This is a genomic window from Limnohabitans sp. 2KL-3, from assembly GCF_001269405.1.
Taxonomy (GTDB): domain Bacteria; phylum Pseudomonadota; class Gammaproteobacteria; order Burkholderiales; family Burkholderiaceae_C; genus Limnohabitans_A.
In genome coordinates this window covers 57,672-163,657 of record NZ_CXON01000008.1, presented here as the reverse complement: position 1 = coordinate 163,657, position 105,986 = coordinate 57,672, and the positions used below count along the sequence as shown (strand labels likewise).

92 protein-coding genes and 8 tRNA genes (1 of these 100 only partly in view) are annotated in these 105,986 nt (G+C 58.6%); 61 read left to right on the top strand and 39 right to left on the bottom strand.

What is annotated here, in order from left to right; translation table 11 throughout:
* The coding region (locus AMM41_RS12395) for a helix-turn-helix domain-containing protein (RefSeq protein ID WP_194944769.1) at positions 1-193 on the bottom strand (193 nt) is incomplete at its 3' end.
* Positions 194-361: 168 nt separating this feature from the next.
* Between AMM41_RS12395 and AMM41_RS12390 the strand changes: the two genes are divergently transcribed.
* The 6 genes from AMM41_RS12390 (at position 362) to AMM41_RS12360 (ending at position 7,404) form a co-directional block, all read left to right on the top strand.
* Positions 362-991: an outer membrane beta-barrel protein gene (locus AMM41_RS12390; RefSeq protein ID WP_089958568.1), complete on the top strand. Its 630-nt coding sequence runs from the start codon at positions 362-364 to the stop codon at positions 989-991.
* Positions 992-1,442: 451 nt separating this feature from the next.
* Positions 1,443-2,402, top strand: a complete 960-nt coding sequence (locus AMM41_RS12380) for an OmpA family protein (protein ID WP_089958559.1) — start codon at positions 1,443-1,445, stop codon at positions 2,400-2,402.
* A gap of 46 nt (positions 2,403-2,448) precedes the next feature.
* Positions 2,449-5,841 (top strand): Ig-like domain-containing protein, encoded by a 3,393-nt coding sequence (locus tag AMM41_RS12375; protein ID WP_089958556.1) that lies wholly within the window; start codon positions 2,449-2,451, stop codon positions 5,839-5,841.
* A gap of 39 nt (positions 5,842-5,880) precedes the next feature.
* Positions 5,881-6,207 carry a hypothetical protein gene (locus tag AMM41_RS12370; RefSeq protein ID WP_194944767.1) on the top strand — a complete coding sequence of 109 codons (327 nt, stop codon included), beginning with the start codon at positions 5,881-5,883 and terminating at the stop codon, positions 6,205-6,207.
* A 104-nt stretch (positions 6,208-6,311) separates the two neighbouring features.
* Positions 6,312-6,590: a hypothetical protein gene (locus AMM41_RS12365; RefSeq protein WP_228769253.1), complete on the top strand. Its 279-nt coding sequence runs from the start codon at positions 6,312-6,314 to the stop codon at positions 6,588-6,590.
* Entirely contained in the window at positions 6,583-7,404 is an 822-nt protein-coding gene (locus AMM41_RS12360) for a substrate-binding periplasmic protein (protein WP_194944766.1), read from the top strand. The genes AMM41_RS12365 and AMM41_RS12360 overlap by 8 nt, the downstream gene beginning before the upstream one ends.
* On the opposite strand, the gene AMM41_RS12355 is transcribed toward AMM41_RS12360, so the two are convergent.
* Positions 7,386-8,069 carry a response regulator transcription factor gene (locus tag AMM41_RS12355; RefSeq protein WP_089958543.1) on the bottom strand — a complete coding sequence of 228 codons (684 nt, stop codon included), beginning with the start codon at positions 8,067-8,069 and terminating at the stop codon, positions 7,386-7,388. The genes AMM41_RS12360 and AMM41_RS12355 overlap by 19 nt on opposite strands.
* Positions 8,070-8,199: 130 nt before the next feature.
* Here AMM41_RS12355 and AMM41_RS12350 point away from each other — a divergent pair, with 130 nt between their 5' ends.
* The 11 genes from AMM41_RS12350 (at position 8,200) to AMM41_RS12300 (ending at position 20,975) form a co-directional block, all read left to right on the top strand.
* On the top strand, positions 8,200-9,726 hold the full coding sequence (locus AMM41_RS12350; RefSeq protein WP_228769252.1) for a sigma-54 interaction domain-containing protein: 1,527 nt from the start codon (positions 8,200-8,202) through the stop codon (positions 9,724-9,726).
* Positions 9,727-9,923: 197 nt separating this feature from the next.
* Entirely contained in the window at positions 9,924-11,111 is a 1,188-nt protein-coding gene (locus AMM41_RS12345) for a substrate-binding domain-containing protein (RefSeq protein WP_089958539.1), read from the top strand.
* A 219-nt stretch (positions 11,112-11,330) separates the two neighbouring features.
* A complete protein-coding gene (locus AMM41_RS12340; protein ID WP_089958536.1) occupies positions 11,331-12,095 on the top strand; it encodes an ABC transporter ATP-binding protein in 765 nt (254 codons plus the stop codon).
* The gene (locus tag AMM41_RS12335; RefSeq protein WP_089958531.1) at positions 12,092-12,817 is read left to right on the top strand and encodes an ABC transporter ATP-binding protein; all 726 of its coding nucleotides are present in this window, start codon (positions 12,092-12,094) and stop codon (positions 12,815-12,817) included. Before AMM41_RS12340 ends, AMM41_RS12335 begins: the two co-directional genes overlap by 4 nt.
* Positions 12,814-13,812, top strand: coding sequence for a branched-chain amino acid ABC transporter permease (locus AMM41_RS12330; RefSeq protein WP_089958527.1), 999 nt, complete (start codon positions 12,814-12,816; stop codon positions 13,810-13,812). Before AMM41_RS12335 ends, AMM41_RS12330 begins: the two co-directional genes overlap by 4 nt.
* Positions 13,813-13,822: 10 nt before the next feature.
* The gene (locus tag AMM41_RS12325; protein ID WP_089958522.1) at positions 13,823-14,914 is read left to right on the top strand and encodes a branched-chain amino acid ABC transporter permease; all 1,092 of its coding nucleotides are present in this window, start codon (positions 13,823-13,825) and stop codon (positions 14,912-14,914) included.
* 7 nt (positions 14,915-14,921) lie between these two features.
* Entirely contained in the window at positions 14,922-15,788 is an 867-nt protein-coding gene (locus AMM41_RS12320) for an alpha/beta fold hydrolase (RefSeq protein ID WP_089958518.1), read from the top strand.
* 92 nt (positions 15,789-15,880) lie between these two features.
* On the top strand, positions 15,881-16,897 hold the full coding sequence (locus tag AMM41_RS12315) for an ABC transporter substrate-binding protein (protein ID WP_089958506.1): 1,017 nt from the start codon (positions 15,881-15,883) through the stop codon (positions 16,895-16,897).
* Between the two features lie 13 nt (positions 16,898-16,910).
* Complete coding sequence (locus AMM41_RS12310; protein ID WP_089958502.1) at positions 16,911-19,112, top strand: ABC transporter permease; 2,202 nt, start codon at positions 16,911-16,913, stop codon at positions 19,110-19,112.
* Positions 19,113-19,129: 17 nt separating this feature from the next.
* Positions 19,130-20,185, top strand: a complete 1,056-nt coding sequence (locus AMM41_RS12305) for an ABC transporter ATP-binding protein (protein ID WP_089958498.1) — start codon at positions 19,130-19,132, stop codon at positions 20,183-20,185.
* A 160-nt stretch (positions 20,186-20,345) separates the two neighbouring features.
* Positions 20,346-20,975, top strand: coding sequence for an HAD family hydrolase (locus tag AMM41_RS12300; RefSeq protein ID WP_089958493.1), 630 nt, complete (start codon positions 20,346-20,348; stop codon positions 20,973-20,975).
* Positions 20,976-21,581: 606 nt separating this feature from the next.
* Here AMM41_RS12300 and hemH read toward each other — a convergent pair.
* Positions 21,582-22,670: a ferrochelatase gene (gene hemH, locus AMM41_RS12295; protein ID WP_089958489.1), complete on the bottom strand. Its 1,089-nt coding sequence runs from the start codon at positions 22,668-22,670 to the stop codon at positions 21,582-21,584.
* A 20-nt stretch (positions 22,671-22,690) separates the two neighbouring features.
* Between hemH and AMM41_RS12290 the strand changes: the two genes are divergently transcribed.
* Positions 22,691-23,398, top strand: a complete 708-nt coding sequence (locus tag AMM41_RS12290) for an HAD family hydrolase (RefSeq protein ID WP_089958484.1) — start codon at positions 22,691-22,693, stop codon at positions 23,396-23,398.
* A gap of 380 nt (positions 23,399-23,778) precedes the next feature.
* Positions 23,779-24,429 (top strand): glutathione S-transferase family protein, encoded by a 651-nt coding sequence (locus tag AMM41_RS12280; RefSeq protein WP_089958475.1) that lies wholly within the window; start codon positions 23,779-23,781, stop codon positions 24,427-24,429.
* Positions 24,430-24,670: 241 nt separating this feature from the next.
* Here the strand turns inward: AMM41_RS12280 and AMM41_RS12275 are convergent, their stop codons facing one another.
* The 3 genes from AMM41_RS12275 to AMM41_RS12265 form a co-directional block, all read right to left on the bottom strand.
* On the bottom strand, positions 24,671-26,677 hold the full coding sequence (locus AMM41_RS12275; RefSeq protein WP_089958472.1) for an alpha/beta hydrolase family protein: 2,007 nt from the start codon (positions 26,675-26,677) through the stop codon (positions 24,671-24,673).
* A gap of 140 nt (positions 26,678-26,817) precedes the next feature.
* The gene (locus AMM41_RS12270) at positions 26,818-27,039 is read right to left on the bottom strand and encodes a helix-turn-helix domain-containing protein (RefSeq protein WP_089958469.1); all 222 of its coding nucleotides are present in this window, start codon (positions 27,037-27,039) and stop codon (positions 26,818-26,820) included.
* Complete coding sequence (locus AMM41_RS12265) at positions 27,039-27,605, bottom strand: hypothetical protein (RefSeq protein ID WP_089958465.1); 567 nt, start codon at positions 27,603-27,605, stop codon at positions 27,039-27,041. Before AMM41_RS12265 ends, AMM41_RS12270 begins: the two co-directional genes overlap by 1 nt.
* Positions 27,606-27,935: 330 nt before the next feature.
* On the opposite strand from AMM41_RS12265, the gene AMM41_RS12260 reads away from it, so the two are divergent.
* Complete coding sequence (locus AMM41_RS12260; RefSeq protein WP_089958645.1) at positions 27,936-28,163, top strand: helix-turn-helix transcriptional regulator; 228 nt, start codon at positions 27,936-27,938, stop codon at positions 28,161-28,163.
* 48 nt (positions 28,164-28,211) lie between these two features.
* On the opposite strand, the gene hpnD is transcribed toward AMM41_RS12260, so the two are convergent.
* Both hpnD and AMM41_RS12250 read right to left on the bottom strand, forming a co-directional pair.
* On the bottom strand, positions 28,212-29,051 hold the full coding sequence (gene hpnD, locus AMM41_RS12255) for a presqualene diphosphate synthase HpnD (RefSeq protein WP_089958461.1): 840 nt from the start codon (positions 29,049-29,051) through the stop codon (positions 28,212-28,214).
* Positions 29,052-29,108: 57 nt separating this feature from the next.
* A complete protein-coding gene (locus tag AMM41_RS12250; protein WP_089958457.1) occupies positions 29,109-30,191 on the bottom strand; it encodes a phytoene/squalene synthase family protein in 1,083 nt (360 codons plus the stop codon).
* Positions 30,192-30,278: 87 nt separating this feature from the next.
* On the opposite strand from AMM41_RS12250, the gene AMM41_RS12245 reads away from it, so the two are divergent.
* The 10 genes from AMM41_RS12245 (at position 30,279) to AMM41_RS12200 (ending at position 41,362) form a co-directional block, all read left to right on the top strand.
* Positions 30,279-31,439, top strand: a complete 1,161-nt coding sequence (locus AMM41_RS12245) for an efflux RND transporter periplasmic adaptor subunit (protein WP_089958453.1) — start codon at positions 30,279-30,281, stop codon at positions 31,437-31,439.
* Positions 31,440-31,443: 4 nt separating this feature from the next.
* Positions 31,444-34,599 carry an efflux RND transporter permease subunit gene (locus tag AMM41_RS12240; protein WP_089958449.1) on the top strand — a complete coding sequence of 1,052 codons (3,156 nt, stop codon included), beginning with the start codon at positions 31,444-31,446 and terminating at the stop codon, positions 34,597-34,599.
* A 116-nt stretch (positions 34,600-34,715) separates the two neighbouring features.
* A tRNA-Leu gene (locus AMM41_RS12235) sits at positions 34,716-34,802 on the top strand.
* A 64-nt stretch (positions 34,803-34,866) separates the two neighbouring features.
* On the top strand, positions 34,867-36,180 hold the full coding sequence (gene tig, locus AMM41_RS12230) for a trigger factor (RefSeq protein WP_089958446.1): 1,314 nt from the start codon (positions 34,867-34,869) through the stop codon (positions 36,178-36,180).
* Between the two features lie 122 nt (positions 36,181-36,302).
* A complete protein-coding gene (gene clpP / locus AMM41_RS12225; protein ID WP_089958641.1) occupies positions 36,303-36,911 on the top strand; it encodes an ATP-dependent Clp endopeptidase proteolytic subunit ClpP in 609 nt (202 codons plus the stop codon).
* Between the two features lie 109 nt (positions 36,912-37,020).
* Positions 37,021-38,286, top strand: coding sequence for an ATP-dependent Clp protease ATP-binding subunit ClpX (gene clpX / locus AMM41_RS12220; RefSeq protein WP_089958441.1), 1,266 nt, complete (start codon positions 37,021-37,023; stop codon positions 38,284-38,286).
* 99 nt (positions 38,287-38,385) lie between these two features.
* On the top strand, positions 38,386-40,809 hold the full coding sequence (lon, locus tag AMM41_RS12215) for an endopeptidase La (RefSeq protein ID WP_089958436.1): 2,424 nt from the start codon (positions 38,386-38,388) through the stop codon (positions 40,807-40,809).
* A gap of 99 nt (positions 40,810-40,908) precedes the next feature.
* Positions 40,909-40,984: transfer RNA gene (locus AMM41_RS12210), tRNA-Gly, on the top strand.
* A 162-nt stretch (positions 40,985-41,146) separates the two neighbouring features.
* Positions 41,147-41,222, top strand: a tRNA-Gly gene (locus AMM41_RS12205).
* Between the two features lie 66 nt (positions 41,223-41,288).
* Positions 41,289-41,362 (top strand) — tRNA-Cys (locus tag AMM41_RS12200).
* Between the two features lie 77 nt (positions 41,363-41,439).
* Here the strand turns inward: AMM41_RS12200 and AMM41_RS12195 are convergent.
* From AMM41_RS12195 to AMM41_RS12180, 4 genes are all read right to left on the bottom strand, one after another.
* Positions 41,440-41,718 (bottom strand): cupin domain-containing protein, encoded by a 279-nt coding sequence (locus AMM41_RS12195; protein ID WP_089958432.1) that lies wholly within the window; start codon positions 41,716-41,718, stop codon positions 41,440-41,442.
* Between the two features lie 58 nt (positions 41,719-41,776).
* Positions 41,777-42,955 (bottom strand): pyridoxal phosphate-dependent aminotransferase, encoded by a 1,179-nt coding sequence (locus tag AMM41_RS12190; protein ID WP_089958427.1) that lies wholly within the window; start codon positions 42,953-42,955, stop codon positions 41,777-41,779.
* Positions 42,956-42,990: 35 nt separating this feature from the next.
* Entirely contained in the window at positions 42,991-43,443 is a 453-nt protein-coding gene (locus AMM41_RS12185; protein ID WP_089958637.1) for an FKBP-type peptidyl-prolyl cis-trans isomerase, read from the bottom strand.
* A gap of 102 nt (positions 43,444-43,545) precedes the next feature.
* Entirely contained in the window at positions 43,546-44,481 is a 936-nt protein-coding gene (locus tag AMM41_RS12180; protein ID WP_089958422.1) for an NAD(P)H-dependent flavin oxidoreductase, read from the bottom strand.
* Between the two features lie 121 nt (positions 44,482-44,602).
* Between AMM41_RS12180 and AMM41_RS12175 the strand changes: the two genes are divergently transcribed.
* From AMM41_RS12175 to AMM41_RS12155, 6 genes are all read left to right on the top strand, one after another.
* Positions 44,603-45,238 carry a glutathione S-transferase family protein gene (locus AMM41_RS12175; protein ID WP_089958417.1) on the top strand — a complete coding sequence of 212 codons (636 nt, stop codon included), beginning with the start codon at positions 44,603-44,605 and terminating at the stop codon, positions 45,236-45,238.
* A 170-nt stretch (positions 45,239-45,408) separates the two neighbouring features.
* Positions 45,409-45,579, top strand: a complete 171-nt coding sequence (locus tag AMM41_RS21925) for a hypothetical protein (RefSeq protein WP_194944765.1) — start codon at positions 45,409-45,411, stop codon at positions 45,577-45,579.
* 121 nt (positions 45,580-45,700) lie between these two features.
* Positions 45,701-46,093: an MAPEG family protein gene (locus AMM41_RS12170; protein ID WP_089958411.1), complete on the top strand. Its 393-nt coding sequence runs from the start codon at positions 45,701-45,703 to the stop codon at positions 46,091-46,093.
* A gap of 39 nt (positions 46,094-46,132) precedes the next feature.
* A tRNA-Leu gene (locus AMM41_RS12165) sits at positions 46,133-46,225 on the top strand.
* A 20-nt stretch (positions 46,226-46,245) separates the two neighbouring features.
* Complete coding sequence (locus AMM41_RS12160) at positions 46,246-46,878, top strand: DUF6806 family protein (protein ID WP_089958406.1); 633 nt, start codon at positions 46,246-46,248, stop codon at positions 46,876-46,878.
* A 5-nt stretch (positions 46,879-46,883) separates the two neighbouring features.
* On the top strand, positions 46,884-48,191 hold the full coding sequence (locus tag AMM41_RS12155; protein WP_089958402.1) for an MFS transporter: 1,308 nt from the start codon (positions 46,884-46,886) through the stop codon (positions 48,189-48,191).
* A gap of 29 nt (positions 48,192-48,220) precedes the next feature.
* On the opposite strand, the gene murI is transcribed toward AMM41_RS12155, so the two are convergent.
* From murI to AMM41_RS12140, 3 genes are all read right to left on the bottom strand, one after another.
* Entirely contained in the window at positions 48,221-49,078 is an 858-nt protein-coding gene (gene murI / locus AMM41_RS12150; protein ID WP_089958633.1) for a glutamate racemase, read from the bottom strand.
* An 85-nt stretch (positions 49,079-49,163) separates the two neighbouring features.
* On the bottom strand, positions 49,164-50,717 hold the full coding sequence (locus tag AMM41_RS12145; RefSeq protein ID WP_089958395.1) for a fumarate hydratase: 1,554 nt from the start codon (positions 50,715-50,717) through the stop codon (positions 49,164-49,166).
* Between the two features lie 34 nt (positions 50,718-50,751).
* Positions 50,752-51,354, bottom strand: a complete 603-nt coding sequence (locus AMM41_RS12140) for a TIGR00645 family protein (RefSeq protein WP_089958390.1) — start codon at positions 51,352-51,354, stop codon at positions 50,752-50,754.
* Between the two features lie 179 nt (positions 51,355-51,533).
* Here AMM41_RS12140 and acs point away from each other — a divergent pair, with 179 nt between their 5' ends.
* Positions 51,534-53,495: an acetate--CoA ligase gene (acs, locus tag AMM41_RS12135; RefSeq protein ID WP_089958386.1), complete on the top strand. Its 1,962-nt coding sequence runs from the start codon at positions 51,534-51,536 to the stop codon at positions 53,493-53,495.
* Between the two features lie 121 nt (positions 53,496-53,616).
* On the opposite strand, the gene AMM41_RS12130 is transcribed toward acs, so the two are convergent.
* Positions 53,617-54,600: a Bug family tripartite tricarboxylate transporter substrate binding protein gene (locus AMM41_RS12130; protein ID WP_368664972.1), complete on the bottom strand. Its 984-nt coding sequence runs from the start codon at positions 54,598-54,600 to the stop codon at positions 53,617-53,619.
* A 170-nt stretch (positions 54,601-54,770) separates the two neighbouring features.
* Positions 54,771-55,367 (bottom strand): peroxidase-related enzyme, encoded by a 597-nt coding sequence (locus AMM41_RS12125; RefSeq protein WP_089958382.1) that lies wholly within the window; start codon positions 55,365-55,367, stop codon positions 54,771-54,773.
* 67 nt (positions 55,368-55,434) lie between these two features.
* On the opposite strand from AMM41_RS12125, the gene AMM41_RS12120 reads away from it, so the two are divergent.
* The 3 genes from AMM41_RS12120 to AMM41_RS12110 all read left to right on the top strand — a co-directional run bounded on the left by AMM41_RS12120 (position 55,435) and on the right by AMM41_RS12110 (position 58,995).
* Positions 55,435-55,857: a carboxymuconolactone decarboxylase family protein gene (locus tag AMM41_RS12120; RefSeq protein ID WP_089958625.1), complete on the top strand. Its 423-nt coding sequence runs from the start codon at positions 55,435-55,437 to the stop codon at positions 55,855-55,857.
* Between the two features lie 78 nt (positions 55,858-55,935).
* Positions 55,936-56,607 carry a nitroreductase gene (locus tag AMM41_RS12115; protein ID WP_089958377.1) on the top strand — a complete coding sequence of 224 codons (672 nt, stop codon included), beginning with the start codon at positions 55,936-55,938 and terminating at the stop codon, positions 56,605-56,607.
* A 60-nt stretch (positions 56,608-56,667) separates the two neighbouring features.
* On the top strand, positions 56,668-58,995 hold the full coding sequence (locus tag AMM41_RS12110) for an acyl-CoA dehydrogenase family protein (RefSeq protein ID WP_089958369.1): 2,328 nt from the start codon (positions 56,668-56,670) through the stop codon (positions 58,993-58,995).
* Between the two features lie 211 nt (positions 58,996-59,206).
* Here AMM41_RS12110 and AMM41_RS12105 read toward each other — a convergent pair whose 3' ends face one another.
* Positions 59,207-59,767 (bottom strand): PAS and helix-turn-helix domain-containing protein, encoded by a 561-nt coding sequence (locus AMM41_RS12105; RefSeq protein WP_089958364.1) that lies wholly within the window; start codon positions 59,765-59,767, stop codon positions 59,207-59,209.
* 94 nt (positions 59,768-59,861) lie between these two features.
* Here AMM41_RS12105 and AMM41_RS12100 point away from each other — a divergent pair, with 94 nt between their 5' ends.
* The gene (locus tag AMM41_RS12100) at positions 59,862-60,569 is read left to right on the top strand and encodes a CoA transferase subunit A (protein WP_089958622.1); all 708 of its coding nucleotides are present in this window, start codon (positions 59,862-59,864) and stop codon (positions 60,567-60,569) included.
* A gap of 1 nt (position 60,570) precedes the next feature.
* The gene (locus AMM41_RS12095; protein WP_089958359.1) at positions 60,571-61,212 is read left to right on the top strand and encodes a 3-oxoacid CoA-transferase subunit B; all 642 of its coding nucleotides are present in this window, start codon (positions 60,571-60,573) and stop codon (positions 61,210-61,212) included.
* A 153-nt stretch (positions 61,213-61,365) separates the two neighbouring features.
* On the opposite strand, the gene AMM41_RS12090 is transcribed toward AMM41_RS12095, so the two are convergent.
* From AMM41_RS12090 to AMM41_RS12060, 7 genes are all read right to left on the bottom strand, one after another.
* Positions 61,366-62,187, bottom strand: coding sequence for a plasmid replication/partition related protein (locus AMM41_RS12090; RefSeq protein ID WP_089958355.1), 822 nt, complete (start codon positions 62,185-62,187; stop codon positions 61,366-61,368).
* 102 nt (positions 62,188-62,289) lie between these two features.
* Positions 62,290-62,363, bottom strand: a tRNA-Gly gene (locus AMM41_RS12085).
* A gap of 13 nt (positions 62,364-62,376) precedes the next feature.
* Positions 62,377-63,849, bottom strand: coding sequence for an NAD-dependent succinate-semialdehyde dehydrogenase (locus AMM41_RS12080; RefSeq protein WP_089958616.1), 1,473 nt, complete (start codon positions 63,847-63,849; stop codon positions 62,377-62,379).
* A gap of 397 nt (positions 63,850-64,246) precedes the next feature.
* Positions 64,247-68,506: an O-linked N-acetylglucosamine transferase, SPINDLY family protein gene (locus tag AMM41_RS12075; protein WP_194944764.1), complete on the bottom strand. Its 4,260-nt coding sequence runs from the start codon at positions 68,504-68,506 to the stop codon at positions 64,247-64,249.
* Between the two features lie 20 nt (positions 68,507-68,526).
* On the bottom strand, positions 68,527-69,750 hold the full coding sequence (locus AMM41_RS12070) for a glycosyltransferase family 4 protein (protein ID WP_089958347.1): 1,224 nt from the start codon (positions 69,748-69,750) through the stop codon (positions 68,527-68,529).
* On the bottom strand, positions 69,747-70,535 hold the full coding sequence (locus AMM41_RS12065) for a glycosyltransferase (RefSeq protein ID WP_158273223.1): 789 nt from the start codon (positions 70,533-70,535) through the stop codon (positions 69,747-69,749). The genes AMM41_RS12070 and AMM41_RS12065 overlap by 4 nt, the downstream gene beginning before the upstream one ends.
* Positions 70,532-72,715 carry a glycosyltransferase family 4 protein gene (locus AMM41_RS12060; protein WP_089958337.1) on the bottom strand — a complete coding sequence of 728 codons (2,184 nt, stop codon included), beginning with the start codon at positions 72,713-72,715 and terminating at the stop codon, positions 70,532-70,534. Before AMM41_RS12060 ends, AMM41_RS12065 begins: the two co-directional genes overlap by 4 nt.
* 276 nt (positions 72,716-72,991) lie before the next feature.
* On the opposite strand from AMM41_RS12060, the gene AMM41_RS12055 reads away from it, so the two are divergent.
* Entirely contained in the window at positions 72,992-73,687 is a 696-nt protein-coding gene (locus AMM41_RS12055; RefSeq protein WP_089958333.1) for a DUF599 domain-containing protein, read from the top strand.
* A gap of 66 nt (positions 73,688-73,753) precedes the next feature.
* A complete protein-coding gene (dnaE, locus tag AMM41_RS12050) occupies positions 73,754-77,281 on the top strand; it encodes a DNA polymerase III subunit alpha (RefSeq protein WP_089958329.1) in 3,528 nt (1,175 codons plus the stop codon).
* A 90-nt stretch (positions 77,282-77,371) separates the two neighbouring features.
* Here the strand turns inward: dnaE and AMM41_RS12045 are convergent, their stop codons facing one another.
* The 10 genes from AMM41_RS12045 to AMM41_RS12000 form a co-directional block, all read right to left on the bottom strand.
* Complete coding sequence (locus AMM41_RS12045) at positions 77,372-77,992, bottom strand: hypothetical protein (RefSeq protein WP_089958324.1); 621 nt, start codon at positions 77,990-77,992, stop codon at positions 77,372-77,374.
* Positions 77,993-78,179: 187 nt separating this feature from the next.
* Positions 78,180-79,130, bottom strand: coding sequence for a cell envelope integrity protein TolA (gene tolA / locus AMM41_RS12040; protein WP_228769251.1), 951 nt, complete (start codon positions 79,128-79,130; stop codon positions 78,180-78,182).
* A gap of 11 nt (positions 79,131-79,141) precedes the next feature.
* On the bottom strand, positions 79,142-79,561 hold the full coding sequence (gene tolR, locus AMM41_RS12035) for a protein TolR (protein WP_089958316.1): 420 nt from the start codon (positions 79,559-79,561) through the stop codon (positions 79,142-79,144).
* Between the two features lie 12 nt (positions 79,562-79,573).
* Entirely contained in the window at positions 79,574-80,278 is a 705-nt protein-coding gene (tolQ, locus tag AMM41_RS12030; RefSeq protein WP_089958311.1) for a protein TolQ, read from the bottom strand.
* Positions 80,275-80,715, bottom strand: a complete 441-nt coding sequence (locus tag AMM41_RS12025; RefSeq protein WP_089958307.1) for a YbgC/FadM family acyl-CoA thioesterase — start codon at positions 80,713-80,715, stop codon at positions 80,275-80,277. The genes tolQ and AMM41_RS12025 overlap by 4 nt, the downstream gene beginning before the upstream one ends.
* On the bottom strand, positions 80,712-81,899 hold the full coding sequence (locus AMM41_RS12020; RefSeq protein WP_089958304.1) for a pyridoxal phosphate-dependent aminotransferase: 1,188 nt from the start codon (positions 81,897-81,899) through the stop codon (positions 80,712-80,714). Before AMM41_RS12020 ends, AMM41_RS12025 begins: the two co-directional genes overlap by 4 nt.
* Positions 81,900-81,923: 24 nt before the next feature.
* Positions 81,924-82,451 (bottom strand): transcription antitermination factor NusB, encoded by a 528-nt coding sequence (gene nusB, locus AMM41_RS12015; RefSeq protein WP_089958299.1) that lies wholly within the window; start codon positions 82,449-82,451, stop codon positions 81,924-81,926.
* On the bottom strand, positions 82,451-82,957 hold the full coding sequence (ribH, locus tag AMM41_RS12010; protein ID WP_089958294.1) for a 6,7-dimethyl-8-ribityllumazine synthase: 507 nt from the start codon (positions 82,955-82,957) through the stop codon (positions 82,451-82,453). The genes nusB and ribH overlap by 1 nt, the downstream gene beginning before the upstream one ends.
* 2 nt (positions 82,958-82,959) lie before the next feature.
* A complete protein-coding gene (ribBA, locus tag AMM41_RS12005; protein WP_089958290.1) occupies positions 82,960-84,087 on the bottom strand; it encodes a bifunctional 3,4-dihydroxy-2-butanone-4-phosphate synthase/GTP cyclohydrolase II in 1,128 nt (375 codons plus the stop codon).
* Entirely contained in the window at positions 84,084-84,722 is a 639-nt protein-coding gene (locus tag AMM41_RS12000; RefSeq protein WP_089958285.1) for a riboflavin synthase, read from the bottom strand. Before AMM41_RS12000 ends, ribBA begins: the two co-directional genes overlap by 4 nt.
* A 279-nt stretch (positions 84,723-85,001) precedes the next feature.
* Here AMM41_RS12000 and phaR point away from each other — a divergent pair, with 279 nt between their 5' ends.
* Both phaR and rimO read left to right on the top strand, forming a co-directional pair.
* Positions 85,002-85,526, top strand: a complete 525-nt coding sequence (gene phaR, locus AMM41_RS11995) for a polyhydroxyalkanoate synthesis repressor PhaR (protein WP_089958612.1) — start codon at positions 85,002-85,004, stop codon at positions 85,524-85,526.
* 57 nt (positions 85,527-85,583) lie between these two features.
* Positions 85,584-86,993, top strand: a complete 1,410-nt coding sequence (gene rimO / locus AMM41_RS11990; protein WP_089958281.1) for a 30S ribosomal protein S12 methylthiotransferase RimO — start codon at positions 85,584-85,586, stop codon at positions 86,991-86,993.
* Between the two features lie 246 nt (positions 86,994-87,239).
* Here rimO and AMM41_RS11985 read toward each other — a convergent pair.
* Positions 87,240-87,324, bottom strand: a tRNA-Leu gene (locus tag AMM41_RS11985).
* A gap of 166 nt (positions 87,325-87,490) precedes the next feature.
* Positions 87,491-87,575 (bottom strand) — tRNA-Leu (locus AMM41_RS11980).
* 50 nt (positions 87,576-87,625) lie between these two features.
* On the opposite strand from AMM41_RS11980, the gene rnr reads away from it, so the two are divergent.
* Complete coding sequence (gene rnr / locus AMM41_RS11975) at positions 87,626-89,869, top strand: ribonuclease R (protein ID WP_089958277.1); 2,244 nt, start codon at positions 87,626-87,628, stop codon at positions 89,867-89,869.
* Between the two features lie 6 nt (positions 89,870-89,875).
* On the opposite strand, the gene AMM41_RS11970 is transcribed toward rnr, so the two are convergent.
* Together AMM41_RS11970 and AMM41_RS11965 are read right to left on the bottom strand one after the other, a co-directional pair.
* On the bottom strand, positions 89,876-91,363 hold the full coding sequence (locus AMM41_RS11970) for an NAD(P)H-hydrate dehydratase (RefSeq protein WP_089958272.1): 1,488 nt from the start codon (positions 91,361-91,363) through the stop codon (positions 89,876-89,878).
* Positions 91,351-92,733 (bottom strand): amidase, encoded by a 1,383-nt coding sequence (locus tag AMM41_RS11965; protein WP_089958267.1) that lies wholly within the window; start codon positions 92,731-92,733, stop codon positions 91,351-91,353. The genes AMM41_RS11970 and AMM41_RS11965 overlap by 13 nt, the downstream gene beginning before the upstream one ends.
* A 220-nt stretch (positions 92,734-92,953) precedes the next feature.
* On the opposite strand from AMM41_RS11965, the gene rpsB reads away from it, so the two are divergent.
* The 14 genes from rpsB to AMM41_RS11895 form a co-directional block, all read left to right on the top strand.
* On the top strand, positions 92,954-93,703 hold the full coding sequence (rpsB, locus tag AMM41_RS11960) for a 30S ribosomal protein S2 (RefSeq protein ID WP_089958263.1): 750 nt from the start codon (positions 92,954-92,956) through the stop codon (positions 93,701-93,703).
* Positions 93,704-93,781: 78 nt separating this feature from the next.
* Positions 93,782-94,678, top strand: coding sequence for a translation elongation factor Ts (gene tsf, locus AMM41_RS11955; protein WP_089958260.1), 897 nt, complete (start codon positions 93,782-93,784; stop codon positions 94,676-94,678).
* A gap of 60 nt (positions 94,679-94,738) precedes the next feature.
* Entirely contained in the window at positions 94,739-95,461 is a 723-nt protein-coding gene (pyrH, locus tag AMM41_RS11950; protein WP_089958609.1) for a UMP kinase, read from the top strand.
* A 24-nt stretch (positions 95,462-95,485) separates the two neighbouring features.
* Positions 95,486-96,046: a ribosome recycling factor gene (gene frr, locus AMM41_RS11945; protein ID WP_089958255.1), complete on the top strand. Its 561-nt coding sequence runs from the start codon at positions 95,486-95,488 to the stop codon at positions 96,044-96,046.
* A gap of 75 nt (positions 96,047-96,121) precedes the next feature.
* A complete protein-coding gene (locus tag AMM41_RS11940; protein WP_089958605.1) occupies positions 96,122-96,970 on the top strand; it encodes a phosphatidate cytidylyltransferase in 849 nt (282 codons plus the stop codon).
* Positions 96,971-96,986: 16 nt separating this feature from the next.
* Entirely contained in the window at positions 96,987-98,180 is a 1,194-nt protein-coding gene (locus AMM41_RS11935) for a 1-deoxy-D-xylulose-5-phosphate reductoisomerase (protein ID WP_089958251.1), read from the top strand.
* A 211-nt stretch (positions 98,181-98,391) separates the two neighbouring features.
* Complete coding sequence (gene bamA / locus AMM41_RS11930; protein ID WP_089958600.1) at positions 98,392-100,695, top strand: outer membrane protein assembly factor BamA; 2,304 nt, start codon at positions 98,392-98,394, stop codon at positions 100,693-100,695.
* The gene (locus AMM41_RS11925; RefSeq protein WP_089958246.1) at positions 100,695-101,213 is read left to right on the top strand and encodes an OmpH/Skp family outer membrane protein; all 519 of its coding nucleotides are present in this window, start codon (positions 100,695-100,697) and stop codon (positions 101,211-101,213) included. The genes bamA and AMM41_RS11925 overlap by 1 nt, the downstream gene beginning before the upstream one ends.
* Before the next feature lie 24 nt (positions 101,214-101,237).
* Positions 101,238-102,227 carry a UDP-3-O-(3-hydroxymyristoyl)glucosamine N-acyltransferase gene (gene lpxD, locus AMM41_RS11920; protein ID WP_089958596.1) on the top strand — a complete coding sequence of 330 codons (990 nt, stop codon included), beginning with the start codon at positions 101,238-101,240 and terminating at the stop codon, positions 102,225-102,227.
* A gap of 2 nt (positions 102,228-102,229) precedes the next feature.
* Positions 102,230-102,676, top strand: a complete 447-nt coding sequence (fabZ, locus tag AMM41_RS11915) for a 3-hydroxyacyl-ACP dehydratase FabZ (protein WP_089958243.1) — start codon at positions 102,230-102,232, stop codon at positions 102,674-102,676.
* Between the two features lie 5 nt (positions 102,677-102,681).
* Complete coding sequence (lpxA, locus tag AMM41_RS11910) at positions 102,682-103,476, top strand: acyl-ACP--UDP-N-acetylglucosamine O-acyltransferase (protein WP_089958237.1); 795 nt, start codon at positions 102,682-102,684, stop codon at positions 103,474-103,476.
* A 56-nt stretch (positions 103,477-103,532) separates the two neighbouring features.
* Positions 103,533-104,651: a lipid-A-disaccharide synthase gene (gene lpxB / locus AMM41_RS11905; RefSeq protein WP_089958591.1), complete on the top strand. Its 1,119-nt coding sequence runs from the start codon at positions 103,533-103,535 to the stop codon at positions 104,649-104,651.
* Positions 104,623-105,246 (top strand): ribonuclease HII, encoded by a 624-nt coding sequence (rnhB, locus tag AMM41_RS11900; protein ID WP_089958232.1) that lies wholly within the window; start codon positions 104,623-104,625, stop codon positions 105,244-105,246. Before lpxB ends, rnhB begins: the two co-directional genes overlap by 29 nt.
* Positions 105,237-105,986: the 5' portion of a TrmH family RNA methyltransferase gene (locus tag AMM41_RS11895; RefSeq protein WP_089958227.1), read on the top strand. Its footprint extends 24 nt past the window's final position; the window shows 750 of its 774 coding nt (coding positions 1-750); it begins with the start codon at positions 105,237-105,239; its stop codon lies off the right edge, out of view. The genes rnhB and AMM41_RS11895 overlap by 10 nt, the downstream gene beginning before the upstream one ends.

Genomic DNA, 105,986 nt, shown 5'->3' with positions numbered 1-105,986 from the left:
AGGCCTGGGCGCTCTTGCTGGCATAGTGGCCGCCGATGCTGTTGCGGTCCAGCTCCCGCGTGATGGTGCTGGGCGAACGCCCAAGGGTACGAGCAATCTCTCGAACGGTGAACTTCTGGAAATGGAGACTGGCCAGGGTCACACGCTCTTCGGGTTGGATCTGTTTGTAGTGCTTGAGTGGAGTGATTTGCATCTGCGGACCTTACAGGGTTGGCAGGTGTTGCACTTCGCTTTTGAATCCGCCATGATTTAAATCAATATTGATTTGAATATTATATATTTGTTAAGCTTTATTATTGTGAATAAAATTCATAAATTAACCCATGTTAAAATAAATTCCCATTTATTTAAAAGCCACAAAATGAAATTCAAAAATATTAATTCAATGTTGTTTCTTGTCGCCGCTCTGACCGCAGGCCATGCTGCGGCCCAAAGCACCCATTTCTCGGGTTGGTCCGCTGCCCTTGGTGGCTCGGTGGTCGACGGCAATTTGAAAATCAATGAACTGAACCAAGGCCAGGCAGGCAATCTGGGTCGGACAAAAATTGTTGCCACTTTTGATGTCGGCTACAGCCTGCCACTCAACGATCAATGGGCGCTGGGCATGGGAGCGACCTACGACCTCAGCGAATCCAGAATTCTTGATGTGGTGTTGCTCAACGGCAAGGTGAAAAATCACAGCTCTTTGTACCTGCAGCCTACACTTTTGCTGACGCCGAACACCGCAGCTTTTGCCAAAGTGGGTTACCACTCAGCCGTTCTTGTGGGTGAAGGGGGTTTGTTCTCTCAGAACGGTGGTTTCAGTGAATCTATCCACGGCACTGGTTTGGGCTTGGGTCTCAAGTCTTACATCAACAATGATGTTTTTGTTCAATTTGAAGTGCTGTCAACCAAATTCAAATCAAAAGCGGTGTCATTGGGGGATGCTTTGACGCCCGCCAAAGCCAGCATGACGTCAATGAATGTGTCCCTCGGTTACCAATTCAATTGAATATTTTCAATGATCCATCAAGGTTGAATTTGAAACATCAAATATGAATTTGCTGCAGTAAATTTTTGATTTTTTTAATCTTGACAGAGCCATCTGATGCCCAAGCGTCAGATGGCTTTTTTATTGTGGTGCCGAGTCTCTTGGAAATAGACGTGATTGCAATAAAAAAGGCATATCCACTGATTTTTTATATTTTGATAATTTATGGGGGGTTGCAATCTTCAAGCCAACAAGGCATGGCCGTGGTTTGACCTATCCATGGCGTGATGCCATCGATATGATCAAAGGTTGCACATATTTACATACTTAATATTGTTAAAACTGATTATTGGAGTACGCTTTTTAGCGCGTTTACAACGAGGCATCCTCACGCATCATTGTGTCATCGGGTGACAGATGAATTAGTCACTCTAAGTTTCTGAATTGACACAAGTTTTTTGAGGTGACCCTTATGAAAATTTTTTCTAAACCGTTGAATCAGTGGTTGATTGGCTTGTCCGTGGCGGCTTTGTCACCGTTGGCCTTGGCCCAATCGGGGGCCACCCGGGTGGTCATCGACTCATTTGGCGAGCCCTACGCCACGGCGCCTTTGGCCCCGGTCAACCAAACCCGTGTTTTGGTTTACCGTAACTTGCAAGGGGTATCTCAACAACCGGTGAACATTTACCTCAATGGCCAGTACCACGCGTCTTTGCTGCGCGGTGGCTACACCGAGTTTTGTGCAGAACCGGGCAACGTCAGCATCAAAGCCGCGCTGGATGATGCATCCCGCCTGCATTTGAGCAAACAAGACGGTGGACAGCGCCTGAACATGCAAGTCGGGCAGACCTTGTTCCTGAAGGTCGACGAGGCCGGACAGCCCGGTATTGCCGTGCTCAGCATGCCGGCATCGCAAGCCAATGCCGAGATGTCCAACACGCGGCGACAAATCCACACGATTTCCCGCGCCAAGGCCGCGCTCACCTGTGGCGAACCGGGCAAGGCCGCAGTGGCTCCGCCTCCTCCACCCCCCCCACGTCCACCGGCACCACGCGAATACGCGCTTGAAACCGATGCCCTGTTCGAGTTTGGCAAGGCCGAGTTGCGTGCCTCTGGCTTCAATGCCATTGAGGCCTTGGTGCAGCGCCTCAATCAAGACTATTCCTCGGTCGATCGCATCCGTGTGGTGGGTTACACCGATGCCATTGGCTCGGTTCAGATCAACAAAAAATTGTCACAGCAACGCGCCGATGTGGTCGCTCGACAAATTTCTGCCCGCAACGTCAAGCCGACCCGAGGCATCGAAGCCGAAGGTCGAGGCTCCATCGAATTGAGCAAAACGGGTTGCAGAAACGAGCCCACACCTGAAAACAAAATTTGCCACGCACCCAACAGACGCGTTGTGGTGGTCATCACTGGCGCACGCCGATAAGTTCCACCGGCCCCATTCATTAACCTTATTTTGACTGTCACACATCATGAGCAAAACATACAAAATCAAAGTGAACCAAGGCCAAGGCGAGGCCAAGTTTGTTGACATTCCCACCACAGGGGACGGCAAAACCCCCATGGTGGTCAAGGCGGTGCCTGGGGGCAAATACCAGCTCTTGGATGCGACCACGGGTTATGGCCCTGAAAACATCCGCGCCAGCCGTTCAGGCAAAGATTTGCGCGTTTTCTTTGAAGGGCGCAGTGCGGCCGATTTGGTCGTTGAAGACTATTACGAAGTGGCCCCAGAGGGTTTCAATGGTCTGATTGGCGAGGCCGAAACGGGCCGTTTTTACGAATACATCCCCGAAACCGCTGTGGGCAACACGGCGGTGCCTTTGTTGGCCGACGGTTCCAATCAGGTGGGCATGGCCTTGGGCGGTGCAGAAATCAATGCATCGGGTGCAGCGGTGGGTGTTTTGGCCGCTGCTGCGTTCAACCCCTGGTTGCTGGCCCCCTTGGGCTTGCTGGGTGCCGCAGCGGGCGGCGGTGGTGGAAGTAGCAGCACCGCCGTGGCCGCCACGCCCAAAGTCACTTCGGCCAAATTGATGCCTGAAGACGATACCGGCCCCAAAGACGGTATCACGACCGACAGAACGCCGCGCATCACCGGTGAAGCCACGCCCGACTCAGACGTCTCTGTTGTGCTCAATGGCAAAACATACACCGGCAAGGCTTCTTCAACCGGTGTGTTTGTGATCCAGGTTCCGGATGCCGACGCCTTGGTGGACGGCAGCTACACCCCTGTGGTGACCAGCACCTTGGCCGGTGTCAAGTCGCCAGATTTTGCGGGTACCCCCTTCAAAGTTGACAACGGCAACGGCACCGACAAAACCAACGCCGGCCTGGTTCTGAACATCGTCTCCATCACCGAAGACACAGGTCTGAGTCCCTCAGACTTCCACACCGCCGACAACACCTTGATCTTCAAAGGCGATCTGGACAAGTTCACCGCCAACGGCGACCACGTCAAACTGTCCCTCAAAAACGACAAGGGCGCTGAGATTGACATGGTCTACGTCAAGCCCGTCCAAACAGCCGGTGTCTGGTCTTGGTCATGGGACCGAACCAAAGCCGAATTGCCCGACGGCAAATACACGCTCGATGCCAGCATCGTCAACGGTGCCGGTGCCTTGATCACTGACGGCTCTGCCAAGCCCACCAACATCGACAGCCAGTTGATCTACGTCGACCAGAACCCGCAGCAACCAGCGGTGACCTCGGCCAGCCTGATGGCCGAAGATGACACGGGCCCCAAAGACAACGTCACCACCGACAAAACCCCCCGAATTTCGGGCAAAGCTTCAGGCAACGCCGATGTGGCGGTGCTCGTGAACGGCAAAACCTACACCGGCAAAGCCTCTCCCACTGGTGAGTTTGTGATCCAGATCCCGGACGCCGACGCTTTGCCTGACGGGGCTTACACCCCAGAGGTGACTGCCACCATCAATGGCCTGAAATCGCCTGTGTTCAAGGGCACCGAATTCAAGGTCGACAACGCTCCGACCGACAAATCCCCCAATGCCGGGGTCAAGCTCGACATCACAGCCATCACCGAAGACACGGGTCAAAATACGACCGACTTTTACACCAAAGACAACCAGCTCATTTTCAAGGGCACGCTGAGCAAGTACACCGAAAACGGTGATCAGGTCAAACTGTCTTTGCTCGACGCCAAAAAGGTCGAGATGGAAATGGTTTACGTCAAACCCGTGAAAAACGAAGCAGGTGAGTGGACGTGGTCTTGGGATCGCAGCAAGTCTGCGGCCATGGCCGATGGTCAATACACGCTCAACGCATCCTTGGTCAATGGCGCAGGCACCCCCGTCAAGGACAACGCCACGGTGCCCTCGACGGTGGATGCACAAGATGTCTTCATTGACACCGACAAAAACAACAACCACGCGCCTGACAAAGCGGTCGACCCCAACAGCGGCTTCAAGGTCGACATCTTGTCTGCGACCCAGGACACGGGGTACAGCAACAAGGACTTCATTACCAAAGACCGCACGCTCAAGTTTGCGGGCAGCATCACCGATTTCAACGACAACGGTGCTTTTGTCGAAGTGGTCCTCAAAGACGCCACGGGCAAAGTGATGGCCTCAGATTACGTCAAACCGGTCAAAACCGCAGGTGTTTGGGGTTGGACGTGGGACAAACAAACCGATTTGAGTTTGGTTGATGGCACGTACGACTTGCAGGCCTCTTTGGTGGACAAAGCCGGCAATGCGATTCACACCGACGTGCAGGTCTTGGTGATCGACAACAGCACCACCGACAACGGAGGCAAAACCGATCCCAACGCCAACCTGAAAATGTTGCCCGTCACCTTCGAGGACGACACCGGCATCAACACCACCGATTACCTCACCAACGACCAGCTTCTGACCTTCCGTGGTGGTTTTGACAAGGATTTTGTCGAAAACGGTGATCGGGTTTTGGTGCAGGTGTTTGGGGTGGATGGGAAGGTGGTGTCGCAGGAATATGTGACTCCAAATGGAAAGACTTGGGAATTTGAGAATTTTGCGAAGTTGCCGGTAGATGAGGTGACCGGACAAGCCACATACACAGTGAAATCGGTTTTGGTCGATGCAGCTGGAAATACGCTTCAAGCGACAGATCAGTCTTTTGTGATTGATAAGTTTGCATCTGTTGTGTGGCCCAAAATCACTGACGGTACTACTCGTGTCGTTTTCAAATCTATTGATTTTTCTTCCGAAGAACGTGGGCACTACACATACACAACCGGTTCTGGTGATTTAACTAAAGAATTTAAAGGAGGTTTGTTTGAGCTTCCAGAATTGGAGACAAAAATATTCCAAATTGGGCAGTTCAAGCTTGAATTTAAAGACTGGGCTGGTAACGTCCGCACCATCTCAAACGAAAAGTCTATTTGGGATTTCAGTTCAGCCAAGATGGCGATCAGCACAACAACAACGACTCTGCCAGAGCCCGGTTTCAGTGGCAATCAGGTCGTTGAGTCGGTCGGCAAAGTGGTTTTAACAGCAACCGACCCGAAAGAATTTGACATGGCTTCCTTGTACGATGGCATTCCGGCCTTGGGTGATCTGGCTGCAGTCAACCATGTGGACATCACCAAGGGCAACCATGTGTTGAAGCTGACCATGGGCGATGTGCTCGATCTGGGGGTGAAAAATAGCTTCAGTACTGCCACGCCGCACAAGGGTCATCTCCAAATGCGTATTGACGGGGATGCTGCAGATACCGTTAATTTGGATGATTTGGTCGGCACTACAGATTTTGATTGGACTAAAAACAATTCAGCTGTCACACTGGGTGACAAGGACTATGCGGCCTACACCAACGATGCGTTGGGTCTGAGCCTGTTTGTGCAAACCGGCATCACCCTCAACCTGATTTGAGTGTGGCTGGGTCAACTGATTTTTGGATGAAGTGATTTTGTGACTGCGATCGATAAACTGAAATGCATGGTGGTGGTGGCCCTCTGGGCTGGCACTGCCACGGCCGATCCTTTGATGGATTTCAGCATGTTCAATCCACCGGAGGTCAGTCAGCGAAAAATTGCCGAGCCCATGGTCAGTTGGCTCATCCGATCCTCCCCTGAGGCGGTGTGCACGCAGGCCCAGCCCAAAGATGGCTTGGCCAGAAGGCCCGAAGGTTGTGTCTACTGGCACCTGGCCAGCGCCCGTTGCACCATTGTGACCACCACGCACACCAGCCATTCACAGTTGGGTCACTTGTTTTTGCACTGCCTTCAGGGGCGCTGATGAGCGGGTCACAGTTCAATTTCCGGGCTGTGTGGGATCGACGTTGGCTTGGTGTGCTGTGGGCCTTGTTGCTGGTTGTCTTGTCCGGCTGCGAGACCACGACCATGAGACCCCCTCAGGTGGACACGGTTCGTTTTACCCCCATGGCCCCAGAAAAGCGGGTGCTGGCAGAACCCAAAGTCAAGTTTTTGGTGCGCACCGACGGCTTTGAATATTGCGCCCGCATCACCGGAATTCCGATCACCCCCACATCTCGGCCCATGGCTTGTGCTTTTTGGAATGTTCGCCGCAAAGAGTGCACCATCGTCACCCCCATCACCACCGGCTACAACTACCTGGGCCATGAGCTGCGGCATTGTTTTGAGGGGGCCTTTCATGACTGATCGGTCATTGTGCGGCGCAGGCTTGAAATTGAACCGGCATGATTTTTTGCGCTGGGCGCTGGCATCGCTCGGCACGGCTTGGGTATCCGCTGCCCAGGCTCAAAACCCCGGTGATGGGGTGCTTCGGGTGGGGGTGTTGGCCCATTACAAGCCCTTCAGTTTCACCGAGGGGTCTTTGCAGGGTTTTGATGTGGATGTGATGAAGCGCTTGGCGGCCATCATGAAGCTGCAACTTCAAATTCACCCCGATGGCATGGCCAATTTGCAAAAAAAATTACAGGCCGATGAAATTTCCGTGATTGGCAATCAACTCCTGCCCACGCCAGAAAATCGCCGTTTGTTTGACTTTGCCAAGCCTTATGCCGCCAACCAGTTGGTGTGTATTCAGCACGAAGATGACAATCGGGATTTTTTGAGCCTGGACGATTTGGTGGGCAAAAAACTGGGGGTCTTGGCCAGCACCGGCGTTGAAGAGCAGGCCAAGGGGGCTTTGGGTAAAAGTGTCTTGCCATTTCCTGTGATCGATCAGGCCTTGAAACAACTGGCCGAAAAAAAGCTCGATGCCGTGCTTGAAGAAAGTCTGATTGCCGATTACTACATCGAACGTGATGGCTTGCCCATCAAGATCACGGCACCCTTTGCACCCCCCATGGCCTCGGGTCTGGCGGTGCGCAAGGGCAACAAAGACATGGCCGCACGCATGACGGCGGCCATTCAAACCATGTTGTCAGATGGTTCGTTCAAGGACATTTCAAACCGCTGGTTTGGCTACGATGTGAGCCGCCCCAACGTCAGTCATTCCAAGCCGCGTTGAGGCTCCAAGGTCGGTGCGGGCTCGGATTCGGTGAAGATGTCGATGATTTTGCGTTCTGCATCCAAGGCCAATGCCATCAATTCAGGCAGTGATGCACAGCCCATTTTTTCAAGGACACGGCTGCGGTGGAGCTTGACAGTGGCTGGAGCCGACCCGTTCATGTTGGCAATTTCCTTGTTGCCGTAGCCCTTGACCATCCAACGGCAGACTTCGCGCTCTTTGTCGGTCAAGCGCATGAAGCGATCGCGCACGTTCAAGGTGAGGATTTTTTGATTTTGCTGGTGTTTGTCTTTTTGCAGGGCCAAGTCGATGGCCTCCAGCAGGGGTTCAAGGCCAAAAGGCTTGATCAAAAAATCGACCGCGCCTTTTTTCATGGCTTCGATGATTTCGGTGGGCTGGCTCTCGCCCGAGATGAAAATGATGGGGGTTTTTCTGCCCCTGGCAATCATCTCGTTTTGCAAGGAGAGTCCGTTCATGCCGGGCATGCGGATGTCCAGCAAAATGACGGCCGGCGTGATGGGCAAAGCGTCCCGCAAAAAAGCCGTTGGGCTGTCAAAGGTTTGGATGGAGTAACGCACCGAGCTGAGGCTGTAAGCCAAGCTTCTGCGGATGGATGGATCGTCATCAATCAGGTAAATATGGCCTTTGAAATCGTCAAAATTCATGGATTGCCTGAGGATGATTTCTTTTTCGAGACTGCCGACTCTGTTTGCTTTACTAAATTTTATCTGGACTTGCCAATATTTCTGATGAATACATACTCAAAAAGTACTGTTTATTTTGAGGGGCCTGACCATGGTGGACTCTGACGTGACTTCGCACATGGACCCTTTGGGCTTGACGGCGGCTTTGCCTACCGACGCCCAGAGCATTTTGGGCCTGGCTGCCCGTTCTTTGTTTGATGTTTTTGCCAATGCCAGCGAAGGCATGTTGTTGGTGGACCGCTCGGGCCGTGTGGTTTGGATCAATGACCACTACCGTCGGTACTTGCCCGCCTTGGGTTTTGAACGGGAGGCTGATTTTGTGGGCAAACCGGTGGTCGAGGTGGTGCAAAACACCTTGATGAACCAGGTGATGGAGACGGGCAAACCCATTTTGATAGACCTGTTGAGCAACCGGGCCGGCACTTTTTTGGTCAGCCGTTTTCCTTTGCGTGACGAAGCCGGCGTGGTCATTGGCGCATTGGGGGTGGTCTTGTTTGATCAACCTGAAACCAATTTGCAGCCCTTGATGGCCAAGTTTGCCTTGATGCAACGTGAATTGGACGAAGCCCGCACCGCCTTGGCCGCACAGCGCAAGGTGGGGGGTGGGTTGCGTCAAGCGCGGCACAGTTTTGCCAGTTTCATTGGTTCCAGTGCGGTGGTGGCCGATTTGAAGCGCCAGGCTCGGCGTGCAGCGCAGTCGAGCAGTCCCGTTTTGTTGTTGGGCGAAACCGGTACCGGCAAAGAGTTGTTGGCCCATGCCATTCATGCCAGTTCGCCGCGTGCCCGGGGGCCTTTGGTCAGCGTGAACATTGCCGCCGTACCCGAAACCTTGCTCGAGGCTGAATTTTTTGGGGTCGCGCCCGGGGCCTACACCGGTGCTGACAAAAAAGGGCGTGAGGGCAAATTCAAGTTGGCCGATGGCGGCACATTGTTTCTGGATGAGATTGGTGACATGCCCTTGGGGCTGCAAGCCAAGTTGTTGCGGGCTTTGCAAGAAAGCGAAATCGAGCCCTTGGGCTCCAACCGTCTGGTGCCTTTTGATGCTCGGATCATCGCCGCCACGTCTCGCGATCTGGTGAAGTTGGTGCGCGAAGGTTTGTTTCGCGAGGATTTGTATTACCGCCTCAATGTGTTGCCGCTCCGCGTGCCCGCCTTGCGAGACCGGGCAGCCGATATTCCGGCATTGGTGGAGTTTTTGTCAGAAGACCTGGCCTTGCGCAGTGCCTTGCCGCAGCCAGAATTTCAAGCACAGGCGCTGGCCTTGTTGTCGGCCCAGCATTGGCGTGGCAATGTGCGCGAGCTGCGCAATGTGATTGAGCAACTTTTGCTGCGCTGTGAGGCGGGCATAGTCGATGCGCAGGCGGTGGGGGCTGTGCTGCTCGAATCTGGGCTGAGTCACATTGCGCCGGCTCCTTTGGCCGGCCAAGTGCCCGAAGCCCACGGTGTCCCCCAAGACCCCAAGCAAGCCCCTGCGCCTTTGGGCGACCTTGTTCGTGCGCTGGAGTTGGATGCCGTGCAGCATGCTTTGGCGTTCAGCCAGGGCAACAAACAAGCAGCGGCCAAATTGCTCGGTATTTCCCGCGCCAAACTTTACCAATGCTTGCCCAAGGTGTCTTAAATTCATGCATATGTATTTTTTTAATGCACATGAAATGTATTTATTTCAGACACATTGTGCTTGGTCTTTCAGCGTCATTTAAAAAGTGTTGATCTGACAAGGGTTTACGTGACGCGTTTGCGGCAACCGAGTTGGCACGGCTTGTGCACAATGACTGGGCACCGCACCTCAGCGGACCATTCCCACAGGAGACCCTCATGTTCCGTAGACACCTTGTTTCTTTGGCCGCGTTGGCCGTTTCAAGTGCTTTGATCCCAGCCGCCATGGCCCAGGGCAAAGACATCAAGATCGCCCACATCTACAGCAAGACCGGTCCCTTGGAGGCCTATGGCAAGCAGACCCAAACCGGTTTGATGATGGGCCTGAGTTATGCCACCGGCGGCACCATGGAAGTGGGCGGCCGCAAGATTGTGGTGATCGAAAAGGACGACCAAGGCAAGCCTGACCTGGGCAAGAACCTGCTGGCCGCCGCTTATGGCGACGACAAAGTGGACCTGGCTGTGGGCCCGACCGCCTCGCCCGTGGCCTTGGCCATGCTGCCCGTGGCCGAAGAGTACAAAAAGATTTTGCTGGTCGAGCCGGCTGTGGCCGACTCCATCACCGGTGACAAGTGGAACAAATACATCTTCCGCACCGGCCGCAACAGCAGCCAGGACGCGATTGCCAACGCCGTGGCGGTGGACAAGGACGGTGTGAGCGTGGTCACCATGGCGCAAGACTCGGCTTTTGGCCGTGACGGCGTCAAGGCCTTCAAGGAAGCGCTGAAAAAATCCAAGCTGGTGCACGAAGAGTACCTGCCGCCCGCCACCACCGACTTCACCGCCGGTGCCCAGCGCATGATCGACAAGCTCAAGGGCCAGCCCGGTCGCAAGATCATCTTCATCATTTGGGCCGGTGGCAACCCCTTCAAGATCGCCGACATGGACTTGAAGCGCTACGGCATCGAGATCGCCACGGGCGGCAACATCCTGCCCGCCATGGTGGCTTACAAGCAGTTCCCCGGCATGGAAGGCGCGGCTTACTATTACTTCGGCATGCCCAAGAACCCGGTGAACGACGCGATGGTGGCCTCGCACTACCAGCAGTTCAAGTCGCCACCCGACTTCTTCACCGCTGGTGGCTTCTCGTCGGCCATGGCTTTGGTGACGGCGCTCAAAAAGACCAACGGCGACACCAACACCAACAAGCTCATCAGCACCATGGAAGGTATGAGCTTTGACACGCCCAAAGGCAAGATGACTTTCCGCAAGGAAGACCACCAGGCCATGCAAAGCATGTACCACTTCAAGATCAAGATCGACCCGGCATTCGCTTGGGGCGTGCCCGAGCTGATCCGCGAGATCAAGCCTGAAGAAATGAACGTGCCGATTCGCAACAAACGTTGATGGTCTCAATGTAGGTCGGTGGCTTTAGCCCCGACGTGCAGGTTGAGCAAAGGTCTGTGTCGGAGCTGAAGCTCCGACCTACGGGGGAAATCTGTAGGTCGGTGGCTTCAGCCCCGACATTTTGGGTCAGCGCAGGCCTGTGTCGGAGCTGAAGCTCCGACCTACAAAAAATCACGTTCTTTTGCATTGACGGGTTCGCCCATTTTTTGAACTGATCTCATGCTTGAAACCCAAAACCTGACCGTGCGGTTTGGCGGTCATGTGGCGGTCAATGCGGTCTCTTGCCGCTTTGAACCCGGCACGCTCACGGCCATCGTCGGCCCCAACGGGGCGGGCAAAACGACGTACTTCAACCTGATCTCGGGGCAGTTGCCTGCGACCGATGGCAAGGTGCACCTGAACGGGCGTGAGTTGACGGGTTTGCCCGCATCTGCACGCACCCGCGCAGGCTTGGGCCGGGCGTTTCAGTTGACCAATTTGTTCCCCAATTTGTCGGTGCTGGAAAACGTGCGCCTGGCTGTGCAGGCCACCAAAGAGGGCGCACACCGCCGGGGCCTGAACCTGTGGAGCATCTGGAGCGACCACGCGGCTTTGACGAACCGCGCGTTGGAGATTTTGCAATCCGTGTCAATGACTGCACAGCAAGAAGCCCCTGTGGCCAGCTTGCCGCATGGCGACCAGCGCAAGCTCGAAGTGGCGCTCTTGATGGCGCTGGAGCCTTCGGTCTACATGTTTGACGAGCCCACCGCAGGCATGAGCCACGACGAAGCGCCAGTGATCCTGGATTTGATCCGGCAGCTCAAAAAAGACAAGACCAAAACCATCTTGCTGGTCGAGCACAAGATGGACGTGGTGCGCGAGTTGGCCGACCGCATCATCGTGCTGCACAACGGCCAGCTGGTGGCCGATGGCGAGCCGAACGAGGTGATCGCTTCGCCCATCGTGCAAGAGGCTTATTTGGGCAAAGCCAGGGAGGCAGCATGAGCACCAACCTGTTGACCCTCGAAGGCGTGCACACACACATCGGGGCGTACCACATCCTGCACGGGGTGGATTTGGCGGTGCCGCGTGGCGAGCTGACCATGCTGCTGGGCCGCAACGGCGCGGGCAAAACCACCACGCTGCGAACCATCATGGGCCTGTGGCAAGCGTCACAAGGGCGCATCACCTTTGGCGGCGAAGACATCACGCAACTCAACACGCCCGCCATTGCCCAAAAGAACATCGCTTATGTGCCGGAAAACATGGGCATCTTCTCGGATCTGACGGTGAAAGAAAACATGCTGCTGGCCGCCCGCAGCGCCCAAAACGCGGCGCAGATGGACGAAGCGCGGCTGCAGTGGATTTTCAAACTCTTCCCCGCAGTGGAGAAGTTCTGGAACCACCCGGCAGGCAAATTGTCTGGCGGGCAAAAGCAGATGCTGGCCGTGTCGCGGGCGATTGTGGAGCCGCGTGATCTGCTGATCATCGACGAGCCCAGCAAGGGTCTGGCCCCGGCCATCATCCAGAACATGATCGAGGCGTTTCAGCAGCTCAAACAGAGCGGCGTGACGATTTTGCTGGTCGAGCAAAACATCCACTTCGCCCAGCAGTTGGGCGACACCGTGGCCGTGATGGACAACGGCCGTGTGGTGCACGCGGGCCGCATGCAGGCGCTGGCCGATGACACGGCTTTGCAGCAATCCTTGTTGGGACTGGCTTTATGAGCACCATGAACAAACTCTTCGGCGATCTTGATGTGCGCCCCTTGCTGATGGTGCCCGTGCTGGCGCTGTTGGCATTTCCCTTGATCGGCTCGGGCTCGACCTGGCTCACGCTCACCGTGGCGGGCTTGGCCATGGGCATGATCATCTTCATCATGGCTTCGGGCCTGACGTTGGTGTTTGGCCTGATGGACGTGCTGAATTTCGGTCATGGCCTGTTCATCGCACTGGGCGCTTTTGTGGCCACCAGCGTGCTGGGGGCCATGGGGGACTGGACCGGCTCGGGCGAATGGTGGCGCAACATGGTGGCGGTGTTGCCCGCCATGTTGATTGCGATGGCCGTGGCCGCCGCTGTGGGCTTAGCCTTTGAGCGCTTCATCGTGCGGCCTGTGTATGGCCAGCACCTCAAGCAAATCCTCATCACCATGGGCGGCATGATCATTGGCGAGGAACTCATCAAGGTCATCTGGGGTCCGCTGCAGATTGCCTTGCCCTTGCCCGAAGCCATGCGCGGCTCGGTGCTCTGGGGCGATGCGGCCATCGAGAAATACCGCTTGTTGGCGGTGGCTGTGGGCCTGGCCGTGTTTGCCTTGCAAATGTGGGTGCTGGGCCGCACCAAGATCGGCCTGCTCATTCGCGCGGGCGTGCAAGACCGCGAGATGGTCGAGTCGCTGGGCTACCGCATCCGCCGCCTGTTTGTGGGCGTGTTTGTGGTGGGCAGCGCATTGGCCGGACTGGGTGGTGTCATGTGGGGCCTGTACCAGCAAAACGTGGTGCCGCAGATGGGGGCGCAGGTCAACGTGTTGATCTTCATCGTCATCATCATCGGCGGGCTGGGCTCCACGGGTGGCGCTTTGATCGGGGCATTGCTGGTGGGCTTGATGGCGAACTACACCGGCTTTTTGGCGCCCAAGTTGGCGCTGTTTTCCAACATCGCCCTGATGGCGGGTGTGTTGTTGTGGCGTCCGCAGGGTGTCTACCCTGTGGCCAACCGTTGAAAGTCCGCACATGCTCAACCGATTGATTTCCAACGACCACCCGCGCAGCCGCCTGCTGGCCGTCTTGCTGGTCCTCACCTTGCTGGGGCTGGCTTTTGCACCGTTTTTGTTCCCGGGCGTCAAGGCCTTGTCGGTCGCGGCCAAGGTGCTGATTTTTGTGGTGCTGGTGGCAGGCTTTGACCTGCTCTTGGGCTACACCGGCATCGTCAGCTTTGCGCACACCATGTTCTTTGGCATCGGCGCTTATGGCATCGCCATCTCGTCCAACACTTGGGGGCCGACCTGGGGCGCGATCGGGCTGGGTTTTGCGCTGTCGCTGGCACTCACGCTGGTGCTGTCGCTGGCGATTGGCTTGTTTTCGCTCCGGGTGCGGGCGATCTTTTTTGCCATGATCACACTGGCCGTGGCGGCCGCTTTCCAGACGCTGGCCTCGCAGTTGTCGGATTTCACCGGGGGCGAAGACGGCCTGAGTTTCAAGCTGCCCGAGCTGCTGCTGCCCAGCACCGAGTTCAGCGAAGAGCCGTTCCTCGGCGTCTCGCTGGATGGCCGCCTGCTTTGCTACTACCTGCTGTTTGTGTTGGCCGTGGGCATGCTCTTGTCGCTCCTGCGCATCGTTAATTCGCCGTTCGGCCGCGTGCTGCAGGCCATTCGCGAAAACGAGTTCCGTGCCGAAGCCATTGGTTACCGCGTGGTGGTTTACCGCACGCTGTCGAGTGTGCTGTCTGCGCTTTACGCCTGTGTGGCCGGTGCCATGTTGGCGCTTTGGCTGCGTTACAACGGGCCAGACACCTCGTTGAGTTTTGAAATCATGATGGACGTGCTCTTGATCGTGGTGATTGGCGGCATGGGCACCATCTATGGCGCGGCCATCGGCTCGGTGCTGTTCTTGCTCGCGCAAAGCTATTTGCAGGATTTGCTGCGATTGGCCAGCGAGGCGACTGCTGCCGTGCCTTTGCTGTCGGCCTTGCTCTCACCCGACCGCTGGCTGCTTTGGCTGGGCCTGCTGTTTGTGCTGTCGGTGTATTACTTCCCGACTGGGGTGGTGGGGCGTTTGCGCACCCGGGCCGCGCTGCGGGCATTGGCTTCCTCGAAACAGGCTTGAGGCTGATATGGCTTTCACATCCCACTACATCCGCTGCGCCGGTCTGGAAATCCATTACACCGACTGGGGCAAGGCCGAACAAGGCACCGTGATCGCCTGGCACGGCCTGGCCCGCACCGGGCGCGACATGGACGAGCTGGCCGCGCATCTGAGCGCTCGGGGCTGGCGCGTGATTTGCCCGGACACGGTGGGCCGAGGTTTGTCGCAGTGGAGCGCTGACCCGGAAAACGAATACTGCCTGGCCTTTTACGCCCGCATCGCCCGCGAGCTCATGGACGGCCTGCAGCTGCGTGCCGTGCACTGGGTGGGCACTTCCATGGGCGGTGCGATCGGCACCCTGTGCGCGGCGGGACTGGTCGAGCCCAGCTTGAAGCACCGCATCCTGAGCCTCACGCTCAACGACAACGCGCCTGAGCTGGCGCAAACGGCCATCGACCGCATCAAGGCCTATGCGGGCACGCCCCCGGCTTTTGCCACGGTGACCGAACTCGAAGCATTTTTACGCCAGGTCTACAAGCCCTATGGGTGGCTCAGCGACGCCCAATGGCGACGCCTGGCCGAAACGTCCACCCGCCGATTGCCCGATGGGCGCGTCACGCCGCACTACGACCCGGCGATGGTGGCGCAGTTCACCGCGCACCCCCATGACTACCTGATTTGGGACCACTACGATGCCCTGAAACTGCCCGTGCTCTTGTTGCGCGGGGTGGAGTCGGATTTGGTGCTGCCCACAACGGTGGCCGAAATGCGCCGCCGGGGTCCGGGCGCACGCGGTTTGCTCAAACACATCGAGGTGCCCGGCTGCGGTCATGCCCCGGCGCTGAATGTGCTGCAGCAACTCGAATGGGTGACCGAGTTCATCGAAGCCGTGTGAGTGGGACAAGTCATCTGCATGGGTGTTTTCACTCTGGTGGGCGGAGTTGAAGTGGACGCACAATAGCCCCTTCAATTTTTGGAGTTTTTTTCATGAAGTCCTACAAGCTGTTGCCCTTGCTGGCCCTGTTGGCGGCGAGCGCTCAAGCCCAAAACCGCGAGGTCAACATCATTTGTTCGGCCCAAGCCGCTTGGTGCAGCATGATTGCGGTCACTTTTGAAAAGAGCCAGGGCATCAAGGTCAACATGACGGCCAAGGGCTCGGGCGAAGCGATTGCCCAGCTGGCTGCAGAAAAAGCCAACCCCAAGACCGACATCTGGTTTGGCGGCACGGGCGACCCACACCTGCAAGCGGCTGAACAAAACCTGAGCCTCGAATACAAATCGCCCACCTTGCCCAAGCTGCACGATTGGGCGCAGAAGCAAGCGGCGCAGGCTGGCTACAAAACTGTCGGCATTTATTCCGGCCCCTTGGGCTTTGGCTACAACACCGAGCTGCTGGCCAAGAAAAAACTGCCCGTGCCCAAGACCTGGGGCGACCTGCTCAAGCCCGAATACAAAGGCGAAATCCAGTCGGCCAACCCGGCGTCCAGCGGCACGGCTTACACCATGATCGCCACCTTGGTGCAGCTCATGGGCGAAGACAAAGCCTTTGAGTACCTCAAGGGTTTGCACAAGAACATCGGCACCTACACCCGCTCGGGCACTGGCCCCATCAAGGCGGTGGCGCGGGGCGAAACGGCCGTGTCCATCAGCTTTGTGCACGACGGCCCCGGTGAAAAAGCCCAAGGTTTCCCGATTGAAACCATCACCCCGGCAGACGGCACGGGGGCCGAAATTGGCTCCATGTCCATCGTGCGCGGCAGCCGCAACTTGGAGGCCGCCAAGAAGTTTTACGAATGGGCGCTGACCCCTGCCGCCCAAGAGCTGGCTGCGGCCACCTTGCAGTTCCAGCTGCCTTCGCACAAAGAGGCCAAAGTGGACCCGCGCGTGCCGGACTTCCGCAAGATCAAGATGATCAACTACGACTACGCCAAATACGGCCAAACCGCTGAGCGCCGCCGCCTGATCCAGCGCTGGGAAAAAGAAGTCAATTCGCTGCCGCGCTGAGTGAAAGTCTGAGATGAATCCAGCGTTGCGTTTGCAGCGCGCATTGCAAGGGTGGGTCCTTTTGGGCTTGCTCAGCTTTGCGCTGCTGCCTTGGTATTTTTTGCAGCAAATGTCCTTGGTGCAGGCCTTGCCCGGCGTGTGGGCCGGGGCCGAAACCGCCAGTGGCTGGGCACAGGCCTTGCAACACGGGCGGCCTTGGTTGTGGTCGGCTGCGCTGGGTTTGGGCGGCTGCGCCTTGGCGGTCATGCGGCCTTGGCCTGCCCGCCAGCAAGGCGCCCTGTTGTTGCTGGGCAGCTTGACGGGCTTGCTGGGCGTGCTGGGCAGTGGTTTTGCCATTGGGGCCACGGGCTGGGCTTTTGCATCGCTGGAATCGGCGTGGGGCGCTTTGCCGGTTGGCCAGTACGGCATGGGCTGGGGCGCTGCGCTGGTCTTGCTCAGTCTGTTGGTGCTTTTGGGTGCTGCGCTGGCGCGTTTGGGCGGTTTCAGGGGTGATGTGTTTGTGGCCGCAGCGGTGGTCGGCTGCACGGCGCTGCTGGCGCTGTTCGTGGTCTACCCGGTGCTGCGCTCTTTGGTGGCCGCTTGGGTGGACGATGCGGGCGCTTATGCCTGGGGGCACCTGCTGGACCGCGTGGCCACCGAACGCGTTTGGGGTCTGGGCTGCATGCAGGGCGAGGGGCGCTGTGGCGTCGCTTGGAACACTTTGTGGCTGGCCTTCATCACCGCCACCGGCACCACCGTCATGGGCACTTTGCTGGCCCTGTGGGCTGAACGAGGCGGCACGCGCTTGTCCAAACCGCTCAATATTTTGGCCATGCTGCCCATCATCACGCCGCCCTTTGTGGTGGGACTGGGCTTGATTCTGTTGTTTGGCCGTGCGGGCCTGTTCAACCAAGGCTTGGAGTGGGCCTTCGGCATCGAGCCCGGGCGCTGGTTTTACGGCGTGTTTGGCATCTGGCTGGCGCAGATGTTCGCCTTCACGCCCATTGCCTTCATGATCATGCGCGGCGTGGTGCAGGGCGTGAGCCCCAGCATGGAAGAGGCTGCACAAACCCTGCGGGCCAGCCGCATGCAAACCTTCTGGACGGTGACGTTGCCCCTGCTCAAGCCGGGGCTGGCCAACGCCTTTCTGGTGGGTTTCATCGAGAGCATGGCTGACTTTGGCAACCCCATCATTCTGGGTGGGCAGTACGCGGTGCTGTCCACCGAAATCTTTTTTGCCATCGTGGGCGCGGCACTGGACCCGGGCATGGCCGCAGCTTTGGCGCTGGTGCTCACGGCCTTTGCGCTGGCGGTGTTTTTGGTGCAGCGCCGGGTGCTCTCGGGCAGCAGTTTCACCACCGTCTCGGGCAAGGGCGATGCGGGCGTGGCCATGGCTTTGCCGCCTGCGGTGCTGCGTGTGTGCCGCAGCGTGGCAGGACCGTGGCTCTTGTTCACCGTGGTGGTGTACCTGTTTGCGTTTGCGGGCGGCTTTGTGCAGACCTGGGGGCGTGACTTCAGCTTCACGCTGGCGCATTTCAAAACTGCGTTCGATGTGCAGCAGGGCGAGTTTGGCTGGGTGTTTGCGGGCACGGCCTGGAAGTCGCTCTTCACCACGCTCAGCCTGTCGGCCATGGCCGCGCCCATTTGCGCGGGCGTGGGCTTGCTGATCGCCTGGTTGCTGGCCCGCACCGAGTTCCGGGGCAAGGCGGCGTTCGAATTTTCTGCACTGCTGACCTTCGCCATTCCGGGCACTGTGCTGGGCGTGAGCTACATCCTGGCCTTCAATGTGCCGCCTGTAGAGCTGACCGGCACCGGGCTGGTCATCGTGTTGTGTTTTGTGTTCCGCAATTTGCCGGTGGGCGTGCGGGCGGGCACGGCGGCCTTCAAGCAGCTGGACCGGTCGCTGGACGAAGCCTCGCAAATGCTGCGGGCCAGCACGCTGACCACACTGCGCCGGGTGGTGTTGCCGCTGCTCAAACCCGCGCTGGTGGCGGCGCTGGTTTACAGCTTTGTGCGCTCGATGACGACGGTGTCGGCGGTGATCTTTTTGGTCACGGCGCAATACGAGCTGGCCACGACCTACATCATTGGCCGCGTGGGCAATGGCGACTATGGCGTGGCGCTGGCTTACTGCACGGTGCTCATGGTGCTCATGTCGGTCATCACCTGGGGCATACAAAAGCTGGTGGGCCAGCGGCAGCTGGGGCGGCGGGCCACTGTGGTCACATCGGCTTGAGACAAGGATTCAACAGCATGGGCATTCAATTCAAACAAGTCACCAAACGCTATGGCGGGGCCAACTCGCCACTGGTGGTGCAGGGCATCGACTTTTTGGTGCCCAAGGGCAACTTGACCACCATCTTGGGGCCATCAGGCTGCGGCAAAACCACCACCTTGCGCATGATCGCGGGGCTGGAAGCGCCCTCGGGCGGGCAGATTTTGATCGACGGTGTGGACGTGACACATCTGGGCCCGTCCGAGCGCAATGTGAGCATGGTGTTCCAAAGCTACGCGCTGTTCCCGCACATGAACGTGATCGGCAACGTGCGCTACGGCTTGGACGTGAGCGGTGTGCACAAAGCCGAAGCTTTGGAGCGTGCCCAAAAAAGCCTGGCTCTGGTGGGGCTGGCGGGTTACGAAGAGCGCCTGCCCAGTGAACTGTCGGGTGGTCAGCAGCAACGCGTGGCCCTGGCCCGCGCCCTGGTGCTGGAGCCTTCGGTGTTGCTCTTTGATGAGCCACTGTCCAACTTGGACGCCCGGCTGCGCCGGTCCATGCGCGACGAGATTCGCCATCTGCAGCAGCGCTTGGGCCTGACGGTGGCCTATGTGACGCACGACCAAAGCGAAGCCCTGGCCGTGAGCGACCAGATCATCGTCATGGAGGCAGGGCGCATTGCGCAGGCGGGCACGCCGCAAGACCTGTATGAACGCCCGACCTCGGCCTTTGTGGCCGGCTTCATGGGCGAGGCGGTGCTGTTTGATGGACAGTCGCTCAGCGACGGCATGGTGCAGCTGGGCCCGCTGCGGCTGGTGCCGCGCCACCTGGTCGCCCCCGGTGCGGTGCGTGCAGCGGTGCGCCCCGAGGCTTGGTTGGTGGGGCGTGAGCTGGCGGGAGGCGAACAGCCCCAGCAGGTTTTGCGCGGTTTGCTCAAACAGTGTGCCTATTTGGGCAGCTTCATGGAGCTGACATTTGAGACCGAGTTGGGTCCGGTGTTTGTGGTGTCCCCCGAGGTGGGCCGCGACTGGCGCATCGGCCAAGTGCTGGCCCTGAGCCTGCCCGGCCGCAGCATTGCTGCGGTTGCGGTGTGAGTTTGTGTCAAGGTGCCCCATGGGGGTGCATGCTGAAACAGAGTCCGGTGTCTTTTGGAGGTCGGTGGCTTTATCCCCGACACAGTGCACCGCTGACATTTGTCGGAGCTAAAGCTCCGACCTACGGCCCCTTGAATGGGCCAACAAAGAAAGACATGCAATGAGCCAAGACGTGGTGTTTGATTTGGGCGGTGTGGTGTTTCGCTGGCAGCCGCTGATGCTGCTGCAAGAGCTGTTCCCAGCGCAAGTGCGCAGCGAGGCCGAGGCCCGCCAATGGGCCAGCCAGATTTTTGAAACCTTTCACCCCGAGGCCGACTGGGCGCTGTTTGACCTGGGCCGCATCGAGCCCGAGCCGCTGGCCCAACGCATCGCCGCCCGCACCGGTTTGGCTGAGGCCGATTTGCGGCACTTGATTGCCTGCATCCCCGCGCACCTGCAGCCCATCCCCGGCACGGTGGACCTGATCCACGCGCTGAAAGCGCAAGGCCATCGGCTGTATTACCTGTCCAACATGCCTGCAGGCTATGCCGAGCATCTGGTGCGGGTGAACCCGTTTTTCAGCCAATTTGACGACGGCATCTTTTCAGCGCATGTGCAGCAGATCAAACCCAAGCCCGACATTTTTGCCACGGCGCAAGCGCGGTGGCCATTGCGCGGCCAGCCGGTGTTCATCGACGACGTGCAACACAACATCGACGCTGCCGAGCAACACGGCTGGCAGGGCATCCGCTTTGAGACGCCGGAGCAGGTGAGGGCGGACTTGGTGGTGCGGGGGTGGTTGGGCGCTTGACGGCCCGCTGGTCAGCGGCATCAGCCCTGACATGCTGAGTCTGTGCCATTGCCCAACGGGCGCGTCAATCCAGCACAGAGCTGCCTCGTACTGAACGGCTGGGTGTGGGCACTGAGATCGGCCAAGGTATCGCCGTGGGTGCCCCGTCCTCGGGTCGATGGAGGTGCCCTGCGAGGCTTTTCGCGACGGGGGCGTCGCTCCTACAGGGGGGCACTTGTATTTTGTGGGAGCCCCGCCCTCGGGGCGATGGGTGGTGGTCTGCGGGGCTTTTCGCGACGGGGGCGTCGCTCCTACAAGGGGGCACTTGTATTTTGTAGGAGCCCCGCCCTCGGGGCGATGGAAGTGGTCTGCGAGGCTTTTCGCGACGGGGGCGTCGCTCCTACAAGGGGGCCTCCTGCATTTTGTAGGAGCCCCGCCCTCGGGGCGATGGAAGTGGTCTGCGAGGCTTTTCGCGACGGGGGCGTCGCTCCTACAAGGGGCCTCCTGCATTTTGTGGGAGCCCCGCCCTCGGGGCGATTATTGGTGGTTTGCGAGGGTGATCGCGACGGGGGCGTCGCTCCTACAAAAATTCGGGCATGCCAACTTCACTTGGCCGAATCAACCCTGTCAGTTTTTCGCCCCATGCGCCAATGCCCGCTCCCGGCTGGCGGCCAGTGCCTTGGCATCCGGCACTGACAAATCCCAACCCTGCATGTGCCCCAGGCTGATGTCGGCCAAAGCCTCAATCCACTGCGCATGGTTGTTCAGGCAGGAGATGTAGCTGAAGCTTTCGCCGCCTGCATGCAGGAAGGCTTCTTGCGCTTCTTGCTGGATTTCTTCCAGCGTTTCCAGGCAGTCGCTGGTAAAGCCCGGGCAGATCACGTCGACCTTTTTCACGCCTTGCTGCGCCATGGCGATCAGCGTGGGTTCGGTGTAGGGCTCCAGCCATTTGGCTTTGCCAAACCGCGACTGGAAGGTGAGTTTGTATTGGTCTTTGGACAGGCCCAGCGCTTCGGCCAGCAGGCGGCCGGTTTTCATGCATTCGCAGTGGTAAGGGTCGCCCAGTTGCAGGGTGCGTTCGGGCACGCCATGGAAACTCATCACCAACTTTTCGGCCTGGCCGTTGGCCGCCCAGTGTTCACGCACGGTTTGTGCCAGCGCAGCGATGTAGCGCGGGTCGTCGTGGTAGCGGTTGACAAAGCGCATCTCGGGCACCAGCCGGGTTTTCAGGCCCCAGCGGTAAACGGCGTCGAACACGCTGGCCGTGGTGGTTCCGCTGTATTGGGGGTAGGCGGGCACGATCAGCACGCGCTGCACGCCTTCTGCCTTGAGGGCGTTCAGCTGTTCGGGGATGGACGGCTGGCCGTAACGCATGGCGTAGCGCACCGATACGCTGTGGCCGCGCTCTTGCAGCGCGGTGCCCAGCGAATGGGCTTGTTGTTCGGTGAACACTTTGAGCGGCGAGCCGCCTTCGGTCCAAATGCTGGCGTATTTGGCGGCCGACTTTTTGGGGCGCACCCGCAAAATGATGCCGTGCAGGATCAGCCACCAGATGGGTTTGGGGATCTCCACCACGCGGCTGTCGCCCAAAAATTCGGCCAGGTACTTGCGCAGGGCAGGGGCGGTGGGGGCACTGGGGGTGCCGAGGTTGCAATACAAGACGGCCGTTTTGGCGGCTTGACCATGCTGGAAGGAGGGTTCTTTTTGAAATGCCATGTGGGGTATTCTCCCTCACCATGATTGACATTCCACGAATCAAAGCCATTACCCTCGATCTGGACGACACTTTGTGGCCCGTCTGGCCCACCATTGGCCGGGCCGAGGCCGTGTTGACCGCATGGCTGACCGCACATGCGCCCAGCACGGCGGCGCTGTCGGCCGATGCCGAGCTCAAAAAAGCCGTTCGCGCCGAGATCAACGCCCGCCACGCCGACCGGGCGCACGATTTGTCGTTTTTGCGCTTGCAGTCGATTCGCGCCTTGTTGCAGCAAGCCGGGGATCCGGTGCACCTGGCCGAGCCTGCGTTTGAGGCCTTTTTTGCCGAACGCCAGCGGGTGGACTTGTTTGACGATGCGCTGCCCGCCTTGGCCTTTTGGAGCCAGCGCTATCCGGTGGTGGCCTTGTCGAATGGCAACGCCGATGTGCACCGCGTGGGCATTGGCCAGCACTTTCACGCCAGCGTGAGCGCCCAGTCGCTGGGCGTGGCCAAGCCGGACCTGCGCATCTTTGTGGCCGGTGCCGAGGCCGCAGGTGTGGCACCGCACGAGGTGCTGCACATTGGCGACGACGCACATGCCGACTGCGTGGGCGCTTTGGCTGCCGGCATGCAGGTGGCTTGGCTCAACCGCGAAGGCCACGAGTGGACCCACGGCGACACCCGGCCGCACCTGGAGGTGCGAGACTTGCACGCACTGTGCGCCAGCTGGCCCGAATACGCTGATTGATCCGGTCCTGCGGGGTTTGAGGTGAACGGTTTGTCTTCGGCATTGCGATCAGTGATGAGAGCCGAGTGGGGGCCATTCCCTCGGGGCGATCGTCATTTTGTGGGAGCCCCGCCCTCGGGGCGATTCTTGGTTGTCTGCGGGGCTTTATCGCGACGAGGGCATCGCTCCTACAGGGGAGATGCCCTGCACTTTGTGGGAGCCCTGCATTTTGTGGGAGCCCCCGCCCTCGGGGCGATTCTTGGTGGTCTGTGGGGCTTTATCGCGATGAGGGCGTCGCTCCTACAAAAAGGCGTTCATGCAGACATCATTGGCTTGGATCAATCGTCGGTGGCTTCAGCCCCGACATGGAAGCTGCGCTATCTGAACAGGAGGAAACTGACATGACATTGAAAATTTACGGCATTGGCGCATCGCGTGCCGCACGTCCTTTGTGGGCTGCGTTGGAGCTGGGTGTGCCGTTTGAGCACATTGCCACGCCTTACCAAGGCGGTGCCACGCGCACGCCCGAGTTTTTGGCCATCAACCCCAATGGTCACATTCCGGTGGTGGTGGACGAGCGCCCCGAAGGCGCGGTCACCGTGTGGGAGAGCATGGCCTGCGCCTTGTACATTGCCCGTGTGCACGGCCAGGCCGATGGCCAGTCGATCACACCTGCCAATGCCCGCGAAGAGGCCGAGGCCCTGCGCTGGAGTTTTTGGACGGTGTCTGAGCTGGAGAGTGATGCGCTCACGGTGCTCATGCACCGCATGGCCATGCCCGCCGAGCAGCGCAAACCCGAGTTGGCCGATCGCGCCGAAAGTCGCCTGAAAGTGCCCTTGGCCGTGCTGGAAAAACACCTGCAGGCCCAAAATGCCCAAGGGCAGGCTTATCTGGCCGACAACCGCTTCACCGTGGCCGACGTGTGCGTGGCCAGTGTGGTCAGTTGGGTGCGTCCAGCCGGGGATTTGTTGGCGCAGTACCCAGCCCTTTCCGCCTGGCTGCATGCCTGTGTGGAGCGTCCTGCCCACAAGCAAGCCCGTGCGCTGAAGTGAAGGGCGGGGGCATTGCGCTCAGCGATGTGAACCGTTTGGGAGCCCCGCCCTCGGGGCGATTCTTGGTGGTCTGCGAGGGTGATCGCGACGAGGGCGTCGCTCCTACGGGGGCATTGCGCTGCATTTTGTAGGAGCCCCGCCCTCGGGGCGATTCTTGGTGGTCTGCGAGGCTTATCGCGATTGGGGCGTCGCTCCTTCAAAAAAGCGTTCATGCGAGATGCTTTTTGGGTGATCCATAGCCCTAAAACAACTTCGCCCCCAGCTCAAAAAAGTCAAACCCGCCCGTGCGACCGCCCAGGCAACGGGCCAGGAAGTCTTCGATTTTGCGGTAGGCGACCATGTTGTCCTGCCACCTGTGAAAGCCATGTCCGGCTTTGTCGAACAAGGCCAGTTCAACCGGCTTGCCGTTCGCCCGCAGGGCCTCGGCCATTTGCAGCGACTGGCTGACTTTGACGCGGGGGTCGTGCTTGCCGTGCATCAACAAAATCGGGCCTTGCACGCGGTCGGCTTTGAAAAGCGGTGAGCGCTCTTGCATGGCAGCGCGTTGGGCGGGGTTGGCGGGGTTGCCCACATAGCGAATCCAGAGGGGTTTGCCCAACTCCCAATAAGGCGGCGCGTCGTTCAGCAGAGCGGCCAGGTCGGTCACGCCTACATGGCTGATGGCGCAGCGGAATCGCCCCGGTGTGTGCGTCATGCCCACCAGGCTGGCGTAGCCGCCATAACTGGCCCCGCTGATGGCCACGCGTTTCGGGTCCACCACGCCTTGGGCCACCAGGGTATCGACAGCATCGGTCAGGTCGCTGTGCATCTTGCCTGCAAATTCACCTTGACCCGCGTTCATGAAGGCTTTGCCATACCCGCTGGAGCCCCGGTAGTTGACTTGCAGCACGGCATAGCCCCGGTTGGTCAGAAAGGACAACATGGGGTCGTTGCTTTGATGCACATCTCGCCTCCACGGACCGCCATGCACGTAGACCACCGTGGGGTAGGGCTTGGCCACGCCCGGCGGCAAGCTCAGGTAGCCATGCACATCCAGGCCATCGCCACTTTTGAAGGTGACGGGCTGTTGCGGTGCCAGGGGCGCAGTGGCGTTCATGCGGCTGCTGCCCAGTTGGGCCAGCACCTCAAAGGACTGCGTTTGCTGGTCGTAGAGCACATGCTCGCCGCCGTTGTGGCGGGTCACGGTGGCGCTCATCCAGCGCTCGTCGTCGCTCCGGTTGTTGATGCTGACGCGGGCATCGCTTTGGCCTTTGAGCTTTTGCAGGGCTTGGGCGAGTGCGCTATCAAAGACCTGCCATTGCTGGGTGTCGGGGTCGGACACCACCGCCACGGGACGGTTTTGCAGGCGACTCCAGATGACACCGACCAAGTCCACGCGGGCATCGGCGTGTTCGAAGCGCTCGGCACCATCGTGCAAGTTGATCTCGACCAGTGCCAGTTTGTCGCGCCCCCGGTTGGACATGGCCCACCAGTGGCCGGGTGTGGCGCTGGGGGCCACAGGGGTCAGGGTGTCAAAGTAACTGACTTCAAAGCGGCGGCTCCAGGCCTGTTGGGCGGTGTCCAACGGGGTTTCGAAAACCCATGTCGCGTCCTCAAGCCGGGCACGACCGATCACCGCACCGTCATCGTTGACCAGCCATGTGCCCACATGGCCGGGATTGGTGGCCAACAATTTGAGTTTGCCGGTGGCCATGCTGTAGCGGTACACGTCGTCGAACTTGGGGTCACGCCGATTGCTGGCAATGATCAGGTCGCTGCTGTAGGGCAAGGTGCGCAGGATGTACGAACGGGTCCCGGCAAACGGGGTCAGGTCTCTGGCGGCTTGTTGGGGTTGGTCGGTGTCGAGCATCCAGACGTGGGTGTTTTCGTCAGCTTGGTCGGAAATCTGCAGCAAGATGTGGCGGCTGTCGCGTGCCCAGACGCCACCGCCTGAAATTTTGTAGCTCTTGATCTCAGCTGTTTTCAGGTTTTTGACAAACAGCCCCGGCCCCAGACCCAAGCGGGCCACCCACATCAGGCGCTCTCCGTTGGGCGAAATTTGATAAGCACCTGACCCGTCCCAGTCGGCCACCAGATCCCGCACGGGGATCAAGGCAGGGGCCGCGTTGCTGGACGGCGTGGGCACGCTGGCGCAAGCGGCCAGCGCCGTGATCAAGGCGGTCAGGCTCCAGCGTGTCAGACGGGTGCGGATGGGCAATGGGGTGAGGCGCATGGCTGTATAGCAGGTCTGGGTGGACAGGGGGGTCATGGTTGTTGTGCTGGAGGGGTGTAGGCGGCTTGAAAGTCCGCGCCCTCGTTCATCCGCTCAATGACGTGCAGCAAGTTTGGGCTCCCCACTTGGGCCAGCCGTCGGTCGCAGTCGGTCCTGTGTGAGGGTGCGCAGTCGGATCATGTGGACTCGGGTGGTTGGGGTTCATGAACCAACAAATCCCCCGGCTGGCATTGCAAGACTTCGCAGATGCGCTCCAGCGTGTCAAAGCGCACGCCTTTGACCTTGCCGGACTTGAGCAGGGAAATGTTGACTTCGGAGATGCCGACGGCGGCGGCCAGGTCGCGTGAACGCATCTTGCGGCGGGCCAGCATCAGGTCGAGGTGGACGACGATGGGCATCAGACAAACGCCTTGTTTTCTTCGGCGATTTCCGACATCCAGGCCATGAGGTAAGACAGCATGAGCAGGACGCCGCAAATCAACAGGCCCAGCAAGTCGCTGGGGTGTATTTCCCAATTCCAGAGCTGAGATTGAGGGGGCAGGTGCAGGGTGACCAGGTAACTCCAGAGTGGGCGGGTCACGATGCCCAGCACGGCACAACCCAAGCCTGCCCAGGCACCGCGTTGCAGCCAGCTGCTGGTGATGGTGCTCAAGCCCATGTCGCGCAGCAAATGTTGGGTGCCTTGCCACAAACAAATGACAGCGGCCAACAACAGGAACCACAGGGTCAGATTGAGTCCAACGGCGCTGCCGAGTTGCCAACTCGCACCAGTGTTGAGATCGCGTTGCCAATAACTGCCGACCTTGTGCAGAAATTCCGAGGGGTCTCGCAAGGGGTGAAGAATGTGAAGCAGCACCCAGAGTGTGTAGATGCTGCCCAGGACTCTCAGGGTCCAGATGACTGTGGCGACTTTGCGCCGCAGTGGGGCGTGACGCTTTGCGGATGGGGTGATTGATGAGTTCATGCGATGCCTCCTTGTGAAAGGAGTCCATTGGAACTCAAAAATAAAATTTAAACAATAAAAATTTATTGTTTTGTATTAAATTTTTATTTCAAAATAGTTCTGTAGGGATGTTCAGAGCCGCACCAGCGCCTGCATCTTCGAAGCCAGCCACAGCTTGCGCAGCAGCGTGAGCTCGCTACCTGCCGTCGTCGAGTGACAGGTTGATTTCCCGTACGGGAAATGATTGAGCCTTATGCCCTTGAAATACAAAAAATTTCCCGTTCGGGAAATGCACCTGGTCTTGAAGTGAGTTTTGGTACAAAATTTCCTGAACGGGAAATTTACCAAGCCATGACCAGCATTCGAACACCACAGCAATTGGGTGAGGCCATCCGCGCCGCCCGCAAGCAGCTCGCGCTCACGCAGCCTCAGTTGGCCTTGGCGGCAGGGGTCGGTGTGCGCTTTGTCGTGGAGCTGGAGGCGGGCAAACCCACGGTCCGACTGGCACAGGTGCTGCGCGTCCTGCACGCGCTGGGTGGCGAGATCCATATCACTGGCTTGCCAGAAGTTGGCGTCTGACGTTTTTGCTGAGACGTCATGCCGTGCACGCCCTTTAAGTTGAGCACCTCAAAACCGCCCCAGCGCCTGCATCTTCCACGCCAGCCACAGCTTGCGCAGGGGCGTGAGCGCGATGCGCTGGTGCAGCACCTGAAAGCCCGAGGCTTCGATTTCGCGCAGCAAGGTGCGGTAGATGCTGGCCATCATGAGGCCGGGTTTTTGGGCGCGGCGGTCGGCCGCAGGCAGCAGGGCCAGGGCTTCGTCGTACAGGGCGTGTGCGCGGTCGGTCTGGAACTTCATCAGGGCGGTGAAGCGGTCTGAATAGTCGCGCTGCATCAGGTCTTGGGCTTTGACGCCAAAGCGTTGCTGTTCGTCCAGCGGCAAATAGATGCGCCCGCGCATGGCGTCTTCGCCCACGTCGCGGATGATGTTGGTCATCTGAAAGGCCAGGCCCAGTTTGTGCGCATAGGCCGTGGTCGACTCGTCGGTCTGGCCAAAGATACGGGCGGCGACTTCGCCCACCACACCGGCCACCAGGTGGCAGTATTTCGTCAGGCCCGCAAAGTCCAAGTAGCGGGTTTGGTTCAGGTCCATCTGGCAGCCTTCGATCACGGCCATGAGGTGGCGGCTTTCGATGCCGAAGGCGGGGGCCAGGGGCATGAGGGCGTGCATGACGGGGTGGCTGGGCTGGCCTGCGTAGGCTTGTTGCACTTCTTTTTGCCACCAGGCGAGTTTGGTGGCGGCCACGCTGGGGTCTTTGATTTCATCGACCACGTCGTCCACTTCGCGGCAAAACGCATAAAAGGCGGTGATGGCGGCACGCCGCTCGGGGGGCAAAAACAAAAAGGCGTAATAGAAGCTGCTGCCCGAGGCGGCGGCTTTTTGCTGGACGTAGTCTTGCGGGCTCATGGGCTGGGATTCTCGCACCTAAAGTGGCGTGTCAAAGCGCAAGGTCATGGTGCGGGCTCAAGACAGGTCTTTGCCGCTCAGTTGCCGAAATTCTCTGTCCAGCACGGCCGCTGATCCGAATCTCAAGGCGATGCGCCAGAGCAAGGCGCGTATTTCGTGGCGCGGCATTTTGACGCGTTGGCCCAAGGCTGCAGGTCCGGCTTGGCGCAACAGGGCCACGGTGCGCGCCCCAATCAAGGCGGGCAGAGCGCTGGCCAGGCGCAGGCGCAGGGGTTTGAGCGCCGTGGCGTAGCGCATGCCGCAGGCCAATTGGGTTTGGGTGTGGTCCAGCCAATGGCTGTACAGCGGGGCCAAGGCTTGCAGAGTGCCTGCATCCCGGTTTTGGGCGGCATGAGCGAGCAGTTCAGGCGACAGGCCTGCTTGCGCCAAAGTCTCCACCGGCCAGTAGCAGCGCCCGGCGGTCAGGTCGGCACCGGCGTCTCGGATGATGTTCAGGCGCTGAAGGCCCATGCCGTATTCGCGCCCGATGCGCATCATCTCGTTTTGCGGCAGCAGGCTGTAGCCGGGCAGGTGACGGCCGCACAGCTCGGTCCAGAACTCGCCCACGCAACCGGCCACGAGCCAGGTGTAGTCGGCCAACTCGGCTTCGGTTTGCAGGGCCTCAAGCCCCTGCGGGCCTGAGTTAAAGCGGGCCATGTCCAGCTGCTGTCCTCGGGTGATGTGGCCCAACACGCCGCGAACGCTGGCTTGGTCGTCCAGCTTGAGGGTGTGCAAGAGCGGCAGGCATTGGGGCAGGGCCTGCATCAGGGCGCGTTCGTGGGGGTCGGTTTGTTGTGCGGCAAAGGCTTGGGTCAGGCGGGTCAGTTCTGGGTTTTTCAAGGCCCAGGCGTGCGGGTCGGCGATGGTTTGGGTCATCAGGTCCAGCAGCACTTGGCGCTCGCCCAGGGGCAATGCGGTGGTGTCGGCCACGGTGTCGGTGGCACGGGCCAGCAAGTAGCCAATGGCCACGGGGGCTTGCAGGGCCGGGGGCAGGAGACGGATGGACAGGTCAAATGAGCGCGACACGCCGCGCAAAATTTGCCGGTGTGCCGCGCTCAGGGTTTGACTTTGGCGGGGCTGGATGGGTGAGGCTGTTTGCATGGTTAATCCCTATTGTCGCTTGACAGAAAGCCTGTGTTTGAATAGATTACTAACCAGTCAGTCATTATCTTTTTCTCCGGGAATTCCATGCCAAGCTCTTTGTCACTCGCCACGCGGCGAGTTTTTCATTTTTGTGCCACCGCCCTTGTTTTGGCGACTTTGGCTGCTTGTTCCAAAAAGGAGGCTCCACAAGAGCCCTTGCGTTCGGTCAAGCTGGTCACGGTGTCGGGGTCTGATTTGAATGTGTCGGGTGAGTATTCGGGCGAGGTGCGGGCACGGGTGGAGTCTCGTTTGGGGTTTCAGGTGGCGGGCAAGCTGGTGCAGCGCCCCGCCGAGCCGGGTCAGCGTGTGGCGGCGGGTCAGTTGCTGGCCTTGATCGATGCCAAAGATTACCAATTGGCAGCCCAGGCGGCGGCGGCTCAGGTGGTGTCGGCCCAGAGTCAGCGCGATTTGGCTGCGGCAGATTTCAAGCGTTTTGAGGCTTTGAAGGCGCAAAACTTCATCAGCGGTGCCGACTTGGAGCGGCGTGACGCCACGCTCAAAGCGGCCGATGCACAACTCAAGCAAGCCAAGGCCCAGGCGCAAGCCCAAAACAACCAAGCCGGTTATGCCCGTTTGACGGCCACCCAGTCGGGCGTGATCACGGGCGTTGACGCCGAGGTGGGCCAGGTGGTGTCCGCAGGTCAGCCGGTGGTGCGCCTGGCGCACGATGGCCCCCGCGATGCGGTGTTTGCCGTGTCCGAGGCCATGGCGATGGCCCTGAAAGTGGGTCAGACCCTGCGGGCGACCTTGGTGAGCACGGGCCAGCCTTTGCAGGGCAAGGTGCGAGAACTGGCCGCCAGTGCCGATCCCGTGACGCGCACTTACACCGTGAAGCTGGCGCTGGAGGCGTCTGAGCGACTGCCTTTGGGCAGCACCGTCAATGTGTTGGCCACCCAATTGCCGGGCAGTCAGGCGGGGATGATCAAGTTGCCCACCAGTGCTTTGCGCCAAGAAGGGGCTGGCACGGTGGTGTGGGTGTTTGATCCGGCCAGCATGACGGTCAACACCCAGCCCGTTCAGGTGGGGGCGGTTGAAGGCAATGAGGTGGTGATTTCCTCGGGCCTCAAACCCGGGCAGCAGGTGGTGAGTGCGGGTGTGCATGTCCTCTCGCCCGGCCAGAAGGTGACGGTTTACAACGCGCCAGCTCCGGCTGCGGCCCCGGTGGCCACCCCCGCCTTGGCAGGCGCATCTGCAGCGCAGCGGTGATCGCATGAGCAGCACCGACAACACCCGTTTCAACCTCTCGCGCTGGGCGCTGGAGCACCCGGCCCTGACCCGCTACCTGATGGTGGTGCTGATGGTTTTGGGCATGGCGTCTTATTTTCAACTGGGGCAGGATGAAGACCCGCCCTTTACCTTTCGGGCTATGGTGGTTCGGGCCTACTGGCCCGGGGCCACGGCTGCGCAAATGGCCGAGCAGGTGACCGACAAAATTGAGCGCACCCTGCAAGAGGTGCCTTTTGCCGACAAGATCCGCAGTTATTCCAAGCCGGGTGAGGCGCAAATCATTTTCCAGATCAAGGACAACTCCAAGCCCGGCGATGTGCCCCAGGTCTGGTATGCCGTGCGCAAAAAAATCGGCGACATGCGTGGCAGTTTGCCGCCAGGCGTTGTGGGACCGTTTTTTAACGATGAGTTTGGCGATGTATACGGGGTGATTTACGCCATCAGCGGGCAGGGCTTCACGCCTGCCGAGATCAAGACGCAGGCCGACAGCTTGCGGCAACAGTTGCTGCGTGTGCCCGATGTGGCCAAGGTGGAGCTGTTTGGCGTTCAAGACGAAAAGATTTTTATCGAAGTGTCGCAAAAGAAGCTCGCGCAAATGGGCTTGGACATGGGTGCTGTGTTGGCCCAGTTGTCCCAGCAAAACGCGGTGGAGTCGGCGGGCAGTGTTCAATCGCCAGCCGATGTGGTGCAGGTGCGTGTGGGGGGGCAGTTGCAGTCCCTGCAAGATCTGCAGGCCATGCCGATTCGGGGTGCTTCGGGGGCGCAAATCCGCTTGTCTGACATCGCCACCGTGACGCGGGGTTATGCCGATCCGGCCAGCGTGAAGGTGCGCCACGACGGCCAGGAAGTGATTGCCTTGGGAGTTTCCATGGGCAAAGGCGGGGACATCATTGCTTTGGGCAAGTCTTTGCGTGGCACGATCGAAGCCACCCAGGCCAGCTTGCCTGCAGGCATGACCCTGACGCAGGTGCAGGACCAGCCCAGTGCGGTGTCGACTTCGGTCAATGAGTTCATCAAGGTGCTGATCGAGGCCGTGGTGATTGTGTTGGCGGTGAGCTTTTTGGCGCTGGGCCTGCACAAGCGGCCGGGCCACAACCCCTTTTGGCGGCGTTGGACCTTGGACATTCGCCCCGGTTTGGTGGTGGGCATCACCATTCCGCTGGTGTTGGCTGTGACCTTTTTGGCCATGCACTATCTGGGCATTGGTTTGCACAAAATTTCGCTCGGCTCGCTCATCATTGCATTGGGCCTGCTGGTGGACGACGCCATCATTGCGGTAGAGATGATGGTGCGCAAGATGGAGGAGGGGTACGACAAGGTGCGTGCCGCGACCTTTGCTTATGAATTGACGGCCATGCCGATGCTCACGGGCACCTTGATCACGGCGGCGGGCTTTTTGCCGATTGGCATGGCCAAGTCCATGACGGGCGAGTACACCTTTGCGATTTTTGCGGTCACGGTGGTGGCTTTGCTGGTCAGTTGGGTGGCCTCGGTTTATTTTGTGCCGTATTTGGGGGCTGTTTTGCTCAAACCCCCAGCCCACGTTTTGTCGGCCGCGCAGCTGGACTCGGCCGAGATGTTCAACACGCCGTTTTACCGCCACTTCCGCACTTGGGTGACTTGGTGTGTGACGCACCGCTGGAAGACGATCGCCATCACGGTGTTCCTGTTTGCCATGGGGATCGTGGGCATGGGCAAGGTGCAGCAGCAGTTTTTCCCGGACTCTTCGCGCCCTGAAATCATGGTGGACTTGTGGCTGCCAGAGGGCTCGCCATTCAAGGCCAGTGAGGACATGGCCAAACGGGTCGAGCTTCGCTTGGCCCAAGAGGCAGGTGTGAAATCGGTCACGACGTGGGTGGGCTCGGGTGTGCCGCGCTTTTATCTGCCGCTGGACCAGGTCTTTCCGCAGACCAACGTGTCGCAATTGATCGTGTTGCCAACCGACTTGAAAACCCGTGAAATTTTGAGGGCCAAGCTGCCCGCTTTGCTGGCCCAGGAGTTTCCCGAGGTGCGTGGGCGTGTCAAGTTGCTGCCCAACGGGCCGCCTGTGCCTTACCCGGTGCAGTTTCGCGTGGTGGGACCCGATCCGCAGGTTTTGCGCTTGAAGGCCGATGAGATCAAGGCTCAAATGCGCTTGAATCCGAACACCCGGGGTGTGAACGACAACTGGAACGAGTCGGTCAAGTCGGTTCGCCTGGAAATCGACCAAGCCCAAGCGCGGGCCTTGGGGGTGACCAGCCAGTCGATTGCACAGGCTTCTCGCACTTTGCTCAGTGGCACGCCCGTGGGGCAGTTCCGCGAAGGCGACAAGCTCATCGATATCGTGTTGCGCCAGCCTCTGGCCGAGCGCGATGCCTTGTCAGACTTGGGTCAAGCCTACGTGCCCACGGCCTCAGGTCGCTCGATTCCTCTGCTGCAGGTGGCCAGACCGGTGTTTGCCTGGGAGCCAGGGGTGATGTGGCGCGAGGGGCGGCAGTTTGCCATCACCGTGCAAGCCGATATTGCAGAGGGCCTGCAAGGGGCCACGGTCACGGCGCAGTTGCTGCCCGACCTGAAAAAAACCGAGGCCACTTGGCAAGGTCAGGGCTTGATGGGCTACCGCATTGAGGTGGCCGGCGCTGTGGAAGAAAGCTCCAAAGGATCGGCCTCGATTGCGGCGGGCGTGCCCGTCATGTTGTTCATCACCTTCACCTTGCTCATGCTGCAGCTGCAAAGTTTCAGCCGCGCGATGCTGGTGTTTTTGACCGGGCCTTTGGGCATGGCGGGTGTAGCGGGGGCTTTGTTGGTTCTTGACCGGCCGTTTGGTTTTGTCGCGCTGCTGGGCGTGATTGCGCTCATGGGCATGATTCAACGCAACTCGGTGATCTTGATCGACCAAATTGAGCAGGACCGGGCGGCGGGCATGGCCCCATGGCAGGCGATTGTGGAGTCGGCGGTGCGCCGTTTGCGCCCGATTGTGTTGACCGCTGCTGCAGCAGTTTTGGCCATGATCCCGCTGTCGCGCAGCATTTTCTGGGGGCCGATGGCGGTGGCCATCATGGGGGGGCTGGTGGTGGCAACGGCCTTGACCTTGCTGGCGCTGCCGGCCATGTATGCCGCTTGGTTCAGAATTGAACGGCCAAATCAAGCCCATGCCTGAATTTGGGCAATTGAAGCGGCTAAAATAGAAAGTTGACCGATTTCAAGCGGGCGGTCAGGTGTGTCAAAGGGCTTTAGGGCCTTGTGATGGGCCTGACGCCCTTTTTGTTTGGACATGCGCGGGTGGCGAAATTGGTAGACGCACCAGGTTTAGGTCCTGACGGTGGCAACACTGTGCGGGTTCGAGTCCCGCCCCGCGCACCAACTGACTTGTGGCAACAGGGTTGACCTGTTGGCCTGTGAGACATTCAATTAACCGAGAACGACGATGACTGTGACTGTTGAAACCCTTGAAAAGCTGGAACGCAAGATCACCCTGACTGTGCCTGTGACGGCCATCCAGTCTGAAGTGGATGCTCGCCTGAAGAAAATGGCCCGCACCGTCAAGATGGACGGTTTCCGTCCAGGCAAAGTGCCCATGAACGTGGTCGCTCAGCGTTACGGTTACTCGGTTCAGTACGAAGTTCTGAACGACAAAGTGGGTGAAGCCTTCTCGGTGGCGGCCAATGAAGCCCAAGTGCGTGTGGCCGGCCAGCCCCGCATCTCTGAAAAAGAAGGCGCACCCGAAGGTCAATTGACTTTTGATGCCATTTTTGAGGTCTATCCCGAAGTCAAGCTGGGCAACCTGGCCGACACCGAAGTCGAAAAACTCACGGCTGAAGTGTCCGATGCCGCCATCGACAAAACCATCGACATCCTGCGCAAGCAGCGCCGTACCTTCGCCCAGCGTGCACAAGATGTGGCTGCCCAAGAGGGTGACCGTGCCACCATCGACTTCGAAGGCAAGATCGATGGTGAAGTGTTCTCTGGCGGCAAAGCCGATGACTTCCAGTTCATTTTGGGCGACGGCCAGATGCTCAAGGAATTCGAAGATGCCGTGAGCGGCATGAAAACGGGCGAGAGCAAGACTTTCCCCTTGGCTTTCCCTGCCGATTACCACGGCCAAGATGTGGCTGGCAAAACAGCCGACTTCATGGTCACGGTCAAGAAACTCGAAGCCGCCCATTTGCCTGAAGTCAACGAAGCCCTGGCCAAGTCCTTGGGCATTGCCGACGCCACTGTCGAAGGTCTGCGTGCCGACATCCGCAAAAACCTCGAGCGTGAAGTCAAGTTCCGCTTGCTGGCTCGCAACAAGCAAGCCGCCATGGACGCCCTGGTGTCCAAGGCCGAGCTGGACCTGCCCCAAGCCATCGTGCAAAACGAAATCGAGCGTCTGAAGGAAGGTGCTCGCGCAGATCTGAAGCAGCGCGGCGTCAAGGATGCTGACAAGGCCCCGATTCCCGATGACATCTTCCGTCCCCAAGCCGAGCAGCGCGTGCGCCTGGGTCTGGTGGTCGCTGAGGTTGTGCGCGGCAACACACTGCACGCCAAGCCTGAGCAAATCCAAGCCCACATTCTCGAGTTGGCCTCCAGCTACGAGCGTCCAGAAGACGTGGTGCGTTGGTACAACAGCGACAACCAGCGTTTGGCCGAAGTCGAGGCTGTGGTCATTGAGAGCAATGTGTCTGATTTCGTTTTGGGCCAAGCCAAGGTCACCGAAAAAGCCATCACGTTTGAAGAGCTGATGGGCCAGCAGGCCTGATGAGGTCTTTGAACCCTTGAACAATGGGGCTTGTGCCGGGCTTGCAGTTCGGCAGACAAGCCCCATCTCATTGGTGGGCCTGACAAACGGGTTAAAGTCTCAAACATAATTTTGGAGAAATGATGAGCGCACTGGACATCACAAATTTGGGCATGGTCCCCATGGTCGTCGAGCAATCGGGCCGTGGCGAACGCGCTTACGACATTTACTCGCGTTTGCTCAAAGAGCGTGTGATCTTTTTGGTGGGTGAGGTCAACGACCACATGGCCAATTTGATCGTGGCCCAGTTGTTGTTTTTGGAAAGCGAAAACCCCGAAAAGGACATTTCGCTGTACATCAACTCGCCCGGTGGCTCGGTGAGCGCAGGCATGGCGATTTACGACACCATGAACTTCATCAAGCCCGATGTGTCCACGCTGTGCAATGGCATGGCCGCGAGCATGGGCGCTTTCTTGCTGTCCTCGGGTGCCAAAGGCAAGCGGTTTTCACTGCCTAACTCCAAGATCATGATTCACCAGCCATTGGGCGGTGCGCGTGGCCAGGCGACCGAGATTGAAATTGCCGCTCGCGAGATTGTCAAAACGCGCGCTCATTTGAACCGCATCTTGTCCGAAAACACCGGCCAGCCGCTTTCAAAGATCGAACTCGACACCGAGCGTGACTATTATTTGTCTGCTGCCGAGGCCAAGGACTATGGCTTGGTCGATGAGGTGATTTCCAAACGCGCTTGAGGGTGACCGGCCTGGCCGGCACTTTGGTTCACGGCGTTTACCTCCAAAGGGTGAGCGCCGTTTTTCTTTCGTTATCATTGACGAATATCCGGATTCCGAGGCGACATTTATGGCCGACAAAAAAGGCTCAAGCACTGAAAAAAACCTGTTTTGCTCCTTTTGTGGCAAGAGCCAGCACGAGGTCAAAAAGCTGATAGCAGGTCCTTCTGTGTTCATCTGTGACGAATGCATTGACTTGTGCAATGACATCGTGCGCGATGAACTGGCCACCACCACGGTGGCTGAAGGGGCCAAAGAGGGTTTGCCCACACCGTTGGACATCAAGAACAACCTGGACAATTATGTGATTGGTCAGGAAAAGGCCAAGCGCAGCTTGGCGGTGGCGGTGTACAACCACTACAAACGCCTCAAGCACAAAGAGTCGGCCAAAAAAGACGAGGTCGAATTGGCCAAGAGCAACATTTTGCTGATCGGCCCAACCGGCTCAGGCAAAACCCTGTTGGCTCAGACCATGGCCCGGATGTTGGACGTGCCCTTTGTCATGGCCGATGCCACCACGTTGACCGAAGCCGGTTATGTGGGCGAGGACGTTGAGAACATCGTGGCCAAGCTGCTGCAAACTTGCAACTACGACGTCGAGCGTGCGCAACGCGGCATTGTCTACATCGACGAAATCGACAAGATCACCCGCAAGTCGGACAACCCCTCGATCACCCGTGATGTGTCGGGTGAGGGTGTGCAACAGGCTTTGCTCAAGTTGGTCGAAGGCACCATGGCCAGTGTGCCTCCTCAAGGTGGCCGCAAGCACCCCAACCAAGACTTTTTGCAGATCGACACCACTAACATCTTGTTCATTTGTGGTGGCGCCTTTGCAGGTCTTGAAAAGGTCATTGAGAACCGCACTGAATCAGGCGGGATTGGCTTCGGGGCTTCTGTCAAAAGCAAGAAGCAACGCTCGCTCACCGATGTGTTCAATGAAGTGGAGCCAGAAGATCTGATCAAATTTGGCCTGATTCCCGAGTTGGTCGGTCGTTTGCCCGTGATCGCCACCTTGGCTGAACTCACCGAAGAGGCCTTGGTGCAAATTCTGACCGAGCCGAAAAACGCTGTCGTCAAACAATTCACCAAGCTCTTGGCCATGGAAGGCGTTGACCTTGAAGTGCGCCCCAATGCACTCACAGCCATGGCCCGCAAAGCCTTGGCCCGCAAAACGGGTGCACGTGGTTTGCGTTCCATCATGGAGCAAGCCTTGATCGACACCATGTTTGAATTGCCCAACCAAGCGAATGTTGAAAAAGTGGTGGTGGACGAGTCCGTCATCGACGACAACAAACCTCCCTTGCTGGTTTACCGCGAGTCGGCCAAACAGGCCTGACCCATCTTGGCTGCACCGCCCGCAAACCATTTGTCATGAATGGCTTGAAATTGCGGGGGCAGCATCCATGTGTAGCTGAATTGATCCGAGGGATACACCATGTCTGGACACACACCTTTGCCGCCCACCTTGATGGAACTGCCCATGTTGCCGCTGCGCGACGTGGTGGTGTTCCCTCACATGGTGATTCCCTTGTTTGTGGGACGCCCCAAGAGCATCAAGGCCCTTGAGTCGGCCATGGCTGCCGACCGTCGCATCATGTTGGTGGCGCAAAAAACAGCCGCCAAAGACGAACCTGCGGTTGACGACATGTTTGACGTGGGTTGTGTCTCGACCATCTTGCAGATGCTCAAATTGCCCGATGGCACCGTCAAAGTGTTGGTTGAAGGCCAGCAACGTGCCATTGTCAAATCCATTGTGGATGGCGAAGCGCATTTTGTGGCCTCGCTCACCCCTGTTGATCCTGTGTCCGAGCAATCCGATGCCAGCAGCGAAATTGAGGCGCTGCGCCGTGCCGTGATGCAGCAGTTTGACCAGTACGTCAAACTCAACAAAAAGATTCCGCCCGAAATTCTGACCTCGATCTCCAGCATCGATGATCCAGGCCGTTTGGCTGACACCATCGCTGCGCACTTGCCACTCAAGCTCGAGAACAAGCAGCAAGTGCTGGACTTGGCCAACATCAAATTGCGGCTTGAAAACCTGTATGCCCAGCTCGAACACGAGGTGGATATTTTGAATGTGGACAAGCGCATCCGTGGTCGTGTCAAACGGCAAATGGAGAAAAACCAGCGCGACTTCTACCTCAATGAGCAGGTCAAAGCCATTCAAAAAGAACTTGGCGACGGGGAAGAGGGCGCTGACATTGAGGAGCTTGAGAAAAAGATCAAGGCTGCTAAGCTGTCTGCCGAGGCGCGTAAAAAGGCCGAAGGTGAGCTCAAAAAGCTCAAACTCATGTCCCCCATGTCGGCCGAGGCTTCAGTCGTTCGCAACTACCTGGATGTCTTGATTGGTTTGCCTTGGGGCAAAAAAACCAAGCTCAAGCACGATCTGGCCAATGCCGAAGAGGTCCTGAACCAAGACCACTACGGTCTGGACAAGGTCAAAGACCGCATCCTGGAATACCTCGCGGTGCAGCAACGCGTGGACAAGGTCAAAGCACCAATTCTGTGCTTGGTGGGGCCACCTGGCGTGGGCAAGACTTCGCTGGGCCAATCCATTGCCAAGGCCACAGGACGCAAGTACGTGCGCATGGCTTTGGGCGGCATGCGTGACGAGGCCGAGATTCGTGGGCACCGCCGCACCTACATTGGTGCATTGCCTGGCAAGGTGTTGCAAAACCTGAACAAGGTGGGCACCAAAAACCCCCTGTTCCTTCTTGATGAAATTGACAAGCTGGGCACTGACTTTCGAGGCGACCCGTCGAGTGCTTTGCTGGAGGTGTTGGATCCCGAGCAAAACCACACCTTTGGTGACCACTACGTCGAGGTTGACTTTGACCTGAGCGACGTGATGTTTGTGGCGACCTCCAATTCCATGAACATTCCGTCGGCCTTGTTGGACCGCATGGAAGTGATCCGTTTGTCCGGATACACCGAAGACGAAAAAACCAACATTGCCATGAAGTATTTGCTGCCCAAGCAAATGGGCAACAATGGGGTCAAAGATTCTGAGCTCCTGGTGACCGAAGAGGCCGTGCGCGATGTGGTGCGTTACTACACCCGTGAAGCTGGTGTGCGGTCGCTGGAACGCGAGTTGGGCAAAATCTGCCGCAAGGTGGTGAAGGCTTTGTTGCTCAAGCAAATGACACCTCAGGTGGTGGTGAATGCAGACAACCTGAATGACTATTTGGGTGTTCGCAAGTACACCTATGGCCGTGCTGAGCAAAAAAACCAAGTGGGCCAAGTCGTTGGTTTGGCCTGGACAGAGGTGGGCGGCGATTTGCTGACCATCGAAGCAGCCCTGATGCCCGGCAAAGGCGTGATCACCCGCACCGGTTCGCTCGGTGATGTGATGAAGGAGTCCGTCGAGGCCGCTCGCACCGTGGTGCGCAGCCGCTCACGTCTTTTGGGCATTAAGGACGAAGTCTTTGAGAAGAAAGACCTGCACATTCACGTGCCAGACGGTGCCACCCCCAAAGATGGTCCCAGTGCCGGTGCGGCCATGACCACCGCCATGGTGTCGGCCATGACGGGTATTCCCGTGCGTGCCGATGTGGCCATGACGGGTGAGATCACGCTGCGCGGCGAAGTCACGGCCATTGGTGGATTGAAGGAAAAATTGCTGGCTGCATTGCGTGGTGGCATCAAAACGGTGTTGATTCCTGAGGACAACGTCAAAGACCTGCAAGACATTCCCGAAAATGTCAAAAATGGTTTGGAAATCGTCCCGGTCAAGTGGATCGATCAGGTGCTCGATGTCGCCTTGGAGGCCAAACCCATGCCTTTGAGTGAGGAAGAGGTCGCAGCGACTGCCTTGTCAGCGGTCACCACAACGGCAAAATCTGAGGCGGTCAAACATTGATGTAAAAATTTCAGGAAGAGCTCAAAGCCCCCCTGAAATTGCATTACAATTTGACCATTGCAATCAACAAAGCATACAATGCCAAGTTGATTGAAATATGCGGGAATAGCTCAGTTGGTAGAGCGCAACCTTGCCAAGGTTGAGGTCGCGAGTTCGAATCTCGTTTCCCGCTCCAAATAAAGAAAAATGTTTGATCATTTTTCTAAACTCAGGGAAGCCAAAGCTTCCCTGTTTTTTTGGATTTTTTCAGCAGTTTGTTCTTCTGAAATGGTTTTGAGTTTTGTCTCTTATTCTGGTCAATGTTGTTGTTGACGCTGTATAATAAGAGGCTCTGTTTGCGGGAATAGCTCAGTTGGTAGAGCGCAACCTTGCCAAGGTTGAGGTCGCGAGTTCGAATCTCGTTTCCCGCTCCAATTTTTGAATGTTTCTTGGGTTTGTCACTTGACGATCCATTGAGACCAAGTCAGTTCACTGACAAGGGCGCGATAGCAAAGCGGTTATGCAACGGATTGCAAATCCGTCTAGCCCAGTTCGACTCTGGGTCGCGCCTCCAATTTCAATGCCTCAGCAGTTCATCTGCTGAGGCATTTGTTTTTGGTGAAGCTGTCGTGAACTCTTGTTGATATTCGTTCAGTTGGCCCTGGCCACCCACACGGTGGCGCCCAGCGCACCATATCTCTCTGCATGAGGCACATCGCGTGCCAAGCGAAAAAAATCACCGGCCTTCAAATGCGTCACCTTGTCATGGGCGGTCAGCCAAAACTCGCCGCGCACCACATGGGCACTGACATCAAAAGGATGGGTGTGGGTGTCGAGTTGGAGATCGGCATCCCATTCGCGGACGATGATTTCATCGAAGCCTTCGTCCATGGACTGGGCCGTGAATTGTTCAAGTGAGATGGTGTACATGGGTTGTGCGAAAGAAAAAAATCAATGTGGTGAAGGCTTGGTTGTAGAGGTCAGCGCGTTAAGTTCGATACCAGTCTTTGACCGCCGCCACAAAGCGCTGCACGCCTTGTGCCACCGTAGCAGGATCCAATGCGCCATAAGAAAGTCGTTGGTAATTGGCCTTGTTCAGGTTGGTCAGACCAAAAGCAAAACCGGGCAAAGTCGCGACTTTGAATTTTTCAGTCATGTGGCGATTGAACGCCATAGGGTCAGCCATGCCAGGCAGTTTCATGAGCACATAAAAGGCCCCCTGGGTTTGGGGGAACTGCACCAGATCGCCCAAGTCCTCCAAGGCTTGGTAGACCTGATGGCGGACCATGGAAAGGCTTTGAATTTTTGGCTGAACCCAATCGCGGCCAAGTCTTAAAGATTGCAGTGCAAGCAGTTGCGAAGCCACTGGCGCGCAGATCAAGTTGGTGTCTTGAACTTTGTTCATGGCATCAAACAAATCAGCAGGGTAGACCACATAACCCACTCGCCAGCTGGCCATGCCGTAATTTTTGGACATGGAGTAAAAAGACAGCGTGTGACCTTGTGCGCCCTCTATCGATGCCGGAGAAAAGTGCTGAGCACCTTCGTAGGTAAAGTATTCATAGGCTTCGTCGCTGAAATGGTAAATGCCCGCTTTCGCGCACAAGGCGTTGACTGCCCGCAAAGAGGCTTCGCTGTAAACAGCGCCCGTTGGGTTGTTGGGTGACACTGTGACAATGGCCCGGGTGCGCGGCGTGATGGCGTCCGCCAAAGCCTGAACATCCAAACTCCAATCATTGTGGGTCGGGACGGGCACGGGGATGCAGCCACACATGCGAATGGCCATTTCCTGGTTGAAGTAATACGGCATGGGCAGGATGAACTCATCACCGGGGTCGGCCACGGCCAGCACGCAGTTGAGAAAGGCCATGTTGCTGCCAGCCGTGACCATGATTCGGGATTCCGTGCCGCAGTGCACCTGGTTTTCATCGGCCAACTTTTGTCGAAAGGCTTCGACCAAAGGTGCAATGCCGCTGACCGCTTGGTATTTGTGCAGCTGTGCGTCAGCCATCAGTTCGGGCAGAGCGGCAATGGCCGAGGCGGGTGGGGCGTAGTTGACAACGCCTTGACCCAAGGAAATGGTGCCCGGGTTATCGCGCACCAGCGCGGCAATGGTGGGAATGATGGGGGTGTCGACCCGGTCCATGCGGAGGGATTGGCGCTTCATGCTTTTTCCTGGGGGATGTGACGCGTCTGGCGGATTTATTGACCGTTGATGGCCAGCAATTCAACTTCAAACAAAAGGGTGGCGTTGGGTGGGATCACGCCGCCTGCACCACGCTCGCCATAAGCCGTGGCGGGTGGGCAAGTCAGTTTGGCTTGGCCGCCAACTTTCATGCGTTGAACACCTTCGGTCCAACATGGAATCACACGGTTCAGCGGGAACTCGATGGCTTCGTTGCGTTTGTAAGAGCTGTCAAATTCCTTGCCATTGGGCAATGTGCCTCGGTAATGAACTTTGACCTTGTCTGAAGCCTTGGGGCTGGCTCCGGTGCCGTCCTTGAGGGATCGGTAGACCATGCCTGAGGCGGTCAGCTGAGCCCCCGGTTCTTGTGATGAGGCGGTGATGACGGTGTTTTGAGCAAAAGCTGATGTGGCAAAACACGCAGCCAATGTCAGGCTTGTCAACGATGGGGCGAGAAAATGTTTGGTCATGGTCATGGGGTGGAGAGTGCAAAAAATGAAATTTCTGTCATGTTAACGGAGGCCCGGTGTTCGAGGCATGCGATCAAAACAACAGCCGTTCAGCGCTCCCCATCATCCAAAAGAACTTGTCGAGGCCAGTTGTCCTAAACGAGCCGAGATGGCGTGGAACTGGGCCACGGTTTCTTCGATGATTTCACGGGCGGTTTTGACCTCATGGATCAGTCCAGCCGATTGACCCGCCAAAGCGGGGGCCGCATTCATGTCTCCGCCAAAGTAAACGTCCTGAATGCCTTTGAAGGCCTCGGGGCCCATCAGCCCTGCCTCGTGCAAGCTTTTTGTGAAAGGGGCTTTGAGGGCACGAATGCAAGGCGAAGACTGGGTGTTCAGCATGTAGGTGCCGGTGGTGGGCGCTTGCACGATGGCTTGTTTATAGTGCGCGTGAACGGGGCTTTCTGCGCAAGCCACAAAACGGGTGCCCATTTGTACCGCCTCGGCACCCAAGGCAAATGCTGCAGCCATGCCGCGACCATCCACAATGCCGCCAGCAGCGATCAAGGGCAAATCGGTGTGTTCGCGGATGGCTTGCAGCAGCACCAAGGTGCTGACTTCTTCCGGATTTTTGAAACCACCGCCTTCGGAGCCCTCCACCACCAAGCCGTCAACACCCGCTTGAGCACACTTCAACGCAGCCTCAAGAGTGGGGACCGCATGGTAGACCGCAATGCCTGCGGCCTTTAAGGGGGCGACAAACTTGGCAGGACTGCCGGCTGATGTGGTGACAAAACGGATGCCAGATTCGCAGACGTAACGCAGCATGGCGTCGTCTTTCAAAAAACGAATCGGAAGATTCACGCCAAAGGGCAGCCCACTGTCGAGCATGCGCTGGATTTCACGTTGGCAATTTTCGGTTTCCCCGGACGAGGTTTCGATGATGCCCAATCCACCAGCCTTGGAGACGGCCGAGGCCAAGGCGCTGCGGGCAATCCAGCCCATGGGAGCCTGCAAAATGGGGTATTGGGCCCCGGTGTGTGCCAGTACGCGGTTCATGCACTTGCCTTTTTGATTAAAAAATCATCATAAGCGCGGGTGTCTGGGCATGCAGTCACCGAGTGGTCCATGGGGTGGACGCTTTGTCCATAAACTGAACCCTTTTCAAGGAGCTTGTTGCATGGCATTGACACTGTTGGCTTTTGACACCCCAAACGCCCGAAAAATTTCGGTGGCCTTGGAGGAGATGGGCTTGCCCTATGCGGTGCAAGTGGTTGACATCACACAAAATGAACAATTTGATCCCGATTTTTTGCGCATCAGCCCCAATAACAAAATCCCAGTTTTGGTGGACACCGATGGACCGGATGGCCAAGTGCAAACCGTTTTCGAGTCGGGTGCCATTTTGATGTACTTGGCAGAAAAGACGGGTCTGTTTTTGCCCCCTTCAGGCGCTGCTCGGGTGGCTGTTCTGGAGTGGTTGATGTTTCAAGTGGGTGGGTTTGGTCCCTCCCCAGGGCAGGTGCACCATTTTGTTGCATTGAGTGACGAGGGTGACAGGCGCTATGGTTTGCAACGCTTCATGAGCGAAACACGGCGTTTGTATGGGGTCATGGACCGCCGTTTGGCCGAGCATGCGTTTTTTGCAGGCGAATTGTCGATTGCTGACTTCGCGATTTTGGGTTGGGTTTGGCGTCATGCTCGGCATCGGGTGGATTTGAGTGAATTTCCTCATGTCCAGCGTTGGTACGAGCGCATGATGGCTCGGCCGGCGGTTCAAAGGGGCTTTGCAGTCGCGTTGCGCAGGGCCGACTGAACGCAACATTTGTGCCTGATGAGCCGCTTGCAGTGCCAGGGAGGCCGTCCTCCAAGGGCGAAGTTCATGCTTGCTGGGTCTTAAATTCTCAGGTCAATCGTGTCCATTGGATGGAATAGGCCACTTCTTGTGGCCTAATATCGCTTTGCATTATTTATCTGGAGCCATAGATGGGCAACAAAATCGTCACCGAAGCAGATCGTAAATTCACCCCCCCACTGCCAGCTTTGCCTGGTGTGACCTTGCGCACCGGCGGTCGTGGTCAGCGCGTCAGCCTTGAGCGTGGCGTGGCCACTCGCAGCAAGAAAAATCCTGGCAAGCGTTCCAAAAAGGGCGGTTGATCCTGCACCTCAGGTTTTTGATCCTGACTTGGCAAGCCACTGATGACCTCAGTGGCTTTTTAATTGGTGGTCACGCGGTTCGTCTATTGTTCACAGGCTTTGCTCATCAAGGGGGTATGGAATGCTGATTTCCTATGCAGCGGTTTTGGTCGCAGGGATCATGCCGGTCGTTTGTGCGGGCATCGCCAAATCGGGTTTTAAGGGCTACGACAACAGTGACCCGAGGGCGTGGTTGGCATCACAAACAGGTTTTCGAGCCCGCGCTAATGCCGCTCAAGCCAACTGTTTTGAGGCCTTTCCCTTCTTTGCGGTGGGTGTGATTTTGGCTTTGTTGACTGGGGTGGATCCCCATACGGTCGACGCCTTGTCCATTTTGTTTGTGACCGCCCGCACCGCTTATGTTTTTTGTTACGTCAGCAACAAACCGAAGTGGCGAACCATGGTGTGGTCAGCCGCCTATGTGTCGGTTGTGGCACTTTATGCATTGGCCATGCTCAATTTGCAAACAAGTTGAGACTTTATCGGCCCGATCTCAAGGCACAATAGAGCCTCTGCCCCGGTGGTGAAATCGGTAGACACACCGGACTTAAAATCCGTTGCTTCGTGAATAACGGGCGTGCCGGTTCGATTCCGGCTCGGGGCACCAAAGTACACATCAACATCATCATGAACCAAGACAACGCACCGCTTGAAATCCACGTGCATGGTGATGTGCCGATCAAATCCGGCACCGACCTCAAATCCATTCAGGAAGCGCTCAAGCCACTTTGGCAATACGCTGGCGCAAGATCTTTGAATGAAGCCTCTTCAAGCCTTTACGAAGAAGAGCCTGGCATTCGTTTTGATGCCAGCTCACATCGACTGCAAATGTGCTGGACTGTGCGGGGGGATGAAGATTTCCGCATGGTCATGGAAGACTTGTGCATGAACCTCAATGAGTTGTCCTCTGCAGGCACACCCATTGAAGTCACTTTTTACGACACCGAATTTGACGACGAGGATGAAGCCAGTGGCGCCGATTCTCGCGACGACTTTGTCATGTTGTTTGTGGGGCCGGACCCTGGGGCCATCATGCAGGCCCAGCGCGATTTGCTCATCCACGACGTCGTGAACATGATGGAACGGCACTTTGATGGGGCCGAGTTGTCGGGTGTAGTGTCTGAAATCGACAAGCTCTTCAGTCAGCGCTTTGACAACCTGGTCAGTTCATTGGAGCTGGGTAAGCCCCCCAAAGGTGCAGGGGGCAACGGCAACGGCAGCCACGGGGGTGGCGGTCGCCGTCCACGACATTTGCACTGATTGCCATGCTCGGCTTGTTTTCTCGTGATGCGCTGAACCCGGGGGTTCGCATGCGCGAGGTTTTCGGCTGGGCCATGTACGATTTTGCCAACTCGGGCTATTCCACGGTGGTCATCACCGCCGTGTTTGCTGCTTACTTTGTGGGTGGCGTGGCCGATGGCGCAAGCTGGGCCACCTTGGCCTGGACTTCGGGCCTGAGCCTGTCTTATTTCATCGTCATGCTCACCATGCCCGGTTTGGGGGCATGGGCTGATCGGGTCGCTGGCAAAAAACGCTTGCTGATGTGGGTGACCGTAGGCTGTGTGCTCAGCACAGCGGCTTTGGCCTTGGTGGGACCGGGGCAAGTGGCTTTGGGCTTGTTCATTTTGGTGCTGTCCAACACTTTTTTTTCTTATGGCGAGTCGCTGACCGCTTCTTTTTTACCCGAATTGGCCAAGCCCGAAGCCATGGGTCGCGTGAGTGGTTGGGGCTGGTCGCTGGGTTACATCGGTGGCATGCTCACGCTGGGCGTCTGCCTGGCTTATGTGCTGGCTGCTCAGTCGCGCGGCGAGTCGGGCAGCCAATTTGTGCCCGTGACCATGCTCATCACGGCGGCTGTGTATGGCGCAGCGGCTTGGGTGACGTTTGCTTTGTTGCGCGAGCATTCGCCCGCCCGGCCCGATGCCCCGGTGCATTCGGCCATGCAGAGCCTGCGCCATTTGCGCCAAACCCTGCGCGAGGCCTTGCCTTATCGAGACTTCATCCAACTGCTTGCTTGCGCCGTGGCCTACCAAGGCGGTGTGGCCGTCGCCATCACCTTGGCAGCCATTTACGCCGAGCAGGTCATCGGGTTTCAGCCCCAAGAAACCATGGTGCTGATCTTTGTGCTCAACATTGCGGCGTTTGTGGGGGCTTTGGTGTTTGGTCATGTGCAAGACCGCTTGGGCCACAAACTGACGCTGTCACTGACTTTGTTGGGCTGGGTGGCCACTTGCTTCATTGCGGCCTTGTCTGCCGACAAAGCCACGTTCTGGTGGGCGGCTGGGGTTGCCGGTTTTTGCATGGGATCGAGCCAGTCTGCGGGTCGCGCCATGGCCGGTTTGATGGTGCCGCCCCAGCGCTTGGGTGAGTTTTTTGGTCTGTGGACATTTGCCGTTCGACTGGCCAGCATTCTGGGGCCGTTGACTTATGGCCTGATCACTTGGCTGAGCGATGGCAACCAGCGCCTGGCGATTGGCTCGACTTCTTTGTTGTTTGTGTTGGGCCTGGTCTTGTTGATGCCGGTGAACATGCAGCGCGGTCGTCGCATGGCACTGGGGCAGGGCGCTGATTGAGTTGCAGCCCACCCCTGGAGTGGGTGCCTTCAGACTTGTGGTGGCGCTTTGTGGCAAGCTCCTGGCGGCAAACCCAGCCATCGCTTTGCCGCGGCCTGAAGGCCGTGCAGGTCACCGGTGGTGAACAAGCTCATGCGCTGTGCCGCCGACAGCGGTGCGGGGCCTGAGCGCAGCATGCCAGCGGCTTCCAGCAAGCGCCGTGTTTGTCGGGCCACGGCTTCGCCCGTGGACACCCGCTGCACATCGGGTCCCAGCAGCGTTCGAAGTTGATTTTCCACAAACACGTAATGGGTGCAGCCCAACACCAGCGTGTCCATTTGTCCAGGGCCTGTTCCAAAAGTGCCCATGGCGCTGGTGTAGTGCGCCAGCAGTTCGGTGATGCGTTGCTGGGCCTCGTCGGCGTGCTGGGGCAAGGTGCTTTGCTCAATCGCCAAGGCCAGCCCATTGCAGGCTTGCACCGTGAATTGGGCTTGTCCCTCCACCGAGTCCAGCAATCGCGCAAACTTGTCACTGGCCACCGTGCCCCGGGTGGCGATGACGCCAATGTGGCCTGTTTGGCTCAGGGCTGCGGCGGGTTTGAGCGCGGGCTCTACCCCAACCAGCGGCAGTTGTGGATGCCGTGTGCGCAGCTCATGGATGGCCGCAGCCGTGGCGGTGTTGCAAGCCACCACCAAGGCCTTGATGTGGTGTTGGTTCAGCAAATGCTCGGTGATGGCGTGCGTGCGTTGTCTCACCTGCAGATCGGTTTTTTCACCATAAGGCGCGTGTGCGTTGTCGGCCAAATACACAAAGTGCTCGTGGGGCAGGGCGCTTTGCAGGGCCTGCAACACGCTCAGGCCACCGATACCGCTGTCAAAAACCCCGATGGGGCGGGACGCTGCGTTCATGTCAGAGGGGGCGCTCAAGGTCAGTTGTGGTTTGGTCGGCTTGAAAAAAAGGCCGCTGATGCGGCCTTTCGGGTCATTGCCTGCATCAGGCGGCTGTGACGCCAATGCCTTTGAACTCGCCCGTGGCGATGCGCTTTTGCCATTCGGCGGGGCCGGTGATGTGGGCGCTGGTGCCGCCCGCGTCCACCGCCACCGTCACAGGCATGTCGACCACGTCGAATTCATAGATGGCTTCCATGCCCATGTCGGCAAAGCCCACCACTTGGGCGTGTTTGATGGCTTTGGACACGAGATAAGCCGCGCCGCCCACGGCCATCAGGTAAGCGCTTTTGTGCTTCTTGATGGCTTCGATGGCGACCGGGCCGCGCTCGGCCTTGCCGATCATGGCGATCAGGCCGGTTTGCGCCAGCATCATTTCGGTGAAGCCGTCCATGCGGGTGGACGTGGTCGGGCCAGCAGGGCCCACGGCTTCGTCGCCCACCGGGTCCACCGGGCCCACGTAATAGATCACGCGGTTGGTGAAGTCCACCGGCAGTTTTTCGCCCTTGGCCAGCATGTCCTGGATGCGTTTGTGCGCAGCGTCGCGGCCCGTGAGCATCTTGCCGTTGAGCAGCAGGGTCTGGCCGGGTTTCCAGGCGGCGACCTGTTCGGGCGTCAAGGTGTTCAGGTCCACGCGCTGGCTCTTTTCGGTGTCGGCCGTCCAGCCCACGTTGGGCCACAGGTCGAGCGAAGGTGCTTCGAGGTAGCTGGGCCCGGAGCCGTCGAGCACAAAGTGCGCGTGGCGGGTGGCCGCGCAGTTGGGGATCATGGCCACGGGCTTGCTGGCCGCGTGTGTGGGGTACATCTTGATTTTGATGTCGAGCACGGTGGTGAGGCCACCCAAGCCTTGCGCGCCAATGCCCAGGGCGTTGACCTTGTGGTAGAGCTCCAGGCGCATTTCTTCGACCTGGTCGAGCTTCTCGCCCTTGCTGGATTTTTCGAGCAGCTGGTACATGTCCAGGTCTTCCATCAGGCTTTCCTTGGCCAGAAGCACGGCTTTTTCGGCGGTGCCGCCAATGCCAATACCCAGCATGCCCGGAGGGCACCAGCCCGCGCCCATGGTGGGCACCGTCTTGAGCACCCAGTCGACGATGCTGTCGCCAGGGTTGAGCATGATCAGCTTGGACTTGTTCTCACTGCCGCCGCCTTTGGCTGCGACGGTCACATGCACATGGTGGCCGGGCACGATCTTGGTGAAGATCACCGCAGGCGTGTTGTCCTTGGTGTTCTTGCGGTTGAAGTGTGGGTCAGACACGACCGATGCACGCAGCGTGTTGTCGGGGTGGTTGTAGCCACGGCGCACGCCTTCGTTGATGGCGTCTTCCAGGCTGCCGGTAAAGCCGTCAAATTTCACGTCCATGCCGACTTCAAGGAACACGTTGACGATGCCGGTGTCCTGGCAAATCGGGCGGTGGCCAAAGGCGCTCATCTTGCTGTTGGTCAGGATTTGCGCAATCGCGTCCTTGGCTGCGGGGCTTTGCTCGCGCTCGTAGGCGCTGGCCAGGTGCGAGATGAAGTCGGCCGGGTGGTAGTAGCTGATGTACTGCAGCGCTGCGGCAACGGATTCGATCAGGTCGTCTTGTTTGATCAGGGTGGTCATGGGTCGTTCCAATGGAGAGTCGTGAGTCAAGGGTTCAATGGTCGGATTTGTCGTGGTGCGACATCAGGCGGTCAGCATAGGCGATGGCAATCGCGCTGAGCAAGAACGCCATGTGGATCAGGGTTTGCCACATCAGCACTTTTTCGTCGTAGTTGGCGGCATTGATGAAGGTCTTGAGCAAGTGGATCGAGCTGATGCCGATGATGGCCGTGCCCAGCTTGACCTTGAGCACCGAAGCATTGACGTGGCTCAGCCACTCGGGCTGGTCGGGGTGGCCTTCGAGGTTCAGGCGTGAGACAAAGGTTTCGTAGCCGCCCACGATGACCATGATCAACAAGTTCGAGATCATGACCACGTCGATCAGGGCCAACACGACCAACATGATCACGGTTTCGTTCAAGGCCGTCAGCTGCACATCGGCTTTGTAACCGATGCTGTTGACCAAAGCTTGTAAGGCGGTTTGGCTGCCAAAAGCGGCTTCCAGCAAGTGCACCAATTCGACCCAGAAATGGAACACGTACACGGCTTGTGCGGCGATCAGGCCCAAATACAAAGGCAATTGCAGCCAACGGCTGGCAAAAATGAAGGCGCTCAAGGGGCTCAAGTTGATTTTGGCGGGAGGTGTGGGTTTGGACATGTTTTTCCTGGTTTGATGAGAGCAAGCGTCTCTCGTGACATCATTCGGATTTTAGGCGGTCCCATCCGGTATCGCGCCATCACCCGTGCAAGACTCATGTCAGTCAGTGCTTTGTAAGAGCGAAAGCAGACATTTGCACCAGTTTTAAACAACGTCATGTCATTGAGGAGACAAATCTGATGAGTTCAAACCTTTACCAACCCAGCGCTGACTTCGTGAAAAACGCCCATGTTTCCGGCATGGCTGCGTACGAAGCGCTGTGCAAAGAAGCCGAAACCGATTACGAAGGCTATTGGGCCCGCCTGGCCAAAGAGCTGATCAGCTGGAAGACACCTTTCACCAAGGTGCTGGACGAGTCCAACGCGCCTTTCTTCAAGTGGTTCGAAGACGGCACGCTGAACGCCTCGTACAACTGCCTGGACCGCAACGTCGAAAAAGGCTTGGGCGACAAGACCGCTATCATTTTTGAAGCCGACGGCGGGGAAGTGACCAAGATCACCTACAGCCAGCTGCTGGCCAAAACTTGCCAGTACGCCAACGCTTTGAAGAGCTTGGGCATCAAAAAGGGTGACCGCGTCGTCATCTACATCTCCATGTCCATCGAAGGCGTGGCCGCCATGCAGGCCTGCGCCCGCATCGGCGCGACCCACTCGGTGGTGTTTGGTGGTTTCTCGGCGCAGTCGCTGCGTGACCGCATCGAAGACACGGGCGCTGTGGCTGTGATCACCGCAGACAACCAGGTGCGTGGCGGCAAGTTGTTGCCCCTCAAATCCATCGTGGACGACGCCATCAATTTGGGCGGTTGCGGCTCCATCCAAAACGTCCTGGTTGTCAAGCGCTCGGGCGCCAACATCGCCATGACCGCTGGCCGCGACCAGTGGATGGCCGACTTGGCCGACCAGCAAGCCACCACCTGCGAGCCCGAGTGGGTCGGTGCCGAGCACCCCCTGTTCTTGCTCTACACGTCCGGCTCTACCGGCAAACCCAAAGGTGTTCAGCACAGCACGGGCGGCTATTTGCTGCATGCCGCTTTGACCACCAAGTGGACCTTCGATTTGAAGGCCGACGACGTGTTCTGGTGCACCGCCGACATCGGCTGGGTCACGGGCCACACTTACATCACCTATGGCCCCTTGGCTTTGGGTGGCACCGAAATCGTGTTCGAGGGCGTGCCCACTTACCCTGATGCGGGCCGCTTTTGGAAGATGATTCAGGACCACAAAGCCACCATCTTCTACACCGCGCCCACCGCCATTCGCTCGCTTATCAAGGCCGCAGAAGCCAACGATGCGGTGCACCCCAAGAGCTATGACCTCAGCAGCTTGCGCCTGTTGGGCTCGGTCGGTGAGCCGATCAACCCTGCTGCATGGGAGTGGTACCACCAGCACGTTGGTGGCGGCAATTGCCCCATCGTCGACACCTTCTGGCAAACCGAAACCGGCGGCCACATGATCACGCCGCTGCCCGGCGCTACACCCATGGTGCCCGGTTCCTGCACACTGCCTTTCCCCGGCATCCAGGCCGCCATCGTGAGCGAAACAGGTGAAGACATGCCCAATGGCCAAGGTGGCATTTTGGTCGTCAAGCGCCCATGGCCTTCCATGATCCGCAACATCTGGGGTGATCCTGAGCGCTTCAAGAAGAGCTACTACCCTGAAGACTTCAAGGGCAAGTATTACTTGGCTGGCGACGGCTCGATCCGTGACGAGAAGACCGGCTACTTCACCATCACCGGCCGCATCGACGACGTGCTGAACGTGTCGGGTCACCGCATGGGCACCATGGAAATCGAATCCGCTTTGGTGAGCTGCACCGAGCTGGTGGCCGAAGCTGCCGTGGTGGGCCGCCCTGACGACACCACAGGCGAGGCGATTTGCGCCTTTGTGGTGCTCAAGCGTGCATTGCCCAATACCGACGAAGGCAAGGCGATTGCCAAGCAATTGCGCGACCACATTGCCAAAGAAATCGGCCCGATCGCCAAGCCCAAGGACATCCGCTTTGGCGAGAACTTGCCCAAGACCCGTTCCGGCAAGATCATGCGCCGCCTGCTGCGCTCGCTGGCCAAAGGCGAAGAGATCACACAAGACATCTCCACCCTCGAGAACCCCGCCATCCTGGGGCAGCTGGGTCAGGCTTACTGATCCCCTGTGTCATGCCGGATTTGATCCGGCAGCCATGCAAAACGGCAGCCTGGGCTGCCGTTTTTTTTTGGGTCTGCAGCCTGTTTTAACAAGAACAGGATGCGTGGTGGATTGGCCTTTTTCAGGTTTTCATGGCCAAGCCCAAGCGTTCGATGGTCGCTTTTTCGGACTGGAAGGTGTTGCGGATGAACTGGGTGTATTCCTCGGTGCCCATGTAGATCACCGATTGGTCATATTTGTCGAAGCTGGCCATGACGGCCGGGTCTTGCAGGGTTTGCTTGAAGGCGTCGTGCAACTTCTTGACCACGGCCGGGTCCATGCCCTTGGGGCCGCCAATGCCAAAGGGTGAGTCGGAGACGGTGTCGAAACCAAGTTCGTTGAGTGTGGGGACATTGGGCCAGCGCTTGGTGCGTTTGCTGCCATAGGTGGCCAGCAAACGCATGGTGCCTGCCTCCACCTGTGGGGCCCAGCCGGTGGCGTCGCTGTGCGACATGACGTGGCCGCCCAACACGGCTTGCACGCCATCGGCGCTGCCTTTGAAGGGCACATGGGTGACGTCAATCTTGGCTTTGCTGGCGAATTCGGCAAAGGCCAAGTGCGGTGTGGTGCCATTGCCCGTCGACCCATAGGTGAACTTGCCCGGGTTGGCTTTGGCAAAAGCCACGAGGTCTGCAATTGACTTGATGGGGGAGTCGGACCGCACCACCACGCCAAAGGTGTAGCCCGTCAGGCACGCGATGTAAGTGAAGTCTTTGAGCGGATCGAACTGCATTTTTTGCATGTGCGGCAAACGCGCCACGCCGATCGTGATTTGCGACAGGGTGTAGCCGTCGGGCTGGGCACGAACCAATTCGTTGGGGCCCAACATGCCACTGGCACCCGGCTTGTTCTCGACGATCACCTGTCCGCCCAAGGCTTTGCTGGCACTTTCGGCCAAGGCTCGCATGACCGCATCGCTGGAGCCACCTGCAGGCCAGGGGCAGATCAGTTTGATGGGTTTGGCCGGAAAAGCCTGCGCTTGCGACAGGCTTGGAAACCCCAGCGTGACGGCCATGGCGGCCGAGGCCTGAACAAAGGTACGACGGGGAAGCTTGTTCGAATTCAAAAGGGTCTCCTTGAAATGGAAATCCAATTGAATGCCATGTTTTTTTTCACGGCAAGAGGACAAACCTGTGTCGCCGCCCTGACCCGGTCACCCGGGCGACTAAGCCTGAGGGGCCGGGTGACCAACGTGAACCTGTTCCCCGGCCAATGGAGGTGGGGTGTAGGCTTGCGTCAGGCCGCAGGTTTGGCTTTGGGCGCGCGGCCCATCAGGTAAAACTCGGGGTTGGGCATCATGCCGCTGAAGCTGGCCATGCGGTTACTCAGGCCAAAGAACGCGGTGATGGCGGCGATGTCCCAGATGTCTTCATCGTCAAAGCCGTGGGCGTGCAGGGCAGCAAAGTCGGCGTCTTCCACTTGGTCGGAGTGGTTGCACACCTTGAGCGCAAAGTCCAGCATGGCGCGTTGACGTGGGCTGATGTCGGCCTTGCGGTGGTTGATGGCCACTTGGTCGGCCACCAGAGGCTTTTTCTCGTAAATGCGCAAGATCGCGCCGTGGGCCACCACGCAATACAGGCAGTGGTTGGCCGCGCTGGTGGTGGTCACGATCATTTCACGCTCACCTTTTGTGAGGCCGCTTTCGCGCCCCACCGACTCGGGCACCATCAGGGCGTCGTGGTAAGCAAAAAATGCACGCCACTCAGCGGGGCGGCGTGCAAAGGCCAAAAACACGTTGGGCACAAAACCGGCTTTTTCTTGGACTTCGAGCACCTTGGCCTTGATGTCGTCGGGCAAGTCATTGATTTCGGGGGCGGGGTAGCGTGGTGTCATGGGTGTGCTCGTCAGGGGTTTAAAAATGCTTATGCTTGGCTCATTTTCCACCAAATGGAGTTTCACCATGACCGCTTTGAACACCCCCGCCGAGAATTCCGCGCCTTTGGATTGGCCGACCGATACCGATTTCCAAAACGGCTTGGCCACCCGCAGCCAAGTGGTGGGTGCCGATTACGTCGAACGTGCCCTGGGTGGTGCGACCGAGTTCACCCAGCCCATGCAGGAGTTCATCACCCGCAACGCCTGGGGCAATGTCTGGCAGCGCACAGGCCTGGACCTGAAAACCCGCAGCCTGATCACGGTGGCCATGCTGACGGCGCAAGGCAAGCAGCAAGAGCTCAAAGCCCACATTCGCGGTGCTCTGACCAATGGTGCGACCCCTGAAGAAATCCGCGAACTCATGCTGCACGCCACGGTGTATTGCGGTTTTCCAACGGCGATTGACGCCTTCCGGTGTGCCACCGAGGTCATTGAGCCCAAAGCCTGATGGTTTGAGTAACCTTGGCATCACGCTTGTATTGACGGTGGAAGGCTTTTCCCTCATCTTCGGATGAGGAGAAGAAGCATGGAATTTTCAGAACTCATCAAAGCCCGAAAAAGCGTTCGGGGCTATTTGCCCAAACCTGTGCCACGCGAGGTGATCGAAGAGATCATCGAAGTGGCCAAATGGTCGCCCTCGTCGATGAACACACAGCCCTGGCATGTGCATGTGGTCACGGGCGAGCCGCTGGAACGCATTCGCCGGGGCAACACCGAAAACATGGTCAAGGGCGTGCCGCCCAAGCGCGACTTTCCCATGAAGGAGGCCTACGACGGCATCCACCGCAAGCGGCAGGTCGACATCGCGATTCAGCTGTTTGACGCCATGGGCATCGCCCGCGACGACAAGGCGCGGCGCACCGATTGGGTCATGCGCGGTTTTCGGCAATTCGATGCGCCCGTGTCGCTGGTGCTGACCTACGACAAATACCTCGAACCTGCGGCCATCAGCCAGTTTGACTTGGGCGCTTTGTCGCACGCGCTGGTGTTGGCCGCCTGGGAGCGTGGCTTGGGCAGCGTCATCAACGGCCAAGGCATCATGCAGTCGGCCGTGGTGCGCGAGCACGCGGGCATTCCAGACGATCAGAACATCATGATCTGCATCGCCATGGGCTACCCGGACGAAGACTTTGTGGCCAACAGCGTGAAGTCGGTGCGCGAAGACGCCGCCAACTTTGTGCGTTACGTCGGCTTCTGATTCCACCTATGACCCTGGCGCCATCGGGCGATGGCGTCTGCCTTTGAGAGCGAACACCCCATGAACTTGAGCAAAGAAGAGCTGGCTTTTCGCGACGAAGTGCGCGCCTTTTTGGCCGCTGAGCTGACCGACGAAATCCGTCTGGGCGGGCATCGCACCTCGGGCATTTTTGCCGACTACGAGGTCGGTATTCCGTGGCAGCGGATTTTGGCCAAGCGCGGCTGGGCCGCGCCGCACTGGCCAGTCGAGTGGGGTGGTTGCGCCTGGACGCCCAGGCAGCACGACATTTTTGCCAGTGAAATGGCAGCGGCTGATGCCCCCAAAGTTTCGCCCCTGGGTCTGGTGATGGCTGCACCCGTGCTGGTGGCGTTTGGCACGCAGGCCCAAAAAGAGCGCTGGCTGCCCGACTTGCGCAATGGCGTGAGTTACTGGTGTCAGGGTTACAGCGAGCCGGGTTCGGGCTCCGACTTGGCCTCGCTGCAATGCCGTGCCCGCCGCGAGGGCAACGAGTGGGTGATCAACGGCTCCAAAATTTGGACCACCCACGCCCACCGGGCCACGCACATGTTTTGCCTGGTGCGCACCGACAGCAGCGGCAAACCGCAACAAGGCATCAGCTTCCTGATGTTCGAGCTGAACAACCCGGGCATTCAGATCCGGCCGATTGTCAGCATCTCGGGCGATCACGAATTCAACCAGGTCTTTTTTGACGAGGCCCGCGTACCTGCTGATGCGCTGATCGGCGAAGAAAACCAGGGCTGGACCATTGCCAAATTTTTGCTGGAGCATGAGCGGGGTGGCTCGTCTGCGCCGTTCTTGAGGGGGCGGCTGGCCCGCTTGCGCGAGTCCTTGCATGAAGGCTTTGCGCAAGGTGCGTCGGGCACCGAGCACGAAGACATCGCCCTGAGCTTGGCCAACGCGCAGTGCCGCATCGACGCCCTGCACGCTTGGGAGCAACAGGTGCTGACTGCCCGCATTGGTGGCGGCACGCAGCCTAGCTGGATGCCAGCAGCGCCCTCCATGGGCAAGGTGCTGGCGACCGAGCTCAAGCAGCACTTGACCGAGCTGGGCCTGGACATTGCAGGCCCCTATGGCGCGAGCAGCCTGACCATCGAAGAAGCCTCTGCCCACGCTTTGCCTGTGACCGAAGAGTCGGTGTTTGCCACCCGGGCTTACTTGAATGACCGCGCCGCTTCGATTTATGGCGGCACCAATGAAGTGCAGCGCAACCTGATCGCCCGCCACATCCTGGGGGCCGAGGTGGTGGAGCCTGTGCTGCCGCTGGACGAGACGCAGGCCATGCTCGTGGCCAGTCTGCAAGGCTGGCTGCAAGACAAATGGGCCTTTGACAAACGCGCGCAGATGATCGCCACGCCGCAAGCGATTGCGCCGCTGTGGCAAGGCCTGGCGCACGAGCTGGGCCTCTTGGGTGCAGCGCTGCCTGAACACCTGGGGGGCATGGGCGGTGGTTTGCCCGAGCAGATGCTGATCTGCCAGGCCCTGGGGGCGGCTTTGGCGGCCGAGCCCTACAGCAGCTCGGCCGTCTTGGGTGCCAACTTGCTGCAGGCGCTGGGCGACCCGGCGGCTGATGCCTTGCTGCAAGGCCTGGCCGATGGCCAAGTGCGCTTGGCCGTGGCGGCTTTGGAGCCTGCAGGGCGCACGGATTTGAGTCGGGTGCAGACCCGTTTGCACAATTCAAACGGTCAGTTGCAGATCACCGGGCGCAAAGCCTTGGTGCGCGGCGCACCCGGGGCCACGCATTGGCTGGTGAGTGCACAAGACGAGGCGGGCCAGCTGTGCATCTGTCTGATCGATCCTGCCGCCAGCGGTGTGCAGCGGCGCGACATTCGCCTGATCGACGGTGCCTGGGCGGCTGAGCTGGCCTTTGACCAAACGCCTGTGCAAGCCCTCATTGGCCAAGGCGATGCAATGGCTGCGCTCTCACAAGCGTGGGACACGGCCATGCTGGCTGCAGGCGCCGAGGCCGTGGGCGTGATGCAGGCCTTGATGCGCGACACACTGAACTACACCAGCCAGCGCAAACAGTTTGGCCAGCCATTGGCGGCCTTTCAGGCTTTGCAACACCGCATGGCCGACATGTACATGGCGCTCGTGCAGGCCGCGGCAGCGGTCGGCGCTTGTGCCGATGTGCTGGGCGACAGCCCCGAGCGCCGCGCCGAGCGGGTGTCATCGGCCCATGTGACGGTGCTGCGGGCGGCACGTTTGGTGGGGCAGGGCGCGGTGCAGTTGCACGGCGGCATGGGCATGACCGACGAGCTGGCTGTTGGCCATGGCTTCAAGCGGCTGACGGTGATCGAGCAGCAGTTTGGCGGGGCGGCGCAGCATTTGCGGCGGGTGGCGGCTTCTCGTTCAGGCCTTGGGGCATGAGCATGTCTTCTTGGCAGACCCCCAGTCGGGGCTGAAGCCACCGACCTGCAAAAACCAATACCCGGCCCTCTAGGTCTGCAGCTTCAGCTCCGACGTTGTAGGTGTTGGCATAGGCCCATGTCGGGGCTGAAGCCACCGACCTACAAAAAACCAATACCTGGCCCTGTAGGTTGGTACTTGAACAGTCCGAAAGGGTGATGGAACGGGTGCCTCAGCCCCGCATCAATTTCTGAATCAAATCCGCAGCGCCAGAGGCCTCGTATTTGCGCATCAGCTTGACGCGGTAAATCTCCACCGTGCGGTGGCTGATGCCCAAGGCTTTGCCGATTTCCTTGCTGGTTTGGCCGTCCATCAGGTGGGCGGCGACCTCGCGCTCGCGGGCGGTGAGTTCGGCTTTGACGGGTTTGCGGGCCGACAGGTCTTCAAAGGTCCAGATGCCGGCTTCGTGCGGGGCGTCGCGGTTGAGCGCCCGGCCGGTCACATGGCACCAAAAGGTTTCGCCTTTGAATCGCCCGTCCACCCGTTTCATGACCCGGTCGTCTGCGTACACGCCTTTGGTGTTGAGGATGGGCGCGATGCGCTGGCCGGTGCGCTCGTATTCGTCTGCGCTGGGGTAGAGCAACTGAAAGCTTTGGCCGATCAGTTGCTCGCGGCTGACACCAAACATTTCGCACACGCGCTGATTGCAGTCGACGATGGCGCGGTTGCGCGACAGCACCAGGCCGATGGGGGCCAGGTCGAAGGCGAGGCGGTAGTCGATCTCGGTGTTCATGGCATGTCCAAACCGGCTAGGGCCAGCCTCTACGAAAAACTACGTATCTGAATACGTAGTATCGTAGCGTTCTCTTTCCAGAATGGAGTTTGTCGTGAACAAGATTTTTCCTTCCGCAGCCGAGGCCCTCAAGGGCATCGTGGCTGACGGGCAACTCATTGGCGTGGGTGGTTTTGGCCTGTGCGGCATCCCCGAAGCCTTGATCGCTGCGCTGCGCGACAGCGGCGTGCAAAACCTGACCGCGATTTCCAACAACGCGGGTGTGGACGATTTTGGTCTGGGCTTGCTGCTGCAAACCCGCCAGATCAAGAAGATGATTTCGTCCTACGTGGGCGAAAACAAAGAGTTTGAACGTCAATACCTGGCAGGCGAGCTCGCTTTGGAGTTCACACCCCAGGGCACGCTGGCCGAAAAGCTGCGTGCGGGTGGTGCGGGCATTCCGGCTTTCTTCACGAAGACCGGTGTGGGCACCCTGGTGGCCGAAGGCAAAGAGCTGCGCGAATTTGATGGCGAGACCTACGTGATGGAGCGCGCTTTGGTGCCCGATGTGTCGCTGGTCAAAGCGCACCGCGCCGACAAGTCTGGCAACCTGCAGTTCCGCTACACCTCGCGCAACTTCAACCCCGCTGTGGCCATGGCGGGCAAGATTTGTGTGGTCGAGGTCGAAGAGATTGTGGAAACCGGCGAGATGCACCCCGACAGCGTGCACCTGCCTGGCATTTATGTGCACCGCATCGTGTTGAATGCGAAACCGGAAAAGCGCATTGAAAAGCGCACGATCACTGAAAAGGCAGGAGTCTGATATGAGCTGGAGTCAAGACCAAATGGCCGCCCGTGCGGCCCATGAACTGGAAGACGGTTTCTATGTGAACCTGGGCATCGGCATCCCCACGCTGGTGGCCAACTTTGTGCCCGCCGACAAAGAAGTCTGGCTGCAAAGCGAAAACGGCATGCTGGGCATTGGCCCCTTCCCGGTGGAAGATGAAGTCGATGCCGACCTGATCAACGCAGGCAAGCAAACGGTGACCACCATCAAGGGCTCGTCCATCTTTGGCAGCGAGCAGTCGTTTGCCATGATCCGTGGCGGCAAGATCAACCTGTCGATCCTGGGCGCGATGCAGGTGACCGACAAGGGCGATTTGGCCAACTGGATGATCCCCGGCAAGATGGTCAAGGGCATGGGCGGCGCGATGGACCTGGTGGCGGGCGTCAAGCGCGTGATCATCCTGATGGAACACGTCGCCAAGAAGAAAGACGGCACCGAAGACATGAAGATCCTGCCCGAGTGCACGCTGCCGTTGACCGGCAAGGGCGTGGTCGACCGCATCATCACCGACCTGGCCGTGATGGACGTGACGGACGCGGGCCTGAAAGTGGTCGAATTGGCCCCGGGCGTGACGCCTGAGCAGCTGCAAAGCAAGACCGGTGTGAAACTGATCTTCTGACCGGTTACCTCGCTCAAGACAAAAGGCCCGTTCAGGGCCTTTTGTTTTGGTGAATGGCTGGTTGGGGCCGGGAGAGCGCTGTCAAGCCGCAGACTCAGGGTTCAACGCCCTAAGCATGACGGCCGGGTTTCGGTGGCTTCAATCCCTCAACATTCAAACAGCCAATTGCGCCTGCAACTGCGCCACCTGCGCACGCAACGCCTGATTTTCTGCGGTCAAGGCGGCGACCTGTTCGCGCAGGGCTTGCAGTTCGCTGGGTGCTGTGTCGGCGCTGTCGCCTTCGTCAGAGGGCTGGGTGTCTGGTGGCGTTTTGCGCTTGACTTCGCGCACGCGCTTGGCCGCTTGCTTGAGTTCTTCTTTGCCGCCCAGGGCCGCGCTTTTTTGCTCTTCGGCGGGCAGGCTGGCCACGGCGGCGGCGGTGTTGAGTGAAATGGTGCCGGCTTTGATGGCGGCGACCAGTTCGGGCGCGGCTTGTTTTTGGATCTTTTCGATGTGTACCACTTGGCTGCTGCTCAAGCGGGCGGCTTTGGCGACGTCGGTACGGCTTTTGAGCGGGTTGGGCTCTGGTGCAGCGCTGTTCTGGGGCTCGGCGATCGAATCGTGCGTGGCCGCTTCATCCCGGAATGCGGTCGCGGCGATGGTTTGCGCGCGGCGCTCGGCCAGAATTTCCCGTTTGCGCAAGGCCAGCACGCCACGCTGAAAATCCGACACGCTGCGACGACCGAGGTGCTGGTCGATCATCCACAGGTGCACGTCTTCGATTGATTGAAATCGCGTGTTTTGCACCGTCTGAAAGGGCAGGCCGTGCTTTTGACAAATGCCATAGCGGTTGTGCCCGTCCACCAGCACATCGCCCCACAGCACCAGCGCATCGCGGCAGCCCTCGGCCAAAATACTGCGCTCCAGCGCGGCGTGCTCGTCGGGTGTGAGCGGGTCGATGTAGGCTTTGAGTTCTTCGTTGACGGTGATCTGCATGGGTGTGTGGCCCCGGCGGGCGCAGGCAAGGCGGGTTTGAAAATGCCGAAGGCCCCTTGCGGGGCCTTCGTTGACTGAGCTTGAATGGGCTGATTGAAACCTTGGAGCGGGCGAAGGGAATCGAACCCTCGTTATTTGCTTGGGAAGCAAAAGTCCTACCATTAAACGACACCCGCGAAGCTGTGTAGTTTACTTCAGGATATCGCCCACACAGAGGTATTTGATTTCCACGTAGTCGTCCATGCCGTGGTGCGAGCCTTCGCGGCCCAGGCCCGACTGCTTGACACCCCCAAAAGGCACATGCTCGGTGGCCAAAATGCCCACGTTGATGCCGACCATGCCGTATTCGAGTGCTTCGCTCACGCGGAAAATGCGGCCCACGTCGCGGCTGTAGAAATAGCTGGCCAGACCGAATTCGGTGTTGTTGGCCGCGTCAATGGCTTCTTGCTCGGTCTTGAACTTGAAGATGGGCGCGAAGGGGCCAAAGGTTTCTTCTTTGGCGCAAACCATGTCGGCGCTGGCATCGGCAATCACGGTGGGCTCAAAAAACTGGCCGTCCAAGCGCTTGCCGCCCGTGAGCACGCGCCCGCCCTTGGCGATGGCGTCTTTCACATGACGCTCGACCTTGTCGAGGGCCGAGGGCTCGATCAGCGGGCCTTGGTTCACGCCATCGGCAAAACCGTTGCCCACTTTGGCGGTTTTGACTTTGGCGGCGAACTTGGTGGCGAACTCTTCGTACACCGACTCCTGCACATAAAAGCGGTTGGAGCAAACGCAGGTCTGGCCCGCGTTGCGGTATTTGCTGGCGAATGCGCCTTCCACGGCGCTGTCGATGTCGGCGTCTTCAAACACGATGAAGGGCGCATTGCCGCCCAGCTCCAGCGACATCTTCTTGACGGTGGGGGCCGACTGCGCCATCAAAATGCGGCCCACTTCGGTGGAGCCTGTGAAGCTGATGTGGCGCACCACATCAGAGGCGCACAGCACCTTGCCGATGGCGATGCTTTGCGGACCATCTGCGGTGATGATGTTGAGCACCCCGGCCGGAATGCCGGCGCGAATGGCCAACTCGGCCGCCGCCAGGGCGGTGAGCGGGGTTTGCTCTGCGGGTTTGATGACCACGGGGCAGCCGGCTGCCAGTGCCGGGGCCACTTTGCGGGTGATCATGGCCAGCGGGAAGTTCCAGGGCGTGATGGCCGCGCACACGCCAATGGGCTGTTTGAGCACCAAGAGGCGGCGGTTGTTGTCGAACTGGGGCAGGGTTTCGCCGTTCACGCGCTTGGCTTCTTCGGCAAACCACTCTACAAAACTCGCGCCATAGGCCACTTCGCCACGCGACTCGGCAATGGGCTTGCCGTTTTCTGCGGTCATGAGCCGGGCCAGGTCTTCAGTGTTGGCGATCAGCAGGTCAAACCATTTGCGCAAAATGATGCTGCGCTCTTTGGCGGTTTTGGTTTTCCAGGGGCCCCAGGCCGTGTTGGCCGCGGCAATGGCGGCTTCGGCCTCGGCCGCACCCAGGTTGGCCACGCTGGCCAAATGCCCGCCTGTGGCTGGGTCGGTCACGTCAAAGCGCTGGCTGCCCGCGACCCACTGCCCGTTGATCAGGGCGTCGGTCTTGAGCAAAGTGGGGTCGTTCAGCAGGGTGAGGGGGGATGTGGTCATGGTGTTTTCGGGTTCATGGAGAGAGTCGGCGGCGGTGCTATGGTGGCCCAAATCACGCTGCCTTGGTCACGAAGCATAGCGGGCAAAACCGAGGGGATGTGTCGCTCAGTTAACGCAGAGCATGGGGTAGGCCATGTTCTTTGACAGCCCTATTGATCCGGCCCTGTGAAGTTTGAAGTGCAAGGCTTGCCTTGGGTACAGTCATCAGCGATGGGGGCATTGTGGGAGCCCCGCCCTCGGGGCGATTCTTGGTGGTCTGCGGGGCTTTATCGCGACGAGGGCGTCGCTCCCACAAAAAAGCGTTCATGCAAACTTCACCTGGCCGGATCAATAAGGGTGTGGCGGCCAAGTGACAGTTCGCAGCGCGGCCAGCGATGCGGCTTGTGCTCCTTGGCGTTCAGACCTGAAAACCTTCGGGGGGCAGGCCTTGGGCTTGTCGGTAGGCCATTTGGGTATAGGCCGACTCCATCAGGCGGGCCAGGAGCCTGCCGTCAAACAGGGCCGATCGCTTGGGGCTGTGGGTCACGCGTTGGCGCAGTCGACCCAAGGCTTTGGGGTCCTTGCACAGTTTCAGGGCCAGGTTTTCGTAATCACTCAAGTTGTGTGTGATCAGTTCTTGGAGATCGAGCGCCGTCAAGAGGCTGGCACCGACGCGAGAGGCAAAGCTGCGTCCTGTCAGGGTGAGCACCGGCAAGCCCACCCACAGGGCATCGCTGGCCGTGGTGTGCGCGTTGTAGGGCGCGGTGTCCAGAAACAGATCGGCCAATCGGTAGCGTGACAGGTGCTCGGCCAAGGGGGCGAATGCGGCAAACACCAACCTGTCGGGTGCAATGCCTTGGGCTTGAGCGTATTGGCGCAGCGTGTCTTGCACTTGGCGGTTTTTGTCAAACAGCCACAGCACGGCATGAGGAATTTGACCGAGGATGCGCAGCCAGACCTGAAACAGCTCAGGGCTGATTTTGAAGGTGCTGTTGAAGCAGCACAGCACCAGCGCTTTGTCGGGCAAGCCGGCTTGCGCCCGGGTCATGCCGGGGGTGGCCACGCTTTTGTGGGTGTCGTTGGCTTGGTAGCAACCGGGCAGGCGAACCACTTGTTCGGTGAAGTGCACCTCGTCCCCCGGGGGGATGACGCTGGTGTCGCCCACCACGTAGTCAATCCAGGGCGAGCCCAGGGTGCCCGGAAATCCGATGTAACTCACCTGCACCGGTGCTGCACGCCAGGCAAAAATCTGGGGGCGTCCTTGTCGGGTGTGGCCTTTGAGGTCGACGGCGATGTCGATGCCGTGTGATCGGGCCAGGCGTGCAATGGTGCGTGCCCCCAGAGCGCTGACCTCATAGAAGTGCTCAACCCCACGCTCCAGGCGTTGGCGGTAGGCGTGTTGTTTGGCGTTGGGGCCAAAGCTGTAGGCAAATATTTCAAACCGCTGGCGGTCGTGTGATTCGAGCATTTGCGCCATCAGGTAACTGGTGGCGTGGTCGTGAAAGTCGGCCGAAAAGTAGCCGATGCGCAGCCGTTCTTTGGCGGGGGTGCCGGTGGTGTTTTTCGGGAAAGCCCAGGGCTTGATGTGTTGGCCGATTTGCGCCGATTCGAGCACGCTGGCGCGCTTTTGCAGCAGCGGGTCGTCGCTGATGATGGTCATCAAAAAGGGGTTGACCGGGGTCTCGCTGTCGGTGGCCGCTTTGAGCACTTGTGCCAAGCGTTCATCGTGGTGCTTCCAGTCGGCCACGCAGCGTTCGGCTCGCATGAGTGCCGACAGGGCGTGGACGTTGTTGGGCGCGATGCGCAGGGCCTGGGCATAAGCTTGTTGGGCTTGCAGGTCCAGGCCCAGCGCCGTGCAGCAGTGGCCGCATTGCAGCCAGGCCTCAAAGTCATCGGGCAGGCGCTGGGTGGCTTCTTGCAGCAGTTGCAACTGGCGTGGCAAGTCGTCGACTTGTTGTGCCCCGTGGGCTTGCAGCAGCAGGACGGGGGGTGCATGGCCGCCGGGGGGCGCGGGCAAGTCCAGCAAGCGACGCCACCAAGGCAGGGCCAGTGCCAGTTGGCCGAGCTCGTCGTGTGTGATGGCGATGTTGGACAAGTAATAGGGGTTGTCGGGGTCTTGTGCGTGGGCTTGTTCAAAGTCGCTCAGGGCTTGTGGGGTGGGCAGGCCGTTGGCCCGGCTCAGCATCCCGCGCAGGTTCAGGGCTTCGGCGTTGTCTTTTTGCAGGGCCAGGGCTTGCAGGGTGCAGGCCATGGCTTGCTCGTTTTGTTGCAAAGCCAGGTGGGCCGAGGCTTGTTGCACCCAAGCCGTGCTGTGCTGAGCTTGCCGTTTGGTCCAGGCTTGGCACAGGGCCAGAGCTTGGGGCCATTGGGCCAGTTGGCGGCGCAGCCGAATGTGCAGCAGCGGGTACTCGGGCTTGTGCGGGTTCAGGCTTTCGAGTTGCGCGAGGTGTTCGCACGCGGCCAAGGGCTGGCCAGACTGTTCGAGGGTGAGCGCCAGTTCGTAACGCAGGCGTTCATTGTCCGGGGCCAGTTCCAGGGCGTGTTGCAGATCGCTCAGGGCTTGTTCGCGTGCCTGGGCTTGGGGCAGGCGCAAGGCGGTGTGGGCGCGTGCTTGCCACAGAGCCGATTCTTGCGGGCGTTGGTTGAGGGCCAGGTCAAACACGCGCAGCGCGGCGTCGGTTTGGCCTGCTTGCAGCAGACTCAAACTTTGGGCTTGCAGTTGCTGTGGCGTGGCCATCGGGCTGGGCACGGACGCTGGTTTGTCCAGCTCGGTCGGGGTGGGCTGGGCAGGGTCCAGATCGGGGTTCAGATCGGGCGCAGGCTTTGAAACCTCAGCAGGGGCTGAAGGCGCGGCCAGAACACGGGAGGGGGGCATGGGTTCTTGGGTTGGACCCTTGTCGGGTGCGCTGTGCTGCAGGCGATGGACCGGCGTGGCCGCAACCGTGATGTCGGCCGGTGACAAGCCGTTTTGCCAGCGTTGGCACATGGCGAGGTAGCCCGATTCGAGGTGCTGACAGGTCAAGGCAGCATCAAACAGGGGCAAGCGTTCGCGCTGGGTTTTGAGGTGCTGCTGCAGGCTGTGCAGAAGGGGTGGATTTTGGGCCAAGGCCACCGCGCGGGTGGCGTAGTCGGCGGCCTTGTCGACGGCCAAGGTGTTGACCAGATCGACGCTTGGCGCTGCACCTGTGTCGGGGGATTGGCAGCCATGCAGCAAAGACAGGGCCACACGGCTGGAAAAACTGCGCCCATAGCGTGTGAGCACGGGCAGGCCCATCCACAGGGCGTCTGCGGCGGTGGTGTGGGCGTTGACCGGAAAGGTGTCCAAAAACAGGTCGGCGTGAACGTGCCGGGCCAGGTGTTCCGGTGTCGGCACACGGGGTGCAAACACCAGGCGTTGCGGGTCCACGTCCAGCCTTGCGGCGTGTTGGCGCAATCGCTCTTCGACCTGGTCGTTGGCTTGGAGCAACCACAGCACACTGCCCGGGGTGTCTTGCAAAATCCCCATCCATTGCGCAAACACGTCAGGGGTGATTTTGTAGCTGTTGTTGAAGCACGCAAACACAAAGCCCTGGGTGCCCGGACCTTTGTCGGGCAGGCCCAGTGCGGCGCGGCTGGGGCATGCCGTGGCCACTTGGCGCAAAGGGTCATTGGCTTGGTAGCTGTGCGGCAGGCGCACCAGGTGCTCGCTGTAGTGGTGTCGGTCGGCCGGGGCGATGACGTGGGGGTCGGCGATCAGGTAGTCGATGTAGGGGGCACCCAAGGAGCCGGGATAACCCAGGTAGTTGACTTGGATGGGGCAGGGGCGGTGCGCGAGGATGCCCAGCCGGTAGTTGCTGGCAAAGCCTTTGATGTCGACGGCAATGTCGATGCGTTGCCCGGCCATCCACTGGGCCACTTGGGTGTCGCTTTGGCCAGAGATGTCGACAAAATGCTCGACCCCGTCACGAATGCGCTGCTGCATGCTGTCTTGCAAAGGGCTCCAGGACAGGGCAAAGATCTCAAAACGTTTTTTGTCATGCAGTTCAAGCACGCGTGCCAACAGCACGGCGGTGGCGTGGTTGCAAAAATCGTTGGACAGGTAAGCCACGCGGATGCGTGGGTTTTTCCAGCGCTCGCGTGTCCAAAGGGGCACGGCAGGGGGGTGCCGGTCTTGCACCAATTGACGGGCGCAGTTGAGGTGTTCGGCGGGTTCGTCGCTGAAGCCCAGAAATTCAAAAGGCAAGACGCTGCGCTCGCTGGTGCGCAGCGCCAAGCGCAGCGCCTGTTGCCTTTGTGCGTCGTCGGTCCAGTCGGCCATGAGGCGGCGTGTGTAGGCCAGACGCCCGAGCATGTAGGGGGCCTCTTTGGCGGGATGGCGGGCCTGAGCGAGCCAGCGCTCAGCATGTTCGGCCGCTTGTGCGTAGCGACGGGTTCGGTGCAGCAGACCGGCCAGATTGTCCAAGGCGTCAGGGTGCTGCGGTTTTTGGGCCAAGGCTTGCTCAAAATAGGCCATGGCGGCCTCATCACGGCCCATGCGCGAGAGCACCGCACCCAAGGCGTTCAGGATGTCGGCGTTGTGGGGGCTCAGTTGCCGCGCTTGCTCAAACACCGCCAGCGCTTGCTGGCCGTCGAGATGGCGATTGGCGTGCAGTTGGACGCCCAGCGCAAAGAGCGCTTGGGCCTGAATGCTTTCGGACATGGGCGGCTTAAGGGGTGGGCTCATGCGGGCATGGACTGCCCGGTGATGATGCGGTGGTGGCGAGGCAGGCAAACCCTTTGGTAGTCGTAGTGCTGGACCACATGGGCCCGGGCGGCTCGGCGCAGCTCTTGGTGGTCTTTGGGGCGTGCCAGAACTTCACAGACTTGTTGGGCAATGGCTTTGGGTTCAAAAAAGTCCACCAGCAGACCGTTTTGGCCATGGGTGATGACTTCTTGCACCGGTGGGGTGGCCGAGCCCACAACACAGCAGCCCAGGCTCATGGCTTCCAGCATGGACCAAGACAGCACAAAGGGCACGGTGAGGTACACATGCACGGCCGAAATGCGCAGCATGTTGACCATGGTGCCGTAGGGCACTTGACCGACAAAGTGCACGCGCGAGAGGTCGATTTTGTCTTGCACTTCGCGCAAAAATTGGGCTTTGTACCCGCCGCCGGTGGCCGGGGCCGGTCCATAGCTGACCTCGTTGCCGCCGAGCAAGATCACCCGGGCCTTGGGTCGTTCGGCCAGGATATGGGGCAGGGCCCGCATGAAGCTGTGGTAACCGCGCATGGGCTCAAGGTTGCGGTTGATGAAGGTGATGATTTCATCGCCCAGCTGGGCCTTGATGTTGTCGCGCCCCAGCTTGATCCAGGCTTCTTTGTGAGGTGTCAGGCGGTCGGTTTCGATGCCGTCGTGACAGACTTCGATGCGTTGGCGCAAAAAGTCGGGAAACTGACTCGCTTGCCATTCGGTGGGCGACAGGCCCACGTCCGAGTCCACCAGGGCCGAGGTCAGGTGCAGGTTGCGGGCATGGCAGCGCAGCATGGCGTCTGGGGCGGCAGGGAACTCCGGGTCGAAGTCGACATCGCTGCCTTGGCCATGGTAGAAATATTCGCAAAAACTGGTGATGCGGGCCTGCGGTGCCACTTGGCGCACGAATTGCATTTCGCCCCAGCCCGCATGGCCGACGATGGCGTCTGGCACAAAGCCGTTTTTCATGAGCAGCTCAAGCGAGCGGGCCACCGCTTGACCCCGGATGATGGCCGCTTCGGTGGATTGCAGCCAGGGGTGGATGTTTTTGCTGGAGCTGCGGGGGCTTTCGTAGCAAATGTTGGGGATGCCCTGGATGCTGGTTTCTTTGCGGCTGGAGATGGCCATGACCTCATGGCCGAGTTTGACCATGGAGGGGGCCAGTGCACGGTATTGCCCCGGAAAGTTCTGGTGGATGAACAGGATTTTCATGGGGTGTGTGCAGCGGCTGTTCGAGCAGGGGCTGGGGCGTCGTCAGGCTTGCCTTGGGGTTTTGCCTTGGGCGCGGTGCTGCTGGTGGGCCAATTGAGTTGGCAATAGGTTGTGTAGGCCTGTCTCCAGCTGTCTGAGTCGTACTGACCGCCGCTGAAGTGGGTCATGGCGATGGGCCAAACCCCCAGGCGCAGTCCGGCGCGGTGTGCACGCTGACAAAACTCCAGGTCGTACAAATGAAAGGCGAGTTCGGGCGCGAACTGCACTTTGTTGTGCTGCAGTGTGGCCGCCCGTGCGGCCAAAAACACGCCGTCGAGCACGCGTGCGGCCGTGCGGGTGGGGCCGTAGCGGTTGAAGCCGTTGGGCCGGTGGGGCAGTTCATGGTTGATGCCGCCCAGCAGGTTGTGCGCGTGGTCCCATTGGCCCATTTTTTCAGCGAAGGCCCATGCGCCTTGCCGTGCTTTGAGGCGTCGATTGCCCGCCACGCCAATCACATCGAACACCGCAAGTCCTTCAAGCAGGCGCTGGGTGATGAAGAGGTCATCCAAGCGCACGTCGTCGTGCACAAACACCAAAATTTGCTCTGCCGCGCAGTGGGCAATGGCGCGGTTGTACAAGGCGGCCAAAGGTGCGGCGTTTTGGTCGGCCAGTTCAAGGGAAAAGGCCACGCCTTGTTGTTGCAAGCGGGTCAGCGATTGGCCCAGTGGCGCTTTGAGCCAGAAATCGGCCACACTCAAACGGGTGGCGCAGACAAAGACCACCGGGGGGCGGGGCAGGCTGATCATGCGGATTCCTCTTGCAAGGTGGTGGCGGGTGTTTGTTCCAGACTGGCAATGGCCATGTCCCACGGACCGGTGGCCATGCCCTGTGCGCTGGCTGTGGTGCTGAACAATGTGGCCCATGTGGCCAGTTCAGCCGTCGCATGCTGGCCTGGAAGGCTTTGGCAGACCTGCGCCAACAAATCGTGGCGCACAGCCAGCGCATGTGGCAGTTGGTCGACCAAGGCCAGTTGCGCCCAAGCGTCGTGCAAGCGCTCGGCCAGCCAAAAATCCTGCACATGGGCTTGTGGTGCCAGCAGCACCGCGTGCCCACCTTGCTGGGCAATGTGCTTGAGCTGGGCGGCCAGGCGCTCACCGCCCGACAAGGCAGGGTCGGCCGTTTGCAAGACCCAGCGCTCGTCGGTGAGCAGGTTGTTCAGGTCGGGGCGTTGGGCCAGATCGGTGGGGGTGCAGATCAGGTGGATCAGGCGCTGCGGGCTGTGGGCCGCTTGTGGCTGGCTGCGGACCCATCCGATTTTGAGCAACCAAGCGGCCAAGCGCAGGCTTTGTGGCCGTGTGAGTTTGAGGGACTGGCCCCACTGCTCAATGGTGTGGGCTTGCGTGGCGTGCAGTGCGGGCAGTGCTTGGGCAATTTTGTCAGCGCTCGGCAACCAGCCGTTGCTTAAAAAGCTCCACATGCTCCATTGGCGAATTTCTCGTGCTTGGGCGATGGGGGCTTTGACGTTGCAAATGCCCGGCCATTCCTGGCGGTACAAGGGGGTGTCGGGCTGAAGCTGTTGGCTGGGATAGTGGCCAAACAAGTCGGCGGGACTCAGCCTTGTGCTGTGGATGCGCGGTAAGCGTGGTCCGCTGCGGGCTTTTTGCAGTGCCTGCTGCTCGCACCACAACGCGTCGTAGCGTTGAATAACGTGTTCCCAGTCAAACTGCTGGCGGGCATGGGTGCGTCCGGCTTGGCCCATGCGCTGGCGCAATGCGGGTTGTTCAATCAGGGTGGACAGCGCCTGTGCCACGCTGTCGATGTCCACCGAGGTCAGCGCATGGACGTGCCCAATGTAGTGGTCATAGTTGAGCGTGTCGTCTGCAAAGCGTTGTTCGATGCTTTCGAAGCCGGTGCGGCTGGGCATTTGGGTTTTGATCAGAAAACCGTGTTCGCCGTGAATGGCGGTTTCGCGGTAACCATTCCAGTCACTCAGGATGCAGGGCAGGCCCGAGGCCATGGCCTCGATGGGGGTGAGTCCGAACGTTTCCTGGATGTTGTCGGACAAAGAGCAAAACACATCGGCTGCTGCAAAGCTGCGCTGCACTTGCACCGCCGTGCGGCCATCGACCCTTTGAACCGTGATGCCAAATTGTTGGGCCGCTTCGTCAAAGGCTTTTTCAGTGGGTTCGTTGGCAAACCAGCCACATTCGAGGATGCGCACCTTTTGTCCTGTCCGTTTGGCCGCTTCGCTCGCGGCGCGGTACAGGGCGACGGGGTTGGCTTTGGCATGAAAGCTCAAACGCCCCACAAACAACACCACCAGCTCGTCGGCAGCAAAGCCCAAAGTGGTCCGTGCGGCCAGGCGGTCCATGGCCGTGAAGGCGAAATCTCGCGTGTGAATGCCCAGGGGGATGACGGGCAGGCCAGGCAAGGCCGGGGCCTGTTGAAAGGGGCCAAATCGGCGCTGCAAGACAGCTTGTTCGACATGCCACAGTCGTTCAATGGCCGTGCGCACCGCTTGAGAGGTGCAAATCAGGGCATCACTTTGGCGGGTGGGCTCTCGCACGTAGGCACTCAGTTGTTGCACCACCGAGGCCGAACTGATGGTGTGGGTCACCCCTGACAGACTCAGGCCGTCCAGACGGTGAACGCCCCTTTGCACCAGTTGTTGGCTGCTGATGGGGGCGGGCATGTGCAGCACATCGAGCGTGTTCCAGGCGGACACTTTTTGCAGGGGCAATTCGGGCAGGCTGGTGTCTTTGGCACTGGCGGGCAGGCATTGCTGCACGACTTTTCGCACAGCTTCGCGTGATTTGGCGTTGGGGGTCACCAAGGTGATGCGCTCGCGCAAACTGCCGTGGTTCAGGCAGGCCCGCAAAAAACCATGTCCAGCCGATTGCCGCCCCATGAGTTTGGGGTTGTCCATGGAGATGGCGTCTTCGGTGAGGATCAGTCCGATACGCGGCAAAGTCGGTGTTTTGGCCATGGTGGATCTGGTTCACTGCCTGTGTGGGCGCAAGAGGTCAAGCGCCACCGACCATGGTTTGATTCGATTGACAAGAGGGTGTCAATGCATGCAAATGAATCAAGTCCATCGAAAAAGGTAGTGGTTAAATTTCAATACATCTACTTTAATTGAAATCGTTGTTGTTTTTGAGTTCTATTCAATTAATCCTTTGGGGAGGGTCGGGACGGCTGTGGCCGCATGCCCCGGTGCCTGGTCACGGCTGGCGAGCCCTCTTCCTTGTTACGATTCAGCCCTATGAAGATCATTTCGATGCTGCCCTGGGCCGATTGGCTGGGTCTGGTTTGCTTTTTGAGCATGTGGGTGGGCTACGCCTGGGTGGCCAAGGTGCGCGGCATGCGCGACTTGAGTCTGATTGCGACCACCAACCGCTATCGCCAGCTGTGGATGGTGCAGGCCACTGGGCGCGATCCGCGCATGCTCGACGGCCTGATCACCCAGAATTTGTCGCAAACCCCGGCCTTTTTTTCATCGACCAGCATCATCATCATTGGCGGCTTGTTTGCTTTGCTGGGCACCACCGACAAGGCGGCCGAATTGGTGCGTGAAATCCCCTTTGCCCAACCCACCCCGATGTTGGTGTTTGAGTTCAAGGTTTTGGTCTTGGTGGCCATTTTTGTGTATGCCTTTTTCAGGTTCTCTTGGTCCATGCGCCAATACACTTTTGTGGCTTTGGTCATTGGTGCGATGCCTCCGCCCCAAGAATTTGCCGACCAACGCTTTGATCGTCAGCACTTTGCCGAGAGGGCGGGCAATTTGGTGAGTGCTGCCGCCGAAACCTTCAACGATGGTTTGCGGGCTTATTACTTTTCATTTGCTGCCATGGCCTGGTTTTTTTCGCCTTTGGCCTTGGTCATGGCCACGGCTTTGGTGGTGCTGATTTTGTATGGGCGTGAGTTTCGCTCCGAGGTGTTGCAAGTCCTGCGCGATTGAGGGGAGGGCACACCAGCGCAGTCCATGGCAGCCAAGTGCCTTGTGTGGCCTTCTACAATGGGGCTTATGTTTGTTCACCTGCGCCTTCACTCCGAATTTTCCGTCGTTGACTCGACCTGCCGCATTGATGAAGTCATCAAAAAAGCAGCCCAAGACCGGCAACCGGCTTTGGCCCTCACCGACCTGAACAACCTGTTTGGCGGGGTCAAGTTCTACAAAGAAGGCCGGGCCAAAGGTGTCAAGCCCATCTTGGGCGCAGAAATCAACCTCCAGGGCCTGGGTGGGGACCTGGGGGCCACCAGCCGGGTGGCCTTGCTGGTGCAAAGCCACCAGGGTTACCTGAACATTTGCGAACTGCTGGCCCGGGCCTGGACCCAGAACGTGGTCAAAAACGTGGCCGTGGTCAAGCTGGTCTGGCTCAAGGAGCTGGCCGAAGGCCTGATTCTCTTGTCGGGTGCACAAGCCGGCCCCGTGGGCCAAGCCCTGGTGCAAGGCGACAGCGACAAAGCTGCCGACATTGCGCTGCAATTGGCGTCCATTTTTCCGCACCGCTTTTACCTGGAGCTGCAACGCGCAGGCCGCCCTGAAGACGAGCCCCAAGTGGCTGGTGCCGTGGCGCTGGCCGCACGTTTGGGTTTGCCGGTGGTGGCCACGCACCCGGTGCAGTTTTTGGCGACCGAGGACTACGAAGCCCACGAAGCGCGGGTGTGCATTTCCGAAGGCGAGATCCTGGCCAACCCGCGTCGGGTGCGGCGGTTCACCCGGGATCAGTATTTCAAGTCTGCACAAGAAATGTGTGCGCTGTTTGCCGATGTGCCCAGTGCCATTGCCAACACGCTGGAAATTGCCAAGCGCTGCAACCTGAGCCTGGTGTTGGGCAAGCCGCAGTTGCCCAACTTTCCGATCCCGCCTGTGAATGGCGTGGTCATGTCGGTGGACGACTATTTCCGCCACGTCTCGTTTGAAGGACTGGAAGAACGCCTTAAGCACCTTTACCCCGACGAAGCCAAACGCGATGCAGAACGCCCCCGCTATGTGGAGCGGCTGGAGTTTGAGCTGGGCACCATTTTGAAGATGGGCTTTCCGGGCTACTTCCTGATCGTGGGTGACTTCATTCAGTGGGCCAAGGCCAACGGCTGCCCTGTGGGGCCAGGCCGTGGCTCGGGTGCGGGCTCGCTCGTGGCCTACGCGCTCAAGATCACCGACCTGGACCCGCTGCAATACAGCCTGCTGTTTGAGCGCTTTTTGAACCCCGAGCGGGTGTCCATGCCCGACTTCGATATCGACTTTTGCCAGGGCAACCGCGACCGCGTCATCGACTATGTGAAGGACAAATACGGGCGTGACGCAGTCAGCCAGATCGCCACCTTCGGCACCATGGCCGCGCGTGCGGCGATCCGCGATGTGGGCCGTGTGCTGGACATGAGCTACACCTTTTGTGACGGCATCAGCAAGCTCATTCCCAACAAGCCGGGCATGTCGGTCACGCTGCAGTACCCGCCCGCCACGCCCAAAGAAGGCGACAAAAACAACTACGCGATCGCCATGGAGCCTATCCTGGCCGAGCGCATCGAGCGCGAAGAGGACGTGAAGACCCTGATCGAGCTGGCGCAAAAGCTCGAAGGCATGACCCGCAACATCGGCATGCACGCCGGGGGCGTGCTGATCGCGCCGGGCAAGCTGACCGACTTTTGCCCGCTGTACCAGCAGCCCGGCAGCGAATCGGCCGTGAGCCAGTACGACAAGGACGACGTGGAAGCGGCCGGTCTGGTGAAGTTCGACTTTTTGGGCCTGGCCACGCTCACCATTTTGGAGATCGCCCGCGAGTTCATCATGAAGCGGCACAAAGGCCAGGAAAACTTCGCCTTTGAAAACATCGCCATCGACGACGCAGCCACCTACAAACTGTTTTCGGACGGCAAGACCGAGGCCGTATTCCAGTTTGAAAGCCGAGGCATGCAGGGCATGCTGCGCGACGCCCGCCCCAGTCGCCTGGAAGACCTGATTGCGCTCAACGCCTTGTACCGCCCGGGGCCTATGGACCTGATTCCCAGCTTTGTGGCCCGCAAGCACGGGCGCGAAGTGGTGGAGTACCCGCACCCGGCGGTGGCCGAGATGCTGAGCGAGACCTACGGCATCATGGTCTACCAAGAGCAGGTGATGCAGACCGCGCAGATTCTGGGCGGTTACTCGCTCGGTGGCGCCGATTTGCTGCGCCGCGCCATGGGCAAGAAAAAGGCCGAGGAAATGGCCGAGCACCGCGAGAAGTTCCGTGCGGGTGCCCTGGCCACCCACGGCATTGCGCAGGACAAGGCCGATGAGGTTTTTGACCTGATGGAAAAGTTCGCGGGCTATGGCTTCAACAAATCGCACGCGGCTGCGTATTCATTGCTGGCCTATCACACGGGCTGGCTCAAGGTGCACTACACCGCCGAGTTCTTCTGCGCCAACATGACGGTGGAGATGGACGACACCGACAAGCTCAAGGTCTTGCACGAAGACGCCCTGAAGTTCGGCATCCGTTTTGACCCGCCGGACGTGAACCGGGGCACGCACCGCTTTGAGCCGGTGACCGACAAGATCATCCGCTATGGCCTGGGGGCCATCAAGGGCACGGGCCAACAAGCCATCGAGGCCATCGTGGCGGCTCGAAATGAGGGCGGGCCGTTTAAGAGTTTGTTTGACTTTGCCGTGCGCGTGGACCGCAGCCGCATCAACAAACGCACGGTGGATGCACTCATCAAAGCCGGTGCCTTTGACTCCTTGCACATGAACCGTGCTGCCTTGTCGGTGAGCATTGACAAGGCTTTCGAGTTTGCGGCGGCCACCGTGGCCAATGCCAACCAAGGGGGGCTGTTTGACATGCTGGGCGACGATTCGCATGGGTCGAGCACCCAAGAGCCCGATTTGGTGGAGGTCATGCCCTGGGGCATCAAGGAGCGCTTGTTGCTGGAAAAAACGGCCGTGGGCTTTTTCTTGTCCGGCCATTTGTTCGATGCGGTGGAGCGCGAGGTGCGCCAGTTTGCCCGCCGCAAGATCGACGAACTGATCGACAGCCGAGAACCCCAGCTGATGGCGGGCATCGTGAGCGATTTGCGCATCATCAACGGACAGCGCGGCAAGGTGGCGATTTTCAAGCTTGACGACAAATCGGGTGTGATGGAAGCCACTGCCGACGAGTCCTTGATCAATTCCGCCAAGCATTTGCTCAAAGACGACGAGTTGATCGTGGTCACCGCCAAAATGCAGGCTGACCGTTTTTCGGGGGGCTTTCGGCTCAAAGTCGAGCAGATCATGGACTTGGGCGCAGCACGTTGCCGCTATGGCAAGTACCTGCGTGTGGTGGTCAATGGCCGAGCGCCCGACATTGCCCGATTGGTCAAAGAGTTTCCCGCCCAACGCGAGCAAACCGAGCAGGGCGACTTGGTGCGCGGCCTGCCTGTGCGACTGGTGCTGGAGCGCCGCAAAGATGAACTGGCCGCCCGGGCTGAGCTGGCGCTGGGCGAAGCTGCCAAATTTTTCCCCACCGATGCGGCCTTGGCCAGTTGGATGGCGCAAGCCGATCAAGGGCAGGCGCAGATCGTTTACGACTGAAAGAGCGGCGCAGTCCAAGACTGCCCTGTTTGCTGCAATGTGGACGCCAGCGATGGGGAAGGCGTCATGCGAAAACCTTGGACAGGGCGTTCAGCGGGGTGCTGAGGGTCTGCCCTGAGTACCTGTGGGTGCACTGCCTTGACCCATCGAGGTATTGGGAGGGGCGTTCACCATGTTGCTGCCGGCTGGGTTAGCATTGCTGTTGGTGTTGCCCAGTTTGTTCGTGTTTTGGTTCAGGGTGGTGTTGCCCGAAATGTTGCCGTAGTTCGCGCTGCCTGAAATCACGCCATTGTTGACCATGGGTTGAACAACAGGGGCTCGGGCAGCGGGGTTGGTTAAGGTGACCGTGCCGCTTTGCCCTTCCTTGCCCACGGATTCGTAAAGACGGCCCATCAACTCAGGGTTGCCCAAGATGCTGGCTTCAATGGCCCCCTCCAAAATGGCGGAGATTTCAAGGGTCAAAGAGCTGCCCAGCCAATTGGGGCTGTTGGCCTGAATAGAGGACAGTTGGACTTTGGTGCAGAGGGGGGTGTTTTGCTGCAGCCACTTTTCAGCCCGCTCGGCCCTCAGCTCGGGATGGTGGGTTTTCAGAGCCAGGGACTTGAATTGGGCCACAAAACACCCACTGCTGGGTTTGCCTTGCGCCAACGTGGGGTGGGTCCACAGAACAAGCCCGGCGGTCACGAAGCCGATACCCGCAATTTTCAACATGGTGTTTGTCCCGGAACGCTGTGGATCGGACCCATCAGCAGGCCCGAGAATGAAATGACTTGTAGTGGGTATCGGCAGATCTTGCCCAAGCTTGAGACCATCGGCCCACCTTGGTGGACAAGATGGGTGACGCAAAAATGCCCGAAAAGTGGTCAAGGTTGTCCAGGACGGACGCACCCTTTGGGCGTCAATCCAGTGGCCGGAACCCCAGCACGATCAAAGGCGGCACCCGGCCATCGGTGTCCTTGGGAAGAATTTCGGTTTTGTCGATGGCCCGCAGTACGGCATCGTCCCAGGCTTTGTTGCCGCTGGACTGCACGATGCGGCGGCTCAAGATGGTGCCGTCTGGGTTGACTTTGACTTCGACTTCGGCACGGGGATTGCCGATGGCTTCACCGGGGTAGGTGATGTTGGGCTTGATGCGCCCGACCAAGCGACCGGCATAACTGGCCGAGGGGCCCGATGATTTGAGTGCGCTGCCTGTGGCGTTGGCACCCCCTGAGGCTCCCGCCATGCCTTGCATGCGTTGCAGGTTCTCTTTGCGCATGGCCTCTGCTCGTGCCTCATCGGCCTTGTCTTGAGCGGCTTTTTCAGCCATCTTTTGGGCTTGTTCTTGCTTGCGCTTTTTTTGTTCGGCGTCGGCTTTTTCTTCGGCTTTTTTCCGGTCGCGCTCTTCGAGGGCTTTTTTCTCTTTGGCCGCTTTGTCTTTGGCGGCTTTCTCCTGCGCCTCTTTTTCCTGTTTTTCGCGGTCTTTGCGAAGTTGTTCGGCTTTGAGTTTTTCAGCCTCTTTCTTCTTTTCCAGCTGTTTTTTCTTCTCGATGGCGATTTGCGCATCGCGGCGCTCCAATTCGGGGTCGGGCGCTGGCGGGGGTGGTGGGGTGGGTTTGGCGGGTCGTTGTGGCTCAGGTTCAGGTGGGGTGGGCGTTGGCTCTTGCAGTCGAGGCGCTGCTGCCTGAGGCAGGGCCGACCACAATTCGGCCTCGGCCTGCACCGTGTGCGTTTGTGTTTTCCATGCGGTGGCCAAGCCCAGGGCCAGAAACAGCGCCCCATGCGCCAAACCTGCAATCCACCAAGCGCGTTGCTGCCCAGGCGGCGGCGGGGGCGCAAACTCCAGATGCGGGACAGGCTTGGCGTTCACTGGCAAATCTCTCAGGGCACCAGTTGGACCGACAGCCCAACGCGGGCAATGCCAGCGCGTTGCAAGCTGTCCATCACTTTGACCACGGTTTCGTATTTCACGTTCCGGTCTGCGCTGATGACAACGGCTGTGTTGTTGTGTTCACCCACGCGCTGCTTGACCTTGCTGGCCACGTTGCTCAAAGTGGCCGTGTCGGTCTTGCCCTCGTTTGACAAGCTCAGCTGTTCGTCTTTTTGAATGACGATTTGAATGACTTTGTCCGGTTGCTTGGCGGCTTTGCCCACACTGGGCAGGTCCACCACGCTGGGCGTGATCATGGGTGCGGTCACCATGAAGATGATCAGCAGGACCAACATCACATCGATGAAAGGCACCATGTTGATTTCAGCGATGGTGCGTCGACCGCGACCTCGGGATGACGTGGCAGGCATGCGCGGTCCCCTTCAGTGGCCAGAGGCTGACTGGCCTGTGCCTGCCCCACCCAGGCTGCGTTGCAGGATGTTGGAGAACTCTTCGATGAAGGTTTCGAGCTTGATGGCGATGCGGTCGACATCGTGTGAAAAGCGGTTGTAGGCCAGCACCGCCGGGATGGCGGCAAACAAACCAATGGCGGTGGCCACCAAAGCCTCGGCAATGCCGGGGGCCACGGTGGCCAAGGTCACCTGTTGCAAGCTGGCCAAGCCGGTGAAGGCGTGCATGATGCCCCACACTGTGCCAAACAGACCGACATAAGGCGAGATTGAACCGACCGAAGCCAAAAAGGCCAGTTGAGATTCGGCCACGTCCATTTCGCGCTGAAAGCTCGCTCGCATGGCTCGGCGTGCACCGTCGAGCAAAGTGCCGGTATCACTGATGCGGCGTTCGCGCAGTTTTTGGTATTCGCGCATGCCACTGGCAAAGATGCGTTCCATGGGGCCGGACACTTTGGCGTTTTGGCTGGCCGCATTGAACAGTTCGTTGAGGCTGGTGCCCGACCAGAAAATGCGTTCGAATTCTTCGTTCAGGTTTTTGATGCGCTTGATGGCGGACAACTTGCGCACGATGGCAGCCCAGCTGGCCACCGAGATGCCGAGCAAAATGAGCACCACCAACTGCACAACAAAACTCGCATTCAGCAGCAGCGAGACGATGGACATGTCTTGGTTCATTTCAGGGCTTCCAGAACAGGGGCCGGGATGCGGCCGGGTTTCAAGGTGGTGCTGTCGACCCAGCCCAGGCGAATCGTGCCTTCGGCCAGGAGTTGCTTGTTGCTTGGGTTTGGATCTGCGGTGCGCAGATAGGCACGCTGGGCAATGGTCAGGCTGGCTTTTCCGCCTGTTTGCAGCTCGGCGGTCACGACCAGGGTGTCGTCCAGGCGAGCGGGGGAGTGGTATTTGACGGCGGTTTCACTCACGACAAACATGCCGCCCGATTGGTCGCGCAGCACTTGCTGGCCAAAGCCCAGGGCGCGCAGCCATTCGGTACGGGCACGCTCAAAAAACTTGAGGTAGTTGGCATAAAACACGATGCCGCCCGCGTCGGTGTCTTCCCAATAGATGCGGATGGGGTGTTCAAACACGCTGGGTTTATCGCTGGTGCTGTTCATGGCTGCAACCAGGCTTTGAGGCGAGCGATCGCGGTCTGCAATTCGGCCATCGAGTTGGCGGTGGAAAAGCGGACAAAGCGCGCGGTTTGGTCGGTGCCAAAGTCGCGTCCCGGCGTGATGGCCACATGGGCGTGTTCCAGAGCGGCAAAGGCGAAGTCCCAACTGTCTTTGAGGCCCAGCTTTTGGCAGGCGGCGCTGCAGTCGGCCCAGGCGTAAAACGCGCCATCGGGGGCCACAGGCACGGTCAGGCCCAAATCGTTCAGGGCCGGAATGAAGTAGTCACGACGCGCTTTGAACTCGGCACGGCGGCGTTCGTATTCGGCGAGGCTGTCGGGCTCAAAGCAGGCCAAGGCCGCCTGTTGCGCCACGGTGCTGGCGCAAATGAAGAGGTTTTGCGCCAGGCGCTCGAGCACGGGCGTGAGTTGCTCAGGCACCACCAGCCAGCCTAAGCGCCAGCCGGTCATGTTGAAGTATTTGCTGAAGCTATTGATGCTGATGACATCGTCGCCCAGGGCCAGGGCGCTTTGGCCGAACTGGTCGTCGTGGCTCAGGCCCAGGTAAATCTCGTCGATCAGGGTGACGCCGCCGTGGCTGCGCACCACATCGATGATGCGGGCCAGCTCGGCCGGGTCAATCGACGTACCGGTGGGGTTGGAGGGCGAGGCCAGCAAAACGCCACGGGTGTTGGGGCCCCAAGCGGCGGCCACTTTGGCGGCGCTCAATTGAAAGCGTTCTTCGGCCGTGGTGGGCAGCAAGACTGCGGTGCCCTCTGCTGCGCTCACAAAGTGGCGGTTGCAGGGGTAGCTCGGGTCGGGCATGAGGATTTCATCGCCCCGGTCTATCAGAGCCAGGCAGGCCAGTTGCAAAGCCGCCGATGCGCCCGCAGTGACCACGATGCGGCTGGCGGGCACTTGCACGCCAAAGCGCTGCGTGTACCAGCCGCTGATGGCTTGGCGCAGGGCGTCCAAGCCCAGCGCTGGGGTGTATTGGGTTTGGCCGGAGGCGACGACTGCTTGTGCTGCGGCTTGCACGCGGGGCGGGGCGGTGAAGTCGGGCTCGCCAATGTTCAGAAACACCACGGGCCGGTCGGTGTGCGCGACCTCGCGGGCTTTTTGTGAGGCGGCCTTGGCCACTTCCATGACCCAAAAGGGCTCGATCCGCTCGGCTCGCTCGGAGATGCGCATGGTGTCTGGACTCTGGTGGCGGGGTTATTTGGCGCGGCCGGATTGGCGATCTGCTTGCACTTCGGCGCTGCGCAGTTCAGGGGCTAATCCGTTCAGCACGGCGTTCACGTATTTGTGCCCGTCGGTGCCGCCAAAGTCCTTGGCCAGCTCGATGCATTCGTTGAGCACCACGCGCCAGGGCACGTCCAGGCAGTGCTGCATTTCGTACACGCCAATCCACATGATGGCCCGCTCAACGGGCGAGATTTCGGCAAAGCTGCGGTCCAGCTTGGGCGCGATCAGGGCGTCCAGGGCCTGGGCTTGTTCCACACAACCATAGAGCAGGGCGTCGTAATGGGCCGAGTCGGCTTTGTGAAAGCCCGAGAGGTCGCGTGTGAAGACATCGATGTCGGCCGCTTCGTTGCGCCCCACCAGGTGCTGGTAAAGCGCCTGCAAGGCGAATTCGCGTGAGCGGCTGCGGGCGGGCTTGGCCGAGGATTTGCGAGTGCCAGCTGCTGGAGCTGGCTTTGGGTCTGCGTCTGTGGTGCCCGGTGTGGGGGTGGCTTCGGTCATCAAGCTTGCTCTTCGTCGTCAAAATCATCGGCCAGCTCGGCCATGTCGGCGGCCAGGTCGTCCATGATGCAGGCCATCTCGACCGCCACGCGGGCCGCGTCGCGGCCTTTTTCGGTTTGGCGCACGATGGCTTGTTCCAGGTTTTCGGTGGTCAAAATCGCGTTGGCAATCGGCAGGTTGTAGTCGAGCGCCACGCGGCTCACGCCCGCACCGGATTCGTTGGCCACCAGCTCAAAGTGGTAGGTCTCGCCACGGATGATGCAGCCCAGCGCAATCAGCGCGTCGTATTCGGCCCGCTCGGCCATGGCCTGCAAGGCCACGGGCACTTCCAAAGCGCCAGGCACCATGACGTGGTCGATGCTGGTCACGCCCAAGGCTTCGAGTTCTTCGATGCAGGCTTTGGCCAGGGCGTTGGTGATGTCTTCGTTGAAGCGGGCTTGCACGATGCCGATGTGCAGAAATTGGCCGTCGAGTTCTTCGGCCTGGCCTTTGTTGGCTTCGAGCATGGTTATTCCTTGGGGATGTAAGCGGTGATTTCGAGGCCGTAGCCGGTCATGCTGGGCATGCGGCGCGGGTTACCCATGAGGCGCATTTTGTGCACGCCGCATTCGCGCAGAATTTGTGCGCCCACCCCGTAGGTGCGCAGGTCCATTTTGCCGCGCTCGGGCGCTTGGGCGGAGCGGGCACGGCCTTCAAATTGGGCCAGCAATTGGTCTGCCGACTCGCCGCAGTTGAGCAGCACCGCGACGCCGCAGCCTTGGGCATTGATGTAGCTCAGGCTGGCGTCCAGACCCCAAGAATGCATGGCGCGGTTGACTTCCAAGGCGTCGAGCACCGACAGGGGCTCGTGCACGCGGACCGCCACCTCGGTCTCTGCCGTCCATTCGCCCTTGACCAAGGCCAGGTGCACGCTTTGGTTGGTTTGGTCACGGAAGGCATGGGCGGTGAACTCGCCATGCGCAGTTTGCAGTGGGCGGCTGCCAATGCGTTCCACCAGCGATTCGTTGCGGCTGCGGTGCTCGATCAAGTCGGCGATGGTGCCGATTTTCAGGCCGTGCTCGGCCGCAAAAAGCTGCAGATCGGGCAGGCGGGCCATGGTGCCGTCGTCATTCATGATCTCGCAAATCACCGACGAGGGGCTGCAGCCGGCCATGGCGGCCAGGTCGCAACCGGCTTCAGTGTGGCCGGCACGCATCAGTACGCCGCCGTCCACCGCTTGCAGCGGGAAGATGTGGCCGGGTTGCACCAAGTCGGTGGGCTGGCTGGCTTTTGCCACGGCCACTTGCACCGTCTTGGCGCGGTCGGCGGCCGAGATGCCGGTGGTCACGCCTTCAGCGGCTTCAATCGACACGGTAAACGCCGTGCTGTAGAAGGTGCCGTTGCGTGCGGCCATGGGCGGGAGCTTGAGAAATTCGCAGCGCTCGCGGGTGAGCGTGAGGCAAATCAGGCCCCTGCCAAAGCGGGCCATGAAGTTGATGGCTTCGGGCGTGACGTGGTCAGACGCCAGGACCAGATCGCCTTCGTTTTCGCGGTCTTCTTCATCGACCAGGATGACGATGCGACCGGCTTTCATCTCGGCCACGATCTCTTCGACGGGCGAGATCGCCACGGGTGTCAGTTGCGCTGGGGCGTTCATGGCTTGTCTTTCTGGATCAGGCCTGCGCTGAGCATGCGCTCCACGTAGCGGGCCACGGTGTCGATTTCGAGGTTGACCCGGCTGCCCGCTTTCAGGCTGCCGAGGGCGGTGTTGTCCACGGTATGGGGGATCAGGTTGATGCTGATCTCACAGCCATCGGCCAGATCGGCCACCTTGTTCACCGTCAGGCTCACGCCGTTGACAGTGATCGAGCCTTTGTAGGCGAGGTATTTTGCCAGGGAGTGGGGTGCCAGAATGCGCAGCTCCCAGCTTTCACCGATCTGCTCGAAATGGCTGATTTGGCCCACACCGTCCACATGGCCCGACACGATGTGTCCGCCCAGTCGGTCGTTGGCACGCAGTGCTTTTTCGAGGTTGACGCTGCCTTGCTGGTCCAATCCGCTGGTTTTGTCCAGCGATTCGGCCGAGATGTCGATGGTGAACTGACGGCTCTCGGGGCTGAAGGTGGTGACGGTCATGCAAGCGCCGTTCAGGGCGATGCTGTCGCCCAAGCCCACATCGTCAAGGTACCCGGCGGGGGCCTCGAGGGTGAGGCGCTTGCCGTGGTGTAAAGAGCGACCCAGGTCGTGGATGGCGACGATTCGCCCCACGCCGGTGATGATTCCAGTGAACATAGCGTTCTATTTTCGCAGGTAAAGTGGTTTGAACAGGGGCTGTGCAACAAAAAATGCACAACTTCAAGCGTGTCAGGTGGTGGGCATCTTCTCCAAAACCTCAGGGTTAACCAAGGCGACAGGGGCACGGGTGTGTGCCTAGAATGGTGCATTGCAGCAGATTTTTCATGGGCTGCCTGTCACCAGGAGTTTTCTTTGCCGGCCAAGCCACCCGTCCAGTCGATCAAACCCTCGAGGTCATCCCGTGCAGCCAAGGCGGGGCATGTCGACGAGTCAGCCCTGTTGGCCAGCACAGTTCGGACCATCAAGAAGTATCCCAACCGGCGCCTGTATGACACTCAGACTTCCAGTTACGTGACTTTGGCTGAGCTTAAAAAATGGGTCATGGCCGCATCGCCCTTGCGGGTGGTGGATGCCAAAACGGGTCAAGACCTGACGCGCACCATTTTGTTGCAAATCATCCTCGAAGAAGAGTCTGCGGGTGTGCCCATGTTCAGCGAGGCGGTGTTGTCCAACATCATCCGTTTTTATGGTCACGCCATGCAGGGCCACATGGGGTCTTATTTGGAGACGCATGTGCAGTCTTTCATGGATTGGCAAAGCAAGTTAGGCGAATCGAGTCCGGCCTTGAGTCCTGAGGTCTGGTCTCAGTTCATGCAGTGGCAGACACCACTGATGCAAAACATGTTTTCAGGTTTGGCCGACCCGTCGCAAAACGTGATGACTCAGATGCAAGATCAAATGAAAAAACAGATCCAGAAAAATACCGAGCAGCTGCTTGGCGTGTTGGGTTTGAAGACTTGAGGCTTGTGCGCAGACCCTTTTTCACAAACGTTTCGTTTTTGCAGGGACAATGGAGGGATGAGTGAAATGATCCCAACTGCAACCGTACCCGCAAACCCAACCACACCCAAGGTGGGTTTTGTCAGCCTAGGATGCCCCAAGGCCCTGACAGATTCCGAGCTGATCCTGACGCAATTGAGCGCCGAGGGTTACCGAACTTCCAAAACCTTTGAAGGCGCTGACCTGGTGATTGTCAACACCTGTGGCTTCATTGACGAGGCCATCAAAGAGAGTCTGGACACCATCGCTGAAGCCTTGAATGAAAACGGCAAAGTGATTGTGACCGGCTGTTTGGGTGCCAAGACGGGCGCGGGCGGCGGCAATATGGTGCTGGAAATGCACCCCAGCGTGTTGGCGGTGACCGGTCCCCATGCCACGCAAGAAGTGATGGATGCGGTGCACACCCACTTGCCCAAGCCTCACGATCCATTTTTGGATTTGGTGCCCGGCGGCTTTGGCGAAGCAGGGCTCAAACTCACGCCGCGCCACTATGCGTATTTGAAGATCAGCGAAGGCTGCAACCACCGCTGCACGTTTTGCATCATTCCTTCCATGCGCGGCGACTTGGTGTCGCGGCCCATTGGCGATGTGCTCAAAGAAGCCAAGGCCTTGTTTGAAGGTGGTGTCAAGGAGTTGCTGGTCATCAGCCAAGACACCTCTGCTTATGGGGTAGATGTGAAATACCGCACCGGGTTTTGGGACGGCAAGCCGGTCAAAACCCGCATGTTGGAATTGGTGCAAGCCTTGGGTGAAATGGCTCGTTCGCACGATGCTTGGGTGCGTTTGCATTACGTTTACCCCTACCCGAGCGTCGATGACATCATCCCTTTGATGGCACAGGGTTGGGTTTTGCCTTATCTGGATGTGCCGTTTCAACACAGCCATCCTGATGTGCTCAAACGCATGAAACGGCCTGCCAGCGGTGAGAAAAATTTGGAGCGCATTCAACGCTGGCGGGAGTTGTGTCCAGAGTTGGTCATTCGCAGCACCTTCATCGCTGGTTTTCCAGGCGAAACCGAAGAAGAGTTTGAGCATTTGCTCAGCTTTTTGCGAGAAGCACAAATTGACCGCGCGGGTTGTTTTGCCTACAGCCCGGTCAACGGTGCAACGGCCAATGACTTGCCTGGCATGTTGCCTGAGGCCTTGCGCGAAGCACGGCGTGCCCGCTTCATGGCCGTGGCCGAAGAGGTGTCGATCGCCCGTTTGCACCAGCGTGTAGGCTCGACCATGCAGGTGCTGGTTGACAGTGCGCCGGCCATGGGGCGGCGAGGTGGGGTGGGGCGCAGCTTTGGTGATGCACCTGAGATTGATGGCGTTGTTCGCCTGTTACCGCCAGAAAAATTGAGCAAAACCCTGAAAGTCGGTGAGTTCACCCGCGCCCGCATTGTGAGTGTGGAAGGTCACGACTTGGTGGGGCTGCCCGTTTGATGCTGGCGTGTCAGGGGCCGCGTCGCTGCGTGCCTGACGGTTTTTTTCTGGCTTCTTTGGCGCATTGGGCAATGGACACGCTCAGGGCGCTTGCCGGTTGCGCTTGGACCCTCGCAGGCTTCAAGCCTGCAGGTCTTTGCAGTGGTTTCTTTTTGGAAACAGCCGCAGGTGTTTTGGCCAACAAAAAAGCCGTTGATCAAAAATCAACGGCTTGTCATGTTTTTGCCTTATCGGATGGGATAAGTTTGGTGCCCAGAAGAGGACTCGAACCTCCACGATGTTACTCGCTAGTACCTGAAACTAGTGCGTCTACCAATTCCGCCATCTGGGCATCTCAGGAAGTCTCAAATTATAAGGGGCTTGAACAGTTGATTGGCTTGCGTGCTGAAAAAGATTTGAAATTTTTCGGGATGCAGTTTGTCTGTGTGTCAGCGGTCACCATGAAAAAAGCCGAAGGCTTGTGGCCTTCGGCTTTGTCAGGTGTTGTGTGTTTAAGATGGTGCCCAGAAGAGGACTCGAACCTCCACGATGTTACTCGCTAGTACCTGAAACTAGTGCGTCTACCAATTCCGCCATCTGGGCGTCTCAGAATCCAAGGATTGTATATCAAAAAAGTAACTCCAACCAGCGGGATGCTGGATGAAATCGAAGGTCAGGTGCAAGGTCACCGCGATGGTCACGGCTTTCTGATTCGCGAGGACGGCGAGTCGGATATTTATTTGTCGCCCAATGAGATGCGTGCGGTGCTGCACCGCGATCGGATCAAGGTGCGCATCGTTCGTCAAGATCGCAAAGGCAGACCTGAGGGACGCATCGTTGAAATCGTCGAGCGCCCGGAGCATCCATTGATTGGTCGCTTGCTGCACGAAGGTGGCTTGTGGCTGGTGGCACCTGAGGACAAGCGCTACGGCCAGGATGTGATGATCCCCAAAGGCGCTACGGGAACGGCCAAGCCGGGCCAAGTGGTGGTGGTCGAGTTGACCGAGCCACCTGCCTTGTTCGGGCAACCGGTGGGCCGCGTGAAAGAAGTGCTCGGCGAAATTGACGACCCGGGCATGGAGATCGAAATTGCCGTGCGCAAGTACAGCGTGCCGCATGAATTTTCTGTCGGCTGTCTGGAGCAAGCCAAAGGCTTGCCCGACAAGGTGCTGGCCAAGGACCGGAAGGACCGGGTGGATTTGCGCGATGTGCCCTTGGTCACCATTGATGGTGAAGACGCCCGCGACTTTGACGACGCCGTGTATTGCGAGCCGGCCAAAGTGGGTCGGGGCAAGGGCTGGCGTTTGCTGGTGGCGATTGCCGACGTGAGCCACTATGTACAAACCGGCAGCGCCATTGACATCGACGCCTACGACAGGGCCACCAGCGTGTATTTCCCGCGCCGCGTGATCCCCATGTTGCCGGAAAAATTGTCCAATGGCCTGTGCTCGCTCAACCCCGATGTGGACCGTTTGTGCATGGTGTGCGACATGCTGGTCAACGCCAAGGGCGATGTGCACGCTTACCAGTTTTATCCGGCAGTGATGCACAGCCATGCGCGTTTTACCTACACCGAAGTCGCGGCCATTTTGGCCAACACCCGTGGACCGGAAGCGGCCAAACGCAAAGCGCGTGTGACCGACTTGATGAACCTGCAGGATGTGTACAAAGCCTTGCTGGCTTCAAGAGCGGTGCGCGGAGCAGTGGATTTTGAAACCACCGAAACGCAGATCGTTTGCGACGACAGTGGACGGATTGAGAAGATCGTGCCCCGCGTGCGCAACGAAGCGCACCGCCTCATTGAAGAAGCCATGCTGGCGGCCAACGTGTGCAGTGCCGACTTCATCCAGCAGGGCAAGCACCCGGGTTTGTTCCGTGTGCATGAAGGCCCGACGGCTGAGAAAAAAGACATCTTGCGCAATTACCTCAAGGCACTGGGTTTGGGCATGGGCATCAGTGACGAGCCGCACACCAGCGAGTTTCAGAAAATTGCGCTCGCGACCAAGGACCGCCCGGATGCGCAGCAAATCCACACCATGCTGCTGCGCTCCATGCAGCAGGCCATTTATACGCCCGTGAACAGCGGTCACTTTGGTCTGGCTTACGAGGCTTATACGCACTTCACCAGCCCCATTCGGCGCTACCCGGATTTGCTGGTGCACCGGGTCATCAAGGCGATTTTGCTGGACCGCAAATACACCTTGCCCAGCTTGCCCGTGCCCGGCGAGGCGCATGCCAAGCTGAGCAAACGGTTGGAGAAAAGCCGCGCGGCCAAGGGCAATGCGCCCGAGTCGTCTGCGCCTCGGGTGCGCATGTCGGCGGCCGACCAACGCGCCTGGGAGGCTGCGGGCCTGCATTGCAGTGCCAACGAGCGCCGCGCCGACGAGGCCAGCCGCGATGTGGAAGCCTGGCTCAAATGCCAATACATGCGCGAGCACCTGGGCGAGGAATACAGCGGTGTGGTGTCTGCGGCCACCAGCTTCGGCATCTTTGTGACCTTGGACACTTTGTATGTCGAGGGGCTGGTGCACATCACCGAGCTGGGTGGGGAATATTTCCGTTTTGACGAGTTGCGCCAAGAGCTGCGCGGTGAGCGCACGGGCATTCGTTATGCCATTGGCAGCCGAGTGCAGGTGCAGGTCAGCCGGGTGGATCTGGATGGCCGCAAAATCGATTTTCGATTGGTCAACGCCTCAGACGACTTGGTGCCACGCGCCATGCGCGACAAAGGTGTTCAGGTGCCAGCCGAAGCCGGACGAGGTCAAAAACGTGCGGCTACCGACCGCAAACTCGCCGATGCCGAGCGCAACCGTTCTCCGATTCAGGCGCTCAAGGCTTCGGTAAAAAAAGCAGCGAGCAAGAAAAAGAGCCCCAGAACGACCAAGCCTCGCCGTTGAGGGTGATCATGTCAGTCGCTGGGCCAGGCGACTGGCGGTCAGGGCTTGGTGTGCCGGCCAGTCGTCTGCCAATTGGCCGTGCTGTGCAACGGCTGAGCAGGCCGCTTCAAAAGCGTTCAAACCTTGGGCCATGCGTGCACCGATCAGCCCAGCCAGAACATCGCCTGTGCCCCCCGTGGCCAAACGTCCGTTGCCTGTCGGGTTGATGTGTGGCGTGCATTCAGGGGCGGCGATGACGGTGCCAGAGCCCTTGAGGACCACTGTGCATTTCAATTGGTCTGCCAGTTGTTGTGCCGCTTTGAGGCGATCACTTTGAATGTCCAAGGTTTGGGTGCCCAGCAGGCGGGCAGCTTCCAGGGGGTGAGGGGTGATCACCGTACTGCCTTTGGCGCGAGCACGCATTAAAGTTTGCAGAGCTTTGTCGTGTGCCAAGGCATTGAGTCCATCGGCATCGAGCACCAGTTGTGCGCTGCGCTGCAAGATGGGAGGCAAAACTTCTATGACGCTTTTTCCCGCGCCGCAACCACACACCACCGTTGTTTTTTCCAAATCCAGGTGTGTCCATGGGCGCTGCATCACATCTTGCGGGGCGTTGTCGATGGCCATGGCGCCGAGCAAACTCAAATAGACTCGACCAGCACCGGCATGCAATGCAGCGGTGGCCGCCAATACGGCGGCACCGGTCATGCCCATGCCGTGTGCCGCCATGGCTTCACCGCCAACCACCGCCACGTCACCATGGCTGCCTTTGTGGCTGGCATGGTGTTTGGCGTGAGGGGTGTAGGGCATGTTGAGCCAAGCGGATGGTGCAATCGGGAACGACCCTGCGCGGTAGCCCAAGTCCTCCAGCCAGATTTGTCCGCAGGCATCGCGCCCATGGCCCATGAACAAACCCGCTTGGGCGGCAATGAGGCACAAAGTATGGTGAGCGTGTATGGGCAGCGCGTTCAAGTCCTCATGGCCCAACCAGTGGCCTGACCGTGGATTCAGGCCTGTAGGGACGTCAATGGCCAGCACTTGACCTGGACAACTTTGCATGAGCTGAAGCCAGTGCCTCATGTCTGGCCCCAAGGGTCTGCATGCGCCAATGCCGAGCAGGGCATCGATGCACAAATCCCGCTCGTCCATCTGTTGTAACCAGATTTCGGGTGGCTCTTTTTGAATCCGCACGCCAGCGTCTTGGGCTCGCTGCAGCGTGGCTTTGAGTTGTGGGGAGCACTCATGAGGATGTGTCATCAGGCTGACGATGACTTCATTGCCCCACTGGTGCAAAAGACGAGCAGCTTCCAGCCCATCACCACCGTTGTGTCCGGGGCCAGCGGCGATCCAGATGAGCCTTGCATGGGGCGCGATGGCCATGGCCAGTTGGGCGGCTGCACATCCTGCGCTTTCCATCAGGGGCCGTTGGCTGAGCAGCTGCAGTTGCGGCTCCAATTGCCGAACAGAGTCTGCATCCAGCAAAGGCCAGCCGCTCCAGGGCCTCAAGGCTTGCATGTCGATGCCAGATTCAGGGGCTCCATCAACAAGGGTTCGAGCAACAAAGCCAGTTGCAAGACCGTGTCGTCGTGCATGGCGGCGTGCCAGGCCATCAGACCCACGGGCAACTCGCCTTGAGCGTGGCAAGGCAAAGAGATGCCGCAGCCGTCAAGCGTGTTGACCGCGCTGGTGTTGCGCAACAGCAATGCGTTGGTTCTGAAAAATTCGGCATCGCGTTGCTCTCCTGGGGCCATGTCGCTGATGCGGGGGGCGACGATGGGGCAAGTGGGCGAGAGCACGGCATCGTAGCCGAGCAAGGTGCTTTCAACCCGGCCAATCCAATGCTGACGTGCTTGGAGCAAATCCATGTACTCGTGGGCTTTCATGTCCCGTCCACGCAAGATCCGCTGGGCCACACGGGGGTCGTAGCGTTCGACATCTTGGGCGATGCGTTGGCGGTGCCATGCATAGCTTTCTGCCGGGCTGAAGCCCCCCGTGCTCATCATGGCGGTCAATTCATTCAGCTCGCGCAGGTCAATTTCGTCAATGTGGGCACCAGCTGCACGCAATGTGTTCAAACTGCGCTCAAAGGCCCGTGTGACCGTCGGGTCCATGCCCTCTTGCATCAGGCTTCGTGAAACGGCCAAGCGGTATTCAGACAGGGGGCGATGCGCCTTGGGAACTTGGCGGGCGGACAGGATTTCGTGGGCCAAAATGGTGTCGCGCACGCTGCGTGTCATGGCACAGACCGTATCCAGGGTGGTGGACAAGGGAACCGCCCCGGCGGTGGGCACCCGCCGTGCCGTGTTTTTGAATCCCACAATGCCGTTCAAAGCCGCAGGGACTCGAATGGATCCGCCAGTGTCAGAGCCCAGTCCGATGAAAGCGGCACCTGTGGCCACCGACACAGCCGCCCCAGAGCTTGAGCCTCCGGGAACATGGGTCTGGTCTGATGCGCCCACTGCGCAGTCGTGCAAGCCGTCCCAGGCTGCGGGTGTACCGTAGTGAGGGTTGGTGCCCACACCTGAAAAAGCAAACTCAACCATGTTGGTGCGCCCGATCAGGCCTGCGCCTGCCGCTCGCAAACGACTGACGGCCACCGCGTCATGCAAGGCGGGGGGCTGGTTTTGCAGCACCACCGAGCCGGCTGCGCTGATTTGACCTTGCACGTCAAACAGGTCCTTGATGGAGACGGCCAAACCGGCCAGTGTTTGTTGGCTGACATGGGGTTGCTGGGCTGTTTCGCGCAATGCCTCTGGGGTCAGTTGGATGAAGGCGTGCTCACATGCCTTGCTTTGTGCGACAGCCAGACAGGCTTCGGCCACAGCTTGAGGGTGGGTCAGGCCTCGCGCGATGGCTTGGCGGGTGGCAATCAGGTCTGTTTTCATGGATCAAGCGTCTTTCGGGTGAGGCAGGATGCTATAATCCTAAGGCTTTGCTGAGTGCAGCAGCTGTCTTTTGTGTGTCTTTTGACACGCGCCAATTCAGTTTTGTTTGTTTCATCAAAGTTCATTCGCGAATCAGTCCCGTCAAGGTGTTGTGTGCCGAGTTTTTAAACAGCATTCAATCAGTGGACTGGTTTTAGACCCAACCTTTGGAGTATTCAATATGTCCGTTACCATGCGCGAAATGCTGGAAGCCGGTGTCCACTTCGGTCACCAAACCCGCTTCTGGAACCCCAAGATGGCCCCCTTCATCTTTGGCCATCGCAACAAAATTCACATCATCAACCTGGAAAAATCGCTGCCGATGTTCCAGGACGCGATCAAGTTCGCCAAGCAGCTGTCCGCCAACCGCGGCACCATCTTGATGGTGGGCACCAAGCGCCAAGCCCGTGAGCTGGTGGCTGCCGAAGCCCAACGCGCTGGCGTGCCTTTCGTCGACCAGCGTTGGTTGGGTGGCATGCTGACCAACTTCAAGACCGTCAAGACCTCGATCAAGCGTCTGAAGGACATGAAGGCCCAGCAAGAAGTCGGCCTCGAAGCCTTAAGCAAAAAAGAACAACTGATGTTCAAGCGCGAGATGGAAAAGCTCGAAAAAGACATCGGTGGCATCCAGGACATGGCTGCTTTGCCTGACGCGATTTTCGTGATTGACGTCGGTTACCACAAGATTGCCATCTCGGAAGCCAAGAAATTGGGTATTCCATTGATCGGTGTGGTGGACTCCAACCACTCGCCCGAAGGCATCGACTACATCATCCCCGGCAACGACGACTCGGCCAAGGCCGTGGCTTTGTACGCCCGTGGCATCGCTGACGCCATCATCGAAGGCCGTGCCAATGCACTCAACGATGTGGTCAAGGCTGTCACCGAAGGTGCAGACGAGTTTGTCGAAGAAGACAACGCCGCTGCCTGAGTTTCCAAGACTCGATGAAAGGGGCTTTGTTGCCCCTTTTTTTTAATCTGACTTTTAGACTGAATACGGAGAAATCAAATGGCTGCAATTACCGCAAGCATGGTCGCTGAACTGCGTGCAAAAACCGACGCTCCCATGATGGAGTGCAAAAAAGCCCTGACCGAAGCCGAAGGCGATATGGCCAAAGCTGAAGAGTTGTTGCGTGTCAAGTTGGGCACCAAGGCTGGCAAAGCCGCTTCGCGTGTGACCGCCGAAGGCGTGGTGACCAGCTTTGTGAACGGCACCACAGGCGCCATGATCGAAGTGAACTGCGAAACCGACTTCGTGACCAAGAACGACAGCTTCCTGGCTTTGGCCAACGCCGCTGCCAAGTTGGTGGCTGAGCACAACCCTGCCGACATCGCTGCTTTGGGCGAGTTGCCTTACAGCCAAGATGGTTTTGGCCCCACCCTGGAAGAAGTGCGCAAAGGCCTGATCGGCAAGATCGGCGAGAACATGAGCTTCCGCCGCTTCAAGCGTGCCGCTGGCGCAGCCAAGATTGCCAACTATTTGCACGGCACCCGAATCGGCGTGTTGGTCGAGTTCGAAGGTGACGAAACGGCTGCCAAAGACGTTGCCATGCACGTGGCCGCTATGAAGCCTGTGTCCTTGACCAGCGCCGAAGTGCCTGCCGAGTTGATCGAAAAAGAGCGCTCGGTTGCTGCGGCCAAGGCTGCCGAGTCCGGCAAACCTGCCGACATCGTGACCAAGATGGTCGAAGGTTCGGTTCAGAAATACCTCAAAGAGGTGTCTTTGTTCAACCAGTCCTTCGTCAAGAACGACAAGCAGACTGTGGAGCAAATGCTCAAGGCCGCTGGTACCACTGTGAGCGCCTTCACTTTGTACGTGGTGGGCGAAGGCATTGAGAAGAAGGTCGACGACTTCGCTGCCGAAGTGGCTGCCCAAGTGGCTGCCGCTCAAGGCACCGCAGCCTGAGCCCCATTGTCTTGTTGAGTTGCCATTTCACCGTCCCAATTGATGATCAAGGAGTCCCTCATGTCTTCAGCCAAGCCAGCCTATAAGCGTATTTTGCTCAAGCTGTCCGGCGAGGCTTTGATGGGGGACGATGCTTTTGGCATCAACCGCGCCACCATCGTGCGCATGGCCCAAGAGATCGCTGAGATCACCCGATTGGGGGTGCAGGTGGCGGTGGTGATTGGGGGGGGCAACATCTTCAGGGGCGTGGCTGGCGGCTCGGTCGGTATGGACCGAGCCACGGCTGATTACATGGGCATGTTAGCCACAGTCATGAATTCATTGGCTTTGGCTGATGCCATGGACAAGGCGGGTTTGACGGCCCGTGTGATGTCGGCCATTGGCATTGATCAGGTGGTGGAGCCCTACGTTCGCCCCAAAGCATTGCAATACCTCGAAGAAGGCAAGGTGGTGGTTTTTGCGGCGGGCACGGGCAATCCTTTTTTCACCACTGACACCGCTGCCGCCTTGCGTGGTGCTGAAATCGGGGCCGAAATGGTGCTCAAAGCCACCAAGGTCGATGGTGTTTACACAGCCGACCCGAAAAAAGACCCCAGCGCCACACGTTACAGCGACATCACCTTCGATGAGGCCATATCACGCAATCTGGGCATCATGGATGCCACTGCGTTTGCTTTGTGCCGTGACCAAAAATTGCCGATCAAAGTCTTTTCGATCATCAAGAATGGCGCTTTGAAGCGCGTCGTTCTGGGTGAAGACGAAGGCACTTTGGTTCATGCCTGAGACCGTTCTGACGAGGAGAACCCCATGACCATCGCTGACATCAAGAAAACAACCGAGACCAAGATGGAGCAATCCATCTCTGCGTTCAAAAATAACCTCACCCGTATCCGCACAGGGCGAGCCAATCCGGCCTTGCTCGACACCATCCATGTCGATTACTACGGCTCGCTGGTGCCCCTGTCTCAAGTGGCCAATGTGTCTTTGATGGACTCTCGCACGATCAGTGTGCAGCCCTGGGAAAAAAGCATGGCTGCCAAGATTGAAAAAGCCATCCGCGAAAGCGAGTTGGGCCTCAATCCTGCATCTTTGGGTGAGTTGATCCGTGTGCCCATGCCGGCCATGAGTGAAGAGCGTCGCAAAGAAATGACCAAGTTGGCCCGTACCGAAGGCGAAAATGCCAAAATTGCTATTCGCAATTTACGCCGCGATGCCAACGAGTCGGTGAAAAAATTGGTCAAAGACAAATTGGTCTCGGAAGATGATCAAAAGCGTGCTGAAGCGGATGTGCAAAAATCAACAGACAAGCGCATGCTTGAAATTGATCAATTGGTCACAGCCAAAGAGCAAGAGATCATGGCAGTCTGACTGCCCTGTGCAGCCGTGGTTGTCCCCCACGGCATGACGGGCCGCCCATTTGGCGGCCTTTTTTTTGGAGTCCGCATGCTCAAACAAAGAGTCATCACCGCCTTGGTTCTGTTGGCCTTGTTGTTGCCCGCCATGTTTGCGACCGTCTCTTGGCCATTTTGGTCCTTGAGTTTGTTGATGATCACAGCTGGAGCATGGGAGTGGGGGCGTTTGAATGGCTTGGGTGCACGCATGCAATGGCTTGGCGCAATGCTTTGCCTGCTGCTGTGCACGCTGGCAGATCAAATGGGTTGGGTTCAAAGCACCCCTGCGTGGGTGTGGTGGCTCTCTGGCTCCATGTGGGTGCTGTTGGGGGCATGGATGATCCAACGGGGCGTTGCCGGTTGGTCGCTTTGGCCTCGCCCATTGCGTTGGCTGGTGGGCCTTTTTTTGTTGGCACTGGCTTGGGTGGCCTTGGCACAAGCCCATCAAAGGGGCGTGAATTTCCTTTTGTCGGTGCTGGTGTTGGTGTGGGCCGCTGACGTTTTTGCCTACTTTTTTGGTCGTGCTTTGGGTGGCCGTTGGGTATCGTTCAAATTGGCGCCCAGCATCAGTCCTGGCAAAAGTTGGGAAGGCGTGTTTGGCGGCATGTTGGGCGTGTTTTTGGTCGCCTTTGCCTGGGTGGCTGTTGATCGCCATTTTGAGATCCAAGTTCCCAGTTTTTACTCTTTGCTTTTGCTCAAAGGGTGGGGGGTCGCTGCTCCAGCATTGATGTTCATGGCGGCCATGAGTGTGGTCGGTGATTTGGTGGAATCACTGGTCAAGCGCAGTGCCAAGATGAAAGACAGTTCGGGTTTGCTGCCCGGTCACGGGGGTGTACTTGACCGTGTCGATGCCTTGTTACCGACCTTGCCTTTGGCCATGATGCTGATGGTTTGGCTTTGAATCAGGAGAACATGAAATGACCCATCCGCAATTCATCACCATTTTGGGCTCCACGGGCTCAATTGGCACCAGTACGCTGGACGTCTTGAGTCGTCATCCACAGTCGTACCGACTTCATGCTTTGACAGCGTCGTCGCAAGTGGATTTGATGTTGTCTCAGTGCGCACAGTTCAAGCCTGCTGTTGCCGTCATGGCACAGGAAGCGGCTGGGCGACAACTGGCTGAAAGAGTCAAGGCCGAAGGTTTACCTGTGCAAGTGCGTTGGGGTGCGCAAGCTTTGGTCGACGTGGCCTGTGACCCTGTGGTCGATGCCGTGATGGCTGCGATTGTGGGGGCAGCCGGCCTGTCGCCTTGCATTGCGGCGGCCCGCGCTGGCAAGCGCTTGCTGTTGGCGAACAAAGAAGCCTTGGTGGTTGGCGGCGAGGTATTTTTGGCTGCGGTCAAAGAGGGTGGGGCGCGTCTGTTGCCCATCGACAGTGAACACTCGGCTATTTTTCAATCACTGCCCGATGATCCCAAGACTTGGCCGCAGCGAGTTCAAAAGATCATCTTGACGGCCTCTGGTGGACCATTTCGTACGCGTGATCCTCAAACCCTTCGGGACGTCACTCCAGAACAAGCCTGTGCCCACCCCAACTGGGTCATGGGAAGAAAAATATCGGTCGATTCGGCCACCATGATGAACAAAGCCCTTGAAGTCATCGAGGCGCGTTATCTTTTTGGTGTGATGCCAGAGCAATTGGAGGTGGTGATTCACCCCCAAAGTGTGATTCATTCCATGGTTCAATTTCATGACCATTCCGTGGTGGCCCAACTGGGAACACCCGATATGAGAGTGCCCATTGCGTATGGCTTGAGTTGGCCAGAGCGCATGACGTCGGGTGCACAAGCATTGGACTTTCGTGCCTTGCCCGCGATGACATTTGAAGCCATGGACGATGAACAGCACCTGCAGCGTTTTCCTGGCCTGAAACTGGCGTGGGAGACCCTGAATGGGGCACCTGGCAGCTGTGCAGTCCTCAATGCAGCCAATGAGGTGGCGGTGGATGCCTTTTTGACCCGTCTCATCAGGTTCGATCAAATTCACCAAGTCAACCGACAGACCTTGGATGAGTGGACGGGGAGTGCACCTCAAAGTTTGAATGATTTGATCGAGCTGGACACACGCAGTCGCTCGGTGGCCCAAAGTTTGGTCGGTCGTTTGAAGTGAGCCTGACACCCGACCACTGGCCGTGATTTTCGGTCTTCAGTGGGTGAAGTCCTGATGTATTATCTTCAGTTGTTTGGATGGGTGCTTGAGCTCCCTCTTGCCGATTTGGGCTGTATGCCATGTTTGTCATTCCAATATTCGGCACTGAACCCGTTTGGTCAAAACCGGTTTTGACGACATGTCACTGACCGGTTTTTTAAATGATTGCACCATGATTTTTTCTGACATCCGTTCACTTTTGCAGCCAGCAGCTTTTAAGCTGGTGGCGTGCGCTTTGGTCAGCATTCCAGCTTGGGCTGTTGAACCCTTCACCGTTCGTGACATTCGCGTAGAGGGGTTGCAGCGGATTGAACCCGGAACGGTTTTTGCCTCATTGCCTTTTCGCGTGGGCGACCGTTACTCCGATGACCAAGGTGCTGCGGCCATTCGTGCTTTGTTTGCATTGGGCCTGTTCAAGGATGTGCGTCTTGAAACACAAGGCGATGTCTTGGTGGTGGTGGTTGAAGAGCGTCCCTCGGTTGCTTCCGTGGAGTTCATGGGTCTCAAAGAGTTTGACAAAGATGTCCTGACCAAGGCCTTGAAAGAAGTGGGTTTGTCTGAGGGGCGTCCCTATGACAAGGCATTGGCAGACAAGGCGGAGCAAGAACTGAAACGTCAGTACATTGGCCGCAGCTTGTACGGAGCCCAGGTGGTCACAACAGCCACGCCCCTGGATCGCAATCGCGTCAATCTGACGTTCACGATCATTGAAGGGGGGCCCGCCAAGATTGGTCAAATCGACATCGTGGGGAACAAGGTTTTCTCTGACCAGGTGTTGCGTGACCTTTTTAACCTGGATACCGGTGGGTGGATGAGTTGGTACACCAAGTCAGATCGCTATTCACGCACCAAACTCAACGCTGATTTGGAAGCCCTGCGCTCTTTTTATCTGTCCCGGGGTTACTTGGAGTTCAGGGTCGACTCGACGCAAGTGGCGATGTCTCCTGATAAACAAGACATGTCCATCACGATCAACGTCACTGAGGGCGAACGATTTGTGGTTTCAGGCGTCAAACTTCAAGGCAATTACTTGGAAAAGGACGATGAATTCAAGTCTTTGGTGAAAATCAAGGTGGGTCAGGCTTACAACGCCGAGACCGTGGCCGAAACCACCAAGGCATTCACCGACTTTTTTGGAAAATTTGGTTTCGCTTTTGCGCGTGTTGAAGTCAAACCCGAGATAGATCGACAAAACAATCGTGTTCAGTTTGTTTTGCAAGCAGAGCCATCTCGGCGTGCATATGTTCGGCGCATTCAGGTTGCAGGCAACAATCGCACCCGAGATGAGGTGATTCGTCGTGAGTTCAGGCAACTCGAGTCCGCTTGGTATGACGGAGACAAAATTCGCCTGTCGCGAGACCGTGTTGACCGTTTGGGTTACTTCACCGAAGTGAACGTTGAAACCGTTGAAATACCGGGTGCACCGGATCAGGTCGATTTGCTGTTCACGGTCGCAGAAAAGCCGACGGGCAGCATCTCTTTGGGTGCCGGTTTCTCTTCAACAGAAAAAATTGCGCTGAGCTTTGGCATTCGCCAAGAAAACGCTTTTGGTTCCGGCAATTACCTTGCTGTGGAGGTCAACACCAGCAAGTACAACCGAAATTTGGTGCTCAGCACCACAGACCCTTATTTCACGAAAAACGGCATTTCGCGCACGGTGGATGTTTTTCACCGCACCACGCGCCCTTACTTGGGGGCCATTGATGCCTACAGTTTGATCAACTCGGGTGTCGGTCTGCGATTTGGTGTGCCGGTGACTGAAACCGATACCGTGTTCTTGGGCGTGAATGCAGAGCAAACCCAAATCAAAGCAGGTACCGGTTTGCCCGTCGAGTACCAAGACTACGCCAATAAATTTGGTCAAACGAGTTCTGCTTTGCCCTTGACTGTGGGCTGGGCGCGTGATGGTCGCGACAGTGCATTGGTGCCTTCTCGTGGCTCTTTGCAGCGGTTTAATGCCGATGTCAGTGTGGCCGGTGACGTGCGTTATGTGCGTGCCAATTACCAATTCCAGCAGTATTTCCCGATCACCAAACAATACACTTTGGCTCTGAATACCGACTTGGGTTGGGGCGAGGGACTCAAGGGTCAAGACTACCCCTTGTTCAAAAACTTCTATGTGGGTGGTCTGGGCAGCGTTCGCGGCTTTGAACAGTCCACCTTGGGTCCTGCTTCAACCACTTCGGGTATCTATTTGGGTGGCCCGAAAAAACTTGTGTTTAACGCCGAGTTCATCACCCCATTTCCCGGTGCTGGCAACGACAAAACATTGCGATTGTTTGGCTTCACGGACGTGGGTCGGGCCTTTGGTCAAAACGAGAATGTGTCTTTGGGTGATCTGAGGGCCTCTGCGGGTGTGGGTTTGAGTTGGATTTCTCCCATGGGGCCGTTGCGTTTTTCCTTGGCTAAACCTTTGCGTCAACAGACTGGCGATAAAATTCAGCGACTTCAATTCCAAATCGGAACTTCTTTCTAATGAAAACCTTGCGTCAACATTTTTCCGTGACCTTGCTGGCCAGTGTGGCTGCCTTTGCCGGTATGGCTCAGGCTCAAGAATTCAAGCTGGGTTTTGTCAACACAGAGCGGATTTTCCGCGAAGCGGCCACGGCCAAGCAGGCTCAAGCCAAGTTGGAGCAGGAGTTTTCACGCCGCGAAAAAGAGTTGGTCGACACGGGCAACAACCTCAAATTGGCCTCGGAAAAGTTTGAGCGTGAAGCGCCAACCCTTGCCGAGTCTCAGCGGACATCGCGACAAAAACAATTGATTGACCAAGACCGTGAATTTCAGCGCAAGCGACGCGAATTTCAGGAGGACTTGAATGCTCGTAAAAACGAAGAGCAGCAAATTGTGGTGGAACGGGCCAACCGAGCGGTCAAGCAAGTGGCTGAGTCAGAAAAATACGATGTGATTTTCCAGGAAGCTGTTTATATCCATCCCAAGCACGACATCACCGAAAAAGTGATCAAGGCCCTCAACGCTTCAGCAGCCAAATAACCGGTTGTTGACCGGCAGTTAATGGTGGCGCTCACACTGGGCTTTATTGTTGAGCGGCTTGGCGGTCGTTTGCTCGGGAGCCCTGATTTTTCAATCGTGGGCCTTGCCTCTTTGGAATTGGCCCGAGCAGACCAAATCAGTTTTCTCAGTCATGCCAAATACACCCCTTTGCTCGGCCAAAGCCAAGCAGGGTGCGTGATCGTTTCTCCCGCTTTTGAAACGGCCGTGCTTGATCGTCTGGCAGCCATAGTCGTGGACGATCCTTATCTTTATTTTGCGCGTTTAACGCGTTTGTGGAAGCAAGTTTGCCGACCTGTCAGCCCGGGGCCCAGGATTCACCCTTCAGCCATCGTTGATCCGTCGGCCATGGTTGCCGAAGATGCGGTGATCGGTCCCTTGTGTGTGGTTGAGCGCGGAGCTCAAGTGGGTCCTGCAAGCATCCTTAAATCGCGGGTCACTTTGGGCGAAGACTGTCGCATTGGTGCCCGTTGCATTGTTCATTCGGGCGTGGTCATTGGTGCAGATGGTTTTGGATTTGCTTTGCACCAAGGTCAATGGGAAAAAATTGAACAACTCGGTGCCGTTCGGATTGGTGACGATGTTGAAATTGGTGCCAATACCTGCATTGATCGCGGCGCACTGGAAGACACCGTCATTGGCGATGGCGTCAAACTCGACAACTTGATTCAAATTGGTCACAACGTGCACATTGGTGCCCACACGGCCATGGCTGGATGTGTTGGTGTTGCCGGAAGTGCCCGAATCGGTGCCCATTGCACGGTGGGTGGTGGTGCTGTGGTGCTGGGGCATTTGAGCTTGGCCGACCACGTGCACATTTCGGCCGCCTCGGTGGTCACGCGTTCCATCCATCAAGCCGGACACTACACCGGCATGTTTCCGCTTGACAGCAATGCCAATTGGGAAAAGAACGCCGCCAGCCTGAAACAACTTTCCCGCTTCCGTGAGCGCATCAAGGCACTGGAAAGTCACATTCAAAATAACAAGGAAACCTGAACATGATGGATATTCACCAAATTCTCAAGCAGCTGCCACACCGCTACCCCATTTTGTTGGTGGACCGCGTGCTCGAAATCGAAAAAGGCGTGCGCATCAAGGCGCTGAAAAATGTGTCCATCAATGAGCCTCATTTTCAAGGTCATTTTCCACATCGCCCAGTGATGCCGGGTGTTTTGATGCTGGAAGCTCTGGCACAGGCAGCTGCCTTGTTGGCATTTGATACTTTGGGCGAGACGCCTGACGATCAGACTGTGTATTACTTTGCGGGCATTGATGGTGCACGTTTCAAGCGACCTGTAGAGCCGGGCGACCAGTTGATTTTGGAAGTGGAGCTCGATCGCATGAAGTCCGGGATTTTCAAGTTCAAAGCGCGTGCCAAGGTGGGTGATGAGATTGCGACCGAGGCCGAGTTAATGTGCACCATGCGGAAAATTCCACAGGCTTGAATGCCATGAGCAACATCCATCCAACGGCCATCATCAGCCCGGGTGCCGAGCTCGACAGTTCGGTGTCAGTGGGTCCGTATTCTGTGATCGGTCCCCACGTTCGCATTGGTCCAGGCACCACGGTGGCCAGCCACTGTGTGATTGAAGGCCATACGACCATTGGGCGCGACAACCGAATTTTTCAGTTCAACTCACTGGGTGCGGTGCCCCAAGACAAAAAATACAACAACGAGCCCTGTGAGCTGGTGATCGGTGACCGCAACACGATTCGGGAGTTTTGCACCTTCAACATCGGTTCGCCCGGTGACCGGGCCGTCACTTCGGTAGGGCATGACAACTGGATCATGGCCTATGTGCATCTGGCCCATGATTGCCAAGTGGGCAACCACACGATTTTTGCCAACAACACCCAGTTGGCGGGCCACGTCGTGGTGGACGATTGGGTGATTTTGGGCGGATTCACGGTGGTCCATCAGTTTTGCCGAATCGGTGCGCACAGTTTCACAGCCATGAACTCATTGCTGTTTGCCGATCTGCCGCCATTTGTCATGGCGCAGGGTCAACCGGCACAGGCGCGTTCAATGAACTTTGAGGGCTTGCGTCGCCGTGGTTTTTCAGCCGAACGCATTGCTGCGGTGAAGGCCATGCACAAAGCGCTTTACCGTGATGGTTTGTCGCTCAGCGATGCCATGGTGCGCATTGAAGCCTTGGCCCATGACAAGCCTGAATCGCTGGCTGACGTGGCCATGATGCTGGACTTTTTGAAAGCAGCTTCTCCTCAACGTGGGATTGTGCGTTGACTGATTTGGAATCTGTGGCCTTGACACAAGCCCCCTCGGGGGCTTTGTCCTTTGCCATGGTCGCTGGTGAAGCTTCAGGTGATTTATTGGCGGGTTTGCTGATTCAGGGGCTGACATCGCGTTGGCCCCAGGCGCGTGGATATGGGATTGGTGGGCCACGCATGCAGGCCCAAGGCTTTGAGGCTTGGTGGCCTCACGACAAATTGGCTGTTCGCGGTTATGTGGAGGTGTTACGACATTACCGAGGCATTGTCGCTATCCGCAATCAATTGCGAGAGCGTTTGCTCAATCAGCCGCCGGATGTATTCATCGGTGTCGATGCACCTGACTTCAATCTGGATCTGGAAGCCAAGCTCAAGCAGTCGGGCATCCCAACGGTGCACTTTGTTTGTCCGTCTGTCTGGGCTTGGCGTCCGGAGCGTATCGAAAAAATCCGACAAAGTGTCGATCACATGTTGTGCATCTTTCCATTTGAGCCCGCTTTGTTGGCTCAAGCTGGGATTGAGGCCACTTATGTCGGGCATCCTTTGGCGCAAACCATCCCGATGAATCCTGACCGGTTGGCTGCCCGAGAGTCACTGGGTTTGGATAACCAAAGGCCCGTGGTGGCCTTGTTGCCTGGCAGTCGCCAATCGGAAATAGATCACCTGACGCCGCGATTTGTTCAGGCGGCGCAAATCATGCAGCGGCAAAACCCTTGGCTGCAATTTGTCTTGCCCGCCATTCCGCGTCTTTTGCCTCAACTGGAGGCCATGGTGCAAGCGCAGGGCGGTTTGCCGGGTTTGTTGATGCTTCAAGGGCAATCCCATGCTGCACTTGCTGCTTGTGATGTCACCTTGATTGCCAGTGGCACCGCGACCTTGGAGGCGGCTTTGTTCAAACGCCCCATGGTGATTGGTTACCACATGAATTGGCTCAGCTGGCAGATCATGAAGCGACAACAACTTCAGCCCTGGGTGGGTCTGCCCAACATCCTCAGTCAGGACTTTGTGGTGCCTGAATTGCTGCAAGACCGTTGCACCCCTGAGGCTTTGGCCAAAGCCTGTTTGGCTTGGTTGTCTGCTCCGGACAGGGTGGAAGCCCTCCAGTCCCGTTTTCAACAAATGCATTTGTCTTTACAGCGCCATACGGCTGATTTGTCTACCCATGCCCTCGAAAAAGTCCTCTCGCGTTGATCAGTCTGCTTTGCATTTCCAAGTCTCTGGCCTGATGGCGGGTGTGGATGAGGCTGGCCGTGGTCCCTTGGCTGGCCCGGTGGTCGCTGCGGCTGTGATTTTGGATGAGCTCAACCCCATTCCCGGATTGAACGACTCCAAAAAACTCACAGCCAAGCGACGTGAGGCCTTGTTTGACGAAATACGTGCGCGTGCTTTGTGTTTCGCCATCGCTGAGGCGTCCGTTGAGGAAATCGATCAAATCAACATCCTGCAAGCGACCCTGTTGGCCATGAAGCGGGCTGTCGAAGGCTTGCGGCTTGTGCCCAAGTTGGTCTTGGTCGACGGCAATCGCTTGCCAACCTTGGCCATGCATTCAGAAGCCATTGTCAAAGGCGACGCTTTGGTGCCAGCCATCTCAGCCGCCTCCATTTTGGCCAAGGTGCACCGTGATCGTTTGTGCGCTGAAATGCATGAGCGCTACCCTGTGTATGGATTCGATCAGCACAAAGGGTATGGCACCGCCCAGCACATGGCCGCTTTGCAAGCGCATGGCCCTGCCAATTGCCACAGAATGACATTTGCCCCGGTGGCCAGGAGTGTGCAATGCAGCTGATCACCTCTCGCGACAACCCCCATGTGAAGGCTTGGCGGCGTTTGGCCCAAGAAACCACGGCCTACCGAAAAGCAGGGCAGTTTTGGCTGGAAGGTGACCACCTGTGCCGCGCGGCGCTTGAGCGAGGCGTTCGCCCTTTGCAAGTGGTGCTAACCGAGTCTTTTTGGTCTGAACAGGGTGAGCAATGGACGGGAATCACAGATCAGGTGTTTGTCTTGCCTGATGGCTTATTTGCCAGTTTGAGCGGGCTGGAATCGCCGGCTCGAATGGGCTTTGTGGTGGCTTGGACGGCGGAAAAGCAAGTCTTGCCCGGTGTGCCTACCGTGGTGCTGGACCGATTGCAAGATGCAGGCAATGTGGGAGCCATTTTGCGCTGCGCCTCCGCATTTGGTTACCGTCAGGTGCTGGCCATCAAAGGCACGGCGGCCTTGTGGTCGCCCAAAGTCCTGAGGGCTGGAATGGGGGCACATTTTGGTTTGAAGCTGGTCGAGTCGGTCAGCCCAAGCGATGTGATCGCTTTGCAAGTGCCCATTTTGACCACCAGTTCGCATCAAGGCCCTTTTATTCATGAGTTACTTCGGCGAGGCGAGTTGCCGGGTCAATGTGCTTGGGTGTTTGGTCATGAAGGGCAAGGAGTAAGTGATGACTTGATGGCGATGGCTCAATTGTCAGTTCGCATTGCTCAACCTGGTGGAGAGGAGTCTTTGAATGTGGCCACTGCCGCTGCCATTTGTTTGCAT

What these genes read in the sequence shown, in the direction of transcription:
- frr (WP_089958255.1), top strand. Translation starts at nt 95,486, where the DNA reads ATGACCATCGCTGACATCAAGAAAACAACCGAGACCAAGATGGAGCAA.
- AMM41_RS11970 (WP_089958272.1), bottom strand. Translation starts at nt 91,363, where the DNA reads ATGCAAGCCTTGAGGCCCTGGAGCGGCTGGCCTTTGCTGGATGCAGAC.
- AMM41_RS12275 (WP_089958472.1), bottom strand. Translation starts at nt 26,677, where the DNA reads ATGACCCCCCTGTCCACCCAGACCTGCTATACAGCCATGCGCCTCACC.
- dnaE (WP_089958329.1), top strand. Translation starts at nt 73,754, where the DNA reads ATGTTTGTTCACCTGCGCCTTCACTCCGAATTTTCCGTCGTTGACTCG.
- AMM41_RS12330 (WP_089958527.1), top strand. Translation starts at nt 12,814, where the DNA reads ATGAGCACCATGAACAAACTCTTCGGCGATCTTGATGTGCGCCCCTTG.
- clpX (WP_089958441.1), top strand. Translation starts at nt 37,021, where the DNA reads ATGGCCGACAAAAAAGGCTCAAGCACTGAAAAAAACCTGTTTTGCTCC.
- AMM41_RS12095 (WP_089958359.1), top strand. Translation starts at nt 60,571, where the DNA reads ATGAGCTGGAGTCAAGACCAAATGGCCGCCCGTGCGGCCCATGAACTG.
- AMM41_RS12270 (WP_089958469.1), bottom strand. Translation starts at nt 27,039, where the DNA reads ATGCCCATCGTCGTCCACCTCGACCTGATGCTGGCCCGCCGCAAGATG.
- hpnD (WP_089958461.1), bottom strand. Translation starts at nt 29,051, where the DNA reads ATGAGCCCGCAAGACTACGTCCAGCAAAAAGCCGCCGCCTCGGGCAGC.
- AMM41_RS12115 (WP_089958377.1), top strand. Translation starts at nt 55,936, where the DNA reads ATGGAATTTTCAGAACTCATCAAAGCCCGAAAAAGCGTTCGGGGCTAT.
- AMM41_RS21925 (WP_194944765.1), top strand. Translation starts at nt 45,409, where the DNA reads ATGGGCAACAAAATCGTCACCGAAGCAGATCGTAAATTCACCCCCCCA.
- AMM41_RS11965 (WP_089958267.1), bottom strand. Translation starts at nt 92,733, where the DNA reads ATGAAAACAGACCTGATTGCCACCCGCCAAGCCATCGCGCGAGGCCTG.
- AMM41_RS12070 (WP_089958347.1), bottom strand. Translation starts at nt 69,750, where the DNA reads ATGAAAATCCTGTTCATCCACCAGAACTTTCCGGGGCAATACCGTGCA.
- AMM41_RS12145 (WP_089958395.1), bottom strand. Translation starts at nt 50,717, where the DNA reads ATGACCACCCTGATCAAACAAGACGACCTGATCGAATCCGTTGCCGCA.
- rnr (WP_089958277.1), top strand. Translation starts at nt 87,626, where the DNA reads ATGCTGGATGAAATCGAAGGTCAGGTGCAAGGTCACCGCGATGGTCAC.
- AMM41_RS12315 (WP_089958506.1), top strand. Translation starts at nt 15,881, where the DNA reads ATGAAGTCCTACAAGCTGTTGCCCTTGCTGGCCCTGTTGGCGGCGAGC.
- AMM41_RS12065 (WP_158273223.1), bottom strand. Translation starts at nt 70,535, where the DNA reads ATGATCAGCCTGCCCCGCCCCCCGGTGGTCTTTGTCTGCGCCACCCGT.
- AMM41_RS12360 (WP_194944766.1), top strand. Translation starts at nt 6,583, where the DNA reads ATGACTGATCGGTCATTGTGCGGCGCAGGCTTGAAATTGAACCGGCAT.
- murI (WP_089958633.1), bottom strand. Translation starts at nt 49,078, where the DNA reads ATGAACGCAGCGTCCCGCCCCATCGGGGTTTTTGACAGCGGTATCGGT.
- fabZ (WP_089958243.1), top strand. Translation starts at nt 102,230, where the DNA reads ATGATGGATATTCACCAAATTCTCAAGCAGCTGCCACACCGCTACCCC.
- AMM41_RS12355 (WP_089958543.1), bottom strand. Translation starts at nt 8,069, where the DNA reads ATGAATTTTGACGATTTCAAAGGCCATATTTACCTGATTGATGACGAT.
- AMM41_RS12280 (WP_089958475.1), top strand. Translation starts at nt 23,779, where the DNA reads ATGACATTGAAAATTTACGGCATTGGCGCATCGCGTGCCGCACGTCCT.
- AMM41_RS12160 (WP_089958406.1), top strand. Translation starts at nt 46,246, where the DNA reads ATGAACCAAGACAACGCACCGCTTGAAATCCACGTGCATGGTGATGTG.
- pyrH (WP_089958609.1), top strand. Translation starts at nt 94,739, where the DNA reads ATGTCTTCAGCCAAGCCAGCCTATAAGCGTATTTTGCTCAAGCTGTCC.
- AMM41_RS12045 (WP_089958324.1), bottom strand. Translation starts at nt 77,992, where the DNA reads ATGTTGAAAATTGCGGGTATCGGCTTCGTGACCGCCGGGCTTGTTCTG.
- AMM41_RS12265 (WP_089958465.1), bottom strand. Translation starts at nt 27,605, where the DNA reads ATGAACTCATCAATCACCCCATCCGCAAAGCGTCACGCCCCACTGCGG.
- lpxA (WP_089958237.1), top strand. Translation starts at nt 102,682, where the DNA reads ATGAGCAACATCCATCCAACGGCCATCATCAGCCCGGGTGCCGAGCTC.
- AMM41_RS12375 (WP_089958556.1), top strand. Translation starts at nt 2,449, where the DNA reads ATGAGCAAAACATACAAAATCAAAGTGAACCAAGGCCAAGGCGAGGCC.
- AMM41_RS12325 (WP_089958522.1), top strand. Translation starts at nt 13,823, where the DNA reads ATGCTCAACCGATTGATTTCCAACGACCACCCGCGCAGCCGCCTGCTG.
- AMM41_RS12245 (WP_089958453.1), top strand. Translation starts at nt 30,279, where the DNA reads ATGCCAAGCTCTTTGTCACTCGCCACGCGGCGAGTTTTTCATTTTTGT.
- AMM41_RS12300 (WP_089958493.1), top strand. Translation starts at nt 20,346, where the DNA reads ATGAGCCAAGACGTGGTGTTTGATTTGGGCGGTGTGGTGTTTCGCTGG.
- AMM41_RS12305 (WP_089958498.1), top strand. Translation starts at nt 19,130, where the DNA reads ATGGGCATTCAATTCAAACAAGTCACCAAACGCTATGGCGGGGCCAAC.
- AMM41_RS12080 (WP_089958616.1), bottom strand. Translation starts at nt 63,849, where the DNA reads ATGACCACATCCCCCCTCACCCTGCTGAACGACCCCACTTTGCTCAAG.
- AMM41_RS12075 (WP_194944764.1), bottom strand. Translation starts at nt 68,506, where the DNA reads ATGTCCGAAAGCATTCAGGCCCAAGCGCTCTTTGCGCTGGGCGTCCAA.
- tolR (WP_089958316.1), bottom strand. Translation starts at nt 79,561, where the DNA reads ATGCCTGCCACGTCATCCCGAGGTCGCGGTCGACGCACCATCGCTGAA.
- AMM41_RS12000 (WP_089958285.1), bottom strand. Translation starts at nt 84,722, where the DNA reads ATGTTCACTGGAATCATCACCGGCGTGGGGCGAATCGTCGCCATCCAC.
- AMM41_RS12240 (WP_089958449.1), top strand. Translation starts at nt 31,444, where the DNA reads ATGAGCAGCACCGACAACACCCGTTTCAACCTCTCGCGCTGGGCGCTG.
- AMM41_RS12345 (WP_089958539.1), top strand. Translation starts at nt 9,924, where the DNA reads ATGTTCCGTAGACACCTTGTTTCTTTGGCCGCGTTGGCCGTTTCAAGT.
- tig (WP_089958446.1), top strand. Translation starts at nt 34,867, where the DNA reads ATGACTGTGACTGTTGAAACCCTTGAAAAGCTGGAACGCAAGATCACC.
- AMM41_RS12140 (WP_089958390.1), bottom strand. Translation starts at nt 51,354, where the DNA reads ATGTCCAAACCCACACCTCCCGCCAAAATCAACTTGAGCCCCTTGAGC.
- AMM41_RS12155 (WP_089958402.1), top strand. Translation starts at nt 46,884, where the DNA reads ATGCTCGGCTTGTTTTCTCGTGATGCGCTGAACCCGGGGGTTCGCATG.
- AMM41_RS12020 (WP_089958304.1), bottom strand. Translation starts at nt 81,899, where the DNA reads ATGCGCATCTCCGAGCGAGCCGAGCGGATCGAGCCCTTTTGGGTCATG.
- AMM41_RS12105 (WP_089958364.1), bottom strand. Translation starts at nt 59,767, where the DNA reads ATGAACACCGAGATCGACTACCGCCTCGCCTTCGACCTGGCCCCCATC.
- AMM41_RS12055 (WP_089958333.1), top strand. Translation starts at nt 72,992, where the DNA reads ATGAAGATCATTTCGATGCTGCCCTGGGCCGATTGGCTGGGTCTGGTT.
- AMM41_RS12110 (WP_089958369.1), top strand. Translation starts at nt 56,668, where the DNA reads ATGAACTTGAGCAAAGAAGAGCTGGCTTTTCGCGACGAAGTGCGCGCC.
- ribH (WP_089958294.1), bottom strand. Translation starts at nt 82,957, where the DNA reads ATGCTCGAAGCCAACAAAGGCCAGGCCGAAGAACTCGACGGCCAATTT.
- hemH (WP_089958489.1), bottom strand. Translation starts at nt 22,670, where the DNA reads ATGGCATTTCAAAAAGAACCCTCCTTCCAGCATGGTCAAGCCGCCAAA.
- AMM41_RS12190 (WP_089958427.1), bottom strand. Translation starts at nt 42,955, where the DNA reads ATGAAGCGCCAATCCCTCCGCATGGACCGGGTCGACACCCCCATCATT.
- rpsB (WP_089958263.1), top strand. Translation starts at nt 92,954, where the DNA reads ATGTCCGTTACCATGCGCGAAATGCTGGAAGCCGGTGTCCACTTCGGT.
- AMM41_RS11925 (WP_089958246.1), top strand. Translation starts at nt 100,695, where the DNA reads ATGAAAACCTTGCGTCAACATTTTTCCGTGACCTTGCTGGCCAGTGTG.
- AMM41_RS12025 (WP_089958307.1), bottom strand. Translation starts at nt 80,715, where the DNA reads ATGAACAGCACCAGCGATAAACCCAGCGTGTTTGAACACCCCATCCGC.
- lpxB (WP_089958591.1), top strand. Translation starts at nt 103,533, where the DNA reads ATGGTCGCTGGTGAAGCTTCAGGTGATTTATTGGCGGGTTTGCTGATT.
- AMM41_RS12350 (WP_228769252.1), top strand. Translation starts at nt 8,200, where the DNA reads ATGGTGGACTCTGACGTGACTTCGCACATGGACCCTTTGGGCTTGACG.
- tolQ (WP_089958311.1), bottom strand. Translation starts at nt 80,278, where the DNA reads ATGAACCAAGACATGTCCATCGTCTCGCTGCTGCTGAATGCGAGTTTT.
- AMM41_RS12320 (WP_089958518.1), top strand. Translation starts at nt 14,922, where the DNA reads ATGGCTTTCACATCCCACTACATCCGCTGCGCCGGTCTGGAAATCCAT.
- AMM41_RS12380 (WP_089958559.1), top strand. Translation starts at nt 1,443, where the DNA reads ATGAAAATTTTTTCTAAACCGTTGAATCAGTGGTTGATTGGCTTGTCC.
- bamA (WP_089958600.1), top strand. Translation starts at nt 98,392, where the DNA reads ATGATTTTTTCTGACATCCGTTCACTTTTGCAGCCAGCAGCTTTTAAG.
- AMM41_RS12365 (WP_228769253.1), top strand. Translation starts at nt 6,312, where the DNA reads ATGAGACCCCCTCAGGTGGACACGGTTCGTTTTACCCCCATGGCCCCA.
- acs (WP_089958386.1), top strand. Translation starts at nt 51,534, where the DNA reads ATGAGTTCAAACCTTTACCAACCCAGCGCTGACTTCGTGAAAAACGCC.
- rnhB (WP_089958232.1), top strand. Translation starts at nt 104,623, where the DNA reads ATGCCCTCGAAAAAGTCCTCTCGCGTTGATCAGTCTGCTTTGCATTTC.
- rimO (WP_089958281.1), top strand. Translation starts at nt 85,584, where the DNA reads ATGAGTGAAATGATCCCAACTGCAACCGTACCCGCAAACCCAACCACA.
- AMM41_RS12170 (WP_089958411.1), top strand. Translation starts at nt 45,701, where the DNA reads ATGCTGATTTCCTATGCAGCGGTTTTGGTCGCAGGGATCATGCCGGTC.
- lon (WP_089958436.1), top strand. Translation starts at nt 38,386, where the DNA reads ATGTCTGGACACACACCTTTGCCGCCCACCTTGATGGAACTGCCCATG.
- AMM41_RS12125 (WP_089958382.1), bottom strand. Translation starts at nt 55,367, where the DNA reads ATGACACCACGCTACCCCGCCCCCGAAATCAATGACTTGCCCGACGAC.
- nusB (WP_089958299.1), bottom strand. Translation starts at nt 82,451, where the DNA reads ATGACCGAAGCCACCCCCACACCGGGCACCACAGACGCAGACCCAAAG.
- AMM41_RS12060 (WP_089958337.1), bottom strand. Translation starts at nt 72,715, where the DNA reads ATGGCCAAAACACCGACTTTGCCGCGTATCGGACTGATCCTCACCGAA.
- AMM41_RS12260 (WP_089958645.1), top strand. Translation starts at nt 27,936, where the DNA reads ATGACCAGCATTCGAACACCACAGCAATTGGGTGAGGCCATCCGCGCC.
- AMM41_RS12090 (WP_089958355.1), bottom strand. Translation starts at nt 62,187, where the DNA reads ATGCAGATCACCGTCAACGAAGAACTCAAAGCCTACATCGACCCGCTC.
- AMM41_RS12185 (WP_089958637.1), bottom strand. Translation starts at nt 43,443, where the DNA reads ATGACCAAACATTTTCTCGCCCCATCGTTGACAAGCCTGACATTGGCT.
- AMM41_RS12310 (WP_089958502.1), top strand. Translation starts at nt 16,911, where the DNA reads ATGAATCCAGCGTTGCGTTTGCAGCGCGCATTGCAAGGGTGGGTCCTT.
- ribBA (WP_089958290.1), bottom strand. Translation starts at nt 84,087, where the DNA reads ATGAACGCCCCAGCGCAACTGACACCCGTGGCGATCTCGCCCGTCGAA.
- tsf (WP_089958260.1), top strand. Translation starts at nt 93,782, where the DNA reads ATGGCTGCAATTACCGCAAGCATGGTCGCTGAACTGCGTGCAAAAACC.
- AMM41_RS12120 (WP_089958625.1), top strand. Translation starts at nt 55,435, where the DNA reads ATGACCGCTTTGAACACCCCCGCCGAGAATTCCGCGCCTTTGGATTGG.
- AMM41_RS12250 (WP_089958457.1), bottom strand. Translation starts at nt 30,191, where the DNA reads ATGCAAACAGCCTCACCCATCCAGCCCCGCCAAAGTCAAACCCTGAGC.
- AMM41_RS11935 (WP_089958251.1), top strand. Translation starts at nt 96,987, where the DNA reads ATGACCCATCCGCAATTCATCACCATTTTGGGCTCCACGGGCTCAATT.
- AMM41_RS12290 (WP_089958484.1), top strand. Translation starts at nt 22,691, where the DNA reads ATGATTGACATTCCACGAATCAAAGCCATTACCCTCGATCTGGACGAC.
- AMM41_RS12175 (WP_089958417.1), top strand. Translation starts at nt 44,603, where the DNA reads ATGGCATTGACACTGTTGGCTTTTGACACCCCAAACGCCCGAAAAATT.
- AMM41_RS12340 (WP_089958536.1), top strand. Translation starts at nt 11,331, where the DNA reads ATGCTTGAAACCCAAAACCTGACCGTGCGGTTTGGCGGTCATGTGGCG.
- clpP (WP_089958641.1), top strand. Translation starts at nt 36,303, where the DNA reads ATGAGCGCACTGGACATCACAAATTTGGGCATGGTCCCCATGGTCGTC.
- AMM41_RS12390 (WP_089958568.1), top strand. Translation starts at nt 362, where the DNA reads ATGAAATTCAAAAATATTAATTCAATGTTGTTTCTTGTCGCCGCTCTG.
- AMM41_RS12335 (WP_089958531.1), top strand. Translation starts at nt 12,092, where the DNA reads ATGAGCACCAACCTGTTGACCCTCGAAGGCGTGCACACACACATCGGG.
- AMM41_RS12180 (WP_089958422.1), bottom strand. Translation starts at nt 44,481, where the DNA reads ATGAACCGCGTACTGGCACACACCGGGGCCCAATACCCCATTTTGCAG.
- AMM41_RS11940 (WP_089958605.1), top strand. Translation starts at nt 96,122, where the DNA reads ATGCTCAAACAAAGAGTCATCACCGCCTTGGTTCTGTTGGCCTTGTTG.
- AMM41_RS12195 (WP_089958432.1), bottom strand. Translation starts at nt 41,718, where the DNA reads ATGTACACCATCTCACTTGAACAATTCACGGCCCAGTCCATGGACGAA.